Source organism: Haemophilus sp. THUN1691 (assembly GCF_059704425.1).
The window spans coordinates 1,038,089-1,153,431 of sequence record NZ_AP046578.1; the positions used below are offsets into that span (position 1 = coordinate 1,038,089).

The following is a 115,343-nucleotide window of genomic DNA, read 5'->3' on the forward strand; positions in this document are numbered from 1 at the left end:
TTGCCTGAAAGTTTAATTGACGAAGTGCGGGCATATTTCACGGTAAATTAATGATGTATCCTTGGCAAGCCTTTGCTATCCAACCTAAGTTTTCTCATAAAATCGCCTTGCGCACTGCACAGGGCGATGTTTTTAATTGGGCGCAAGTAGCCGAGAAAGTGAATCAAACTGTTTCTTTCTTACAAAATAAAGGTGTAAATCCTGAAAGTGCGGTTGCTTTTGTCGGAAAAAATACAGAAAACATTTTATTTTTATATCTTGCTACAATCCAACTGGGTGCAAAAATTTTAGGTATTAATCCAGCGTTTCCTCAAGAAAAAATTACAGAATTGCGTAATGTTCATCATATCGATTTTTGTTTTTGTGATGAAGATTTGAGAGCTTTTCCAAAAGCTGACTTTGCTATACAAAAAGCCGATTTCTTTCGCCCTGCAACAATGACGCTCACGTCTGGCTCGACAGGTTTGCCAAAATCGGTAGTACATAATGTTCAAGCGCATTTAGATAATGCGAAGGGCGTATGCGAATTGATGAAGTTCGATAGCGAACATTCTTGGCTACTTTCGTTGCCGTTATATCATGTTTCAGGTCAAGGTATTGTTTGGCGTTGGTTGAGTTGTGGCGCTGAATTGCATTTTCCGAAAACGGATTTTTACGCTTCATTATTGGAGGCGACTCACGTTTCTCTTGTGCCAACACAATTACAGCGTTTATTAGATTATTTACAGGAAAATCCGAGCATTTCATTTGCTACGCGTCATATTTTACTGGGCGGTGCGCATATTCCGACAGAACTTACACAAAAAATGGTGAAATATGGTGTCGAAACGTATTCTGGCTACGGAATGACGGAAATGGCTTCTACGGTTTTTGCCAAACAATTTGATAAAAAACAAGGCGTAGGGCAACCCTTATTAGGTCGAGAATATCGTTTGGTGGATGATGAAGTTTGGTTAAAAGGCGCAGGTTTGGCGATGGGGTATTGGAAAGATCGACAAATTTTTCCATTAACGAATAGCGACGGCTGGCTTCAGACAAAAGATAAAGGCATTTTGCAAGAGGGTGAACTGGTTATTATCGGACGACTTGATAATATGTTTATTTCAGGTGGTGAAAATATTCAGCCAGAAGAAATAGAGCAAGTGATGTTGAAAAATGCTATGGTGAAACAAGTTTTTGTTTTACCCAAAGCCGATCATGAATTTGGCTATCGCCCAGTTGCGATTGTTGCTTTGAATGAACCCTTTAATCAAAGTGCGGTCGAAAAACTCACTGAATTTTTACAAGATAAATTGGCTCGCTTTAAACAGCCAATAGCTTATTATGAATTGCCTGTAGATTTATCTGCTGGCGCAATAAAAATATCACGTAAAGTGCTTGCCGATTGGTTAGCAAAACAAATAAACGAACAGTAAAAAATACAGGTAAATTATGAAAACATCACGTTTTTTCACCGCACTTTTAGCGACAGCTTTAATTGGTTGGGCAACTGTGTATCCAACATTGGCTGCAAATAAAATCAATATATTATTACCTACGGAGCAAGAGCTCTCTGCAGATTTAGCTGATGCGCAAAAAATGTCTGATGGTGATGTAAAAACAGCACTTATTAATGAATTGCAAACCTCTTTCGATTTATTGCAGCTCATTCAAACCCAACAAAAAAATAATGAAGATTTACATGATGTTTTAGCCCATGCTGATAGTGAAATTAAGAAAAATAATGCAGATTTATTGGCGTTTAAGAAGCAGTTAGAACAATCTAAATCAATCGATTATCAAGCTCAAAATTTAGCAGATTTACAGGCTACATTAAGCAAACTTAATGTTCAACAGCAAGAAACCCAAACTGCGTTAAGCAAAGCTAATACTCAATTAGCGGGGCAAAGTTCTGTATCTGAGCGTGCACAAACCAGTCTTACTGAGAATTTGAAACGCACACAAGAAATTAATCAACAATTAGCAGATAGCAATCTTACAAAAACTTTACGTCAAAAAAATCAAATAGAATTACAGTTGATTGATTTAAAAAACGCTTACAACCAAGATTTATTGAAAAATAGCGATCAGCTGACATTGCTTTATCAAAGCCGTTATGATTTGTTGAATGCTCGTTTGCAATTGCTACAACAACAAATTGTGGCGATCCAAGAAGTGATCAATCAGAAAAACTTGGCGCAAACTCAAAACCAAGTAGAACAAGTTCAGCAACAGCAACAAAATAGTGCGAAAAATGCTTATATTCAGAAAGAATTGGCGCGTAATGCAGAGCTGAGTCAATATTTGTTGCAACAAACTGAAAAGACGAACATCTTGACACAAGATGATTTAAGAATGCGTAATGTGTTTGATAGCCTAACCCAAACTCAACACACTATCGAAGAGCAAATTAGTGCATTACAAGGTACGTTGGTGCTTTCTCGTATTATTCAACAACAAAAACAAAAATTACCAACTAACTTAAATATTCAAGGTTTATCAAAACAAATTGCGGATTTACGGGTACAAATTTTCGATATTACTCAAAAACGTAATGAACTTTACGATTTAGATGCTTATATTGCCAAAGTCGAATCAGATGAAGGTGAGAAATTTACTCACGTTGAAAAAACACAATTAGTTAATTTATTAACTGAACGTCGTAAAATGGCTTCTGACTTAATTAAGTCATTGAATAATCAACTTAATTTAGCCATTTCTTTAGAGCTTACTCAGCAACAAATTACTCAAATCAGTGATCAAATCCAATCAAAATTGGAGCAACAAAGTTTCTGGGTTAAAAGCAATAATCCTATTAATTTAGATTGGTTTGCTGAATTGCCTCGAGCCTTTATGGCGCAAGTTGATGGTATTGTGAAAAAAATTGGTTTACCCACAAATTATAGTAACTTGCCTTACTTATTGATGTACTGCTTAGGCTTGTTTGTTGTTGGTGGCGCTATTTTTAAATTCAAAGATCGCATCAAACAACGCCTATCAAAAATTAACGGCGAAATTAACCGATTAAAATATGATAATCAGTGGAATACTCCACAAGCTTTATTGCTTACTGCATTTTTAACGCTTTCAGGAACTTTATGGTTCTTAGCAGTTTGTCAAATGCTTGGCTTCTTCTTTATGAAAAATCCAACTGAGTTTTGGGATTGGTCGTTTAGTATGGCGGGCTATTGGTGGTTCTTCACGTTTTGGCTTTCTTTATTCCGTCCGAATGGGATTTTTGTTCGTCACTTTGAATTTTCTCAACAAAGTGCGGTGCGTTTTCAAAGTGTAATTAAACGTATTGTTGTAGCGGTTGTTTTATTACTGAATACATCAGTATTTAGTAACGTGACTGATTATGGGTTGGCAAATGATGTGATTGGACAGGTGAATACAATAGTTTCATTGCTGTTCTGCATTATTATCATCGCCCCACGTTTCAAAAATGTGCTACGTTCTTACGAAGATGAGAAAAAAAGTCATAACCATATTATTGTCAAAATCGTTCAATTTGGTTTACAGATTATTCCTGTTGGCTTAGTAATATTAGTTGCGTTGGGATACTATTACACTGCGTTGAATTTAATACAGCATTTGATTAATTCTTATATCGCATGGTGTGTGTGGTGGTTGATTCGTCAAGTGATTTATCGTGGTATTACTGTATCTTCTCGTCGCTTGGCTCATCGCCGTTTAGAAGAAAAACGTAATCAGAAACGAGCAAGCATCAATGAAGGATCAACATCTGATGAGCTTGTGCTTAATGAAAAAGAAGAAGGTTTAGCGCTAAATGAAGTGCGTAGCCAATTATTGCGTTTTGCAGATCTTTTCATTTGGACTGCTTTGTTTGGCATTTTCTACTATGTTTGGTCAGATCTTGTAACGGTGGCAAGTTATTTGCGTGAAGTGACCTTATGGCAGCAAACAACAACTACTGAAGCTGGCACAGTGATGGAAAGTATCACTTTATTTAATCTTCTCGTTGCCTTGGTAATTGTAGGGATTACTTATGTGTTAGTGCGCAATATCTCAGGTATTTTAGAAGTATTAATTTTCTCACGGGTTAAACTTTCACAAGGCACGCCTTATACTATTACTACATTATTAACCTATGTTTTAGTTGCGGTTGGTGGTGCGTGGGCATTTGCTACATTAGGCATGTCGTGGTCTAAATTGCAATGGTTGTTTGCTGCCCTTTCAGTTGGTTTGGGCTTTGGTATGCAAGAAATCTTTGCAAACTTTGTATCTGGGATTATTTTATTGTTTGAACGCCCAATTCGAGTGGGCGATACCGTTACTATAAACGGTGTCACAGGTACGGTAGCAAAAATCCGTATTCGTGCTATTACGATGATTGATCCAGATAGAAAAGAAGTGATTGTACCTAATAAATCGTTTGTAACGGGGCAAGTGACCAACTGGGCATTATCAAATACTATTACTCGTTTAGTCATCTCTGTGGGGGTTGCTTATAACTCCGATTTAGAATTAGTAAAACGCTTGTTGTTACAAGCGGCTAATGAATTGCCAAGTGTTTTAAAAGAGCCTGAACCAAGAGCGTTGTTTTTGAATTTTGGTGCAAGCACTTTAGACCATGAGTTACGAGTTTATGTCGGACAGGTTTCAGATCGTAATGATACGCTTGATTTATTAAATCGTCGTGTAAATCAATTATTTAAAGAAAATAATATAGACATTGCTTTCAATCAATTGGATATCTTTATTAAAAATAAAGACACGGGTGAAGAGATTCCATTCATTAATATGGAAAAATTAACTAAAACTAATTAAAGAGAAATAATATGGCGGGTAACACAATCGGACAACTTTTTCGTGTGACAACTTTTGGGGAGTCACATGGTATTGCATTAGGCTGTATCGTTGATGGGGTACCGTCAAATCTCGAATTATCAGAGAAAGATATTCAGCCAGACTTAGATCGTCGTAAACCAGGGGCATCTCGATATACCACGCCGCGTCGTGAGGATGATGAAGTTCAAATTTTATCTGGTGTGTTTGAAGGAAAAACGACAGGCACAAGTATTGGAATGATCATTAAAAATGGTGATCAGCGTTCGCAAGATTATGGAGAGATTAAAGATCGTTTTCGTCCAGGACATGCGGATTTTACCTATCAGCAAAAGTATGGCATCCGTGATTACCGTGGTGGAGGGCGTTCGTCAGCGCGTGAAACAGCAATGAGAGTTGCAGCGGGAGCGATTGCAAAAAAATATTTACGCGAACATTTTGGCATTGAGGTGCGAGGTTTTTTAAGCCAAATCGGTAATATAAAAATTGCTCCGCAGAAAGTGGGACAAATTGATTGGGAAAAGGTAAACAGTAATCCATTCTTTTGTCCTGATGAAAGTGCGGTAGAAAAATTCGATGAATTGATCCGTGAACTTAAAAAAGAAGGAGATTCTATTGGCGCTAAACTTACTGTTATCGCTGAAAATGTTCCAGTAGGATTAGGTGAGCCAGTATTTGACCGTTTAGATGCGGATCTTGCTCATGCATTAATGGGAATTAATGCAGTAAAAGGCGTCGAAATTGGTGATGGTTTTGCTGTGGTTGAGCAACGTGGAAGTGAACATCGTGATGAAATGACGCCAGATGGATTTGCAAGCAATCATGCAGGCGGTATTTTAGGCGGAATTAGTTCAGGACAGCCAATTATCGCTACGATTGCGCTAAAACCAACTTCAAGTATTACGATTCCTGGTCGTTCAATCAATCTTAATGGTGAACCCGTAGAAGTTGTAACAAAAGGTCGTCACGATCCTTGTGTGGGTATTCGTGCTGTACCCATCGCAGAAGCCATGATGGCGATTGTCTTATTAGATCATCTATTACGTTTTAAGGCACAGTGTAAATAATCTTAGTATAAGATGGGAGTCTGTGCCTAGGGTAGGTATACCCTAGGTTAGTTTGATATTACCCTTTTGGGGTAAGTGTAAAGTTCCCCAAAGGGGAACTATTTTTCTAACCGTGGTATACTTACCCACGGCAAGACATAGGATATACTTACCCACGGCAAAACCTAGGGTATACTTACCTACGGCAAAACTTTAGAATGAATAAAATTTTATTAAAAACAACCATAATTTTTACCGCACTTTTCTCTCTGAACATTGTTGCGTCTCCTCTAGATTGGCAAAAAGTGAAACGTCCAATACCAAGTGACGATGGGAAAGCAAAACCTATTGGTAGTTATACCAATGGGTGTATTATTGGGGCGCAAGCACTACCACCGAAAGGGGAAGGTTACCAAGTCATTCGTATGAATCGAAATCGCTATTATGGTCATCCAAATATGATTCAGTATCTTGAACGTTTGGGACAACGCGCTAAATCTGCAGGGTTACCAACTATGTTAGTGGGCGATATTGCCATGCCGGGTGGCGGGAGGTTTTTAACGGGTCATGCTAGTCATCAGATGGGATTAGATGCGGATATTTGGTTAAGAATGGGCGAAATGTCAGATGCCGATGCGCTCAATTCTGATGGTAAAGGCTTATTAGTTGTAGATAGAAAGGCGCAACGAGTGGATGAACGCGTATGGAATAGCAATCACGCGACGTTAATCAAATTAGCCGCGGAAGATCCAAATGTGACGCGTATTTTTATTAATCCTGCGATTAAGGTAAAATTATGCCAAACTGCTGGTAATGATCGCGGTTGGCTACACAAAGTTCGTCCTTGGTATGGTCACGACTCTCATTTTCATGTTCGTTTAACTTGCCCAGCAGATGCACCTTATTGTGAAAATCAAGCCCCAGTTCCTGCCGGTGATGGTTGTGGAGACGAATTATATTCTTGGTTTGAACCACCAAAACCAGGTACTTCAGTGAGTAAACCTAAAGTTACACCACCTGAACCGTTTTTGTGCCAACAAATTTTGAACTCACCGAATCGGAGTGAATGGTTAGAATAGAATTAAGGTAAATCAATATGGATATCGGAATTGATCTTTTAGCAATATTGTTTTGTGTTGGTTTTGTCGCATCATTTATCGATGCAATTGCTGGCGGTGGTGGATTAATTACTATTCCAGCGTTGCTTATGACTGGCATGCCTCCGGCAATGGCGTTAGGCACTAACAAATTGCAAGCTATGGGCGGTGCATTATCGGCAAGCCTTTATTTCTTGCGAAAAAGAGCGGTCAATTTACGCGATATTTGGTTTATTTTGATTTGGGTTTTCTTAGGTTCTGCCCTAGGTACATTATTAATTCAATCAATTGATGTGGCGATTTTTAAAAAAATTCTGCCTTTTTTGATTTTAGCTATTGGTCTGTATTTTTTATTTACCCCTAAATTAGGTGATGAAGATCGGAAACAACGATTAAATTATCTGTTATTTGGTCTTTTAGTTAGCCCATTTTTAGGTTTTTATGATGGCTTCTTTGGGCCCGGGACTGGCTCAATCATGAGTTTAGCCTGTGTTACTCTGCTAGGATTTAATCTCCCGAAAGCGACAGCACATGCAAAAGTGATGAACTTTACTTCAAATCTTGCTTCTTTTGCGCTTTTCTTATTGGGCGGACAAATTCTTTGGAAAGTGGGTTTTGTGATGATGGCTGGGAGCATTTTAGGTGCAAATTTAGGCGCCAAAATGGTGATGACGAAAGGTAAAACCTTGATTCGACCAATGGTTGTTATCATGTCTTTTATGATGATGGCTAAAATGGTTTACGATCAAGGTTGGTTTCATTTTTAATTCGGAAAGCGCGCAAAAGTGCGGTTAAAATTAATTACATTTTATTATGTCGGATAATCAACAAAATTTACGTTTGACGGCGAGAGTGGGCTATGAAGCCCACTTTTCATGGTCGTATTTAAAGCCTCAATATTGGGGAATTTGGCTCGGTATTTTCTTTTTATTGTTGTTAGCATTTGTGCCTTTTCGTCTGCGCGATAAATTTGCGGGAAAATTAGGTATTTGGATTGGGCATAAAGCAAAGAAACAGCGTACGCGCGCACAAACTAACTTGCAATATTGCTTTCCTCATTGGACTGAACAACAACGTGAGCAAGTCATTGATAAAATGTTTGCGGTTGTTGCTCAGGTTATGTTTGGTATTGGTGAGATTGCCATCCGTTCAAAGAAACATTTGCAAAAACGTAGCGAATTTATCGGTCTTGAACATATTGAACAGGCAAAAGCCGAGGGCAAGAATATTATTCTTATGGTGCCACATGGCTGGGCGATTGATGCGTCTGGTATTATTTTGCACACTCAAGGTATGCCAATGACTTCTATGTATAATCCACATCGTAATCCATTGGTGGATTGGCTTTGGACGATTACACGTCAACGTTTCGGCGGAAAAATGCATGCTCGCCAAAATGGTATTAAACCTTTTTTAAATCATGTCCGTAAAGGCGAAATGGGTTATTACTTACCAGATGAAGATTTTGGAGCCGAGCAAAGCGTATTTGTTGATTTCTTTGGGACTTATAAAGCAACGTTGCCAGGATTAAATAAAATGGCAAAACTTTCTAAAGCGGTTGTTATTCCAATGTTTCCTCGTTATAACGCTGAGGCTGGCAAATATGAAATGGAAATTTATCCTGCAATGAATTTAAGTGATGATCCTGAACAATCAGCACGAGCAATGAACGAAGAAATAGAATCTTTTGTTACGCCAACGCCAGAGCAATATGTTTGGATTTTGCAATTATTACGTACAAGGAAGGATGGCGAAGATCTTTATGATTAAGAATAGGGTTTGAAAGTCATATTCTCGAAAACGGATATTCAATAAGGTAAATAAGAAATGGAAGAAAAAATTCGGCTGACGCAATACAGCCATGGTGCAGGTTGAGGCTGTAAAATTTCGCCTAAGGTGTTAGGGACAATTTTACATTCAGAACTGGAAAAATTTTATGATCCAAATTTGCTCGTTGGCAATGAAACTGCTGACGATGCAGCGGTGTATGATCTTGGTAATGGAACTGCAATTATCAGTACCACCGACTTTTTCATGCCGATTGTGGATGATCCTTTTGATTTCGGACGAATTGCCGCGACCAATGCCATTAGTGATATTTTTGCTATGGGCGGTAAGCCGATTATGGGAATCGCCATTTTAGGTTTTCCAACCAATGTATTACCTGCAGAAGTTGCACAGAAAATTGTTGATGGCGGTCGCTTTGCTTGCCATCAAGCGGGGATTGCTTTGGCGGGAGGGCATTCCATTGATTCGCCTGAACCTATTTTTGGTTTAGCCGTGACAGGTGTGATTGACACTGAAAAAGTGAAACGTAATGCTTCTGCAAAATCAGGTTGTAAGCTTTATATGACTAAACCGCTTGGTATTGGTATTTTGACGACGGCGGAGAAAAAAAGAAAACTTAAGCCAGAACATCAAGGTTTAGCCACTGCCGCCATGTGTCAAATGAATTCTATTGGCAGTCAATTTTCCCAAGTGGATGGCGTCACAGCAATGACGGATGTCACAGGATTTGGTTTACTTGGTCATTTAATTGAAATCTGTGAAGGTTCAAATCTAAGTGCGGTAGTTTTTTCGGATAAAATTAAAACCTTGGACGGAGTCAAAGATTATATTGCACAAGGTTGCGTACCTGGTGGAACAGGGCGTAATTTTGATAGTTATGGACATAAAGTTGGGGTATTGACGGAAGAACAAAAAGCGATTTTGTGTGATCCTCAAACATCAGGTGGTTTATTGGTGGCAGTTGAGCCTAATAGCGTTCAAACGGTCATTGAAATAGCCAAAGATGCGGGCATTGATTTATATGAAGTGGGTGAATTAAACCCTAAATCAGAATCCGATGTCGTCGTTGAAATAGCTTAATAAAAAAGCGTGGAGATTTTAAAATCCACGCTTTTTTATTTTATACAAGGATTATTTGCCGATAACGTCTAATCCGCCCATATATGGACGTAGCACTTCTGGCACAGTGATTGAACCATCCGCATTTTGATAGTTTTCAAGCACTGCCACTAAAGTACGGCCAACAGCCAAGCCAGAACCATTTAAGGTGTGCACTAAGCGCGTTTTCTTATCACCTTTCGCTTTACAACGTGCTTGCATACGGCGAGCTTGGAAATCCCACATATTTGAGCAAGAAGAAATTTCGCGATAAGTATTTTGTGCAGGCACCCACACTTCTAAGTCGTAAGTTTTGCAAGAACCAAAGCCCATATCGCCTGTGCAAAGTAAAACTTTACGATACGGAAGATTTAATAATTGCAATACTTTTTCTGCGTGACCAGTTAATTCTTCAAGCGCTTCCATAGATTTATCTGGATCAACGATTTGTACCATTTCCACTTTATCAAATTGGTGCATACGAATTAAACCGCGAGTATCACGACCGTAAGAACCTGCTTCAGAACGGAAACATGGCGTATGTGCGGTCATTTTTATTGGTAATTCTGCTTCATCAATAATCACGTCACGCACTAAATTAGTGACGGGCACTTCTGCGGTTGGAATTAATGCATAAGGTTGTTCGCCTTCTAAGGCTAAAGTATGGAATAAATCTTCACCGAATTTTGGTAATTGACCTGTTCCGTAAAGTGTTGCGTGATTCACTAAATAAGGCACATAGGTTTCTAAATAGCCGTGTTGTTCAGTATGAAGATCTAACATGAATTGCGCTAATGCACGGTGCATTTTGGCGATTTGACCTTTCATCACGGCAAAACGTGCACCAGCCAATTTAGCCCCTGCGGCAAAATCTAAGCCATTTGCTTCTTCACCCAAAGTGACATGATCTTTCACTTCAAAATCAAATGCACGCGGAGTGCCCCAACGTAAGATTTCTTTATTTTCAGAGTCATCTTTGCCTAATGGCACTTCATCTGCTGGTAGATTTGGAATACTTAATGCAATTTGATTGATTTCCGCAAGTACCGCATCTAATTGTGCTTTTGCTTCAGTCAATTGGTTGCCCATATTATCCACTTCAGCCAATAATGGTTCGATATCTTCACCACGCGCTTTGGCTGCGCCAATGGCTTTGGAGCGAGTATTACGTTCAGCTTGTAAGTTTTCTGTAGTGACTTGTAAGTTCTTGCGTTGTTCTTCTAATGAGGTGAGTTTTGCTGTATCAAGAATAAAGTTACGTTTTACTTTTAATTTTTCTGCGACTTCCGCTAAATTATTACGGAGTAAATTTGGATCGATCATGGTATTTCCTTACTTTTTTCGTTGAAATGAAAACGGTTTTATTCTATCGCACGTTATTGAAATAAACCAGTTAAAAGCTGAAGGAAAAGCAAGATTCTGAAAATAGAGAAAAATACATCGCCTCAAACATTAAATAATGGATTGATTACAAAATGGAAATCGTTATTCGAATAAGTGAAAAATGCTGCAGACGCTAAAATTGATGTTTCTTGGGAAAACAAATTGAAAATGATGCAATCTGTTCAACCCTTAGATAATAATTTGGTGGCATTTCATTTTGTGTAACAGCCTAATCTTGTGATGGCAGAGAAACCTTATGTTACCTCAACGGGTATTGGTGCTGGCTTTGGAATTATTCTTAGTTTGTTATCTATTCTGATTTTAGGTGCAGGAAAAAATAAAAAAGCAAAAGAGTAAAGGATAATTTGCGAGAAATAAATTTTTGTGATCGTTGTCAAATTTTTAAGATTGCGTTCTGTTTATTTGGAGCGAATGTAGTAAACTGAAATCAGTTAAAACCACTATAGGAGCAATGCTATGTTTCCCGAATACCGAGAATTAATCACCAAACTTAAAAGTAATGATGCTTATTTCGATCGTCTTTTTGAAAAGCACAACGAATTAGATCATGAAATTAAGAATATGCAGGAAAATATTCAGCTCGCCACTCATATGGAAATTGAGGCTTTGAAAAAAGAGAAATTACGGATTAAAGATGAGCTTTATGAATATCTCAAGAAAAAATCACAAGAATAGTAAAAGAAAACCGGCTGATGCCGGTTTTTTTGTTGAACTATTTTAGTGTCACACCACGGGTTTTTGTCGATAAAACAATAAGCCTGGTAAAGCTAATCCAAATACTATTGCGCCTAGGATAAAACTGGTATTAATAAAGGAACTAATCATTTGTTCAAATAAAGCATCGGAAAAGCCGAAATGGTGGATTTGTACCATTGAAATCATTGCTTTATAGGCATGAACACCGGGGATCATGGGGATAATTGCGGCAACGGTGAAGGCTTTGGGATGGGCTAAATAACGATGGGAAAGATGCACGCCTAAAAATCCAATTACGCAAGTGGCAAAGAAGGTGGCAAATACAATAGGCATATTAATATGCAGTAATAATGTGCGTGTAACATGCCCTAGTGCGGCTAAAATTGCGCAATATTTTAAGGCTTTGGGTGGCACATTAAATACTAAAGCAAAGCCTACAGCTGGAATTGCGGCAAATAACATATCATCAAGTAATTTCAAGATAAATATTGTGATATCTAATAACATTTTAATGCCCCCAAGTTGTAATATGTAATACGCTTAAAGCGAATACAATACCAAGACATGCACCAAAAGTGAGAATAGTCGCAATTGTCCAACGGCCTAATCCCATATTGACATAACCTTTTAATATATCTGCCAAAGAATTAATCAGCGGAAATCCTGGCACAAGTAATAACACACTAGATGCTAAGGCAATTTGAGGATCGTTACCTAAGTTATATTTTAAGCTCATTCCAGAAATCAGCGAGGCGACAAAAGAGGTGATAGAAAAGACGATAAGGGGATTATAGTGCCGTTTAGAAAATTCTTGTCGCACAAACATTGCAATGATTGCTGCAATAAAGGTAATGCCACAAATTATCCAATCGCCACCCGATAAATGGGCGAATGCCGCACAAGATAAGCCAATCATAAACACTACTAACCAGCGGTTATATTTAAGCGGTTTTAATTGGTCCAATTTTCTTTGTGCGATTTCTAAGTCATACAAATGATGTTCAACGGCAATCACAATGCGCTGAACATCTGTTACCATTTGCATATTAATGCCTTTATCTGTATTTTTTCGTGCGGTGGTAATGCAATGATTATCTGATAAGGTCGTTAGCACAACTGCATTTGCCGTGAGCGCACATTCTACACTTTCTACGCCAAGTGCTATGCCTAAACGCTGCGCCATTTGCACTACCACAGTGCTTTCTGCCCCATGTTGTAACAAGAGCAGTGCCGTTTGTACGCACACGCGAGTCACCGCCCGTTGATATTCGTGTTCCATATCTTTCTTCTCTATCAAAATATACCTAGAAAGAATTATAAAAATCTTTTCTGAAAAATGCGCAAAAAAGAACCGCACTTGTGATTTAAGTCAAAAAATTTTTAGTGAAAAATTTTGTTACATCGATCACAAAATAAACAATTTTTCTTTGCTGATACAAAAAAACAGGACTAACATTTAAATGATAATTGTTATTGTTTGATATGGAGATTAAAAAATGAAACATAAATTTTCCTTTATGCTCTGTCCACTCACCTTGCTTATTCATCAAAGTATCTATGCTTCCCCACAAATAAATCAGCTTGATACGATCTCTGTTTTAGGGACTTCTGAAAGTAAAGCCGAAGCAGGTAAAGATAAAATGTTTTCAGAAAACCAAGTAACCGAATATAAAAGCAAGAAAGAAATTGAAACTTACAAAGGACATTCTGTAGCGGATTTATTGACAGGTACAACGGGCGTATATAGTGGTGATGCACGCAATAGTGGTGCGTTGGATCCTAATATTCGTGGTGTACAGGGGCAGGGTAGAATTCCTGTTTTAGTTGATGGCACAGAACAAGCTATCACTGTTTGGCGTGGTTTTGCGGGTGTGAGCAACCGTAACTATCTTGATCCTTTCTTAATTAGTAGTGTCTCTGTTGAAAAAGGCCCAAATTTGAACCGCACTTTAGATAGTGGCGCAGCGGGCACTATTCGTTTAAGCACATTAGAACCTGATGACATTATTAAAAAAGGTGAAAAATTTGGTATCGAATTTAAAGCTGAAACAGCTAATAATTCTATTAAGCAACGTGGTTATCCTATTTCTATTGGTGTCGATTACCGGAGTTTAGAACATCCAGAAGATGTAACTGCGGGAGAATATGCAGCATATTTTAAAACGTCGGATCGCTATCCTGCACGATCTCAAGGTCGTAATAAATTTTTCAAAGACAATGCTTATCGTTTAGCTGTCGCGACCAAAGATGAACACTTTGAAGGATTATTATCTTATGCCTATCGCAGTAAAGGCAATTATTTTTCTGGTGGTCATGGTGGGCATAATTATGGTGAGGGGATGACAATTTGGGACTATGACAAAATCCATAACTTCGGTTCAAATTACACTACTGATGATCCTTATATTCCTTGGATTGCTACCGTATACACACCGAAAAAAGAAGTGCCGAATACTTCTTTTGAATCCAAATCTTACTTAGGTAAAGCCACATTCAAATTTAATGATGAAACCAAACTTAAATTCGGTGTGCGTCATAGCGATATGACTTACGGAGAAATTATGCCTTCACGTTTATGGCAAACTGGTTACCAACAAGGCACGGTGTTGCAATGGCCACTTGCCAATGTAAAACAAACTGCCGTGGATACTCACTTTGAATACAACCCACAAAATAACCGCTGGATTAATTTTGCTTTTGGTGCTTATGCGGTGTTTAACAAAGCAAAAACCAATACTTCTGGTGCTTCCCCAGCTGATGTCTTAGCAAGGGACAACGATTTTAATAGTAAAGGTTTGAATATTAGTGGTAAGCCTGCCCCCTGCTACCCTGGAGAAGCCTGCTACAATGAAAACTATTTACGCGCGGTATCAGAGTATATGAAACGAGTACAAGAAGAATGGAGAAAATATTATACATCTAATACAAAAACGCCAAATCTTTATGGCTTATTTAATACCCAAGAAGCCCAAGCGCAATGGGCGAAAGATAACCATTATGGTGTAAATGCCAGTAACCGTTTTGAGTTGCATAAAAAATTAAATTTAGATGTGATGGCAGCTTATAAATGGGAAGATTTAAATTCAACTAATGTTTATGCCCAAAAATTGGGGGATGTAAAAAAACTTTGTAATGCTAACGAAGGTGGGTTTGGAAATGGTTCAAAGGAGCATAGTCAAATTTATTGTAATAGCATAGAAAATTATGTTAGTGGAGAACGGATGGGGAAACGAAAAGAATTAAATATAGGATTTAATTTTCAGTATAACCCAGTAGATTGGTTAATTTTAGATGCTGGAGCAAAATATACTCATTATAAATCTCGAGATGATGGGTTAATTAAGTTATTACAGGATAAGATGAGAGAAGATGTGAAATATGGCGGAGAGATATTATTAGAAGTAGTAAAAAGACATAAAATAACACAAGAAATGGTTGATGAGTATAATAAATATAAAAAATCAAGAAAAGAATATAATAAAGCTCTCGATTATTATAATAAAAAAGAATACGAATTTACTAAGGAGTATCGACCAAATCAGCCAGATGATAAGGATTCTACTAAATATTGTGAACTTGAAGAAGATGGAACCTGTGATATTAATGATGAAGGTGGCTTTGCTCTTAATGACAAATATTATGAGGATTATGAGATTTATCGGAAAAAAGAAAAAGAATATGTTGAAAATAAACTAAAGGAAAATAATATAACGAAACCTGAGGAACCTAAAGATGTTAATATTGATTCAATGATATTAGATATTATAGATAATAACAAAGAAAAGAAAGAAACATTTTCTATAAAGAGAAATGCGTATGGTAAATTTGATTTAGAAAGTAATCAAGCGGCTAAACAATTGATTCAAGATAAATTAACTGAAGAGCAATATAACGCATATACAGGAAAAATGGAAAAAGTTATTAAAAGAGTAAATTCAGAAATTAACAAGATTACACCTACACTAGAGCAATGGGAAAAAATGAAAAAGGCACAACGTACAGCTCACGCTTGGTCTCCATCTTTTGGAATAACTGCATTTATTACAGATAATATTCGTTTATATACTCGCTATACTGAAACAAAACGTATGCCAAGTATTTTTGAGGATACTATAGGATATTCTCTTGATGCAATTACTCCATTATATAAAAGAAAACCTGAGCATAGTAAAAATATTGAAATTGGATATGTCCATGATTTAAAAGGTTTTCTACCTAACGCTAGACGTGCTGATGTTCGTTTAAACTATTTTCATAATTTGACAAAAAATATTTTTGATAGAGATTCAAATTATACTTTGCAACAGTTTGATAAGCGAATTTTGTCAGGAATAGAATTTCAATCTCGCTACGATCAAGGCAATTTATTCGCAACTTTAGGCGTAGTTTATAATTTAAAAAATAAATTTTGTGATAATAGTTTTGAAATATTTAATTATGATGAAAATCAAGGAGTCTCTAAAAAAATACCTTATTGTGTTAATGGAGGAAATGGAAGTGGGTATTTAAAGAATACTATACTGCCAAAATATTCAATTACAGCTAATTTAGGATTACGTTTTTTAGATGAAAAATTAGAACTTGGATCACGCTGGTTATATCATTCTCAAGTAAAGGATACTCGCGCTAAGTCATTAAGAAAGGCAGGAATTACGTGGGCAAGTGGAGAAACTAATCGCTGGAATCCAGTATTAGTTGTTGATGCTTATATTAATTATCGGGTGAATGATAATTTCACAATTGAATTAGTTGGAACAAATTTAACTGATCGATATTATCTTGACCCTATTACTCGTTCAACAATGCCAGCTCCAGGAAGAACTATAAAATTAGGTATGACCGCAAGATTTTAATTATTTCTAAACCGTGAAATTCAAAAGAATTTCATTTACATCAACATCTCAAATAGGAGAAAAACTATGTCTGTAATTAATAAGACAATTTTAGCAGTGGTAGTATGTGGTGTAGTAAGCGTTGCGCAAGCACAGGTAGTGGGAAATGTATCAACTGATACAAATCAAACTCGATATATAAAAATCAAGGCAGGAGAAAAAGATGGAAAGGCTGGCGTTGAGATATATGACAGTAGTATTCCTAATGATCCCGCTGTCTTAAGTAAAACAGCAAATAATAAAGGACAGTCCTTTGAAAAAATGGCAGAACGTGCCGATAAATGGATTTCACACCTTACAGGGGTAGCGAAAAAAGATAAAAATGGTGTAATTGTGGCTAAAATGAATAAAATGCCAAATCTAACACTTATTATGCCAGATCATCGTGGCTTAGGTCGTTTATCCTTTAAGCAAGTAGGAAATCAAGATACTTATTTTGGTGAATGGGAAAATGTAGATGCAGCAACAAGTGCGGCTAAAAATGTTAGTGTTTATTATGCTGGTTCAGATCCAACAAAAACCTTACCAAGTGGTAAAGCCACTTATACAGTGGAAGGTATTAATAAGTACGGAAACTTTAATAGTCGATTAATGAAGGGGACATTTGATGTTGATTTTGAAAGAGCTAGTATTAGTGGTTATTTAAGCAAACCTAATTTATCTCTTTCTATTGAGAGTAAAATTGATAAAACAAATGCAACTTTTGAGGGAATAGCTAAAGCTGAAGGAGTAATTGGTAAATCAGAAGGTCGTTTCTATGGTGCGAAAGCAGAAGGCTTAGCAGGTATGGCAACATTTGCTTCAAAACCTGAATACAACACAGCCTTTGGCGGTACTAAAAATTAAGTTTAATAAACAAAAGGCTTGCGAAAGCAAGCCTTATTGTAAACAGGATGTTTTATGTCGAAATTCCCTTTTATTTTTCTTTTTATTCCTTTTTTGGTTCTTGCCGAAAATCAAGAAAAAGATTTCCGCTTACAGCAACAATCTCAATTAAATCAACAACGACAAGAACAACAATTTATTCAACAAGATAAATTCTTTACTACATTAACAATAAACAACCAAGAATTTGATGTGAGTGATAATATAGAAGAGATAATGACCGCTCTTTTTCTTGCAATTAATCACAAACAAACGAATGATATTGAACATTTATTAATCCGTTATAAACAATTTCCGCAAGCAGAACAAGGAATGATTTTATTTGCAGAAGCGAATATTGCATTTAATCAAGGAAATACCAAAAAAGCCATTCAACTTTACGAGCAACTTGTTCAACAAGAACCCGATTTCACACGCGGAAAATTAGATTTAGCTAAACTCTATTTTCTAAACTGGCAAAACAATCAATCTAAAATTCTTTTTAATCAGATAGCATTGCCACAACAACCAAATGTAATGGCACGTGTAAACCAATATTTATCACAACTTGATTATCGCGAATCTTGGCAGGGTTCCTTTTCTTTTGGCACAATTTATAATTCTAATTTAAATCAATCTGGTAATGAAACTAGTAAAGAAATTGTCGAAAATCCTTATCTTGGCACATTAGAATTTACACGAACTAGACCAACTATTCAAAAAAGCACAGGATTTAGTTATGAAGCGGTATTAAATAAATATACTGAAATATTAAATAATCAAGGTATTATTTTTAAAGGATTAGTTTATGGTGAGTTTTATCCGAAAAAATCAGAATTTACTGAACATAATATTTCACTTGGATTAGGATACCGTTTTAAAGATCAAAAAAATCAATTAGATCTTTATCCTTTAATTGAAAAAACAAGAGCCTATCATCATTGGTATAGCGAAAGAAAAGGGGTTAATATCTCTTATTCAAAGATTTTCAATCCGAATTTATACTTTTCTTTGCAAACAGAATATAAATGGGAAAAATATCAAGATCGTAATTTATCTTATCAAGATGGAAAAATTCTCTCTTTCTTTTCTACTTTAGTTTATAGCTTACCAAATGATTGGATTTTATTTGGTGGATTGGATTATGCGAAAAAGTTTTCAACAGAATCAAAAATTGATCAATATGCTAGAAAGGGGTTAAGAATAGGTATTAATAAAAGTTTTGAAAGCGGAATTGATATTACTGCGCAAGGTATTTTTAGAAAAATAGATTATCAAGATTATAATGCACTTTTAGGAAAAACAAGAAAAGACAATGAACAAAAATATCTGTTTACCTTTGCCATTCCTAAATTCAAATTTTACGATATTGTGCCTAGTATCAATTTTATTCATACAAATCATCAGAGTAACGTAGAAATGTTATATCGCTATAAACAGAATGAAGTGGTATTGAAATTTGAAAAAACCTTTTAAAAACAAACCGCACTTTGAGAGATATTTAACTCTAAGTGCGGTTCAATTTGTCTGAGTTTTTATGATTAAAGTTTGACGACTTTCGCTTGTTTAATCATATTATCGCCCACTTCAAGAATGGTAATTTGCAAGCCATCAATTTCGCAAACAGTGCCTTCATCGGGAATTTCTTCTAAGTGTTCGAGGATTAAACCATTAAAGGTTCGGGCATCTTCTGTATCCAATTCCCAGTTAAACATTTTGTTGAGATCGCGTAGGTTGGCAGAGCCATCGATAATCATGGAACCATCGGATTGTTGAGTTACTTCCTCGTCAATGCTTGGGGCGGTGGAAGTGGTAAAATCGCCAACGATTTCTTCCAAAATATCTTCCAACGTCACAAGTCCTTTAATATCGCCGTATTCATCTACAACTAAGCCAATGCGTTCTTTATTTGCACGGAAATTCGCAAGTTGGGTTTTTAATGGCGTGCTTTCAGGAATGAAATACACTTCATCAGCGGCACGAATTAAGGTTTCTTTGGTAAATTCGTTTTTTTCCAGCAGTAAGCGGAATGCTTCACGAACGCGCAAAATACCAAGCACTTGTTCATCAAGGCTACCTTTGTAAAGCACCACGCGGTTGTGTGCTGCGTGATTGAGCTGGCGCATAATGGCTTTCCAGTCATCATCAATATCAATGCCGCCAATTTCGTTGCGCGGAACCATAATGTCATCAACGGTGACGGTTTCCATATCTAAAATAGAAAGCAACATTTGTGGATGTTGTTCATCAGGCGTCGCTTCGCCCGCTTCTGATACGATACTACGAAGTTCCTCACGGCTAATTACTTGTTTTTGCATATCGGGTTTTAATCCCACCAAATGCATTAATGATTTGGTAAAAATATTCATCAACCAAACTAACGGATAGAAGATTTTTAGTAATACTGTCAAAATATGGCTGGACACAAAACCGACTTTTTCCGCGTGCATTGCAGCCACTGTCTTGGGGAAAATTTCAGAAAAGACAAGCATCACGAAAGTGAGCAAACCCGTTGCAATCGCCACGCCGGCATCACCGTATAAACGCATACCAATCATGGTCGCAATCGCCGATGCGCTGATATTCACAAGGTTATTAAAAATAAGAATAAAGCTTAACAAGGTATCTGGCTTTTCGAGTAGTTTTTCTGCTTTTTGTGCGCCTTTATTGCCTTGTTCAGATAGAAAACGAAGGCGATATTTATTGAGAGAGAGTAGTCCGGTTTCTGAGCCGGAAAAATAGGCAGATAACACTAAACAGATAATGAGAATAATAAATAAAGTACTAAGGGGAATACTGTCCAAGGGAAAATCCTTTTGTTCGTTAATCAACAAAAAGTGCGGTTATTTTTTACCGCACTTTTTACCTGTTATTTGATTTTGCTAAATCAAATGGCTACTCAAATAGCCAATAGTGGGCGGAATGATACCTGAAATTGGCTAAATAATCATTCTTTTTCCTTATATCCTATGCTTTCTTTATGAAATCGCCTACTCAAAAAGCCATTTTCATTTGAAATGATGAAAAACGCCTAAATTTCGGTATAATCAGCGCAATTTTTTAAGAAAAACAGGATTGTTAGCCATGTTTGAGAATTTATCGGATCGCTTTTCCAAAACTTTACGTAATATCACTGGAAAAGGCCGTTTAACGGAAGATAATATTAAAGAAACCTTGCGCGAAGTGCGTATGGCATTACTTGAGGCAGATGTTGCCTTGCCTGTAGTGCGTGAATTCATCGCAAAAGTAAAAGAAAGCGCGCTTGGGGAAGAAGTCAATAAAAGCTTAACGCCGGGGCAAGAGTTCTTAAAAATCGTTCAGCGTGAGCTTGAAAAAGCTATGGGCGAAGCGAATGAGAGTTTAAACCTTGCAACCCAACCACCAGCGGTTATCTTAATGGCAGGTTTACAAGGTGCGGGTAAAACCACCAGTGTGGGTAAATTGGCAAAATTCTTGCGTGAACGCCATAAAAAGAAAGTGTTAGTAGTGTCTGCCGACGTATATCGCCCAGCTGCGATTAAGCAACTTGAAACCTTGGCTCAATCAGTTGGCGTGGATTTTTTCCCATCGGATGTCAAACAAAATCCAGTTGATATTGCTAAAGCGGCGCTTGCTGATGCAAAACTGAAATTCTATGATGTGTTGATTGTGGATACGGCAGGTCGTTTGCACGTTGATACAGAAATGATGGACGAAATCAAGCAAGTCCATGCAGCGTTAAATCCAATCGAAACCCTTTTCACTGTTGATGCGATGACTGGTCAAGATGCGGCCAATACGGCAAAAGCTTTTAATGAAGCATTGCCACTTACAGGTGTTATTTTGACAAAAGTGGACGGTGATGCGCGCGGTGGTGCGGCGTTATCGATTCGTCAAATCACAGGTAAACCAATCAAATTCTTGGGTGTGGGCGAGAAAACGGAAGCACTTGAGCCGTTCCATCCTGATCGCGTTGCGTCTCGTATTTTGGGCATGGGCGATGTGCTTTCATTGATTGAGGATCTTGAACGTTCTGTTGACCGTGAAAAAGCAGAAAAAATGGCGCAGAAATTCAAGAAAGGCGATGATTTCACTTTAGATGATTTCCGCGAGCAGCTTATCGAGATGAAAAAAATGGGCGGCATGATGTCTATGCTTGAGAAATTACCGGGTGCAAAAAATTTACCTGATCACGTTAAAAATCAAGTGGATGACAAAATGTTTATCAAAATGGAAGCGATCATTAATTCTATGACCCTAAAAGAACGTGCCAACCCAGATATTATCAAAGGATCTCGCCGTCGTCGTATTGCATTAGGCTCTGGTACTCAAGTGCAAGATGTGAATAAATTACTTAAACAATTCGATGAAATGCAACGCATGATGAAGAAAATGCGTAAAGGCGGCATGGCTAAAATGATGCGTGGAATGCAAGGCTTAATGGGCGGAGGCTTAGGCGGTCTTGGCGGTTTAGGCGGAATGTTTAAACGATAATTTCAGAAGATAAAAGTGCGGTAAAAAAGAAATATTTTTACCGCACTTTTGTATTTTACGCTGGATTATCTATATCTTTAAATTCTACATCAAAGCCATATTCTTTCGCCAACCATTCGCCTAATGCCTTGATGCCATAGCGTTCTGTTGCGTGATGGCCTGCAGAGAAGAAATGTAATCCTTGCTCACGGGCAGAATGAATCGTTTGTTCTGACACTTCACCAGTAATAAACGCATCGCAGCCTTGTTCTGCAGCAAGATTAATATAACCTTGTCCGCCACCGGTGCAGATACCAATTTTTCGGATTAAGTGCGGTCCGTTTTCAATGCAAATTAACGGTTTTCGATTTAACATTTTTTCTATTTTTTCTGCAAAGTCTTTACCTGTCATTGGTTCTTTTAATTCGCCCCAAACAGGAATACTCACAGCGCCTTTTTCTAATGGTTGTAAATTTTCAATGTCGAGCAGTTTGGCTAATTGCGCATTGTTGCCTAATTCTGGGTGCACATCTAATGGCAAATGATAGCCATATAAATTCATGTCATTCACTAAAAGTGCTTTAATTCGCTTGCCTTTCATTCCTCGAATACAAGGGTTTTCACTTTTCCAAAAATAGCCGTGATGAACCAAAATCGCATCGGCATTTTGGCTGATTGCGTAATCGATTAAAGCCTGGCTCGCTGTTACGCCAGTAATGATTTTTTTGATTTCTGTTTTACCTTCGACTTGTAAGCCGTTGGGCGCATAGTCATTGATTTTATCAGAAGAAAGTTTTTGATTAATGAGTTGTTCAAGTTCGAGATTATTCATAATGGATCGTTAATTGGAAATAGGTGAGATATGGTACAAAATTCCAAAAAAAATGGCTAGTGCGAAGGAGTGGGGGATGCACTAGCCAAGTTTCATTACTATTAAATTACTATCTAGTATCTAAAACAGGATTCATTATATACATAAATTTATAACGATCAAGAAAAAATAAGAAATTTTTTATTTTATTTAAAGTGCGGTTTAAATTTCTTACGTTTTTTAATAGTTTAATAAGTCGAATTTATCAGCAAAGAAGGGAAGCTTGGCTTTGGTGAGAGGTGTTAATGATGGCAAGGAAAGCAAAATATTTCGTTGGGATGTGGCGTCGTTGTGCTACAATTCGCACGTTTTTAATTTAGCAAAAAGGTTTACTTATGAAAAAATGGTTGTTGATTATCGCAGGCGCGTTGATTATTTCAGCTTGTGCGAATAAAGATGTGTATTTTAACGGCGCAGAAGGTTCGCATTCAGGTGTTAAACTTGATAAAGATTCTCGCCAATGGGGATTGAATCAATAAAAAAGTGCGGTTGATTTTTAACCGCACTTTCGTTTTTCTATTGGTAGAAATTATTCTACTTTCACAATCCAGCCTTCAGGGGCTTCGACATCACCGAATTGGATGCCTGTGAGTTCTTCATAAAGGCGACGTGTTACTGGGCCAACTTCAGTTTCAGAATAGAACACATGGAATTTGCCTTTATGTTGGATTCCGCCAACGGGTGAAATTACTGCTGCAGTACCACAAGCGCCAGCTTCAGCAAATTGATCTAGCTGATCGATATAAACATCGCCTTCAATTGCTTCCATACCCAAACGCTCTTTTGCGATATGTAAGAGAGAGTATTTGGTGATACTTGGTAAAATAGATTCTGATTTTGGTGTGATGAATTTATTATCTTTTGTGATCCCAAAGAAGTTTGCCGCACCGACTTCTTCAATTTTGGTGTGAGTTTTTGGATCTAAATAAATAGCATCAGCGAATTTACGTTCTGGCGTACCTTGTTCTGCCGCTAATACATGTGGCAGAAGGCTTGCAGCGTAGTTACCACCCACTTTTACGCCGCCTGTTCCCATTGGTGCAGCACGATCGTATTCTGTGGTAATAAAGTTAGATGGTGTTAAACCACCTTTGAAATAGGCACCCACTGGGCAGCAGAATACAGAGAAAATAAATTCTGGCGCAGCTTTCACACCGATGTTTTCACCCACACCAATTAAAAATGGACGTAAGTATAAGGTTGCGCCAGAGCCGTAAGGGCCGACCCATTCTTCGTTTGCTTTTACCACTTCTTTACATGCACGGATAAATAATTCAGTGGGTACTTGTGGCATGAGTAAACGATCTGAAGTATGTTGCATACGTTTTGCATTTTCTTGTGGACGGAATAAGTTGATTGAGCCGTCTTTGCAACGGTAAGCTTTTAAGCCTTCAAAGCATTGTTGACCGTAGTGAAGTGCGGTAGAACCTTCGTGAATATGTAAAGTATTGTCTGTGGTGAGTTTGCCTTCGTCCCATTTGCCATCTTTCCAGTGTGCGATGAAACGGTAATCTGTTTTAATATAACTAAAACCAAGGTTATTCCAGTCTAAATCTTTCATTTTACTTCCTTAATATTATTTTTTTGAATGAAATGCCGTTTAATCTACACCATTCCCGAGGTGATTTAAATAATAAATTCTCGAAATTATGCAATTTTTAGCCAATTAAAAAGGAATAATGAAATTTTGGAAACAGGGCAGGAAATAAAGATATAGTTATGCTAAAATCGGGATGAAAAAAACGCCACTCAATGAGAGCAGCGTTTAACCAAATCGGTTTAATAATATACAGGAAGTAAATGAGTAACATATTTGTTACTCAAGTTCGGTTACCCGAACTATATGCAAACACAACATCATACTTAAGTCCGAAACTCATTAACTAGTAAGGAATTACCAATCATTAAGTATGGTTGTATTGTAAGGAAAAGGGTAGGAAAGGACAAATGACGTTTTTTTATTTGAAGTATTAGAAAAACTAATTCGAATTAAATCTTGTCTATTATAGACAAAAATTTTATGAATGGAAATACTTATGTATAAACGTTTGCCACCATTGAATTCGCTAAAATCTTTTGAGTCAGCTGCTCGCCATTTAAGTTTTACTAAAGCGGCAGATGAGCTTTGTGTCACACAAGCGGCAGTTAGTCATCAAATTAAATTATTAGAAGAGTTCTTAGGAATTGAATTATTTAAGCGAAAGAATCGTTCTTTAGAATTAACAGAGCTTGGAAAAGCATATTTTGTTGATATTAATAAAATTCTGCGTCGCTTAAATGAAGCAACAGAGCGATTATTAACGTTAAAAACGGATCCGCATTTAAATATTAGTGTGCCACAAACTTTTGGTATTCAATGGCTCGTGCCACATTTAAGTGAATTTAATCAGCTTTATCCGCAAATTGAGGTGCGTTTAACGGGCGTGGATCAAGATGAAGGCTTGTTAAATAAAGAAATTGATCTTGCCATTTATTATGGTTTAGGACATTGGCAGAATCTTCAAGTGGATCGTCTTGGTGAAGAAAATTTATTGATTTTAGCCTCACCTGAATTGTTAGCCGAAAATCCAATTATTCAGCCTGAAGATTTAAAAAAACACACATTAATTCACATTCATACGCGCGATAATTGGCAAGCGATGGCAAATCATTTACAGTTAGATGATTTAAATATTCAGCAAGGGCCGTTATTTAGCCATACATTTATGGCGTTACAGGCTGCTATTCATGGACAAGGCATTGTATTAGCTAATCGGTTATTAGCCTTGCAAGAAATTGAAAATAGCTCATTAAAAGTAGTATTGCCAACCAATTTACCTGATCCGAAATCATTTTATGTGGTCAATCATCTTGATCGCCTTGATGATCAAAAAATTCAAGCATTCCGTCAGTGGATTATTAACTCAATTAAACAAGAAGAAAATGAATAAACTCGTATTATATTGTCGCCCAGGTTTTGAGAAAGAAGTTGCCGCAGAGATCACTGATCAAGCAAGTAATTTAGGTGTATTTGGTTTTGCTCGAGTACAAGATAATTCGGGCTATGTCATTTTTGAATGTTATCAACCTGATGAGGCTAATCGCCTTGCCCGAGACATTCCTTTTAATCGTTTGATTTTTGCTCGTCAGATGATTGTGGTTTCCGATTTATTGGAAGATTTAGATCCCGCTGATCGTATTAGTCCCATCGTGGCGGCGTTTGAAGAATTATCACAACAAATTAATTTTGCTCAATCTAGCGAGCTTTTTGTCGAAACTGCAGACACAAATGAAGCAAAGGAGCTTTCCACTTTTTGTCGTAAATTTACCGTGCCTTTACGTCAGACATTAAAAAAACAAGGCTGGCTTTCGGCAAAAGCGACTCAAAAGAGCGGTCAATTTTTACATTGTTTTTTTGTGAAACCGAATTGCTGTTATGTCGGATATTCTTATGTGGATAATCATTCCCCCCATTTTATGGGAATCCCTCGTTTAAAATTTCCGGCAGATGCGCCGAGTCGATCTACGTTAAAACTGGAAGAAGCTATTTTGACTTTTATTCCACGTAAAGAAGAGAATAAACGTTTAAATGAAAATATGATTGGTGTTGATTTAGGGGCTTGCCCTGGCGGTTGGACGTATCAACTAGTCAAACGAGGTTTATTTGTTTATGCAGTTGATCACGGAAAAATGGCTGCGAGTTTGCATGATACGGGGCGCATTGAACATTGTGCGGAAGATGGTTTTAAATTTCAGCCCCCAAAAAGGAAAAAAGTGGATTGGTTAGTCTGTGATATGGTGGAACAACCAAGTCGTATTTCTTTATTGATTGGTAAATGGTTGTTGAATGGTTGGTGCCGAGAAACGATCTTCAATTTAAAATTACCCATGAAAAAACGTTATCAGGAAGTTGTATTATGTTTAGAAAACTTGGCTGTGATGTTGGCTGAGCAGAATTTGAATTTTGAGATTCAAGCAAAACATTTATATCACGATCGTGAAGAAATCACGGTACATATAGCATTAAAATCTTGAGTGAATTGTTTTCATAACCAAAAAGGACGTCGCGAATGAATTTACACGAATACCAAGCAAAACAACTATTTGAGCATTATGGATTACCCGTAAAAAATGGGGCGGTCTGTCAATCTGTTGATGAAGTAGATTTGGTACTGGCTCAACTTTCAGGCGATAAGTGGGCAGCGAAATGCCAAGTTCATGCGGGTGGGCGTGGTAAAGCGGGTGGCGTTAAATTAGTGCACGATGTAGAGGAAGCAAGATCTTTTTCAGAAAAATGGCTAGGACAACGTTTAGTCACTTTTCAAACGGATAAATCGGGTCAGCCAGTAAACCAGATTTATTTTGAAGAAACTTGCGATATTGATAAAGAATTTTACTTAAGTGCGGTTGTTGATCGCGCCTCTCAAAAAGTGGTGTTTATTGCTTCTCCTGCGGGTGGTATGGATATTGAAGAAGTCGCGCAAAATTCACCGCACTTACTCCACAAAGTCACCATTGATCCTTTATTTGGAGGATTGCCTTATCAAGGCCGTGAATTGGCGTTTAAATTAGGGTTAAGTGGTACGCAAAACAAACAGTTTACCGATATCTTTATGGGATTGTCTCGTTTGTTTTTAGAAAAAGATTTATCTTTAGTGGAAGTTAATCCACTTGTTCTGACTAAACAAGGCAATTTGGTTTGTCTAGACGCCAAAATATCTGTTGATGATAACGCTTTATTTCGCCATAAAGATCTCTTAGCACTGCAAGATTTAACTCAAAATGATGCTCGTGAAGCAGAAGCTGAAAAATTCCAGTTAAACTATGTGGCTTTAGAGGGCGATATTGGTTGTATGGTAAACGGGGCTGGGCTTGCAATGGGAACCATGGATATTGTGAAACTCTATGGTGGTAAGCCTGCGAATTTTCTTGATGTGGGTGGTGGTACAACGAAAGAGCGGGTTGCTGAAGCGTTCAAAATCATTTTAACCGATCCTTCAGTGAAGGTGATTTTAGTGAATATTTTTGGTGGCATTGTTCGTTGTGATTTGATTGCTGAAGGCGTGATTGCTGCAGTAAATGAAGTGGGCGTGAGAGTGCCTGTGGTTGTACGATTAGAAGGGACTAATGCTGAAATAGGTCGCCAAATTTTAGCGGAAAGCGACGTTAATATTCTTACCGCACAGAGTTTACAACAAGCCGCAGAATTAGCCGTGAATGCAGCAAAAGGAGAACACTAATGGCGATTTTAATTGATAAAAATACGAAAGTGATTTGCCAAGGTTTTACTGGTGGACAGGGGACTTTTCATTCTGAACAAGCATTAGCCTACGGAACGCAATTAGTTGGTGGCGTATCGCCAAATAAAGGTGGAACTACCCATCTTGGTTTGCCTGTTTTTAATACAGTTCGTGAAGCTGTCGAAAATACGGGGGCAACCGCGACAGTCATTTATGTGCCAGCACCATTTTGTAAAGATGCCATAATTGAAGCTATTGATGCAGGGATTAAGTTAATTGTCTGCATTACTGAGGGCATCCCTACATTGGATATGCTTAAGGTGAAACAAAAATTAAATGAAACAGGCGTTGTGATGATTGGGCCAAATTGCCCGGGTGTGATTACACCTGATGAATGTAAAATAGGCATCATGCCGGGACATATACATAAAAAAGGCAAAGTGGGGATTGTTTCTCGTTCTGGTACTTTAACGTATGAAGCGGTAAAACAAACTACAGATGAAGGTTTTGGTCAATCGACTTGTGTGGGTATCGGTGGCGATCCCATTCCAGGCTCTAGTTTTATTGATATTCTCGAAAGATTTCAACAAGATCCCGAAACAGAAGCCATTGTGATGATTGGCGAGATCGGCGGTTCCGCTGAGGAAGAAGCCGCAACCTTCATTAAAGATAAGGTCACTAAACCAGTGGTTGCCTATATTGCGGGTATCACTGCGCCAAAAGGTAAACGGATGGGACATGCGGGGGCTATTATTAGTGGCGGAAAAGGCACTGCCGCAGAAAAAATTGCTGCGCTTGAGGCCGCAGGTGTGACCTGTGTAAAAAGCCTCGCTGAAATTGGTGCAGCCTTGAGAAAGATATTAAAATAATTTCATAAAATTAACCGCACTTTAGTTTGATAAGGCGTAGATTGACTCTCTACGCCTTTATTTTTATATATTTGCCATTATAAAGTGAGCGCAAAACTGCTATAATCAGCACACACTTTTTAAGGAAGAAACAGATGAGCCAATTTTTTTATATCCACCCTGAAAATCCACAAGCGCGCTTGATTAATCAAGCCGTAGAGATTTTACAAAAAGGCGGTGTGATTGTGTATCCGACGGATTCTGGATATGCCTTGGGCTGTATGATGGGCGATAAACATGCAATGGATCGCATTGTAGCGATTCGTAAATTGCCTGAAGGACATAATTTTACGTTGGTGTGTAGTGATTTATCGGAGCTTTCAACTTACGCAACGGTGAGCAATACTGCGTATCGTTTGATTAAAAATAATACGCCTGGGAGTTATACTTTTATTCTTACTGCAACGAAAGAATTACCGCGCCGTTTAATGACATCAAAACGTAAAACCATAGGTTTACGCGTACCAGATAATAAGATCGCTTTAGATTTACTTTCAGCCTTAGATGAGCCGATTTTATCTTGTTCGTTAATGTTGCCAGGTGAAGAACATACCACGCAATCTGATCCTGAGGAAATTCGAGATCGTTTGGAGCACCAAGTTGATTTAATTATTCATGGTGGATATTTAGGGCAAGAGCCTACAACAGTGGTGGATTTAACGGAAGAATCGCCAGTGATTTTGCGCGAAGGAAGTGGAAGTACTGCTCCTTTTATTTAACTTATAGACGCTTGTGAAAGCGACCTTTCCATTATTTAAGGAAAACAATGAAACCTAGTCAAAAACAAACTCAAAGACAACCGTACTTTTCCAAAGATTCAGCAAAGAAAAGTGATTTTTCAGCTAAAAATGATAGACGTTCAGTGTCTCGTACTGCTCGCGTAGAAATGGTAAATACGAAAAAAAGTGCGGTTAATTCTGACAACAAATTTTTATCTAAGCCAAAAGCGAAACCCGTTGTAAAAGCCTCGAATCAACCTAAAGTAGAGGGTGAAAAATTACAGAAAGTTTTAGCGCGTGCTGGACAAGGCTCTCGTCGTGAAATTGAAACAATGATTGCCGCAGGCAGAGTGAGCGTAGAGGGTAAAATTGCGACTTTAGGCGATCGTATTGACGTACATTCTGGCGTGAAAGTGCGTATTGATGGTCAAATTATTAATCTTAGCCACGCACAAAAAGAAATTTGCCGCGTGTTAATGTATTACAAACCTGAAGGTGAACTTTGTACTCGTAGCGACCCAGAAGGGCGTGCCACAGTGTTTGATCGTTTGCCACGTTTAACAGGTTCTCGTTGGATTGCGGTGGGGCGTTTAGATATTAATACATCAGGTTTATTGCTTTTCACTACTGATGGTGAATTAGCAAATCGCTTAATGCACCCAAGCCGTGAAGTGGAACGTGAATATTCGGTGCGAGTATTTGGTCAAGTTGATGATGCGATGTTAGCGCGTTTACGCAAAGGCGTTCAGCTTGAAGATGGACCTGCCAACTTTAAAGAAATTAAATTTACAGGCGGTGTGGGTATTAACCAATGGTATGACGTAACCTTGATGGAAGGACGTAACCGTGAGGTTCGCCGTTTGTGGGAATCCCAAGGGATTCAAGTTAGCCGATTGATTCGTATTCGTTACGGCAATATCAAACTGATGAAAGGTTTGCCTCGTGGTGGCTGGGAAGAAATGGATCTTGAAAGCGTCAACTACTTGCGTGAACTTGTGGGATTACCGGCTGAAACCGAAACGAAATTAGATGTTACACAGCCACGTCGTCGTCCAAAATCTGGACAAATTCGTAAAGCGGTAAAACGTTATTCTGAACTGAGCAAACGTTATAAAAAATAAGGACTTTTTTTATGAAAATGCAGCAACTGCGGTATATTGTTGAAATTGCTAACCATAATTTAAATGTAACTGAAGCGGCTAATGCGCTTTATACATCACAGCCTGGAATTAGTAAGCAAGTGCGGTTGCTGGAAGATGAATTAGGTCTAGAAATTTTTGAACGTCATGGCAAGCATATAAAATCAATTACACCAGCAGGGAAAAAGATTATTTCGATTGCACGCGAGTTACTTGTTAAAGCGCAAGGTATCCGTGCCGTTGCTGATGAATATACTCAACCAAATCACGGTGTATTACGCATTGCGACGACAAATACTCAGGCGCGTTATATGCTGCCAAGCGTGATTGAACGTTTTTCCAAAAAATATCCTGATGTGAGTTTGCATATTCACCAAGGTTCGCCAACACAAATTCATGATGCATTAATGTCGGGAGAGGTGGATTTGGCGATTACTACCGAAGCGCCTTATTTATTTGATGATTTGGTTCAGATTCCATGCTATTGGTGGAATCGCGCAGTGATTGTTACGCCAGAACATCCGCTTGCCAAAGTGAAAGAATTGACGATTGAGGAATTAGGTAAATATCCGCTTGTGACCTACACTTTTGGTTTTACAGGTGTTTCTGATTTAGATTACGCATTTAATAGCGCAGGCATTTTGCCGAATATAGTCTTTACCGCTACTGATGCCGATATCATTAAGACTTATGTACGCTTAGGCTTAGGGGTGGGCATTATGGCATCTATGGCTCATACGCCATTAGATACAGATCTTGTGGCGATTGATGCAAGTCATTTGTTCCGCCCGAGTATGACGAATATTGCATTTAAACATAGCACGTTCTTACGCAATTATATGTACGATTTCATGGAATATTTTTCACCGCACTTAACTCGTAGCGTCGTGGAAAAAGCCGAGCGTTTGCGTGATAACAATTCAGTGAAAAAATTATTTGAAGGCATTGAATTGGAAACCAAATAATAATGTATAAATGAAGTGCGGTTGAAATTTAATAAGAATTTCAACCGCACTTTTTTATACTAAAAATAGAACTGGAACAAGGTTCATCACACCAACTGTCGCGATAGAAAGTAATAATCTTGATGCGCCAAAAATAAAACCACGATTAGTGCCATTATCAAATTTCACTAATAAGTTTGCCATCGCCGTGAGGGCATACACTTCAATGACTGTAAAAATGACAAGATAGGCATAGGCTGAAAATACGGAAAGATAACGTAAAGTTATAAACCAAGGCACGATAATTCCAATAGCCAACAGAGGGGCAACCCATGCCGCTTGTTTGATTGTTAAATTAATTTTTCTGGAAAAATAGCTTTGTAATAGTACAGTGAGTAAGCCGTTGCCAAATAACGCTATCGGTGAATGTTCAGGCATGCCAAGTTTATTGTTAAATAAAAAAGGAAAAATGACAAAGAAAGAGCTCGCAATAGCAAGAGGTAAAAAGAGCATTAAATGCACCATGAGGAATTCTTTTGTAATAATTTCTTTGATTTGTGTAAAGCGAAATTTTACTAACGTTTGTAAGGTTTGAATTTGATAGAAAGGCTTCACCATTAAGGCGAATAATACGGCTTCCATTGAAAAACAGACCCAAATGAGCAAGTCGATATGTTCGTATGTAATAAATGGGATGACTAAAAGCGGCGCAAACATGGATGACATGGAGGTCACTTTTAGATATTTCCCTTGCAAGCGCGTTTTTTCTTTGTATTCATCCCCAGCCAGCACAAGCAAACATGCTTTGGCATTGGTTCCAAATAAGCAACTGCCTAAACCAAAACCAGTGGTCGCAATAAGAAGCAATAAATAATTATCTGCCGCGAGAAAGAAAATATAAGCTATCACGTCTAAAAAACAGCCGAGCAACATCATTTTGGCTAAACCATAGCGATCGCCCCAAATACCAGCAAGAATGGAAAGAGCTTGGTTTGAGAAAAAGAGTAGTGATAAGGAAAAGGCGATTTCGCTGTTGCTCAATCCTTTACTTTGTAGATAAATCAGAAATACCGTTTGCACAGAAAAAAAGGCAAGGGTGGAAAAGAAACGCCGAGTAAGTAAAAGTTTTTGTAAATTCATAGAGTCAAATGATAAAAAGAAAAGCACGCGTTGAATAACGCGCGCCATGAGTTTTATAAGTGCGGTTAAAATTGATATTAAAATTTTACCGCACTTGAAAGATTAAAACAGATTGTGATATTTCACTAAATCTTTACGCTGAATAGCAAATACGCCTAGTCCGCCATTTTTAAGTTCTACCCATTCAAATGGTACCTCTGGATATTGCTCAATTAAGCTCACCATGCTATTGCCCACTTCACACACCAACAAGCCATTTTCAGTTAAGTAATCTGGCGCTTGTTTCAAAATTTGTTTGGTAATGTTTAAGCCATCATGACCAGAACCTAAGGCTAACTCTGGTTCAAAATGGAATTCTTCTGACATATCGGCGAGATCTTCTTCATCCACATAAGGTGGATTGGTCACGATAAGATCGTATTTTTGTCCTAAAATATTTTCAAATAAGTTTGATTGAATCGGGAATACGCGATGCTCTAATTGATGACGTGAAATATTGATCTCCGCGACATTAAGTGCATCAACTGATAAATCGACTGCATCCACTTCCGCATTCTGGAAAGCATAAGCACAAGCAATGGCAATACAACCGCTACCTGTGCATAGATCGAGAATATGATTCGGCTCTTGTGAAATTAAATCTTCAAAGCGATCTTGAATTAACGCACTAATTGGAGAACGTGGAATAATGGTTCGTTCATCCACATAAAATTCGTGACCGCAGAACCAAGCACTATTTGTTAAATATGCCACTGGTACGCGTTGTTCGATTCGGGTTAATACAAGTTGAACTAAGGTTTCTTTTTCAGATGGGGTTAATCGACTGTTAAATAATTCGGTAGGTAAATCAATGGGTAAATGTAAGCCACTTAAAACGAGTTGCAGGCTTTCATCCCAAGGATTATCGTGCCCTTGCCCGAAGTAAATATCAGATCGATTGAGAATACTATACGTCCAACGCAGAAAATCTTGGATGGTTTGCAGTTCGTTTGCAACATTATCTTCCAAGATAGTTGCAACTAATTCTTGGTTATGTGAGGTTTCCATCGCATTTCTCCATAAAAGTGAGTAGAAAAGTTAGCATAAAATTCCGTATGAAAATTTGGCGTAGTTATACCACAGATGAGAATGTAGAACTATGATATGATACGCAAAATTTGAAATTAATGAGAAAAAATGCAAGACGAATTTGATTTATTCCGTGCGGAAACCAAAGGCATTAAACTAATTAAACAAGATACTTTTGTTCCCCCTCGCCAAAAACGTGATCAGAAAAAAATAGAATTGAAAGAATTACGAGCGAAAGAAGATACATTGTTCTATTTTTCTGATGAATATGAGCCGTTACTGAATGACAATGATGGTGTTGTGAAATATTTACGTGATGGGGAAGATTCCCATTTATTAAAACAACTTCGTCGCGGAGATTTTTCGCCAGAATTGTTTTTAGATTTACATGGTTTAACCCGTGAACAAGCTAAACAAGAATTAGCCGCACTTTTACTGGCTTGTGAAAATGAGCATGTTGATTGTGCCAGTATAATGACGGGCTATGGCACCTTTACCTTGAAAAAGCAAATTCCACGTTGGTTAGTACAACATCCTAAAGTGCGGGCATTACATCAAGCGCCAAGAGAATGGGGCGGTGAAGCCGCAATTTTGATTTTGGTTGATTTGTAAAAAACGTTATAAAAAATACCGCACTTTTACTGCCTAGGGCAAAGTGCGGTATTTTCTTTTATGTTTTTACTTGAACTATTGTGTCGCTTGAATTGCAGTTAAGGCAATTGTGTACACAATATCATCAACTAAGGCACCGCGAGATAAGTCATTGACTGGTTTGCGCATACCTTGAAGCATTGGGCCAATAGACACTAAATCTGCAGAACGTTGTACTGCTTTGTAAGTCGTGTTACCCGTATTTAAGTCAGGGAATACGAATACCGTTGCTTTACCTGCTACTGGTGAATTTGGTGCTTTAGAGCGAGCCACATCTTCCATCACAGCCGCATCGTATTGTAATGGGCCATCGATTAATAAATCAGGGCGTTTTTCTTTTGCAATACGAGTTGCTTCTTTCACTTTTTCTACATCAGCACCGCTACCAGATGTACCTGTTGAGTAAGAAATCATTGCGACTTTTGGATCAATACCAAATGCTTTCGCAGAATCCGCAGATTGAATTGCGATTTCAGCAAGTTGTTCTGCTGTAGGATCAGGGTTTACCGCACAGTCACCGTAAACAAGTACTTGATCTGGTAATAACATAAAGAAGATAGAAGAAACAATTGAACTACCCGGTGCAGTTTTGATGATTTGCATTGGTGGACGAATGGTGTTTGCAGTCGTGTGAACGGCTCCAGATACTAAACCATCTACTTCATTTGCTTCTAACATCATGGTGCCAAGCACTACGGTATCTTCTAATTGTTCACGAGCTGCAGTTTCTGTCATACCTTTTGCTTTACGTAATTCAACTAAACGAGCAACATAGTTTTCACGAACATCTGCTGGGTTAATGATTGTAATGCCTTTACCTAGTTTAACACCTTGTGCTTCAGCTACACGTTGAACAGATGCTGGATCTGCTAAAAGCACACATTCCGCAATGCCACGTTCTGCACAAAGTACGGCAGCTTTGATTGTACGAGGTTCATCACCTTCAGGAAGCACAATGCGTTTTTTCGCAGCACGAGCAAGTTCAGTCAATTGGAAACGGAATGCTGGCGGGGATAAACGACGTAAACGAGTAGAATCTGCAACTAAGTTATTGATAAAGTCACCATTAAAGTGTTGGCTAGTGTATTGTTTGATGTTTTCGATACGCTCTTTATCATCAACGGGCACTTCAAGATTAAAGTTTTGTAAATTTAATGCTGTTTGCCAGGTGTTACCTTCAATACGGAAGATTGGCAATTTTGCTTTTTCAAAAGCTGGTTGGCAAAGTTTATTGATTTGAGCATCAATTTTGTAACCGCCAGTTAATAAGAGACCGCCGATTTCAATACCATTTGACGCTGCGAGAGCGGCTGCAACAAGTACATCTGGACGATCTGCTGAAGCGACTAATAAGCTACCTGCACGGAAATGCTCAACCATATTTGGTAAACTTCTTGCACAGAAAGTGATACCACGGATACGACGGTTAATATCTCCTTCAGTGATAATTGATGCGCCTAAGTATTTCACTAAATCGATCGCACGTGTTGCGATTAAATCTGCTGACCAAGGCACACAAGCTAATAATTTGATTGAGCTATTTGCAAATAATTTGCTCACTTCTGCTTCACATGCATGGCTGTGTTGGAACGAATCAAAGATTTCAGCAAGATCAGGGCGTGTACGACCAGATTCATCAACGGGTGCATTAAATTTGTTTACAACTACGCCTAAAAGATTCGGATTGTTTTTACCACCAAATAGAGAGGCTGCTGCTTCTACGCGATCTTTTAATTCAGTTGGGGTTTCAGTTGCAGGTGCTGCAACTAATACGATTTCTGCATCTAATGCTTGTGCAATTTCATAGTTGATGCTATTTGCGTAACCGTGTTTTCTTGTGGGAATTAAGCCTTCAACCACAACGATATCGTTGTTTTTAGTTAATTGTTGGTGATTTGCCACAATTTTTTCTAGTAATACATCAGACTGATTTTGCCCAATCAATGATTCCGCAACGCTTAACATAAACGGTTCAGACGTTTCAAGGGTAGTGCTGGTGCGAATGATAGAGGTTGTACGATCCAGTTTATCTTCACCTGTGCTTGGTTGAGAAACAGGTTTCATAAAACCAACTTTTGCGCCTTTTTGTTCAAGAGAATGGATTAATCCCAGACTAATGCTAGTTAAACCCACGCCTGTGCTTACAGGGATAAGGATAATCGTGCGAGACATAGTTAAACCTTAATGTGTATATGTTATAAATAAAAACTGCCGAAAAATTCGGCAGCTTGTTGTTAAATTAGAAACAAAGTTTAGCGGTATCTTGTGCGATAACTAATTCTTCGTTAGTTGGAAGAACAATCGCTTTAAATGCGGAATCATCAGTGGTGATTACGCCATCTTTACCGAAACGTGCCGCTAGATTGCGTTCGTTATCTACTTTAATACCAAATAATTTTAAGTGATTTAATGCTAATTCACGAACGTGTGCTGAGTTCTCACCAATACCACCAGTGAAAGCAATCGCATCTAAATGATCATCACCTAATACAGCCATATAAGCACCGATGTATTTCGCTAAACGATAGCTGTATACGTCTAAAGCGCGTTTTGCTTCTGGTTTAGATGCGTCATCGTAGTTATCTTCAGCATAACGGCAGTCGCTTGTTACTTCAGTTAAACCTAAAAGACCAGATTTTTTCACTAAAGTCTCTTCGATTTGTTCCATAGACATACCTAAAGTTTTGTATAGGTAGAATACGATTGCAGGGTCGATATCACCACAACGAGTGCCCATGACTAAACCTTCTAACGGAGTTAAGCCCATTGATGTATCGATACATTTACCGTTACGCACAACAGAAACAGAACCACCATTACCTAAGTGACAAATAATCGTATTGACTTGGTCTGCTGGTTTACCTACATATTCAGCGACTTCACGAGAAACGAAGTAGTGGCTGGTACCGTGTGCACCGTAGCGACGAACGCCATGTTCTTTATATAAAGAGTATGGAAGGGCATAAAGGTATGCTTCTTCAGGCATGGTTTGGTGGAATGCCGTATCAAAAACTACTACGTTTTTATCTTTTAAGTGCGGGAATGCGTTGAATGCTTCGCGAATACCGATTAAGTGCGCTGGATTGTGAAGTGGCGCAAATTGTGCAGCATCTTCAATACCTTTAACGACTTCATCAGTTACGATAACAGATTGGGTGTATTTTTCACCGCCATGTACGATACGGTGACCAATTGCCGCGATAGAGTTTTTAAGCTCATCTGTCATGATATTAGACGCGATAAAGTTAAGTGCTTCAGTATGAGCTGCGCCTGCGCCTAAATCTGCGTTACCTTTCTCACCATTGAGTTTCCATTTGATACGAGCTTCTGGTAAGAAAAATGCTTCCGCTAAGCCGGATAATTTTTCTTCACCTGTTGCAGGATCAAGAATTGCAAATTTTAGTGAAGAACTACCACAGTTAAGGATAAGAACAAGTTTTGACATGGGAACCCTATATTTGATTAAAGTTAATGGAAATCCACCTTGCTGATGGACTGAAAAAATCTGGCATAGGATACACCTTTTGATAAACAAAATAAATTCATCCCAGCATAAAAAGACAACGATTTATGGAACTTTTTGAAAAATTAAACTTTTTCAGTAAGGTGACAATTTCAGGCAAACTGGGGTATGATAAGTGCGGTTGTTTTTTAAAGGTGTTTTTATGGCATTTTTTTCCATTTTAAAACAGGGACAGATTTATCTTAATACTTGGCCACAGGAGGCTAAATTAGGGATTATTTTCCCAGAAAACCGCATTATGAAAGCCACGAGTTTTGCACAAAAATTCATGCCCTTTGTTGCTGTATTTGCAGTGGTGTGGCAACAGATTTATGCAAAAAATGATTTGATGGCCTTTTCTATTGCAATTTTGACCGCACTTTTTGCCTTGCTTATTCCTTTTCAAGGTCTTTATTGGCTTGGCAAGCGTGCGAATTCGCCATTAGAAAATCAAAGTGCGGTGTGGTTTTATGATATTTGCGAACGCTTAAAACAACTACATGAACCCTTGCCTTTTGTGCAAGATCAACCGACATACCAACATTTAGCAGAAGTCTTAAAGAAAGCTCAAAGCAAATTTGAACGAGCTTTTTGGCAGGAAATTTAGTTTACGCAAACGTTTTCTTTTTGGCTTTATTTTTGTAGAATACCTCGGTCGTTTTAAACGGCCGTTTTTCATTGAGAGATTTTTTAATGATCGATTACATTATTATTGGCATTATCGCTTTTTCCATTCTTGTCAGTTTATTACGCGGTTTTGTGCGCGAAGTGCTTTCACTCGGTAGCTGGGTTGTGGCATTTATTGTAGCAAGTCAGTTCTATCCTTATCTTGCCGCTTATCTTACGCAAATTGAATCAATGTATGTTCGTAATGGAACCGCAATCGGGATTTTATTTGTACTGACTTTAATTGTGGGCGCTATAGTAAATTATGTGATTAGTCAATTAGTAGATAAGACGGGTTTAAGTGGCACAGATCGTGTGTTAGGTGCGATTTTTGGTTTAGTACGCGGTGCGCTGATTGTCGCTGCGTTATTATTTTTTATGGATACCTTCACCAATTTTGAACAAACTGATTGGTGGAAAGAATCTCAATTAATACCGCACTTTGGTTTTATTATTGAATGGTTCTTTCAACAACTTCAGGCTAGTTCAAGTTTTTTAAATCCAACGCTTAATCAATAAGGAACACAAAATGTGTGGTATTGTCGGTATTGTTAGCCAAAGTCCGGTTAATGAATCTATTTATGCAGCATTAACTCTTTTGCAACATCGTGGACAAGATGCGGCAGGTATTGTAACGGTTGATGATGAAAACCGTTTCCGCTTACGTAAAGCTAATGGTTTAGTGAGCGATGTGTTCCATCAAGAGCATATGCTACGCTTGCAAGGAAATGCTGGATTGGGTCATGTTCGCTATCCTACGGCAGGAAGTTCTAGTGTCTCAGAGGCGCAGCCTTTTTATGTGAATTCTCCCTATGGTGTCACTTTAGTGCATAACGGCAATTTAACCAATTCAGTGGAATTAAAAGAAAAAGTCTTTAAAACAGCTCGCCGCCATGTAAACACTAATTCAGATTCCGAACTTCTTCTTAATATTCTAGCTAATCATCTTGATCATATTCCTAAAAACCATCTCGATCCACAAGATATTTTCTATGCTGTTCGTAAAACTCACAACGATGTTCGTGGTGCTTATGCTTGTTTAGCGATGATTATTGGGCATGGCATGGTTGCGTTTCGTGATCCTTTTGGTATTCGTCCTTTGGTGTTGGGTAAACGCGAAGAAAATGGCAAAACCGATTATATGTTTGCCTCTGAAACTGTAGCTTTAGATATTGTGGGTTTTGACTTTGTTCGCGATATTGCACCAGGTGAAGCCGTTTATGTGACGTTTGATGGTGAGCTTTATTCGCAACAATGTGCCGAAAGTGCGGTGTTAAATCCTTGTATTTTTGAGTATGTTTATTTTGCACGTCCAGATTCAACGATTGATGGCGTCTCTGTTTATGCTGCACGTGTTCACATGGGCGAAAAACTAGGACAAAAAATTGCAAAAGAATGGACGGATGAAATTGATAATATTGATGTGGTGATTCCCGTTCCTGAAACCTCCACAGATATTGCGTTACAAATAGCTCGAGTACTAGGGAAACCTTACCGACAAGGATTTGTGAAAAATCGCTATGTTGGTCGTACGTTTATTATGCCAGGACAAGCACAGCGTATTAGTTCTGTTCGTCGCAAATTGAATACCATTAAAGCTGAATTTAAAGATAAAAACGTCTTATTGGTGGACGATTCTATCGTTCGAGGTACAACCTCTGAGCAAATTGTTGAAATGGCTCGCTCAGCTGGCGCGAAGAAAATTTACTTTGCCTCTGCTGCTCCAGAAATTCGTTATCCGAATGTATATGGTATTGATATGCCGAGTCGCGATGAACTGATCGCTTACGGTCGAGATGTTGATGAAATTGCGCATTTAATTGGTGTGGACAAATTAATTTTCCAAGATCTGACCGCACTTACCGAATCAGTTCAATTAGAAAATCCGTCTATTCGAGGGTTTGATTGTTCAGTGTTCACTGGCGAATATATTACAGGTGACATCACGCCAGAATATTTGGACAAAATCGCAAGTCAACGGAACGATAGTGCAAAGAAAAAACGTGAAAAACAAGCATCTAATCTTGAAATTTATAATGAACAATAAATGGCGATAAGGCGAGATATTTAGTCCGATAAAAATCACCGCATTAAAAAAGTGCGGTGATTTTTTTATTTGTTTTTTAGGATATCTTTTAGATAGTTTTCGCAATCAGAATATTGAAATTGGAATCCAGCGTTGAGTAATTTTTCAGGCACAACATTTTGGCTTTCTAGTAATAGATTCGCTCGTTCGCCAAGAATGAAATGTAATATCCATTTTGGAATGGTTGCAAAGGCAGGACGTTTTAATATTCGAGCCAAAGTGTGGTTAAATTTATACTGTTTTATGGGATTAGGGGCGGTGAAGTTAAATGAGCCTTGGCATTCTGAATGATCGAGTAAAAATAAAATGCCATTGACCATATCTTCCAAAGCAATCCAGGGAAAATATTGCTCTCCATTGCCCAGTTTGCCACCAAGTCCCCATTTATATAAAGGCAACATTTGAGCAAGGGCACCCTCTTTCTTAGAAAAGACCATGCCTGTTCGAATCAAACAAACTCTTGCATCAGCTTGTCTCGCAATATTTTCCCAATCTTGGCATAATTGTGCGCTGAAGGTTTTTGTTGTTTTGCTTGTTTCGGTAATTTTTTGTTCGTCTTGATCTCCGTAAATTCCAGTCGCTGAACCTGAAATAAAAATAGGGTATTGCTGATATTGGTTAATGAATTCAACCAGTTGAGTGGTGAGGCTTAAACGACTTTCTCGTAAAATAGATTTTTGCTTTGTCGTCCAAGCTTTATGAAAAATCGGCTCGCCAGCAAGATTGATGATCGCATCGAACTGTTCTTGTAAATCGAGTTCTGAAAGTGCGGTAATAAATTTGATATTTTTTTGCTTTGAGATAGTGTACGGCGTACTTGAGCGCGTTAAGATCGTCACTTGTTCATTGCGTAAGCAGAGTTGTTCGACAAGTGCTTTGCCAATAAGTCCCGTGCCTCCAGTTAATAAAATGTTCATTACAACGCGTTTTCAAATAAACGTTGAACATTTGTGAGTAAGTCAACAATTTTTGTACCACGGGTTGGTGTGATAAAAATTGTATCATCACCTGCGATAGTGCCTAAGATGCCTTCTGATTTTCCAATTGAATCGAGCAAGCGAGCGATGAGTTGTGCCGCACCTGGAGAAGTCTTAATGACAATTAACATATCATTGTAATCAACGTCTAATACAAGATTTTTTAATGGACTACTAGTATTAGGAACACTTAATTCACCTGGTAAGCAATAGACCATTTCCATTTTGGTATTACGGGTACGAACAGCGCCAAATTTGGTGAGCATTCTGGATATTTTTGATTGATTAATGCCTGTAAAGCCTTGTTTTTTTAAGGCATCGACAATCTCACTTTGAGAGCCAAAGCGTTCTTGATTGAGTAATTCTTTAAAAGCGCGAGTTAAATTGTCAGTCATTTTATTTTTCAATAGTCAAAAATTTGCATAAGAATTGCATAAAAATTCATTTTCATCAACTTGAATGTAAATAAAAGCTAAGAGAAGGAAAAAATTACCTCAGAAATGTGAACTAGATCATAGAATGATATTTCTCTGTTTGTAATTGTGAGATGAAAATTTTAAAATCAGCTCATCTTAAATTAACTAACACATAAGGAGTATTTATGAAAGTTGCAGTATTAGGCGCCGCAGGCGGTATTGGTCAAGCATTAGCGTTATTACTAAAACTTCAGTTGCCTGCTGGTTCAGATTTAGCATTATATGATATTGCCCCTGTGACCCCAGGTGTTGCAGTGGATGTGAGCCATATTCCAACTGCAGTGAATGTGAAAGGTTTTTCTGGTGAAGATCCAACACCAGCACTTGAAGGTGCAGATGTTGTATTAATTTCTGCTGGTGTTGCACGTAAACCTGGTATGGATCGTTCAGATTTATTCAATATTAATGCAGGCATTATTTGTGGTTTAATTGAAAAAGTCGCGGTCACTTGCCCGAAAGCTTGTGTTGGTATCATCACTAACCCAGTAAATACTACCGTTGCGATTGCGGCCGAAGTATTGAAAAAAGCAGGTGTTTACGACAAACGTAAATTATTTGGTGTGACAACTTTAGACGTGTTACGTTCTGAAACCTTTGTGGCTGAATTAAAAGGTTTAAATGTTTCTCGTACAAGCGTTCCTGTTATTGGTGGTCACTCAGGTGTGACTATTCTTCCATTACTTTCTCAAGTTCAATATGCTAAATGGAATGAAGATGAAATCGAACCATTAACAAAACGTATCCAAAATGCAGGTACAGAAGTGGTCAATGCAAAAGCGGGTGGTGGTTCTGCAACGCTTTCAATGGCGCAAGCTGCAGCACGTTTTGCTCGTTCTTTAGTGAAAGGATTGAGTGGCGAAACAGTTGTTGAATGTACTTATGTTGAAGGTGACGGCAAATATGCTCGTTTCTTCTCTCAACCAGTTCGTTTAGGCAAAGATGGTGTAGAAGAAATTTTACCAATTGGCCTATTGAGCAATTTTGAACAACAAGCCTTAGAAAATATGTTGCCGACTTTACGTGCTGATATTGAATTAGGTGAAAAATTTATTAATGGTTAATTATTAAAAAGTAAGGGGAGCATTAGCTCCCTTTTTCATGTTTCGATAAAAAAGCCACCAAATGGTGGCTTTTATTTGTGTCTTTATTATTTCTGACGCATTGCAGGGAATAAGATAACATCACGAATTGATGGTGCATTTGCATAAAGCATTGCTAGACGGTCGATACCTAAACCTTCACCTGCTGTTGGTGGTAAACCGTGTTCTAGCGCAACAACAAAGTCTTCATCTTTAAACATCGCTTCATCATCGCCAGCTTCTTTCGCAGCGACTTGTGCATCAAAACGTTCATTTTGATCTTCCGCGTCATTTAATTCTGAGAAACCATTACCGATTTCACGACCACCGATAAAGAGCTCAAAACGATCTGTTACATCAGGATTTTCATCATTACGACGTGCAAGTGGTGAAATTTCCGCAGGGTGAGCCATTAAGAATGTTGGTTGAATTAAGTGATGTTCAGCCACTTCTTCAAAGATTGCGTTCACAATGCTGCCTAAGCCCCAAGATTTTTGTACTTCAATACCTAAGCGTTCTGCCGTGGCTTTTGCACGATCAAAGTCATATAAATCTTCTTTTACGATACCTTTGTCTGCACCATATTTAATCGTTGCATCGTGTAACGTAATACGTTCGAATGGTTTACCAAAATCAAATTCGTATTCGCCGTATTTCACAATGGTAGTACCAAGAATATCAATCGCTAATTTACGAAGAAGTTCTTCAGTGTTATCCATTAAATCATGGTAATCCGCATAAGCTTGGTAGTATTCAAGCATGGTAAATTCTGGATTATGGCGAACAGAAACCCCTTCATTACGGAAGTTACGGTTTAATTCAAATACTCGTTCGAAGCCACCCACTACTAGGCGTTTTAAATAAAGTTCAGGTGCGATACGCAAATACATATCCACATCTAATGCATTGTGATGAGTTACGAAAGGACGCGCAGATGCGCCGCCTGGAATCACTTGTAACATTGGCGTTTCCACTTCCATAAAGCCTTTAGAAATGAAATATTCACGAATACCTGCGACAACTTTAGAACGAATAATAAAAGTGCGGCGAGATTCTTCGTTAGAAATTAAATCTAAATAACGTTGGCGATAGCGAACTTCTTGGTCGGTTAAGCCATGGAATTTGTCTGGTAATGGGCGAAGTGCTTTAGTTAAAAGTTGAACTTCTGTGGTTTTCACTGTGAGTTCATCTGTTTTTGTTTTAAATAAAGTGCCTTTAACGCCAACGATGTCACCTAAATCCCAAGTGCCAACGTCATCTTTATAAACGCCTTCAGGCAAATTATCTCGTGCAACATAAAGCTGGATTTTACCGCTCATATCTTGAATGGTGATAAACGTCGCTTTACCCATTGCGCGGCGAGTCATAATACGGCCAGCAACTTGTACTTCAACGCTTTTCTCTTTTAAGATTTCACCGTCTTCTGCATCATATTGATTGTGTAAATCTTGTGCGAGCGCATCACGACGAAATTTGTTTGGAAATGCATTACCTTTTGCACGTAGTGCGGCTAATTTTTCACGACGAACGAGCATTTCGCCATTGAGATCTAATTCTTTAACTTCTTGTTCTGACATGTTGTTTACCTTTAATTTTAACTTTAAAAATACCTTCAAAAATAACCGCGCTTTTGGGTTATTTCTTATGATGGGATAAGTAACGCGTCTTTACTTATCCTACAAATTATGCTTAAAGCCCAGCTTTTAAACTCGCTTCAATAAATCGATCTAAATCACCGTCTAATACGGCTTGCGTATTACGGTTTTCCACGCCAGTACGCAAATCTTTAATGCGTGAATCGTCTAATACATAAGAGCGAATTTGGCTTCCCCAACCAATGTCGGATTTATTATCTTCCATTGCTTGCTTATCTGCATTTTTCTTCTGTAATTCAAGCTCATACAATTTCGCTTTTAATTGTTTCATCGCTTGATCTTTGTTCTTGTGCTGTGAACGGTCGTTTTGACATTGCACCACAATACCACTTGGCATATGGGTAATTCGCACCGCACTTTCAGTTTTGTTTACGTGCTGACCACCGGCCCCTGATGCACGATAAACATCAATACGTAAATCAGCAGGATTGATTTCAATATCAATATCGTCATCAATTTCAGGGTAGACAAATGCCGCGCTGAATGATGTGTGACGACGGTTATTGGAATCAAATGGACTTTTGCGCACCAAACGATGAATACCGGTTTCTGTTCGTAACCAACCAAAAGCATATTCACCGCTCACTTTAATCGTTGCCGATTTCAATCCAGCTACATCACCGTCAGAGACTTCCATCAGTTCAGTTTTAAAACCTTTGCTTTCAGCCCAACGGAGATACATACGGAGCAACATTTCTGTCCAATCTTGAGCTTCCGTACCGCCAGAACCAGCTTGTAAGTCCACATAGCAATCGCAAGCATCATGTTCGCCACTAAACATTCGACGGAACTCTAATTTTTCGAGTTGTTGTTCGAGTTCATCTAATTCAGCTACCGCTTCATTGAAGGTGTCTTCATCTTCTGCTTCGATGGCAAGTTCTAATAGCCCATCAACATCTTCTAAGCCTTGTTCTAAATTTTTGATGGTATTTACAACTTGTTCTAAAGAAACGCGTTCTTTACCAAGCGCTTGGGCTTTATCCGGATCATTCCAAACATCTGGCTGTTCTAATTCGGCATTGACTTCTTCTAAACGTTCAACTTTGGCATCGAAGTCAAAGATACCCCCGAAGCACCGAAGTGCGGTCGGTTAAGTCGGTGATTTTATTTTTTACAGGATTGATTTCAAACATAATAAATTCACTGTGTGATAAAGTGTGAAATTATATGCTATTTTCTGATTTTTGGATAGTTTGACCTTGCAGAAATTAGCAATCTCTCTATAATTTCAGACTTTCTTACTCAGGTAAATTTAGGAACAAAAAATGAAGAAAATTTTTACCGCACTTTTGTGCGTGGTTGCGACTAATGCAATGGCAAACGATGCTACAATTAAAAGCAAATTACAGTCTCTTGGTGCATCAAATATTGATGTGAAATCTTCACCAATTTCAGGTATCAAAACTGCCGTAACAGATCAAGGCGTACTTTATGTGACGGAAGATGGAAAATATGCTTTCCAAGGTAAACTTTACGAACTTACAAATAATGGTCCTGTTGATGTTGCTGGTAAAATTTTAGTGGATAAACTTAATTCTTATAAAAACGAGATGATTGTTTATCCCGCTAAAAATGAAAAGCATGTTGTGACGGTATTTATGGATATTACTTGCCATTATTGCCATTTATTACATCAGCAATTAAAAGAATATAATGATCTTGGCATTACTGTACGTTATTTAGCTTTCCCTCGTGCGGGCATGAATAACCAAACTGCAAAACAAATGGAAGCAATTTGGACGGCTAAAGATCCTGTTTTTGCTTTAAATGAAGCTGAAAAAGGCAATTTACCGAAAGAAGTTAAAATCCCAAATGTTGTGAAAAAACATTATGAATTAGGCGCGCAATTTGGCGTAAATGGCACACCAAGTATTGTTACCTCAACTGGTGAGCTTATTGGCGGTTATTTAAAACCAGCTGATTTATTGAGCGCACTTGAAGAAACAGCGAAATGATTTTATAATGAAAAGCAAGGGGCAGATGCCTACCCCTTGTATTTAGTCGGTTATGCTTAATATGCTGGGGAGCTTAAAAGCATTAACAATACGAAGACTATGATATAAATACATAATTTAGGCATTATTAAAATCCTTAGCTGACACAATAGTTAGACTAATGGTCAGTAGGGCTTTTAACCCCTGTCAGCATTCAGGGTTAAAAGCCCTGACCGACAGGAAAAAGTATAGATAAAAGAGCTGTTGATTTCAACAGCTTTTTGCTTTTAGATATGAATTAATATCCAGTGAAAAAACTTATCAAACGCCGTGAAATTCCAATTGGAAATTCTGTTTCAAACCATCCGTTATTAGATCGCCTTTATCGCGCACGCCATATTCAAAACACCGAAGAATTAGACCGCACTTTAAAATCAATGCTGAATCCAAATCAGCTATATGGTATTGAACAAGCGGTAAATTTATTAGTAGAAGCTTACCAACAACAGCAAAAAATAGTGATTGTTGGGGATTTTGATGCTGATGGTGCAACTAGTACAGCATTGAGTGTGCTTGCTTTAAGACAACTTGGTTTTTCTGATGTAGATTACCTTGTACCAAATCGATTTGAACAGGGTTATGGTTTGAGTATTCCTGTGGCTGAAATGGCGATTGAAAAGGGTGTACAGATGTTAATGACGGTGGATAACGGCGTTTCATCTTTTGAAGGCGTTGCATTTTTAAAAGAAAAAGGTATTCGAGTTTTAGTCACGGATCATCATTTACCTTCCGAAACTTTGCCGCCAGCTGATGCTATTGTTAATCCTAATTTAAGTCAGTGTGGTTTTCCTTCAAAATCCTTAGCGGGCGTTGGTGTTGCGTTTTATTTGATGTTAGCCGTACGAGCAAAATTTCGTGAGCTCGGTATTTTTACTGCAGAAACACAACCTAATTTTACTGACTTGCTCGATTTAGTGGCATTAGGTACTGTCGCAGATGTGGTGCCTTTAGATCAAAATAATCGTATCCTTGCTTATCAAGGTTTAATGCGGATTCGTGCACGGCGTTGCCGTCCCGGTATTGTTGCATTAGCAGAAGTGGCTAACCGTAATATTGAACAGTTTACTTCAAGTGATCTCGGTTTTTGTATCGGACCTCGTTTAAATGCAGCGGGGCGCTTAGACAATATGTCGATTGGGGTAGAGCTTTTACTGGTGGACGATATGCTAAAAGCCAGAGAATTAGCGTTAGATCTTGATCAACTCAACCAAACGCGTAAAGAAATTGAAGCAGGCATGAAGCTTGAGGCGCTAGAAATTTGCCAAAATCTCACCGCACTTTTTAAAGAGTTACCTTCGGGGATTACACTTTATCAACCAGATTGGCATCAAGGTGTGTTGGGCATTGTGTCATCTCGGATTAAAGAGCAATATCATCGCCCTGTGGTTGCCTTCGCGAAAGATAGTGAGGGAATTTTGAAAGGTTCTGCGCGTTCTATCGAAGGTTTGCATATGCGTGATGTTTTAGAACGTATTCATTCGCAACATCCTAATATGATTTTAAAATTTGGTGGCCATGCGATGGCTGCGGGATTAAGCCTCCGAGAAGAACACTTTGATGATTTCCAACATGTTTTTAATCAAACCGTTGCCGATTGGCTTGATGAAGAACATTTACAAGGTGTAATCTGGACCGATGGTGAATTAAATTCAAATGAATTTAATCTTGAAACGGCGGAACTGATAAAATCAGTAGGCCCTTGGGGACAAGCTTTCCCAGAGCCTTGTTTTGATGGCGAATTTAAAATTTTAGATCAGCGTGCAATTGGACAAAATCAAAACCATCTCAAAATGTTAGTAGAGCCAAAACAAGGTGGACCTTTATTAGATGCAGTTGCGTTTAATATTGATACAAGATTGTATCCCGATCTTTCAATTAAACAGGCGAGATTTGCATATAAATTGGATGTTAATGAGTTTCGTGGTAACCGAAATGTACAGCTTTTAGTGGAATATATTGAAGCGATTGATGAGTAATGTTTTGAAATTTTATGGATTATTCGTATTAGGCTTATTTGGGTTTACATCATCGGTTCTAGCTGAAGTAAATCAAAAAGAATTTTCTACTCAAAATTCACCGCACTTACCATCTTCTGATGTCATGCATTTTGAAGATGGCCGAGATTATTTTTCTTATCAAGAGCCTATTGAACAAGCGCCTAGAGCGGATAAAAAAATACGTATTCAATTCTTTTTTGATTACGATTGCCGCGTATGTTCGTCAGCGCAAGATATTTTGGAGCTTTATAGTCAAATGCGTACAAATAAAGTTGCGTTGGAACAATATCCTATTGCAACTGCGGATAGTCAGTTTAGCGCACGCATTTTTTATACCTTACAAGCGCTAAGTGCGGGTGAATTATCTAATGTTTTATTATTTGAAACTTCAGAAAAATCCCGTTATGCAGAGTTGTCTGCTACAAATAAAATTCAACAATGGGCGGAAGAACAAGGGCTAGATAAGCAGTTATTTATTCAAACTGAAAATTCAGAAAGAGTAAAAGAACAAATTCAAGATGCGATTGAATTGACGGAAGAATATGGTGTTTTTACCTATCCTTACGTTGTCATTGGTGGAAAATATGTACTCACGGCGAGTACGCTTTATAACGATGATTATAGCGTGGCTGTGCTGGATTTTTTGGTAAATAAAATAGAACAGGAACAAAAGTGATGAAAATCGGAATTGTTGGCGCAATGGCGCAAGAAGTCGAAATTTTAAAAAATTTAATGGCAGAGAGAACTGAAACTCGAGTAGCAAGTGCGGTCATTTTTGAAGGAAAAATTAATGGTAAAGATGTTGCATTATTGCAATCAGGTATTGGAAAAGTGGCAGCTGCCATTGGTACGACTGCATTGTTGCAATTAGCCAAGCCAGATTTTGTGATCAATACTGGTTCTGCGGGTGGGGTAGCAAAAGGCTTGAAAGTGGGAGATATTGTAATTTCTGATGAAACACGCTATCACGATGCGGATGTGACAGCTTTTGGCTATGAAAAAGGGCAGTTGCCCGCTAATCCCACAGCATTTTTATCAGACAAAAAATTGGCTGACCTCGCTCAAGAAATTGCAGAAAAACAAGGACAATCTGTAAAACGTGGTTTAATTTGCTCTGGCGATAGTTTCATTAATAGTGAAGACAAAATTGCACAAATAAAAGCTGACTTCCCGAATGTAATGGGGGTTGAAATGGAGGCTACAGCGATTGCTCAAGTTTGTTATGCTTTTAATGTGCCTTTTGTGGTGGTTCGAGCTATTTCGGATGGAGGAGATGGTGAAGCAAGTATGTCTTTTGAAGAGTTCTTACCGTTGGCTGCAAAACAGTCTTCGTCATTAGTATTAGGGATGATTGATAGACTGTAGTAATAATCTTTTAATAAGATAATAAATTCTAAAATTGAATTATAAACATTATTCAAAAAGGCATAGCTTATTAGCTATGCCTTTTTATATGAGCCAATTAGAATTTATAGTTCAAACTCAGAATATAAGTTCTTCCTCGTGCAAAGTTATAAAGTACAGATTTATCTTTTCCTCCATCTTCACAAGTATTATTTTTACTACAAATTGAATCATTTAAGCTTGAATAATAGCGCTGTGAAGCAGCATCATTGCCTGAGTCTAAAGGATCAACATAACGTTTATCTAGTAGGTTTTGTACTTCAGCTTTGATAATTAAATCTTTAACCGGTTCATAACTTACATGCAAATCTAAAATAATCGGTTGTTTATTAATTTCCTCTGTTTTCTTGATTGCATAATAAGTTCGTTCATGGCTCGTATTTAATTCAAATTGAGAACCGTTAATATAATCTTCTTGAATGGTTGCTCGTTTACTTTTTCCATAGTAACGTGCTGCGATACCAAGAGTTAATTTTTGATCAAACCAGCGAGATCCAAGTTCTAATCTTCCATAATCTTTAGGTAACATTGATATACGGGATAGACCATAACCTTGTTTCAGAATATCATCTTTTGATGCGTTGTTAGGACGTGGGCTTGCATCCGCATAATTGGTTGGTTGATTTGTTCGTTGGTATGCATAAGATAGATTTGCAAAGAAACGTCCCATGTCATAGTTAATTTCTAACTCGACGCCGCTCTTTTTCACAATAGGCTTATAATTTTGATGAGCAATGGTGAATCTAAATCCATTATTAGCTGCCCAGTCAGGAACAACGCCATCTCTCCACCATACACCATATACATTATGAATATAATTTTTGATAAAGCTGCGATAGCCCACTAGTTTTAAACCTAATATATCTTCTTTAGTGAAAATGCCTTTTTTATAGGTATTAAATCCAAGTTGATAAGTTTCAGCTCGCTCAGGTTTTAATGCCGTATTTACCCCAACGTCAGATGCTTGAGAGAAGAACATTTCTTGAATATTTGGCATTCTATGTGTGCGCGAATAGGTGAAAAACGGCATAAAATAATCATTGATATCTGCGCTAAGTGTTGCTGAGTGATTTATTGCTGTTTTATGTCCTGATTTATGCAAAATCGGTTCATTAATTTGTGTTGGTGTATTTTCGTAACCTACATACTCACCGTTAAATGCATAATGCGTAAAATTGACACTATAGTCTAAATGGTAAATTCCTTTAGAAAGTGCGGTATCAAAATAAACAGTTTTAAATTTTTGTTTACCGGAAGGTTGTAAGATCACTGAACGTTGTGGTAATCCGCTTTTGCTTCCTTGGAAGCGACCTAAATAGCTATAGTTTCCTTGGGAGTGTGATTCATTGTTATAAAACAAACTTAATTCTTCAGGAAAACGGTTTTTACTATACTCATTAATAAAGTAATTAAAGCCTAATGTGGTTTTTAAATCAATTTCTTTTGGCAATAAAAAAGTATAGCTATTGTTAATATCAATAATATTTGCCACATTCTTTGTAATTAATTTATCTTCTACTTGCCAACCAGAAAAGAATGCACCTTTAGGATAAATAGTTTTACCTAAGTTATGTGCTACCATTAGATTTAGATCAAGATAGCGATTATTATTAAAATTATAATTTAATTGATAATTACGATTTTCGATTTTTCGAGAACCAATTTTATTATCAAGGGTACGTATTTGTGCACCTAAGGTATGGTTGTCATCGCCATATTCAAATTTTAATAAATGGCTACGAGAACGAGATTGCAAACTACCTGGCTCAATAGGGGCAACACTATATTGATCTTTATTGCGCTCAAATGAGTCATTTGTAGAATTTACTTCATCCTGTAATTCAGGTATTTCTTGAGGCTGAGTGCCATTTGCTAATTCTTTTAAAATTTTCTTTCTTGTTTCATTTTTATAGTTATCAAGTTGATAGCGAGATGTATTGTAACGTGGCTCATCTGGCGTGTCCTCTTCACTAATATAATCGTAATTTTCTTCTTGTCGTTCAATTCGAGTAATACAGCCTGGTGTTCTTGTTTCTATAGTTCCAGTGAGTTCATCGGTTGTCGTAATTGGGTCTGTATTTCCATTAAATGTTGGATTAGGTGCGTTACAAGACCAATGATTTTTGTTTAAATCAGGTGTCCACTGTCCAGCTGAATTTAAAACATAACCTGCATTGTGGAAATAGGCTTCTTTTTCTTTAGCAAGAATATCTTGTCCAAGCGAAGACAATCGTTCTCCTCCACCAATAAGATAATCTTGTGAAACTTCACGTTGACTGTAACCATATACCACACCAACATAACCACCATTATCCAGCCATTTTCTGCCTGCAGCCATTGTCATAAAATTCGATTTAGTTGCATTGCTCCCTGTCATTCCTTTTACGATGAGTCCAAATGGTTTGTCATCAGTAATAACATCATTAACACCTAGCGTTCTAAAATTGGCACTACCAGATAAGGTATTTACGCCATTAGAACCTGAAAAGTTGCTTTTATTGACATCGACACCAGCAATGAAGTTAGGATCAAGCGATGCACCGAATTGAGAATTACCACCAGATTGACCTGAGTCCATGGCTGTAGAGTAAAAAGTTTGTGTGACTCCATCGACCATAGTATTGACACGACCTAACCCATTTTCGCCACGAATATTAACAGAAACTACGCCAGAGCCTTTATCTTGTTGAGTAAATGCACCAGGGATACTTCGAATGACTTGATCGATAGTCTGAGTTTCTTTAAAAATATGCTCTCGGGTACTTTTCGCTTTTGCTTCCGTAAAAGGTTTTTTATCGTTAGCGACATTTTTTTCTACTACATCAATTTGATCTAATGTTTCTTCAGCTTTTGCATCAACGATAGAAACACTAAGGGTATTGATTAAGCAGAGTGTGATTAAATTTAATTTAATAACTTTCTTCATTACATATCCTTATTGTTTTTTTTGAAAAAGATTCGCATTATCTTATTATGTTTTGTCAAACTCAATGGTTTTTTATTAAAATTAATATAAAACCGCGAAAAAAATGAAAAAAATTAATTTTAAAAGATAGGGGATAAGTGGGTTAGCTCCTTAACTAAAAAAGCTTATAGGTGCGCGTTTGTTATTTTTTTACTCTTTGTTAATGGATCTTGAGTTAAGTTTGAAAGGTGGCAATAGCGAAATAGAGTGTTTATCTTTATAATACGTCAACTTTTGATAAGTAAAGGATAAGTTATATGGGAACGATTATTACTGTTGATGGCCCTAGTGGTGCTGGGAAAGGTACGCTTTGTTACGCTTTGGCAGAAAAGCTAGGTTATGCGTTGTTGGATAGTGGAGCAATTTATCGCGTTACAGCATTAGCTGCATTACAACGTAAAACTGATTTAACAAATGAATCGGTGCTAGCAGAGTTAGCTCGTCATTTAGATATTCAATTTATTCCTCAAAATGGCGAGGTGAATATTTTGCTTGCTGGCATGAATGTAAGCGATCTAATTCGCACTCAAGAAGTCGCTGATGCCGCATCTAAAGTAGCTGTGTTTCCAGAAGTGCGGTCAGCTTTACTACAACTTCAGCAAGATTTTGCGAAAAATGATGGATTAATTGCTGATGGTAGAGATATGGGGACTGTGGTATTCCCAAATGCTCAAGTGAAGTTATTTTTAGATGCGAGTGCTGAAGAGCGTGCAAAAAGACGCTATAAACAGTTGCAAAATAAAGGAATAAATGGTAACTTTGAGCAGATTTTAGCCGAGATAAAAGAGCGTGATTTTCGTGATAGAAATCGAGAGGTTGCGCCTCTAAAACCGGCTGATGATGCTTTATTATTGGATAGCACAACGTTGAGTATTGATGAAGTTATTGATCAGGCGTTAGCTTATATTCAAGAAAAGGTGTCAGTTTCTATTTAACTGTTTGTTCAAGGAAGAATAAGCATTTATCCTCAACCCCGCATTTTATGGATTTTAATGTGGATGTTATTAACTTAAATTAAGAAGATTATTTATATGTCAGAATCTTTTGCTCAACTTTTTGAAGAATCATTAAAAGGCCTTGAAACTCGTCAAGGTTCAATCGTTAGCGGTACTGTAGTAGCTATCCAAAAAGGCTTTGTGCTTGTTGATGCAGGTTTAAAATCTGAGTCTGCAATCCCAGTTGCTGAATTCTTAAATGCACAAGGCGAACTTGAAATCCAAGTTGGCGATACTGTAAATGTTGCATTAGATGCAGTTGAAGATGGTTTCGGTGAAACTAAACTTTCTCGTGAGAAAGCTGTTCGTCACGAATCTTGGATTGAATTAGAAAAAGCTTACGAAGAAAAAGCAACTGTTATCGGTTTAATCAACGGCAAAGTGAAAGGCGGCTTCACAGTTGAGTTAAACGGTGTTCGTGCATTCTTACCAGGTTCTTTAGTTGATACTCGTCCAGCGCGTGAAGCAGATCACTTACTTGGTAAAGAATTAGAATTCAAAGTAATCAAATTAGATCAAAAACGTAATAACGTTGTTGTTTCTCGTCGTGCAGTGATTGAATCTGAAAACAGCCAAGAACGTGAACAAGTATTAGAAAATCTTGTTGAAGGTTCAGAAGTTAAAGGTATCGTTAAAAACTTAACTGAGTACGGTGCATTCGTTGATCTTGGTGGTGTTGACGGTTTATTACATATCACCGATATGGCTTGGAAACGTGTTAAACATCCAAGCGAAATCGTGAATGTTGGCGATGAAGTTACTGTTAAAGTATTAAAATTTGATAAAGATCGTACTCGTGTATCTTTAGGCTTAAAACAATTAGGCCAAGACCCATGGGCTGCAATTGCTGAAAATCACCCTGTAAACAGCAAATTAACTGGTAAAGTAACTAACTTAACAGACTATGGTTGTTTCGTTGAGATCTTAGATGGCGTTGAAGGTTTAGTTCACGTTTCAGAAATGGATTGGACTAACAAAAATATCCACCCATCTAAAGTTGTTAGCTTAGGCGATACTGTAGAAGTAATGGTATTAGAAATTGATGAAGAACGTCGTCGTATTTCTTTAGGTTTAAAACAATGTAAAGCTAACCCATGGACTCAATTTGCTGAAACTCATAATAAAGGCGATAAAGTAACTGGTAAAATCAAGTCTATCACTGATTTCGGTATCTTCATCGGTCTTGAAGGTGGCATCGATGGTTTAGTTCACTTATCTGATATTTCTTGGAATGTATCAGGTGAAGAAGCAGTTCGTAACTACAAAAAAGGTGACGAAGTTTCTGCAGTAGTATTAGCTGTTGATGCAGTGAAAGAGCGTATCTCTTTAGGTATCAAACAACTTGAAGAAGATCCATTCAATAACTTCGTAGCAATCAATAAAAAAGGCGCTGTAGTATCTGCAACAGTAGTTGAAGCAGATGCAAAAGGTGCTAAAGTTGAATTAGCGGGCGGCGTTGAAGGTTATATCCGCGCAGCTGATTTAACAAATGAAGTTGCTGCAGGTGATGTAGTTGAAGCTAAATACACTGGTGTAGATCGTAAATCTCGTATCGTTCACTTATCAGTGAAAGCAAAAGATCAAGCTGAAGAAGCTGCTGCAGTTGCAAATGTGAATAACAAACAAGAAGAAGTAGCTATTCCAAACGCAATGGCTGAAGCATTTAAAGCAGCTAAAGGTGAATAATTAATTCACGTCATAAGGCTGGGCTCATGTCCAGCCTTATTTTTAGGGCTTATTGCTAATATATTGAAATAATGTATTAGCAATAAATCTTAATTTGAATAATATTAAGGGAGAGAAGACGATGACTAAGTCAGAACTTATAGAAAAATTATTAGCGAAACATCCGACTTTACCCGTAAAAGAAATCGAAAATATGGTAAAAGATATTTTGGAGTTTATTTCTCAATCTCTTGAAAATGGCGATCGTGTTGAGTTGAGAGGATTTGGAAGTTTTTCACTGCATTATCGTAATCCTCGTTTAGGGCGTAATCCAAAAACGGGTGATTCTGTTAAATTAGAAGCTAAATCTGTACCGCACTTTAAAGCAGGTAAAGAATTAAAAGAGCGTGTAGATATTTATTAATAAAATTAAAATGCACGAATATGCCTTTTAAACTACAACCTTTGCCATTATTTAGAAAAGCCATATTTTAAGGAAATGTTATGATTAAATATATTTTAGGGATTGTGATTTTTATCGCTATCGTGTTGGTTGCAATTACCGTTGGAGCAAATAACGATCAAGTTATTACATTTAATTATATTGTGGCGGAAAGCCAGCTCCAACTATCAAGTCTTGTTGCTATTTTATTTGGATTAGGTTTAATTCTTGGCTGGTTAATCACCGCTTTTTTCTATCTTAAGTTAAAACTTAAAAATATGGCATTGGCTCGTCAAGTTAAGCGTCAAACTTTACAAATCAACGAATTGACTACTGTGCGCGATAAGGTCGCCTGATGCTAGAATTACTCTTTCTACTATTGCCTATCGCTGCAGCCTATGGTTGGTACATGGGGCAGCGTAGTGCAAAGAAAGATCAAGATGACATTAGTAATAAACTCTCCCGAGATTATGTTACGGGAGTAAACTTCTTACTTTCCAATCAAACCGATAAAGCTGTAGATTTGTTTTTGGACATGCTCCAGAAGCAAGAAACCGAAAATGAAATCGAAAGCCACTCCCAATTTGAAGCTGAGCTTACACTTGGCAATCTATTCCGCTCTAGAGGCGAAGTTGATCGTGCATTACGTATTCACCAAGCTTTAGACCTTAGTCCTAATTATACATTTGAGCAAAAATTACTCGCAAAGCAACAGCTTGCTAGAGATTTTATGGTGGTTGGTTTTTTTGACCGCGCTGAGAATCTTTATATTTTACTAGTGGATGAACCTGAATTTGCAGAAAATGCTTTACAGCAACTTTTAGTAATTTATCAAAAAACTAAAGAATGGAAAAAAGCAGTTAATATTGCTGAAAAACTCGCTAAAATAAAACCACAAGAGAATAATATTGAACTTGCCCAGTGTTATTGTGAATATTCACAAAGTTTAGAGCCTGAAAGTGCGGTTGAAAAACGCGGTGTTTTACAAAAAGCTTTGTTGGTTTCTCCTACTTGTGTTCGCGCTTCTTTATTACTTGCAAATTTAGAAATGCTTGAAAGTCAATATCAACAAGCTGCAAAAATACTAGAACATGTTTTGGAGCAAAATCCAGATTATACGGGTGAAATTTTGTCACCTTTAAAACATTGTTATGAAGAATTAAATCAGTTAGATAGCTTTGAGTTATTCTTAATTCGTGCTGGCCAAATTACTAATAATGATGAAGTAGAGCTAGCTTTGGTTAAATTAATTGAAGAAAAAGATGGTAAGTCTGCTGCTCAGGCTAAGCTTTATCAGCAACTCACGAAAAAGCCAAGTACTTTAATTTTCCATCGTTTTATGCAGTATCAAATTGATGATGCAGAAGAAGGGCGGGGAAAAGAAAGCCTAATTTTATTACATAAAATGGTGGGTGAACGAATTAAGCAAACATCGGCCTATCGTTGTACAAATTGTGGTTATCAAATCCATAAGCTATTGTGGAATTGCCCATCTTGCCGTCAATGGGAAAGTATTAAACCAGTTTCAAGTCAAGAACATAATTAATTGATACTCAGCGAGGTAACATTATGACAAGCAAAATTATTGTGGCATTGGACTATGAGAAAGAAGCAGAGGCTCTTGCTTTAGTTGATCAAATTGATCCGAGTTTGTGTCGATTAAAAGTGGGTAAAGAAATGTTTACTACACTTGGTATTAATTTTGTAAAACAATTACATCAACGTAATTTCGATGTTTTCTTAGATCTTAAATATCATGATATTCCAAATACTGTAGCAAGAGCGGTCCGTTCTGCAGCTGATTTGGGTGTATGGATGGTAGATCTGCACGCAAGTGGTGGCCTACGAATGATGGAAGAAGCTAAGAGAATTCTTGAACCTTATGGAAAAGATGCGCCATTGCTTATTGCTGTGACGGTATTAACCAGTATGGAAGATTTAGATTTATTACAAATTGGGATTAATGCATCGCCAATGGAACAAGTTTTACGCTTAGCTCATTTAACTCAACGTGCAGGTTTGGATGGTGTGGTTTGCTCTCCGCAAGAGGTTGAAATTTTACGTAACGCTTGTGGAGAAGACTTTAAATTAGTGACTCCAGGGATTCGTCCAATTGGAGCTGATTTTGGTGATCAAAGACGTGTGATGACGCCTACTGCTGCGATTCGTGCTGGTTCTGATTATTTAGTGATAGGGCGTCCTATTACTAAAGCTGATAATCCAGCAGAGGTTCTTCGTTCTATTAATGCATCTATTGGGTAATTATAATGTCAGATTCTGTTTTAGTGTATTCAACAGATGTGGGGCGAATTAAAGGGGAAAAGGTTTCTGTAGTTCGCCCAAAAGGAGACGGTGTTGTACGTATCCAAAAACAAACGAGTGGTAGAAAAGGTGCAGGCGTATCGGTTATAACTGGTTTAGATTTATCTGATGAGGAATTGAAAAAATTAGCGGCTGAATTAAAAAAACGTTGTGGATGTGGTGGTTCAGTTAAAAATGGAATAATTGAGATTCAAGGTGAAAAGCGTGATTTGCTCAAGCAATTGTTAGAGCAAAAAGGGTTTACCGTTAAATTATCAGGTGGATGATTAAAAAGGCGCATTAGCGCCTTTTTTGTTAGAGATTCAAAATTTCTTTGACGAAAGGAATCGTAAGATTTCGTTGTGCTTGTAATGAGGCTTTATCTAGTAGATCAAGTGCTTCAAATAATGTATGCATGTCTCGAGCTAGTCGTGTAAGTAAAAAATTAGCCGTCTCATCGGGTAATTGAATTCCTCGTTGATAAGCATTATGCTGCAGTACACTAATTTTTTGCTCGTCAGTTAGGGAATTTAATTGATAAATTTCACCCCAAGTCAAGCGAGAGTTCAAATCAGGCAATTTTACAGAAAGTGCGGAAGGCGATTTATCTGAACTAATAAGCAAAAGCGTTTTTCCGCTCGCTTTAATTCGATTGAATAGATCAAAAATAGCTAATTCCCATTCATCATTGCCGATCACGGTTTGTATATCATCTAGACACACTAATTCTTGCAGTTCTAGATTTTCAAGAACTGCGGTAGAAAAATATTGAGATTTGCTGAGCGGTACATAAATAGCAGTACGTTGATTGATTAAATATTCGTTACTGAATGCTCTAAGCAGATGAGTTTTTCCAGAACCTTTATTTCCCCAAATATAGAAAAACTGTTGTTTTAATTCAGATGAATTTTTGCGTAAAGAATCGAGCAATAAAAGATTATTATCGCCGTAAAAGTTTTCTAATGTGGCATCATCAATTTGATGAATAGGTAAGGGAAGCTGCTTATTCAAATATTTATGTATTACAGATTATAAGTAAGAAAAAGGGCTAAATTAGTATTTAACCCTTTTAAAAGGAATCTTATTCTACTTCATTTTTTGCTTTCGGTAAAACAAGGTTTAAGATGATAGCAACAATCGCGCACAAGCTGATACCTTTTAGTGATACGTTACCCACATCTACAAACATATTGCCGATACCAAATGTCATGACGACAGAAATAATACACAGATTACGTGCTTCGGTAACATCAACTTTGCCACGAATTAAGGTGCTCATGCCCACGACTGCGATTGAACCGAAAACAAGCATCATAATCCCACCCATTACAATAGTTGGAATCGTTGATAGGAATGCGCCTACTTTTCCACAGAATGAAATGGCAATAGCCCAAACTGCAGCCCAAGTCATAATATTAGGGTTGAAATTTCGGGTTAACATTACGGCACCAGTTACTTCCGCATAGGTTGTATTTGGTGGTCCACCCACTAAAGATGCAGCTGCTGTTGCTAAGCCATCACCTAATAAAGTGCGGTGTAATCCTGGTTTTTTTAAAAAGTCTTTACCTGTGACAGAGCTGATTGCCATGATGCCTCCCACGTGTTCTACTGCAGGTGCAATGGCAATGGGTAACATATAAAGAATAGCTTCTAGGTTAAATTCAGGCGCAGTTAATTTTGGTAAGCTGAACCAAGGCGCATCGATCACTGGTTGGAAATTAATTAAACCTAGGAATAAACATAAAATATAGCCCGCAGTAATACCAAACATAATCGGGATGAGTTTCATCAATCCTTTGGCAAATACAGCTACAGACAAAGTAGTAAGAAGAGTTACCATTGAAACTAATACCGCGTCGTTATAAGCATAAGCACTATTTTTGCCTAGTGACATATCAACTGCCACAGGAGCAAGTCCCATACCAATAATAATAATTACTGGACCAACGACAATCGGTGGGAAAATGCGTTGTAATGCTTCTGTTCCACGTAATTTTACTAACATGCTTAGTGCTAGATATACAAGACCAGCAGATGCTAAACCACCCATAGTGGTCGCAATGCCCCAAGTTTGAACACCATATTGAATTGGCGCGATAAAGGCAAAAGATGAGGCTAAGAAAATAGGAACTTGTTTGCCTGTGCAAAGTTGGAAGAGTAGGGTGCCAACGCCGGCAGTTAATAATGCGGTATTGGAATCAAGTCCTGTAATTAATGGTACAAGAACGAGCGCACCAAATGCGACGAAGAGCATCTGTAGTCCAACGAATGATTGTTTTAATGTACTTTGTTTTTCCGAAGGGAACGAAGAAGTTTGATTTGTCATTTAGTTTCAACTCTCTGTTTGAATTAACTTAAAGTGCGGTCAGTTTTTCTTGTGTTTCACGCACACAAAAAGACGGCAAGAAAATGCCGTCTATCTTTTATTTTTTGGGATTATTTGGTCCCAAAAATTTTATCACCCGCGTCACCTAGACCCGGAATAATGTAACCATGTTCATTTAGATGGCCATCAATAGAAGCGCAGTAAAGTTCAATGTCAGGATGTGCAGCTTCAAGCGCCTTAATACCTTCTGGCGCAGCGACCAACACTAATACTTTGATGTGTTTACAACCTTTTGCTTTTAAAAGATCAAGGGTTGCAATCATAGAACCGCCTGTTGCAAGCATCGGATCGACCACAATTGCGAGACGCTCTTCTAAATCGCTAGCTAATTTTTGGAAGTAAGGGACTGGTTCAAGGGTTTCTTCATTACGGTAGATTCCCACTACGCTGATACGTGCGCTTGGTACATGTTCAAGTACACCATCCATCATACCTAAACCTGCACGTAAAATTGGAACAACCGTTACTTTTTTACCTTTAATTCGATCGATTTCTACTGGGCCATTCCAACCGTTGATCGTTACTTTTTCAGTTTCTAAATCAGACGTTGCTTCATAGGTTAATAGGCTACCGATTTCTGTTGCCAGTTCACGGAATTTTTTTGTATCAATCTCAGCTTCACGCATCACACCTAGTTTGTGTTTTACAAGTGGGTGTTTTACTTCAACCAGTTTCATTTTCACTCTCCTTTTGACTCTTAAAAAACAAATTGACGAATTTTAGATTAAAAAAATACAAAATGGTAGAGGTTTATAAAAATATTCTGACTTGAAACGGGAGTTTTCAATATAATATTGTCTTTAAACTGGTCGAATACTCTCTATATCTAATTTTGCGTCAAACTCATTAAGTAGAATTTGTAATTTACTATCTTTTTGCAACTCATTTTGAGCTTTTTCCCGCAATGCTTGATAAATATTGCGGCGATATTCAATTGGAGTCGTGACATTGCTATCATCAATATTAATTGTTAATCGAATATCTTTACTTTGCAATTTGCTTAAAGCTTCAACCAAATTTTTTATGCTTCTGTCTTGGCGTAAATGAGATTTTTCTGAATGTAGTCCAAGATTGATTTCATCATCAGTTTTGCTTTGTAAGAAACAATTTAACGCTAATTCTTTGCTAAATCCTGTTACACCAGAACGCTCAACTATATCTGCCCATTCATCTTGTTGTTGAGTTTGGGTAATGATTTTTAAGCGTAGTTCAGGCGTAATATCTTTCAAAATCGCCTGTTTTATATCGGAAGGACGAACGCCTGTATCGGCTTTAGCAAGTTCTGGATTGCTCCATTCCCAACGATAGGTGTCAGCACTCAAGATTTCTTGCTCATCTTGGGCAATTTCTACATTATCATCACTTGAATTTTCTTCAGTGCTATTTTCTTGTGGAGTCTGTGCGGCATTTGATGGTGATGTAGGCTTTTCTATGTGCTTGGGCTTCGGCTCAGTCATTTCTCGCACAGGAAGTGCGGTCATTTTTTTATGGGATTTTTCTTCGTCCAGCTCTTGGATGTGATGTAAAGTTTCACTTACCGCAGCTAATGATTCAGCTTTGTGTTCTTGACGTTCTTGGTTTTCCAGTTGTGTTAAATGTTCAAGCGCATCTAGAGCCGAAAGACTTGCCAAATTTGGAATGCTCGTTTTATTTGGTTTTGCTTGAGAATAAGCTGATTTTATACTTTGCGACAGTACCGGCACATCTACATAATTACCTGTATTTTCAACCGCACTTGGAGTTGATGGCGGTCGAGTAATACTGGTGTTAGCCTTTGGTACTGCCGTAAGGAACTTTGGGTGGAATGCCAATGCCCTCAATAATGTCATTTCTGTGCCAATACGACGGTTTGGCGCATTTGATAAGTCTTTTCTACCAGAAACAATGACCTGATAAAAAAACTGAACATCTTCTGGAGAGATATGTTTGGCTAAAAATGAAAAATGTTCGTTGTCATCTGAAGATTTTTGTGGAAGAAGTTGCATGAGTGCAATTTGATGTAATTTTTCTGCACATTCGCCAAGTAATTTGTCCCAATCGCCTGCCGCATCTGCAACTCTTTGCAGTGTTCGCATTAAGAGTTCACCATTACCTTGGTGTAAGGCGTATAAAATATCAACAGAATAGTTATCATCAAGCAACCCTAACATATTACTTACAACACTATTTGTAATTTGTCGGTCTCCCATTGCAATGGCTTGATCCGTTAAACTTAAGCTATCACGAATACTTCCTTGCGCCGCTTTTGCAAGTTTAACTAATGCAGGATCTTCAAAATGAATATTTTCTTGCGTCAAAATATGGGCAAGATGCTGGGAGATTTGGGTTTCATCTAATGCTTTGAGATGAAATTGTAAACAGCGAGAAAGAATGGTTACAGGTAATTTTTGTGGATCAGTTGTCGCAAGTAAGAATTTTACATATTCGGGTGGTTCTTCCAAAGTCTTGAGCAACGCATTAAATGAATGACGGGATAGCATGTGGACTTCATCAATTAAATAAACCTTAAATCTGCCCACAACAGGTTTATATTGCACGTTATCCAATAATTCACGCGTGTCTTCAACTTTTGTGCGGGATGCCGAATCAATTTCAATTAAATCAATGAAATTACCTTGTTCAATAGCTTTACAATTTTCACATTCACCACAAGGTGTAGCTGTTACACCATGTACACAATTTAATCCTTTTGCAAATAATCTGGCAATAGAGGTTTTCCCTACTCCACGCGTGCCTGAAAAGAGGTAAGCGTGATGTAGTCTATTATCTTTTAATCCATTTGCTAATGCCGTGATAATGTGTTCTTGCCCAACGACATCAGCAAATGTTTTTGGTCGCCACTTTCTGGCTAAGACTTGATAGCTCATCGAATCCTTAATTAATGACCTTCAAAATTGACGAGTGTATAGCAATCAATGCCCAAATTATTTAAGCGTTTTTCGCCACCCAATTCAGGTAAATTAATGACAAATGCAGCGTGTTTTACCACTCCACCTAAACGTTGCACTAATTTTACTGTAGCTTCAACTGTGCCACCTGTTGCTAATAAATCATCAATGATTAAAACATTGTCACCTTCTGAAATTGCATCAACGTGCATTTCCAAAGTATCTTGACCATATTCTAGTTGATAAGATTGAGAAATGGTTTCGCGTGGTAATTTTTTAGGTTTACGTACTAATTCGAAAGGTAAACCTAGTGCTAAGGCAACAGGTGCTCCAAAAATAAAACCACGAGATTCAGTTCCAAGTACTTTGGTAATTTCTTTATCATGATATTGTTCCACAATAAGATCTACTGTTGCTTTAAAAGCTGCTGGAACTTCTAAAAGGGTAGTAATGTCGCGGAAGATAATGCCTTCTTTTGGATAGTTAGGAATTGATTTGATAGAAGATTTAATTAAATCAAGTTGTGTAGTCATAAATAATGCTCAAAAGTGCGGTAAAAAAGAAACGTTTTTAGGACGGTATCTTATCATAAAAAAGTAAAAAGATAGGAAAATAAAAATCCCCTATTGGGGATTTTTATTTAGGTTTAAATTTATAATTTTAGCTGAATTAAAACTTCTTAAATAGAAATTATTTTTTCTTCGATTTTGCATTTGGAAGGTCAGTGATTGAGCCTTCAAATACTTCCGCGGCTAAACCAACAGACTCGTGTAAAGTTGGGTGGGCGTGGATAGTTAATGCGATATCTTCTGCGTCGCAACCCATCTCAATGGCTAGACCGATTTCACCTAATAATTCACCACCGTTAGAACCTACGATTGCACCTCCAAGTACCCGATGAGTGTCTTTATCAAAGATTAACTTTGTCATACCTTCTGAACATTCAGATGCAATCGCGCGGCCTGATGCTGCCCAAGGGAATTTAGCGACTTCGTAGTTTAAACCTTCTTGTTTACATTCTTTCTCAGTTTTACCTACCCAAGCCACTTCTGGTTCGGTATAAGCGATGGATGGAATAACTTTAGGATCGAAGTAGTGTTTTTGTCCCGCAATGACTTCTGCAGCAACGTGGCCTTCATGAACACCTTTGTGTGCTAACATTGGTTGGCCAACAATATCGCCGATTGCAAAGATATGTGGCACATTGGTGCGCATTTGTTTATCAACATGAATGAAACCACGATCATCCACTTCAACGCCTGCTTTACCTGCATCAATCAATTTGCCATTTGGTACACGACCGATAGCGACAAGCACTGCATCATAACGTTTGGTGTCATTGCATGCTTTGCCTTCCATTGAAACGTAGATACCATCATCTTTTGCTTCAACAGCAGTCACTTTGGTTTCAAGCATTAATTTGAATTTTTTCTCGATTTGTTTGGTGTAAATTGCAACAACATCTTTATCCGCTGCAGGGATAACTTGGTCGAACATTTCCACAACTTCAATTTCTGAACCTAATGCGTGGTAAACCGTACCCATTTCTAAACCGATGATACCGCCACCCATAATGAGAAGTTTTTTAGGTACTTCTTTTAATTTTAGCGCATCAGTTGAGTTCCAAATACGTGGATCTTCATGTGGAATAAATGGTAATTCAATTGGGCGAGAGCCTGCTGCAATAATAGCATTATCAAATTTGATTGTAGTTGGATGCCCATCACGGTCACGCGCGACTAAAGTATTAGGATCAGTGAATGCTGCTAAGCCTTCAACAACAGTGACTTTACGCGCTTTTGCCATACCCGCTAAACCACCAGTTAATTTAGCGACAACTGCTTCTTTACCTGCACGAACTTCATCTAAATCAATTTTTGGCTCACCAAAGTAAACACCATTTTTACTTGCGTGTTTTGCCTCTTCAATCACTTTTGCTACATGCAACAATGCTTTAGACGGGATACAACCTACATTTAAACAAACCCCTCCAAGAGTTGAATAACGTTCAACTAATACAGTTTCTAAGCCTAAATCCGCACAACGGAACGCAGCTGAATAACCCGCTGGGCCTGCACCAAGCACGACGACTTGGGTTTTAATTTCTTTACTCATTTTTACCTCGTAAAAACGTTCAAAATATTGACCGCACTTTTGGCGATCGTAATGGATTTGCTAAAACGCCCTTTCTTCTAATTAGAAGAAAGGGGCGTTATTACATAATCAAACGGCGTAAATCTGCTAATACAGCACCGATATAGCTGATGAATCGAGCACCATCCGCACCATCAATAACACGGTGGTCGAATGATAACGACATCGGAAGAATTAAGCGCGGCGCAAATTCTTTACCATTCCATACTGGTTCCATTGATGATTTAGATACACCAAGGATGGCAACTTCTGGCGCGTTTACGATAGGTGCAAAGTGAGTTGTACCAATTCCACCAAGACTTGAAATAGTGAAACAGCCACCTTGCATATCAGATGCAGTCAATTTGCCTTCACGTGCTTTTTTCGATACTTCCATTAATTCACGCGAAAGTTCGATAATGCCTTTTTTGTTCACGTTCTTGAATACAGGCACGACTAAGCCATTTGGCGTATCTACTGCGACACCGATGTTAATATATTTTTTCAGGATTAAGCGTTGTGCATCTTCAGTAATTGAGCTATTGAAACGTGGATACGCTTCTAATGCTTTTGCCACAGCTTTCATAATGAACACAACTGGCGTGATTTTTACGCCGAGTTTTTGTTTTTCTGCTAACGCATTTTGTTCTTTACGGAATGCTTCTAAATCCGTGATATCTGCTTTATCGAAGTGAGTAACGTGTGGAATCATTACCCAGTTACGATGTAAGTTTGCACCTGAAATTTTGTTGATACGACTTAATTCAACTTCTTCAATTTCTCCAAATTTACTGAAATCAACTTTTGGCCATGGTAATAAGCCTAAGCCAGCGCCATTTGCTACACCATTGCCAGCAGCTTGTGCTGTTGCACCGCTTTCATAAGCTTTAACGGCGGTCTTCACATAAGCTTCGATATCTTCTTTAACGATACGCCCTTTACGGCCTGTACCTTTTACTTTATCTAAGTTTACGCCAAATTCACGTGCTAAACGACGAATAACTGGGGTAGCATGCGCATAGCCAGCACTTGCTACCACTTGTTCTTGGCTTAAGCCCGATACATTGCCAGATTGAGCAGGTTGTGCAGTAGGTGCAGGAGATGCAACTTGTGGTGCTGATGCTTGAGCTGGTGCTGTTGCAGCTGGTGCTACACCCGCTACTTCAAAGCGCATAATTAATGAACCAGTCGATACTTTATCACCTGATTTCACGAGAATTTCTTTTACTACACCACCGAATGGAGCAGGAACTTCCATTGACGCTTTATCACCTTCAACAGTAATTAATGATTGATCTTCTGAAACAGTATCACCAACGGCAACCATAATTTCAGTCACATTGACTTCATCACCACCGATATCTGGCACATTCACATCTTTAATTGCAGATGTTGTGGCAGTTACAGGTGCTGCTGTTTGAGCTGGTGCAGCCGCAGCAACTGGAGCAGCTGATGCCGTTTCAAATTTCATGATGAGTTTGCCAGTTGAAACTTTATCACCGACATTAATTAAAATTTCTTTTACCACACCTGCTATTGGTGCTGGAACTTCCATTGAAGCTTTATCGCCTTCAACATTGATGATTGATTGATCAACTTCAACACTATCACCCACTTTAACCATAATTTCAGTAACGTTTACTTCATCAGAACCAATATCTGGTACGTTTACTTCAACAACAGCCGACGCAGTTGGTGCGGTAGCAGCTACTGGTGCTGCAGGTGCTTCAGCCGCTGGTGCTGCGCCCGCTGCTTCTAATACGAGCATTGGGGTGCCTGTTGTGACTTTATCACCGACTTTGACTAAAACCTCTTTTACAACACCTGCTTCTGGTGCAGGCACTTCCATTGAAGCCTTATCACCTTCAACATTAATGATTGATTGATCAACAGAAATGGTATCGCCTACGTTTACCATGACTTCTGTTACTGTAACTTCATCACTACCAATATCAGGAATTTGAATTTGTTTTGACATTTTTTTGTTCCTTTTAAAGTGCGGTCATAAAACACGATGTTTTTTGACCGCAGTTTTCATCAATTACGCGTAAAGCGGATTGATACGATCTACATTCAAACCGAATTTCGCAATCGCATCTGCAACAACTTGGTTAGATACTGTACCTTCTTTCGCTAATTGAGAAAGTGCAGCAACCACAACATAACGTGCATCAACTTCGAAGTGTTCACGTAGGTTTGCACGGCTGTCTGAACGACCGAAACCATCTGTACCCAACACATGATAATGACGACTTGGTACGAATGCACGGATTTGATCTGCGTATGCTTTAACATAGTCAGTTGAAGCAACGGTTGGTAAATCAGCTAATACTTGAGCAACGTATGGTACGCGTTGTGTCTCTGTCGGGTGTAATAAATTCCAACGTGCAGCATCGTGACCTTCACGCGCTAATTCATTGAATGAAGGTGCTGAGAATACATCGGAGGTGACACCATAATCTTTTGCAAGAATTTGTGCCGCTTCACGAACATGACGCATGATAGCACCAGAACCTAACAATTGAACGTGGCCTTTGCCTTTTTTACCTTCCACTGTTTCAAATTTGTATAAACCTTTACGGATACCTTCTTCTGCACCAGCTGGCATTGCAGGTTGATCCATGACTTCATTTAATGTTGTCATGTAATAGAATACATCTTCTTGTTTTTCGCCATACATACGGTTAATACCGTCTTGCATAATTACTGCAACTTCGAATGCGAATGATGGGTCGTAAGTGACACAGTTAGGAATGATACCTGCTTGAATATGGCTATGGCCATCTTCGTGTTGTAAACCTTCGCCGTTCAGGGTTGTACGACCAGAAGTACCCCCCACCATGAAACCACGAGCTAATTGGTCACCAGCAGCCCACATCATATCGCCCACACGTTGGAAACCAAACATTGAGTAATAGATGAAGAATGGAATCATTGGTTGATTATTAACGGAGTATGAATTCGCTGCGGCCAACCAAGATGCGGTTGCACCTAATTCATTGATACCTTCTTGTAGAACTTGACCATCTTTTGCTTCGCGGTAGTAAGCAACTAAGTCACGATCTGAAGGTACATAGTTTTGACCATGTGGGTTATAAATACCAACTTGACGGAATAAACCTTCCATACCAAAAGTACGTGCTTCATCAGCAATCATTGGAACGATGGTTTTACCAATGTTTTTATCTTTTAATAAGATGTTTAATGCACGAGTAAACGCCATTGTAGTTGAAATACCACGTGGTTGTTCTTCTAATAATGCTTTAAACTCTTCTAATGCAGGGACTTTATATTCAACATCAAATTTAGTACGACGAGCAGGAACATAACCGTTTAATGCTTTACGGTGGCCATGTAAATATTCGTATTCAGGGGTACCTTCAGAAAATTTAATGTATTCTAATTTTTCTACTTGCTCATCAGTCAATGGTAAATCGAAGTAGTCACGGAAACCTTTAAGGCTTTCGTAAGACATTTTTTTAGATTGGTGAGCGGTGTTTTTACTTTCCGCTTCAGGAATTTTATAACCTTTAACTTGATGCGCTAAAATCACAACTGGTTTCGTTGCATTTTGTGCTTTTGCATAGGCTGCATATAATTTTTCGCTATCGTGTGCACCACGGCGTAATGCCCAAATTTCATCATCCGTCATATCAGCAACTAATGCGGCGGTTTCTGGATAACGACCGAAGAAGTGTTCACGCACATAAGCACCATCTTTAGATTTAAAGGTTAAATAATCCCCATCAACCACTTCCATCATTAACTGAGTTAATTTACCAGAAGTATCTTTCGCGAATAATTTATCCCAATCGCTTCCCCATAAAACTTTAATCACTTCCCAGCCCGCACCAGTAAATAATCCTTCTAATTCTTGAACAATTTTACCGTTACCATTAACTGGGCCGTCTAAGCGTTGTAAGTTACAGCTGATAGTGAAGATTAAGTTATCTAATTTCTCACGAGCCGCAAAAGTTAATGCACCTTTAGACTCAATTTCATCCATTTCACCATCGCCTAAGAATGCATAGACTTTTTGATCTTTGGTATCTTTTAAGCCACGGTTATCTAAGTATTTTAAGAAACGCGCTTGGTAGATGGCGTTCACAGGGCCTAAACCCATAGAAACCGTAGAGAATTGCCAGAATTCAGGCATTAATTTAGGGTGTGGATATGAAGATAAACCATCGGTAAAGGCTTCTTGACGGAAGTTATCCATTTGTTCTTCAGTTAAACGACCTTCTAAGAATGCACGCGCATACATACCTGGAGCTGCATGGCCTTGGAAGAAAATTAAGTCACCACCGTTTTTCTCGGTTGCTGCTTTGAAGAAGTGGTTATAGCAAACTTCATACATGGTTGCAGCAGATTGGAAAGTTGAGATATGGCCACCTAAGTCAAGATCTTTCTTCTGACTACGCAATACCATAGCAATAGCATTCCAACGCACAGCAGAACGAATACGACGCTCAATAGCATGATCACCTGGGTAAGCAGGTTGTTCAGAAGCTGGAATAGTATTGACATAATCGGTCGTTACACCTGTCGGTAATGAAACACCGTTGGTGCGCGCTTGGCCGATAACTTGCTCAATAATATATTGTGCACGTTCTACGCCTTCTTCACGAATCAAAGAATCTAATGATTGTAACCAATCTTGAGTTTCGATTGGATCAACGTCATTTTTTAAAATCTCAGACATAGGTTTTCCTTATCTGTTAATTAAGTGAACATTAGTTTAGTAAACACTAAACACGAATATCAGAAATGCTTGCTTTTTTACAAACATTTAACAAATCCTGCAAATTTTAGAAGATTTTTTGAGATAAAGATAGTAAATTTTCATCAAATATCCCTGTTGAGTACTGTGTTAATCGGTAATCTTTTGAAAGTGCGGTAATTTTTCTCACCTTTTGTAAAGCCTATTAAAATCATAAGTAAAACATTGCATTCTGTAGGGCTTTGCTTTAAAGTTTTTCAAACTTATTTCAAAAAGGAATCAATCATGCATATAACAACTCGAACGCTCACCCAACACAAACGTATTGCACTTGTGGCTCATGATAGCTGCAAAAAAAATTTACTGAATTGGACTCAAAAACATAAAGAAGCACTTAAGCCTCATATACTTTATGCGACAGGTACGACAGGGCATATTTTAGAACGAGAAACAGGTTTAAGCATTCAATCTTTATTAAGTGGTCCGATGGGCGGCGACCAACAACTTGGCGGATTAATCGCAGAAAAGAAAATCGACATGATGATCTTCTTTTGGGATCCAATGAATGCCGCACCACATGATCCAGATGTGAAAGCCCTCATGCGTATTGCAACAGTGTGGAATATTCCTGTTGCCATTAATCAAAGCTCCGCAGATTTTATGTTAACTTCAGTTTTATTTGAACAAGATGTCGAAATTGAAGTGCCAGATTATGAAGGGTATTTAAAAGAACGTTTAGCTTAAACTGTAACGAAAATTTACCGCACTTTATAGTGAAACAGGGCGATAATTTATCGCCCTGTTTTTGTTATCATCCAAAGCCCCCCATCACAAGCATAAAGAGTACCATTTTCAACTGTTCTTCTGGGATTGGCTTACCATTTAGTTTCAATTCGTTATTCTCTAAAGCAAGCGTTAATGTGACGGTTTTATCGGTGTTTACGATAATGCCATTTGCTTCGTCTTCAGCAATTAATTCGTCCATTCTGTAAACTAAATCTTGTTTTTGATTTTCTGGTATAAATTTAGATAACAATGAAATTGCAGTTTCTTTGTTCACATCAAAATTGATCGAAAAATCTTTGAATTGTTTGTATAAGTCGCTGCGCATTAAATCAAATTTAGGATTTGGCACTAAAGCAATATTCAGATCCAATGCCACTTTGCCTTTTTCATCAGAAATAGAAAGAGGGGCAAATTTAATTTGAGGCTGATTATTCGCAATGGCCATGCCTGCTTGTTGTAATTTTTGCACTAATGGTTTAGGTAACGGCATATCTGAATCAGCCTTGCCTATTGCTACTAAAATGTTTAAAAGTTCTTGTAATGCGTTGCCATCAATATGGTTGAATTCTACATTGTTGGTCACTTTACCTAAGTTGTTACCGTTAATATTTAATTCATCCAGATTTGTTTTATTGATGATATTTACTGTATCACCCTGAACTTGTGTAGTTAAATTTGCTTGGCTGTTTTTCTGAATCAGAGAGAATTTTTCCCCAGCCTCTGCAGATTCGGTATTTTGCTCAAAATAGCCTATTTTACTATTGATATTTCCGCTATAAATAAGTGGCCATTTTGTGCTTTGTAGTGAGCCTTGTACGACAAGATCTTTTATTTTAATTGATGAAGCGGTTGAAACTGCATGATTTGGGTCATTTGAATTAAATGCATCTACAGATAACGTATAATTGCTTGGTTCATTTTTGTCTAAATCTATATTTAATACGACATTTGACCAATCAAAATCAGCCTTGGATTGCTCATTGTGATATTGCCCCGCTGCAAGTTTTAATTCCGCATTACCGCTTAATGAATAATTCATTGCGACATTTAGTTGTAACGGTTTCTCTGATTTTGTGATATCAAAGAATGCCTGAGTTGTTGCATTTTTTCCTAACAAGGTTTGGCTTGAAAAAATGGCTGGAACGAAATTTAGTTTCGCCACACGATCAAGCGGCAAAGGCCCGTGATAAAGTGTTGATGATAAAGGAATAAGGATCGTTTCATTTGCCTTGTGGATTTCTATTTGATCTTGAATATGAGATGCAAATAATCCTCTATCAAATTTTATATTTTTATAAAAAATTTTACTTTCTTCTAATGCATCTGTTTTGGCAAATAGTTGATTTAACTGTTTTAGTTGATGTAAATATTCTTCTTCCGCTTTTTTCCCTGTAAACCATGCACCGGTACACCAAACGGCAGCAAGAGCAACGACTACGCCTGCAGCAATTTTTGATTTTTTCATTTATTTCTTTCCTATTTTAAAGTAAAAATTTTCGCCAAATTTATCATAAATCCCTTTTTCTTGCATGAAAATTTTTGTTTTCCCCTTGAAGTTCATCATTTGAGACTTATCTTGAAAACAAGAACGGAAATCACCGCACTTGAAGAAATAAAAAATTTTTAAAATTTTCTCTTGAAATGCGAAAGAATATCCACATCTTACAATTCGTAACAAATAGGGCTTGTAGATGTTTCAAAAATATTTGTGATAGAGGCTATTTTGAGACGTTTATAAGTTCAACCCCGAATTTTAAAATTTTTACTAGGAGTACAAAATGGGAAAAATTATTGGTATTGACTTAGGTACAACAAACTCTTGTGTAGCTGTAATGGACGGCGACAAAGCGCGCGTAATTGAAAATGCAGAAGGTGCACGTACAACTCCTTCAATTATTGCTTATACAGATAATGAAACCTTAGTTGGTCAGCCAGCAAAACGTCAAGCAATCACTAACCCGAAAAATACATTGTTTGCGATTAAACGTTTAATTGGTCGTCGTTTTGAAAGTGAAGAAGTTCAACGCGATATTAAGATTATGCCTTTCGAAATTACTCGTGCTGACAATGGCGATGCTTGGGTAAACGTAAAAGGTGATAAATTAGCACCACCACAAATCTCTGCTGAAGTATTGAAAAAAATGAAAAAAACGGCAGAAGATTTCTTGGGTGAATCTGTAACAGAAGCGGTAATTACTGTTCCAGCATACTTTAACGATGCACAACGTCAAGCAACTATTGATGCAGGTAAAATCGCAGGTTTAGACGTTAAACGTATCATTAATGAACCAACAGCGGCTGCGTTAGCGTTTGGTTTAGGTTCAAGCAAAGAGAACCAAGTGATCGCAGTTTACGACTTAGGTGGTGGTACATTCGATATTTCAATCATCGAAATTGATAACTTTGATGGCGAACAAACTTTCGAAGTATTAGCAACAGGTGGTAACACTCACTTAGGTGGTGAAGACTTCGATAACCGTGTAATTGATTACATTATTGATGAATTCAAAAAAGAACAAAACATCGATTTACGTCATGACCCAATGGCGTTACAACGTGTGAAAGAAGCTGCAGAGAAAGCAAAAATTGAACTTTCATCAGCGCAATTCACCGAAGTAAACTTACCTTACATCACTGCAGATGCGACAGGCCCTAAACACTTAGCATTAAATATCACTCGTGCAAAATTAGAAGCATTAGTAGAAGATTTAGTGGCAAGCTCAATTGAGTCTTTGAAAGCTGTATTAAAAGATGCAGGTAAAGGCGTGAGTGAAATTCACGACATTATTCTTGTGGGTGGTCAAACTCGTATGCCACTTGTACAACAAAAAGTTGCAGAGTTCTTTGGTAAAGAAGCTCGTAAAGATGTTAACCCTGATGAAGCGGTGGCAATCGGTGCGGCTGTTCAAGGTGGTGTATTAAAAGGTGATGTGAAAGACGTTCTTTTATTAGACGTAACCCCATTATCTTTAGGTATCGAAACCATGGGCGGTGTGATGACCACTTTAATTGAGAAAAATACCACGATTCCAACCAAAAAATCGCAAGTGTTCTCAACAGCGGAAGATAACCAAAGTGCGGTAACTATTCACGTTCTTCAAGGTGAACGTAAACGTGCGGCAGACAATAAATCTTTAGGTCAATTCAACCTAGAAGGTATTAATCCTGCACCGCGTGGTATGCCACAAATCGAAGTAACATTTGATATCGATGCAAACGGCGTAATCAACGTATCTGCAAAAGATAAAAATACGGGTAAAGAACAACAAATTCGTATTCAAGCATCTTCTGGCTTATCTGATGAAGAAATTCAACAAATGGTGCGTGATGCAGAAGCAAATGCTGATGCAGACCGTAAATTTGAAGAAGTTGTTCAAGCTCGTAACCAAGCAGATGGTATTACTCACGCAACACGTAAACAAATTGCAGAAGCTGGCGATGCATTGAGTGCCGCAGACAAAGAGAAAATTGAAGCTGCAGTCGCTGATCTTGAAACAGCGGCAAAAGGTGAAGATAAAGCAGAAATTGAAGCGAAAATTGAAGCAGTAATTAAAGCCTCTGAACCATTAATGCAAGCAGCCCAAGCAAAAGCTCAACAAGCTGGTGGCGAGCAACCACAACAATCATCAGCAAAAGATGATGGCGTGGTAGATGCTGAATTTGAAGAAGTGAAAGATAATAAATAATTCACCGCTCTTCTTACCATAAACAAAGGGCGTGGAAACACGCCCTTTTGGTGTATATAAATGATCCCCCTCTTTAGAAAAGAGGGGTTAGGGGATATTTGATAGCGATATCAAATTCTCTTATTAGCTAAATTTACTTCTGCCAAATCTCCTCTTTGCTAAAGAGGGGAGTATGTTATAAGCGCCCAAATTTACCCAGAATTTTGTAAATTTAAGGAATAGTTATGCCACTTACACTTTATCCACTTGCTACAATTTGTACGCATAACACAAAAGAAAATCCCGCAGAAAAGATAGGAGAGCTTTGGCAGAATAATTTTGCAAAATTGCCTCAAAATGAGCCTTATTATGGTGTTTATCTGAATTACGAATCGGATTTTACGGGCTATTATGATGTTGCTGTTGCTCAAGAAAGTAAACCTGAAGGCAGTTTTTCAACCATTGAAATTGAAGATCTGACTTGGTATGAAATCTTCCCCACGACTTGTGAATTAGTAGTTCAAACGTGGCAACGCATTTGGAATAAAGAAAAGCAAGGCTTATTAAAACGTGCTTATAAAGTGGATTTTGAGAAATATTATCCAAATGGAAAAGTGGATATTTACATTTCAATTTGCCCGCATTGCTAAAATAGCGAATGTAAGCGGTCAGAAATGACAAAATATTTGCAAATAAAAATACGGAAACACTATGGCAAAAAAAGATTACTACGAAGTCCTTGGATTGAAAAAAGGGGCGAGTGAGAATGACATTAAACGTGCGTATAAACGTTTAGCATCTAAACATCACCCTGATAAAAACCAAGGCAGTAAAGAAGCGGAAGAAAAATTCAAAGAAATTAATGAAGCTTATGAAGTATTAGGCGACGATCAAAAACGCGCAGCTTATGATCAATATGGCCACGCAGCCTTTGAACAAGGTGGTGGCGCAGGTGGTTTCGGTGGCGGCTTTGGCGGTGCTGATTTTGGTGATATGTTTGGCGATATCTTTGGCGATATTTTTGGTGGCGGTGGCCGTGGTCGTCAACGAGTTGTTCGTGGCGAAGACTTACGCTATGACTTAGAAATCACTTTAGAAGAAGCCGTAAAAGGTATAACTAAAGATATTCAAATCAATACTCTTGTGCATTGTGATAGCTGTGGTGGTTCTGGTGCTGAAAAAGGCTCTAAAGTTGAAACTTGTCCGCATTGTCACGGTTCTGGTCGAATTCGTCGTCAACAAGGTTTCTTCGTATCTGAAAGTATCTGTCCAACTTGTCATGGTAGCGGTAAGAAAATTGAAAAACCTTGTCGCAGCTGTCATGGAGAAGGGCGTGTTCATAAGAAAGAAAATCTTTCAGTAAAAATTCCAGCAGGCGTAGATACGGGCAACCAACTTCGTTTAGCAGGAAAAGGCGCAGCAGGTGAAAATGGCGCGCCAGCAGGAGATTTATATGTTGTGATTCACGTGAGAGAACATAACATTTTTGAACGTGACGGTAACAACTTATATTGTGAAGTACCGATTAGTTTTGCTACAGCAGCGCTTGGCGGCGAAATTGAAGTACCGACCTTAGATGGCCGAGTGAAACTTAAAATCCCAGCTGAAACGCAAACGGGAAAATTATTCCGCATGCGAGGCAAAGGTGTCTCCTCTACACGTAGTGGTTATGCGGGTGATTTAATTTGCCGTATCGTGGTCGAAACACCCGTTAATTTAACCAGCGAGCAAAAAGAATTACTCCAAAAACTTGAAGAAAGTTTACAAGGTAAAGATTTAAGTAAACATGCACCGAAATCTTCAGGATTTTTGGACGGTGTGAAAAAATTCTTTGATAACTTGGGTAAGTCTGACAAATAAAGATAATGAAAAAGTCCGCATTTCGCGGACTTTTTTATATGCAAATAATCTCTTCTAAAAATTACCGCACTTTGGGTTTTATTTGCGAACCGTATATTCGCCTTCACATACCCATTTATAACTTGTTAATGCTTCTAATCCCATTGGGCCACGAGCATGAAGTTTTTGGGTACTCACGGCAACTTCTGCGCCTAATCCAAATTGTCCGCCGTCAGTAAAGCGTGTACTTGCATTCACATAAACGGCAGCCGCATCAACTTGATTGATAAATTGACGCGCGAGGTTTTGTGAGGAAGTTAAAATACTTTCAGAATGTTGCGTACCATATTGGCGGATATACTCAATAGCAGCATGAATATCTTCCACAACAACGATATTCAAATCCAATGATCCCCATTCTTCGCGCAATTCTTTTTCTGTCACTTCGCAGACATTCGCACCCGCTTGTTTCAATATATTAAGTGCGGTGGATTTTGCGTGATATTTTACGTTTTTGGTAGCGAGGTGAGAGACGAGTTTTGGTAAAAATTCTTTAGCAATAGAATGTTGAACTAACAATGTTTCCAATGTGTTACAGGTGCTTGGACGTTGTGTTTTAGCGTTATCAATAACACAAATCGCTTTATTTTGATCCGCACTTTCTTCAACGAAAGTATGGCAAACACCCACACCACCCACAATAACTGGAATAGTCGAATGTTGTTTACACAATTCATGTAAACCCGCACCACCACGAGGAATAATCATATCCACATAGCGATCTAGTTTTAATAATTGCATAACGAGTTCACGGTTTGGATTGGTAATGGCTTGCACTGCAAATTTTGGTAAGCCTGCTTGCTCTAAAGCATTTTGTACAACTTCGATTAAGATCTTGTTAGAAAACTGTGTTTCCTTACCGCCGCGTAAAATCACTGCATTACCCGTTTTAAGGCAAAGACTTGCCACATCAATGGTCACATTTGGGCGAGCTTCATAAATTGTGCCAATGACACCGATCGGAGTGCGTACGCGTTCGATTTTAAGTCCGCTATCCAATGTGCCGCCGTCTATGATTTTCCCAACAGGATCTGCAAGAGAAATAACGTGGCGTACATCATTAGCAATGCCTTGTAAACGTTCTTGTGTGAGCAGTAGGCGATCAATCAAGGCATCAGACAATCCATTTTGTTTGGCAAGTTCAATATCTTTTGCGTTTTCGGCTAAGATAAGCGGTGCTTGTTGTTCGAGTTGTTCTGCAATAATGGATAATGCACGATTTTTTTCAGCAGTGGTGAGTTGAGCCAAGATAAATGCGGCATCTTTGGCTTGTTTACCCATTTGTTCTAGCATAGTTATTCCCTTTATTGTATTTATTTCTTTTTATTTGGCAGCTTATCTTGTTCTTCCGATGTGAGTTCTTGGTAATTAAACACGGGTAAACCCCATTCGAAATGAATAGCTAAAAGGCGCAAAGTAAAGCTACTAATAAGTGTGAGTAACACGGCAAGTGTATGTTCTACTTGAAGTGTGCTTAATGCGTAATAAGTCAGAGTAGCAAATAGCGCAATGCTGGCGTAGAGTTCTTTTTGGAATACGAGAGGAATTCGATTGCATAGCATATCGCGTAGAACCCCGCCAAAGGCACCTGTAATACAGCCTGCAATGCTTACAATGGTGAGACCGTGTCCCATATCCATCGCAATTTGTGCGCCAATAATGGAATACACCACTAAACCCATCGCATCGAGTACCAAGAAAATAGTGCGAAAGTAGCGCATAAAATGATTGATGAACGGTGCAACATACACGGTAATTACCGCTGCACTTGCCACCATTAAAAAATATTCTGGATGCTTAACCCAGCCGAGAGGGTAATGTCCGAGTAGTACATCACGCACAGAGCCGCCTCCAATGGCAGTGACGGATGCGATAATTATCACGCCAAAAATATCCATTTTTTCACGACCAGCCGCAAGTGCACCTGTCATTCCTTCAGCGGTGATACCGATGATATATAAAATACTAAGTAACATTTATGTACCTAAGTGCGGTTATAATTGGTTTCATTCTACTTTAAAATTTAATGAATTTTTAGCATAATGGCGCATTATTTTTTCAGACGTCAAAATTATGTCAGAACAATCTTCTAAATATATCGCGGCATTGCTTGCGATATTATCGATCTCAATGGTGCTTGGCATCGATCTATTTATTTTTTCTTTGCAATCTGAAAAGCAAACAATGCCCCATTTAGGTGTAGGCGTGTTGGTTGCACAGCTAATTTCTTTGTTGGTGTTTTATCGCGGCGAAATTTGCCCAGGACAACGTGGTCGTTTAATCAAAGTTAATTTGACTTTTGCTATTTATTGGGCGGTGTGGTTGCTGATAAGCCTATTACAGAATAATCACACGCTTACTAACGTGATGAGCGTATGTGGCCTTTCTGTTGTGTATTTTATTTGGAAACAACCAAAAACTGAAAAAATCCGTAACAGTTTTTTATTGATGGCTGCATTAATTGCGGGTTTAGGTTGCTTGAGTTATTTAATGATTTTTGCCGTGCTTCCTGCAAGTGATTTTGCTGAGTATAACCCGTTTGCACCGATTTTATCTGGCGTGATTTTGGCAAATCTTGCGCTTGTTATTGCACGAAATCGTTTACAAGGTTTTATTGCATTGTTGCCCTTAGCCATGATTATATTGCTGGCCTTAAATGCTTTGGCAATATTTTTATTTTTACTTTTAAATGGCATGGAAAGTGCGGTTAATTCTGACAGTATTTTTGCTTACATCATTTATTTTGTTTGCCATTTTGTTATTGCGGCTATTCTGATTTTGCATAGTTTCCAAAAGTGGAAATTATCTGCCAATAGTTTATTTATCCTATTATTTATTGCTGTTTGTTTGCCGTTATGGATGGTCTTCGCTTAATAAAGGAAACAATCATTGAGCCGTGGGGATATTTACCTACGGCTTTTTAAATTTCGGCTGGTTAGAAAGTAATACGCCAATACGGAAATCGCGACACATGCCCCCATAGTAAAGAGCATTGGTGCGGCAGTATCCATTTTCATTGACGCAACTAAACTTCCCATAATTGCACCCACTGCAAAACGTACGCTACCAATCAAAGAATTTGCTGTGCCCGCCATTTGAGGACATCTTTCTAAAGCTGATGCCATTGAATTTGATGAAATCACTGGGTTTGGACCGACGAAAAAGGCGACGCCAATTGCCATTGGCCAAAAACCGAGATCTAAAAGTGCGGTCAAAATTAGCCACATTCCAGAAAGGAATTGAATTGTGAGGGCTATCCGTAACATTGTTTCTGCGCCCACTTTAGTGACAAATCGGCTATTTAAAAAAGAGGCAAAGATCATTGTAACGATATTCATCATAAAGAAATAACCGAACTGATCAACGGGAACGCCATAAATGCCGATATAGACAATTGATCCTGCAGTCACAAAAGCAAACAACCCACCAAAGCCAAAAGAGGCGGCAAACATATAGCCGAGCACGTCTTTTTGCTTCCAAAGCAGAAGGAAATTGCGAGCAATAATATTTAAGCGCAGCGGAATGCGATTTTCTTTTTTATGGGTTTCTGGAATGATGAAAAAGACCAATGTCGCGGCTAATAATCCCACGAGCGAAATAACGTAAAAAATCGCGTGCCAGTGGAAAAATTTAACGATGTAACCACCAATAATTGGTGCAACTAAAGGTGCAAGCATAAATACTAAGGTGATGGTGGACATTACTTTAGATAGCTGATCTTTACTAAATAAATCACGCAATAATGCGCCAGAAAGCACAACAGGGGCAGCACCAAAGAAACCTTGCACAAAACGAAGTGCGGTGAAATTTCCGACCGAATTTATTTCGGTGAGCACCAAAGCGGTTAGCGCGCCCACAATGACACCGAGTAAAATGATCGGTTTTCGTCCGAAACTATCACCAAAAGGCCCCCAAAAAAGCTGACCAAACGCCATGCCATAAGCAAAAGAAGTGAGCGTGTGTTGTACTTGCTCTGGACTCACGCCGAGATCTTTCGCAATTTCTAAAAAAGATGGCAAATACATATCCACTCCAAAAGGCGGTAGCATGGAGAGAATACCGAGCGTAAGAATAAAGATAAAAGTAGATTTTTGTTGACTCATCTTATTTCACCAAACTTTCGATTTCATTTTGAGTCAATGGGCGGTATTCGCCTTCTTCTAAGGATTCATCTAGTACAACATCCCCAATTTTCCAGCGATGTAATCCAACAACTTTATTCCCAAGTGCGGCAAACATACGTTTTACTTGATGATAGCGACCTTCAGAAATCGTCAAATTCACATTGTAATCATCTAAGATTTCTAATTTTGCTGGTTTAGTGGGTTCTTTTTCTCCGCGTAATAAAATGCCTTCCGCACAAGCAGCCGCATAATTTTCTTCTACGGGATCAGCTAATGTCACCAAATAGGTTTTTTCACAATGATGTTTTGGAGACGTGATGCGATGTGACCATTGTCCATCATCGGTAAGCAAGACGAGACCTGTTGTATCAACATCTAAGCGACCTGCGCTATGTAATTTCCCCGCTAAAGGGTAATCAAAAAATTGATAAATAGTTGGATAGTCGCCGTCATCATTAGAACAAACACAGCCTTGTGGCTTATTCAACATAAAATACTGGCCTTCTTCCACCCAAGTTAATAATTCATCTTCAAAATAAATTTCGTCTTCTTGTGAAATTTGTACCGAGCCACTTTTGACAATTTCACCATTAATTTTTACCGCACTTTGGCGGATCGCTTTTGTTGCTTGAGAACGCGTTAATCCCGTATTTTCAGCAATAAATTTATCTAATCTCATTATGTTTTCTCTTGTTAAAATTCGCTGGGCATTGTACAGGTTTTTGCTTTTAGAACGAAACAAAAAAGGCTGCAATGCAGCCTTTATCTATTAAGCTTGGTTAAACCACTTCACGTAATCGAATTGATCGTAATATTTTTTCCCATTCCAGCCAGAAAATTCAAAAATATCGCCCACCTGATTTTGCTTCTCGAAGCCTTTTATATAACAAGCCGATTTAAAAGTAGGGTAGGGCTTGTGAGTAAAAATTACTTTATTTTTGAAAGGGAGTTGATCAAAAAGTTGAATGTCTTTTTCGGTTACACCATCTCGATCTGTCATCATAATAAAAAGATTGTCTAAATTCATTCGTGACGTGCGAAGTTGCCATTTTTCATTGGCTTCTTGCTCACTGTGATAGTGCATAAAATGAATTTCAAGATCGGCAAGTTTTCCCACTGGATAACTTTTTTCTGTTTGTACGAATGTGAGAGGTTGAGTGCGGTAGAAATCTATATTTTGTAAATAACGCAAAAAATCCTGTGGCGAGAGATAGAGATTCACAAAAGGGGAATTAAACGGCTGGTGCAAATCATGTAAGATAAAAGCCCCCACGCAATTGGCTGAAATGACAGTCATGCCTTGGTTAGTCAATTTACGTTGTAATGAACGATTGATAAAAAATCGTTGGCATTTATTCACCGCACTTTTAAGTTTTTGAAATGGATTCATTTTATTATCCTCTATGATTCTCTTGTGAAAATCCTACCTTTTTTGCTAAAAAATGAAAAGTCTAGCTAATGCCTCGCATCAAAAAATTTTGTAATGATTTTGTGAAAATTTGCAGTCTGTCACAATTTTTTGAATAAAAAACCGCTATAATCGACGTAATATTTCAATCCTGTTTCAAGAAAATGGAGCATTTATTATGACCGAACAATTACGTCAAGCAGCCTTAGATTTCCACGAATTTCCAATTCCTGGAAAAATTGAAGTTACCCCAACAAAATCATTAGCAACCCAACGCGATCTGGCTTTAGCTTATTCACCGGGTGTGGCAGAGCCTTGTTTAGAAATTGAAAAAGATCCTGCTGCCTCTTACAAATATACAGCACGTGGCAATTTAGTGGCGGTGATTTCCAATGGTACAGCGGTGCTTGGACTTGGCAATATTGGCGCGCTAGCGGGCAAACCTGTAATGGAAGGAAAGGGCGTATTGTTCAAAAAATTCGCGGGCATTAACGTATTTGATATTGAAGTGAATGAACATGATCCCGATAAACTTGTAGATATTATTGCCTCGTTAGAGCCGACTTTTGGTGGGGTAAACTTAGAAGATATTAAAGCACCAGAATGTTTCTATATTGAACAAAAATTGCGCGAGCGAATGAATATTCCTGTCTTCCATGATGACCAACATGGAACAGCGATCATCAGTGCTGCTGCGATCATCAATTCTCTTCGTATTGTAGGTAAAAAAATTGAAGATGTTCGACTTGTTGCGTCTGGTGCGGGGGCTGCATCTATTGCGTGCTTGAACTTATTGCTTTCTTTAGGTATGAAACGTGAAAATATCACGGTTTGCGACTCGAAAGGCGTAGTATATAAAGGCCGTGATGACAAAATGGATCAAACCAAAAAAGATTATGCAATTGAAGATAATGGCTGGCGTAAACTTGGCGATGCGATGCCAAATGCTGATATTTTCTTAGGTTGTTCTGCGGCTGGTGCGCTTACACAAGATATGGTGAAAACCATGGCTGCACATCCAATTATTCTTGCTTTAGCTAACCCAAATCCTGAAATTACCCCGCCAGAAGCGAAAGCGGTTCGTCCCGATGCGATTGTATGTACAGGCCGCTCCGATTACCCAAACCAAGTAAATAACGTGCTTTGTTTCCCATTTATTTTCCGTGGTGCATTAGATGTGGGCGCAACCACTATTAATGAAGAAATGAAACGTGCGGCAGTTTATGCCATCGCTGACCTTGCATTAGAAGAGCAAAACGAAGTTGTAACCTCTGCTTACGGTGGTGAAGGCGCGACATTTGGTGCCGATTATGTGATTCCTCGCCCATTCGATCCTCGCTTAATTGTGCGTATCGCACCAGCGGTAGCAAAAGCCGCAATGGAATCTGGTGTGGCAACTCGTCCAATTCAAAATTGGGATACTTATGTTGAAAAACTAACTCAGTTTGTTTACAAAACGAGCTTGTTTATGCGCCCTATTTTCAACCAAGCAAAAGCGGCAAAACAACGTATTATTTTAGCGGAAGGGGAAGAAAATAAAGCATTGCATGCCACCCAAGAAGTCATTTCAATGGGCTTGGCAAATCCAATTTTAATTGGTCGCCGCAGCGTGATTGAAGAAAAAATTAAAAAACTTGGTTTACGTTTAACCGCCGGTGTCGATTTTGAAATTGTGGATAACGAAGATAATCCTCGCTATGAAGAATGTTGGAAACATTACTACGAGCTTACCAAACGTAAAGGCATTACACCTGCAATCGCAAAACGCGTGGTGCGTTCTAATACAACCGTATTAGCTTCTACGTTACTTAGCTTAGGTTATGCAGACGCTTTAGTATGCGGCTTATTTGGTTCATACGGAAAACACCTTGCATCTATTCGCGATATTATTGGCTTAAAAGATGGCGTGAAAACTGCCGCAGCTTTAAATAGCCTTGTATTACCGACGGGTAACGTATTCTTAACGGATACCCATGTAAACAGTAATCCAACAACAGAAGAATTAGCCGAAATCACCTTAATGGCCGCAGAAGAAATTCACCGTTTCGGTATTGAGCCTGCAGTTGCATTGCTTTCCCATTCTAATTTTGGTTCCTCTAATTCACTCGGTGCACCAAAAATGCGTGAAGTGTTACAGATCGTCAAAGAGCGTAATCCGCACTTAATGATCGATGGTGAAATGCGTGGCGATTTAGCGATGAATGAAGCTCATAGAAAAGAAGTTATGCCTGATAGTCCATTGAAAGGAAGTGCAAATTTATTAGTGTTCCCTGATTTGAGCTCATCACGTATTAGTTATAGCTTATTACGCGGCACCACTACGGCAATTACTGTTGGCCCGATCTTAATGGGTATGAACAAGTCTGCGCATATTCTTAATCCAGGGGCGTCTGTTCGCCGTATTATTAATATGATTGCCTATGCTGCGGTGAAAGCACAACAAGAGTAATCGAAAAAGTGCGGTGAATTTTTATTAAATTTTTGCTGTTTGCTTTATAAAGCCTCGATTTTTCTCGAGGCTTTATTTTTACTTTCTAGTGAATGTGATTAGCTAAAATTGCTCTATACAGAATTCGGCATATTGTTTACATTTGAGATTAAGTAAAACTATGCGAAAATTGACCGCACTTTAAGACTTTTGTCGTGTCGAAAAGGAACCGACCGATAGACAGTTGCCTATCTTTCTTTAATTTAATACGGCTTGGATGCCGTTACATTAGTGGTTTTTACAATGAAAAAAGCGCATTCCCCTTTATTTCCCATCTTCACATTCGTGTTGATTAATCTCATTATCCTTTCCTTATCACGTTTGGGACTTGCTATATGGCAATCAGAGCGTGTATCCGCCGTAGATGGCTGGTTGCAATTATTTTTGCAAGGCGTACGAATGGATGTTGTGGCACTCTGTTATTTATTTGGCGTACCTGCATTGCTCACAACATTGTTCCATAGCAACAAAGTTTGGGTAAAAATTTTACGCCTTTGGTTAACGCTTGGTAGCGTGTTTATTATCTTTATGGAAATTGCCACGCCTGCCTTTATTGAAACCTACGATTACCGTCCAAATCGTTTATTTATCGAATATCTGATTTATCCGAAAGAAGTTTTTTCAATGCTTGCGGAAGGGCATTTAAGTGCGGTGATTTTTAGCCTTGTTTTCACGGTTTTAGCTGCCGTGATTTATTGGAAAATTTCTGGTTGGGCTGTCAAAAATTTACGTTCAATGAGTTGGAAACTTCGCTCTGTGATTGCTTTGCTTGTGATTGTAGTGAGCTTTCTTGGCGCGCGTTCAAGTTTTCAACACCGCGGTATCAATCCCGCCATGGTGGCTTTTTCTTCTGATGCGTTAGTGAATTCTTTGGTGCTTAACTCGGGCTATTCCGTCATTTATGCGGCACAGCAATTTAAAGATGAAGAAAAATCTTCAGAAATGTACGGAAAAATGGATGCAGATGAAATGTTTCGTATTGTTAAAGCTAGCCGAGGCCGCCCAGACAGCGATTACATTTCAGATAAATACCCAACTTTAACGAAAAATGTCGCGACTTATCAGGGTAAACCTAAAAATATCGTAATTTTGTTACAAGAAAGTCTCGGTGCTCAATTTATTGGTACACTCGGTGGCAAACCACTTTCTCCAAATGTGGATCAGCTCGCAAAAGAAGGGTGGTTATTTGAAAATCTTTATGCAACAGGCACGCGTTCAGTACGCGGTATTGAAGCAACCACCGCAGGTTTTACGCCAACGCCAGCTCGTGCAGTGGTGAAACTTAATAATGCCCAAAGTGGTTTCTTTACTATTGCAGATTTATTACATAAACAAGGCTATAACACTTCCTTTATTTATGGTGGCGAAAAGCACTTTGACAATATGGCGAGCTTTTTCTATGGCAATGGTTTTAAAGATATTTGGGATCAACAAGATTACCAAAATCCAACATTTACTGGCACTTGGGGCGTGAGTGATGAGGATTTATTTGATAAAGCTAATGAAACTTTCACGAAATTACAAAATGAAGGTAAACCGTTTTTTAGTTTAGTATTTAGCTCCAGTAATCACGATCCATTTGAATATCCAGATGGCAAAATTGAGCTTTATGAGCAACCAAAAGCCACTCGTAATAATGCGGCAAAATATGCGGATTATGCGTTAGGTCATTTCTTTAAAATGGCAAAACAGTCTAATTATTGGAAAGATACGATTTTCTTAATTGTTGCGGATCACGATTCTCGTGTAGGCGGAGCAAGTCTTGTGCCGATTAAGCATTTCCATATTCCAGCCTTGATTCTTGGTGATGGCATTACGCCACGTCGTGACAGCCGTCTTGTGAGCCAAATTGATATGCCAACCACATTGCTTTCTTTAGCAGGCGTAAGTGGCAATTATCCAATGATTGGGTTTGATTTAACGCAAGATGTAAATCCAGATCGTGCCTTTATGCAATACGATCAAACTCAAGCAATGATGAAAGGTAATAATGATGTGGTGATTCAAATGCCAAATAAAGCGGCGCAAGGTTATCATTATGATAAATCAACAGAAACTTTAACGCCAAAAGACGTGCCTGATGCGATGAAAAAAGAGGCATTAGCTCACGCTTTATTAGGCAGTTATTTATATAAGAATCGCTTGTATTCCTCGGGTGAAAACAAATAAACGGAACGCCAGCTTAAGCTGGCGTTTCTTTTAGTTATCAAAAACAAATTGTTCACGTAATTGATGTAATTGATCTCGAATTGCCGCGGCTTTTTCAAATTCCAAATCTTGCGCAAATTTATACATTTGTTGTTCCAATTTTTTGATTTGTTGTTGGTATTCTTTGGCATTTTTCGGTGCATTATAAAGTGCGGTTGGTTCTGCTGCCATTTTTCCACGTTGTTTATTGGCTTTCGCTTTTTGGTTTGCACCCTGCCCAATATCTAACAATTCTCCGACTTTCTTATTTAATGCTTGTGGCACAATGCCATGTTCTTCATTGTATTTGGTTTGTTTTTCACGACGACGATTGGTTTCGGTAATGGCCTTTTCCATCGATTTTGTGATGCTATCCGCATATAAAATTGCTTTACCATTTAAGTTTCGTGCAGCACGGCCGATGGTTTGGATTAAAGAACGTTCGGAACGTAAAAATCCTTCTTTGTCGGCATCTAAAATCGCCACAAGAGACACTTCAGGAATATCTAAGCCTTCACGTAATAAGTTAATCCCAACCAATACATCAAATTCGCCTAAACGCAAATCACGGATAATTTCGACGCGTTCCACAGTATCAATATCGGAATGCAAATAACGCACACGAATCCCGTGTTCATCTAAATAATCCGTTAAATCTTCAGCCATTTTCTTGGTGAGTGTTGTGACTAAAACTCGCTCATTTTTATCCGCTCTTTGGCGAGCTTCAGAAAGTAGATCATCCACTTGAATAGACACTGGGCGAATTTCAATGAGTGGATCAAGTAAACCAGTCGGGCGAACCACTTGATCGATGATTTCGCTGCCTGATTTTTCTAATTCATAAGGCCCTGGTGTTGCGGAAACATAAATGGTTTGTGGAGCTAAGCGTTCAAATTCCTCAAAGCGTAACGGACGATTATCTAATGCGGACGGCAAACGGAAACCATATTCCACTAAGGTTTCTTTGCGAGAACGGTCGCCACGATACATCCCACCAATTTGAGGCACAGTCACATGAGATTCATCAATAATTAAAATGGCATCAGAGGGCATATAATCAAATAATGTTGGTGGTGGCTCACCCTCATTTCTGCCCGATAAATAGCGAGAGTAGTTTTCGATGCCCGAGCAATAGCCCAATTCATTCATCATTTCAATATCAAATTGGGTACGCTGGCTGATACGTTGTTCTTCTAAAAGTTTATGTTCTTTAATGAAGTATTCACGGCGTGATACGAGTTCTTTTTTGATGTTTTCTATCGCATCTAAAATACGTTCTCTGGGCGTTACATAGTGAGTTTTAGGATAGATCGTAAAACGTGGGACAGCACCAAAACTACTGCCAGTAAGCGGATCAAATAAACTTAAACGCTCAATTTCATCATCAAATAATTCAATACGCACCGCACGATCATCGGATTCCGCGGGGAAAATATCAATAATTTCTCCGCGAACACGGAATGTTCCACGCTGAAATGCTTGATCATTGCGGGTATATTGCAATTCCGCTAACTTCGCTAAAATTTGGCGCTGATCGATAATAGCACCTTGTTGTAAATGCAACATCATTTGTAAATAGCTATCAGGATCGCCCAAACCATAAATTGCAGAAACAGAAGCTACCACGATAGTATCTCGACGTTCTAAAAAAGATTTCGTCGCAGAAAGACGCATTTGTTCGATTTGATCATTAATAGACGCATCTTTTTCAATGAAGGTATCACTGCTCGGCACATAGGCTTCTGGCTGATAATAATCATAGTAAGAGACAAAATATTCCACCGCATTTTCTGGAAAAAAGGCTTTCATTTCTGCATAAAGTTGGGCCGCAAGGGTTTTATTTGGCGCAAGTAACATGGCGGGTCGATTTAATTGAGCAATTACATTGGCGATAGTAAAGGTTTTCCCCGAGCCTGTTACACCGAGCAAAGTTTGATGTGCCAAACCATCCGTTAAATTTTCAGCCAGTTTTTCGATAGCTTGTGGTTGATCGCCAGAGGGACGAAAGTCAGAATGCAGAATGAATGGTTTTGTGTTGATTTTTTCAGACATAAAGTGCGGTCGGTTTTTTCATAGTTTTGAATAATGTCTATTTTAGCATATTTAATGTGTAAAATTGATCAGGCAAAAATATAAGTTTTACACAGACTTATAGATGTCAAGAGGAAGATGTCACAAATTCATAAAAAAAACTTTAATTTTTTACTAGACAAAACTTAACTTGTTGATTTTAAATTAAAATTTAATTTTAGGCTAATCTGTAATCAAGATCGAACAAGCCTTGTAAGAACAAGGGATCCGCAAAATTTTAAAAAGTTAATCCACAAAGTTATCCACAGGCTCTGTGGATAGAAAAAGAAGTCGAAAATTCATAAAAATGAATGATGAAAAAAGATTATTAGCATGAACTATTATCCATTGCTTATAAAAAAACTCTCTCGAGATGTCGAGAGAGTTTTTATTATCGTTTAGTAATGAACTACCATTGATAGCCCATACCAGCACCTACAGCATAATCTCCAGAGGTGGTTGCAGAGCCACTCATTTTGAAATGTGTTCGATTGGTGTCACTTGCACGGTTGATACCTACAGCAACAGCACTTCGGCCTTTAAAGTTACCAACACCTACACCAACCATAGTTCCGCCAGCTCGGTTTGCTGTTGGTATATTCGCCATTGCTACAGCGCCTGCGATACCGCCTCTCAGTTTTTTATCTGTTTGTTGTAATTCTCTACGAACAGAATTTACAGAATTATCAACATAGCTCTTATTCGGTGCATTAGCAATAGATTGTCTAAATTCATTACGAACAGAATTTATAGAATTATCAACATAGCTCTTATTCGGCGCGTCAGCAATAGATTGTTTTAATTCATCACGAACAGAGTTTACAGAGTTATCAACATAGGTCTTATTCGCCGCATTATCAATAGATTGTTTCAATTTATCTTTTAATTTATAGGCTATATTACCATTGTCATATGAAACCTCTAATCCCTCATCTGCGTTGAAATTAAGCGTGTTATTAGTATTATTTTTTGCTGATTGACTATTATTCGTCATAGTTTTAGCGTCTTTGCCATTTACTTTGAATTTATATTCCGTTTTGGCAATTTCATCAGTTGCTGTACGAACCGCATTTACAGCAGTATCAACATCGGTCTTGTTGGCTGCATTCTCAATAGATTGTTTCAATTTATCATTTAATTTGTAGGTTATACCAGTATCATTTTCATATGCGACGTCTAACCCCTCACCCGCTGCGAAATTAAGCGTGTTACTAGCATTATTTGTTGCTGATTTATTCTTATTCCCCATAGTTTTAGCATCAACGTTATTTACTTTGAATGTATATTCCGTGTTGGCAATTTCATTAGTTGCTTTGATTACATTGTAAAGCTGTGCACCATTAATTGCATCTGTTGAGGTTTCAGAAATTGATCCAGCTGCCACATTTTGAATCTGACGTTTAATCTTATCCTTACCAAAACTGACAGTACCATTATTCTTACTTTGTTTAACAGTATCCTTTAAAGTAAGGCTTTGCTCACCAATTTGGATATCGCTTACAGTATTTGCAGCTGAGGACTCTGAGTTATAACCAATGGCAATATCACCAGCATTCTTCGATTTTGCATCTTGACCTAATGCAAGCCCATTCACTGCTTCTACGTTAGATCCTGTACCAATACTAATGCCTTGTTGACCTAATGCTTTTGCGTTATATCCAATCGCAATAGCTCGCTCATGATGTAGATTAGAAGTTTTCGTTGTTTTATCTTCAGAATATTTAACACCAACCGTAGCGCCAGTACCTATAGCGACGGAATTATCTGAATAGCCACCAATCTCTGCGCCGCCTCCAATAGCGGTAGCGCCAATAGAACCATTTTGAATTTTTTTACCAATAGAAATAGCATTATAATTAGCTGCACTTGCCTTATCACCAATGGCAATAGCGCTATCTCGAATAGCTTCTGCCTCAGATCCAATTGCAATCGCATTGTTTGAATCGACATGGGTTGTTGGTCCAACGTTACCGACACTAGCTTTATAACCTAATGCTAATGAGTTTTTTGACCATTTCTTTACTTTTGATTCTGTACCAATAGCGATAGAGTTATCACTTCCTGTATTTGCCGATACACCAACAGTAATTGCATTAGCCCCCGTCGCGCCAGCTGCAGCTGTAAAGTTACCAAAGTTCTTGGCACTATCATCTGAACTACCTGATGCATTAACATGCACAAAACCTTTATTCTCAACGGTTTCATTAGAATTACTAGCTGCATAAGCTATGTTACTGGCAAGAATAGATGTAATCACTGTAGCCAGAATAGATGCACAATGTGTTTTGGCTATTTTGTTTGTACGAGATGTTGAGTTAGATTTAGCTGCACCTCTTGCCAATTCTGAAACGACTTCTTGTCTTTGCATACTTTTGTTCCAAATAACTTTAAATATAGTGTTCATTGATAATCCTCAATAGGTTAAATTCTAGGTATTAAACATTTCTAGAAGGTATAGCTAAGCCATCTAAAAATATCAGCGCATTCTGTCATATAAATGATGATAAAACCATCGTTTTTTTTGTAAAGATTTGTAAAGAAAATTATCGTTAATATCGTTAAATTGTTATATCTTCCTGCTTGACAAGATATTTTCTTCTCATTAAAATCTGTGCCCTATTCCTTGTGATACAAAGTTTATTCCTCCTTAGTTCAGTCGGTAGAACGGTGGACTGTTAATCCATATGTCGCTGGTTCAAGTCCAGCAGGAGGAGCCAATTTTTCTTTTGGTTTAGAGTTTGTTTGTCTCCTTTTACAGATTCTAAATTAGTAACCAAAAGATTTTGAGCCCATCATGTTGATGGGCTTTATTTTTAATTTCAAAATAGGATTTTGCTTCCACCAGTTGAGATGGTTGTGCCATACAACAAACTCAAGGCAAAAAATAGCATTATTCCACCTGCTATTAATTTCATGATGCTTTCGCTTTGCCCTTTTGTATGTTTTGAACTATACCAACTCCCTAAGTGAATGGCAGTATTTCGTGCATAACGTACAATTCCAGCGAAGGCTGACAGCATAAGTCCTGTGCCGAAAGACATGGCCAATACAGCTAAAATTCCCCAGCCGTAAAGATCAAGCATATAAGCTAAAAATAAAACGAAAATTGCACCGCTACATGGTCGCATACCAATTGTTAGAATCACGAGAAATTGTGATTTTAGATTGGTTGCTTGTGCAGTTTGCGTCGGGCTTGGCAAATGTTGGTGTCCACAGCTACAAGTGTTTGGTTGAAAAGTGCGGTTATTTTTCACCGCACTTTTTTCGTGTAGAGGGAGGGGATTTAGGGATTTAATGGTTAATTTAGCTTTTTTGCGATAGACAAGTAAACCTTGCCAAATCCAATAACAACCGAGAAATACCAATAATAGCAAGGCAGATCGTTCTAACCAAAGCTGACTTAATTTGAAATAACGTGATGATAGATTTAGTACCACAACGAGCAATGTGGTTGCTGTAATGGCGACAATGCCTTGCATTAAGGAAGAAAGTAAACTCAAAATGGTGCTTTGTTTTAATTGGCTTTCATGAGTGGAAAGATAGCTGGCGATAATAAATTTGCCGTGTCCCGGACCGAGCGCGTGTAATGCCCCATAAATGAAACTAGCAAAAATAAGCGTGATGCCTGCCTTGATGCTATTATTTTGAATTTGGTGTAAATTTTCCGAAATAAGCTGATTAAAATCTTTTTGCCATGCAGCAATATGTAAGAAAAACCAAGGGGAAAAATAGCCAAGTAAGGCAAGTGCAATCACTAATAACACGAGCCCAGTTTTATATTTTTTCATTTCTACTCACATTGAATTATTATTTTTTGCGCGAACATCACGCCTAAGGAATCATCTTCGTTCTTTTGGGATTTATCAAGTGAAGATGCGTAGGCTTGGATTTTTTCATCCACATTAGGTTCAATTAATTTTCCTTGGCAATTTTTCGGAAGTGCGGAAAAATCTACCGCACTTTTTGAGGTGTAAGTCATCGCCACATAATAAGTGGGATCGTAAGTTTGTAAGCTAAATGTGTTTTTTTCTAACTGTTGTGAATGGGCTAGTGGCACATCAAAATAATATTGCAGTTGTAAGCCTTGGATTTTTACGCCGTAATTTTTCGGGTGTGAAGAATATTTAATTTTGTTGTTTTGAGCGTCATATAGATAGCTAAAATAATGTTCACTCACAATATTTCCCATGACATCATCGATGAGTTTTTGTTGCTCATTTTTTGTTTTAGCCTGTTTCATATCATAAATAACAGCGGACGAACTTGGTTCATCTAGAGTCCATTTCATTGATAAGCCAGTGAGTTGATTATTTTCTATGATAGGCGTGGTTTGCATATCTATAAATGCATGGGGGTGAGCTAAAACACTACAACTAATGGATAGACCGAGTAATAATGAATACGTTTTCACAAAAAATCCTAATTATTTGAACATTAGCATTAGAAGTTGTTTATTCTACACGCAAAAACGAATTTTTCTGTTAAAAATGTTGATGTAAATCAAAAAAACTCTCAATAGCATTTCCTTTAGCTTTCAATATTCAGTAACATAGCACCGTCAAGTAATTGCTTGATATTCATAAAGTTCCTAAATAAAATAATCATAAATATAGCTAAACTACTTTCCTGCCACCCGTTTCGGGTGGTTTTTTTTATCTAAAATTTATTAGGATAGGATATTTGTATATCTTTCGTGTTTTAATTGTATTTCATTGTATGTTATTGTGTATATTAAGTATAAATTGATAAGGAGAAAATAATATGGCTGCAGTTAGTTTTCGAGTACCTGATGAAACTAAAAATATAGCGTTTGAAGTGATTAAAAGTTATGGGCTTTCCCCAACTCAAGCACTTAATATGTTTTTAGCTCAAATAGCTAAAACGAAAGCGATTCCAGTATCATTAGATTATCAAACTGAACAGATGCCTAACTCAAAAACGATAATGGCTATGGCAGAGTTAGATAATCATAATGGGCATGAATACAAAACATTGGAGGAACTCCATCAAGCGATGCTAGCGGAGATGAAATCATGATTTCAGTGAGTGGGGAATATAAAAGAGAATTTAAAAAACATATTCCTCTTATTATAAATAGTCCAGAATATATTGAAGTTATGTATTGTCTTTTGAATAGCTTACCATTGCCAGAAAAATATAAAGATCATGCTTTAACTGGAAATTGGAAAGGTTGGAGAGATTGCCATATAAAGAATGATCTTGTGCTTATTTATAAAGTGGTGGGATATGAAATAAGGCTAGCTCGTCTTAATACTCATTCAGAAATTTTTGGTTAATTGTGAGGATTGGACTGAATCTTGCTATTGCTATCCTATATTTCAGCCCTATTTTCCAGTAGAATAGGGCGTCATTTTTAATGAGGAATAATTAATGTCAACGCAATTTGTATATACGATGCACCGTGTCGGCAAAGTAGTGCCACCGAAGCGTCATATTTTGAAAGATATTTCTTTAAGCTTTTTCCCTGGAGCTAAAATCGGGGTTCTAGGCTTAAATGGTGCGGGTAAATCAACCCTCTTACGCATTATGGCAGGCGTGGATAAAGAATTTGAAGGGGAAGCGCGTCCGCAGCCAGGTATCAAAATCGGTTATCTTCCACAAGAACCAAAACTTGATCCTCAACAAACCGTGCGTGAAGCGGTAGAAGAAGCCGTTTCTGAAGTAAAAAATGCACTGACTCGTTTAGATGAAGTTTATGCACTTTATGCTGATCCTGATGCGGATTTCGATAAATTAGCGGCTGAACAAGCGAACCTTGAAGCCATTATTCAAGCACATGATGGGCATAATTTAGATAACCAGTTAGAACGTGCCGCAGATGCATTACGTTTACCAGATTGGGATGCAAAAATTGAGCATTTATCAGGGGGCGAACGTCGTCGTGTTGCACTTTGTCGCTTATTACTCGAAAAACCAGACATGCTCTTATTAGACGAACCAACTAACCACTTAGATGCGGAATCTGTGGCATGGTTAGAGCGATTCTTACATGATTATGAAGGCACGGTTGTCGCAATTACCCACGACCGTTATTTCTTAGATAACGTAGCGGGCTGGATCTTAGAGCTTGACCGTGGTGAGGGTATTCCTTGGGAAGGCAACTATTCTTCTTGGTTAGAGCAAAAAGAGAAACGTTTAGAGCAAGAACAAGCGGCTGAAAATGCGCGTCAAAAATCTATTGCGAAAGAGTTGGAATGGGTGCGTCAAAATCCTAAAGGTCGCCAAGCGAAAAGCAAAGCACGTATGGCTCGTTTTGATGAATTGAACTCTGGCGAATATCAAAAACGAAATGAGACTAACGAACTCTTTATTCCACCTGGTCCACGTTTGGGTGATAAAGTGATTGAAGTGCAAAACTTAACCAAATCTTATGGCGACCGCACTTTAATTGATGATTTATCATTTAGTATTCCAAAAGGGGCAATCGTTGGGATTATCGGGGCAAATGGTGCGGGTAAATCAACTTTATTCCGCATGTTGTCAGGTCAAGAACAACCAGATTCAGGCTCTGTGACAATGGGGGAAACCGTTGTGCTTGCTTCGGTGGATCAGTTCCGTGATTCAATGGATGACAAGAAAACTGTGTGGGAAGAAGTGTCTAACGGACAAGATATTCTGACCATTGGTAACTTTGAAATTCCAAGCCGTGCGTATGTGGGCCGTTTCAACTTCAAAGGTGTGGACCAACAAAAACGTGTGGGCGAATTATCAGGTGGTGAACGTGGTCGTTTACACTTAGCTAAACTTCTACAGCGTGGTGGTAACGTATTGTTATTAGACGAACCAACCAATGACTTAGACGTTGAAACCTTGCGTGCCTTAGAAAATGCGATCTTAGAATTCCCTGGTTGTGCCATGGTGATTTCCCATGACCGTTGGTTCTTAGACCGTATCGCAACGCATATTTTAGACTACGGTGATGAAGGTAAAGTCACCTTCTATGAAGGTAACTTCTCAGACTACGAAGAGTGGAAAAAGAAAACCTTAGGCGATGCAGCGACTCAGCCACATCGTATTAAATATAAACGTATTGCGAAGTAATTTATATTGAGAAAGTGCGGTGGATTTTAACCGCACTTTTCTTACTTTTTTGGGAGTGATTATGCTAGTTTATTTACATATTTTTTTCGCCTTTTTAAGTTTTGCCTTGTTGGTGATTCGTGGCGCAATGCAGCTTACTGGCAAAAACTGGCGTTCGATAAAATTATTAAAAATTTTACCGCACTTATCAGATACCTTGTTGATTGTTTCTGGTGTCGTCATTTTATATCTCTTTGCTTTTGATATTGAATGGTGGTTGATAGCGAAATTCGCATTACTGATTTTGTATATTGTGTTTGCTGCAAAATTTTTCAGTAAAAAAGTTTCTCAACCTAAAAGCATTTTCTTTTGGCTTGCTTGCGTAAGTTTTATTGGTGCGATGTTAATTGCTTATTTGAAATAACACGATGCCATCTCGCCATCTTCAAATTTTAATCTGCAAAACTTTGCCGCTTGTGCCTGATAACGTGTTAATTATCGGTGAAAGCGGCATTGCTTTTTCTAAAGCAACGAATTTGCTTGGACAAGAATTTGAACATATCTTATTTGATGGACGAAATGGCATTCATCTTGAATCGCTGGCTATTGCGGCTGGAACACTGAAAATGGGCGGCACACTTTGTTTAGTGTTATCCGATTGGGAAAATTTATCTCAGCAGACTGATCAAGATAGTTTACGTTGGAATGGAAATCAGTCAGCAATCGCCACGCCTAATTTTATTAATCATTTCAAACAGTGCATTGAGCACTATCATTTCCCCATTTTAAGAGAGGAAAGTGCGGTTGAATTTCCCCCTGTTTTTTATTCTAACGAGCATCACAAAAATGCCACGTTAGCTCAGCAGCAAATTATTGAGACTATTTTACAAGCAGAGCAAGATATTTATTTTCTAACCGCCAAGCGGGGAAGAGGGAAATCCGCATTATTGGGGATGCTGGCTAATCAAATTCAAGCGCCAGTTTATCTCACTGCACCGAATAAAAGTGCGGTGCATTCGGTTATCGAATTTTCAGAAGGGGGCATTAAATTTATTGCGCCTGATGAACTGATTATTCGGTTACAAGATGAACCCGAATTTAGTCAATCTGCTTGGTTGCTCGTAGATGAAGCAGCGATGATCCCATTGCCGTTATTACAAGAATATTCTCAATATTTTCAACATATTGTCTTCAGTACTACAATTCATAGCTACGAAGGAACGGGGCGTGGTTTCGAATTAAAATTTAAATGGAAAATCCACCGTACTTTTCAGCATTTTGAGCTTAAACAGCCCCTACGTTGGCAAGAAAATGATCCGTTAGAACATTTTATTGATGATCTTTTGTTACTAAATGCCGAAGATGATTTTCTGCAATTTCCTTTTCAGCCTCATCTCCCTTATCAAATTAGAGAAGTGCAAAACCCACATTATATTGCAGATTTTTATGGCTTAATGACATTGGCGCATTATCGAACCTCGCCACTTGATCTTCGCCGTTTACTGGATGCGGAACATCAACGTTTTTATTTTGCCGAATATCAACAGAATTTGCTCGGTGCAATTTGGGCATTAGAAGAAGGAAATATGGCAGATGGTGAGTTGATTATTCAAATTCAACAAGGCAAACGCCGTCCGAAAGGGAATCTTGTTCCACAAGCATTATGTTTCCATGAAAATCTGTCCCAAGCCTGTAAATTACGATCTTTACGTATTTCTCGTATCGCGGTTCAGCCAAATTGGCAAAAACAGGGTATTGGTCAAAATCTAATGAAATCTATGGAAAATTCAGAAGTGGATTTTCTTTCAGTAAGTTTTGGCTACACTGATGAACTGGCAAAATTTTGGCAAAAGTGCGGTTTTGTTTTGGTGCATTTAGGCGAGCATCAAGAAGCGAGTAGTGGTTGTTATTCGGCCATTGCCCTTAAAGGTCTTTCTGAAGAAGGTTTGGCTTTAGTTGAGACTGCGTATAATCAATTTCAGCGTAATATCCCTTTATCTTTTCATCCGATATCCATAAATTTTGAGCAAAATCAGCTTGATTGGCAGCTTGATGAGTTAGATTGCGTGAGCTTAAAAAACTTCGCTAATTTCCACCGCACTTTATTTTCGAGCGTTCCTGCGATGAGGCGTTTATTAAAATTAGCGGGCAAAGAAAATTTCCCATTAATTTCCGCTTATTTAACAAAAAAACAACTTCCCATTAACAAGAAAAAAGGCGTAGAATATTTGCGTTTAGAAATTAAACAATATTTAGAACGAGGAACTTTATGACAGAACAAGCTGAGAAGCCAAAATGTTGGTTTAAGCGTGCACTTGAAAAATATGATAATTTCATTAAAGAGTGGGGATTAGATCAACCTAATTGTAGCTGTGTGCCTATGTCAGCAACAGAAGATGAAAATGGTAATTTGAAGAAAGAAGAATCTTCTTTAAAGAAATAAACATCAACTGTTTTTTTAAACAGTGAATTTATTGAAAGATAATTCAAATTCCAGTACACTATGCGTCAATTTTATACAAGATTGGCGCATTATTTATATTTATGAAAACGGCTTTTTTTCAACCTGATATTCCTACCCAACCCAATGATCACAAAATTTTAGGCAATGTATTACCAGGCGCTGATGCATTGGCGATTAGTGAAATTGCAGAGCAAAATCAAAATTTAACCGTAGTAGTGACACCAGATACGCGAAGTGCGGTGCGTTTATCACGTGTTTTATCGGAATTAAGCAGCCAAAATGTATGCCTTTTTCCTGATTGGGAAACCTTACCTTACGATACCTTTTCTCCCCATCAAGAAATTATTTCCTCTCGTTTAAGTGCGCTTTTCCATTTACAAAATGCGAAAAAAGGCATTTTCTTATTGCCGATTTCGACATTAATGCAACGCCTTTGCCCGCCACAATATTTACAACACAATGTGCTTCTGATTAAAAAAGGCGATCGCTTGGTCATTGATAAAATGCGCTTACAATTAGAAGCTGCAGGCTATCGTGCGGTGGAGCAAGTATTAGAACATGGTGAATATGCGGTTCGTGGAGCCTTGTTGGATCTTTTCCCGATGGGAAGTGCGGTGCCTTTTCGTCTTGATTTTTTTGATGATGAAATTGATTCCATTCGCACTTTTGATGTGGATACGCAACGTACTCTTGATGAAATCAACTCAATTAATCTTTTGCCTGCTCACGAATTTCCAACGGATGACAAAGGGATTGAATTTTTCCGTGCGCAATTTCGTGAAACCTTTGGTGAAATTCGCCGAGATCCCGAACATATTTATCAGCAAATCAGTAAAGGTACCTTGATTTCTGGCATTGAATATTGGCAGCCACTTTTCTTTTCTGAAATGTCAACGTTGTTTGATTATTTGCCAGAACAAACGCTGTTTGTGGATATGGAAAACAACCAAATTCAGGGCAAGCGTTTTTATCAAGATGCCAAACAGCGTTATGAACAACGTAAAGTGGATCCGATGCGTCCGCTTTTACCGCCTGAAAAATTATGGCTTAATGTGGACGAAGTTAATCGCCGATTGAAATCTTATCCACGCATTACATTTAAAGCGGAAAAAGTGCGGTCATCGGTACGCCAGAAAAATTTACCTGTTGTCGCTTTACCAGAAGTGACCATTCAATCCCAGCAAAAAGAACCATTGGGACAACTCCGCCAATTTATTGAGCATTTTAAAGGAAATGTACTGTTTTCGGTGGAGACGGAAGGTCGCCGAGAGACTTTGCTTGATTTGCTTTCACCGTTAAAACTCAAGCCAAAACAAATTCAATCATTAGAGCAGGCTGAAAATGAAAAATTTAGCTTGTTAGTCAGCTCTCTTGAACAAGGTTTTATTATTGAACAATCGCTTCCTGTTGCGATTATTGGTGAAGCTAATTTACTTGGCGAGCGCGTTCAACAACGTTCTAGAGATAAACGTAAAACAATTAATCCTGACACGCTTGTGCGCAATCTTGCCGAGTTGAAAATAGGGCAGCCAGTTGTGCATCTTGATCACGGTGTGGGGCGTTATGGCGGTTTGGTAACGTTAGATACAGGCGGCATTAAAGCAGAATATTTGCTACTAAATTATGCAAATGAATCGAAACTTTATGTGCCAGTGACTTCATTACATTTGATTAGCCGTTATGTCGGTGGTTCTGATGAAAGTGCGCCATTACATAAATTGGGTAACGAGGCTTGGGCGAAATCACGTCAAAAAGCAGCGGAGAAAATTCGTGATGTGGCGGCCGAGTTATTAGATGTTTACGCACAACGTGAAGCGAAGAAAGGTTTTGCCTTTAAATATGATCGTGAAGAATTTCAACAATTTGCTGCAACTTTTCCTTTTGAAGAAACTTATGATCAGGAAATGGCAATTAATGCGGTAATTTCGGATATGTGTCAGCCAAAAGCAATGGATCGCCTTGTTTGTGGCGATGTGGGTTTTGGTAAAACTGAAGTGGCAATGCGCGCTGCATTTTTGGCTGTGATGAATCATAAGCAAGTAGCAGTGCTAGTGCCAACCACACTATTAGCCCAACAGCATTATGAGAATTTTAAAGATCGTTTTGCGAATTTGCCTGTGAACGTAGAAGTATTATCGCGTTTTAAAACCGCAAAAGAGCAGAAACAAATTCTGGAAAATCTTGCAGAAGGCAAAGTTGATATACTGATTGGTACCCATAAATTAATTCAATCAGATGTCAAATTTAGCGATCTTGGCTTGTTGATTATTGATGAAGAGCACCGTTTTGGTGTGGGGCAAAAAGAGAAAATCAAACAGCTTCGTGCGAATATCGATATTCTTACCTTAACGGCAACGCCAATTCCGCGTACGCTTAATATGGCAATGAATGGCATTCGTGATCTTTCTATTATTTCTACGCCTCCTGCGCGCCGATTAAGTATTAAAACTTTTGTTCGCCAGAATGACGATCTTGTTGTACGAGAAGCGATTTTGCGTGAAATCTTACGTGGCGGACAGGTTTATTATCTCCATAATGATGTCGCAAGCATTGAAAATACAGCAGAAAAACTGACCGCACTTGTGCCAGAGGCGCGAGTGATAGTGGGGCACGGACAAATGCGAGAACGTGAGTTAGAACGTGTGATGAGTGATTTTTATCATCAACGTTATAACGTCTTAGTTTGTTCAACCATTATCGAAACGGGTATTGATGTACCAACGGCAAATACCATTATTATTGAACGAGCGGATCATTTTGGATTAGCTCAGTTGCATCAATTACGTGGACGAGTCGGGCGTTCACATCATCAGGCTTATGCGTATTTGCTTACGCCCCCACCAAAAATGATGACAAAAGATGCCGAACGCCGTCTAGATGCCTTGGAAAATCTTGATAATCTTGGGGCTGGTTTTATCTTGGCAACCCACGATTTAGAGATTCGTGGCGCTGGCGAATTACTCGGAAACGAACAAAGCGGACAAATCGAAAGCATCGGTTTTTCGCTTTATATGGAATTATTGGATGCGGCGGTTAAAGCGTTAAAAGAAGGGCGAGAACCATCATTAGAAGAGTTGACGCAACAACAAGCGGATATTGAATTGCGCGTGCCAGCTTTATTGCCAGATGATTATTTAGGTGATGTGAATATGCGTTTATCCTTTTATAAACGTATTGCCGCCGCAGAGAGTAAATCAGAGTTGGACGAGTTAAAAGTTGAGTTAATAGATCGATTCGGATTATTGCCTGATGCGACAAAAAATCTACTGCAAATTGCAGAATTGCGTTTGTTGGTTGAGCCGTTGAAAGTTGTACGAATTGATGCAGGAACGCAAGGCGGTTTTATTGAGTTTTCACCAAAAGCACAAGTGAATCCAGATAAATTTATTCAATTAATTCAAAAAGAACCTATTGTATATAGATTTGATGGCCCATTAAAATTTAAGTTCATGAAAGATTTATCTGATAACAAAGTGCGGTTAGAATTTGTGGTAGATTTGTTGAAAGCAATTACTTCATAAAAAAAGTCCGATCATCATGATCGGACTTTTTGTTTATATCTTCGGTGGAAGAATTATTGTACTAATAAGTAAAAATTATTGTCTCCACGTAAAATATTTAAGGCTACAGCCGATGGTTCATCATCAAGCGCTTTACTTAATTCAGCCGTGTTTTCAACCAGTTGACGGTTTATACCAATAATAATATCGCCAGCTTTTAAACCACGTTGTGCAGCCAGCGAGTTCGGTTGAACCTTGGTGATTTCAATCCCTTTGATGCCTTTTGCATCATAGTTTTTCAATGTTGCGCCATCTAACGCAGGTAATTCCGTTTTAGAGGAAAGTTGGTTTCCATCATCCGCTTGTAATTTCACTTTAACATCGTGAGATTTACTGTCGCGTAAGTAAGTTAAACTAATCTCTTTTCCTGCACCTGAGGTGGCAATTTTTGCTCGCATTTCCGCGAAACTTGAGATTTTTTGACCATTCATCGCCGTGATAATATCTCCCGCTTTAATACCCGCTTTTTCAGCAGCAGATTTCGGTAAAACTTCACTTACAAATGCGCCTTGTTGTGCGCTCACATTAAAGGCTTTGGCTAAATCAGCATTGAGTTCGCCACCTTTAATACCAAGCAATCCTCGGCGTACTTCACCAAATTCTAAAATTTGTTGCACTAAATTATTTGCTTGATTACTTGGAATCGCAAAGGCAATCCCTGCATTCCCACCGCTTGGCGAAATAATCGCGGTGTTGATACCAATGAGTTCACCATTTAGGTTGACTAATGCACCACCTGAATTACCGCGGTTTACAGCAGCATCAGTTTGAATATAGTTTTCATAAGCACCGCTATCAGAGCCAGTTGAGCGACCTAATGCAGAAACAATACCTGATGTAACAGTTTGACCTAAGCCAAATGGATTACCAATTGCAACAGTAAAATCGCCTACGCGTAATTTATCGGAATCAGCAAATTTGATTTCTGTTAAATTACTTGGTTTTTCAAGCTGTACTAATGCAATATCTGATTGCTCATCTTTACCCACTAATTTCGCTTTAAACTCACGACCATCTTGTAATTGCACGGTAATTTTATCGGCCCCATCAATAACGTGATTATTGGTTAGAACATAGCCTTTGCTTGCATTAATAATGACGCCAGAACCTAAACCATGGAAGTTACGTTTTGATTCACTGCGTCCACCAAATTGTTCAGCAAAACGATCACCGAAGAAAAATTTAAATTCCTCTGGAATATCGTCTTGAAAAGGAGAACGTGAATCAACTTTTGCTTTTCCTTCAATAGAAAGCGTCACCACAGCCGGTTGAACTTTTTCTAACATAGGAGCCAAACTATTTTGCTCTGAAATGAAGCTTGGTAAATCAGCTTGAGCCACAAATGATGTACTCAAGACACTTAATCCGAGAGCAATACTGCTTAATACAAAACGTGTTTTTTTCATAAAATACTCCAAAATAGATTTCAGATAACGTGCTCTATGAGACAAAGAAATAAAAAAAATGTTCAATCATGGATTTATTTCTCATATTTATTGAACGTTTCCAAAGGAAATCGGAGCAGTACAAAAACGCCTTACAAGTAGCAAATCCTGCAAATTTATGGTCTAATACGCAGAATTTTCTAGTCAATAAAAAGGTCGAAAAATGAGCTGGATTAACCGAATTTTTAGTAAAGGTCCGTCTTCTTCTACTCGAAAAGCAAACGTGCCGGAAGGCGTATGGACAAAATGTACTTCTTGTGAACAAGTACTTTATAGTGAAGAACTTAAACGTAATCTTTATGTTTGCCCTAAATGTGGTCATCATATGCGTATTGACGCACGTGAGCGTTTATTAAAATTATTGGACGAAGGTTCAAGCCAAGAAATTGCGGCGGATTTAGAACCAAAAGATATTTTAAAATTTAAAGATTTAAAGAAATATAAAGATCGTATCAGTGCGGCGCAAAAAGAAACGGGTGAAAAAGATGCGTTAATTACCATGATTGGTACGCTTTATAATATGCCAATTGTTGTGGCTGCATCGAACTTTGCTTTTATGGGCGGTTCAATGGGTTCTGTAGTTGGTGCAAAATTTGTTAAAGCGGCTGAAAAAGCAATAGAAATGAATTGTCCGTTTGTGTGTTTCTCTGCAAGTGGCGGTGCACGTATGCAAGAAGCATTATTCTCTTTAATGCAAATGGCAAAAACCAGTGCCGTACTTGCTCAAATGCGTGAAAAAGGTGTGCCGTTTATTTCGGTATTAACGGATCCGACTTTAGGCGGCGTATCAGCAAGTTTTGCGATGTTGGGTGATTTAAATATTGCCGAGCCAAAAGCTTTAATTGGGTTTGCGGGGCCACGCGTTATTGAACAAACCGTACGTGAAAAACTCCCAGAAGGTTTCCAACGTAGTGAGTTTTTACTTGAGAAAGGGGCAATTGATATGATCGTAAAACGTTCAGAAATGCGTAAAACTTTGGCAAGTGTACTGAGTAAATTAACGAATCAACCTTCTCCTTTTGTAGAACCTGAACTTATTTCAGAAGATGAATAATATGCAACTTAAAGCCACTTCGCCACTCGCTGAGTGGCTTTCTTATTTAGAAAAAAGCCATTTTAAACCGATTGATCTTGGTTTAGATCGTATTAAATCCGTGGCAGAAAATTTGGATTTACTTCATCCCGCCTCTTATGTGATAACAGTGGGGGGGACGAATGGTAAAGGCACGACTTGCCGCTTATTGGAAACAATTCTGCTTAATCACGGATTACGTGTAGGCGTGTATTCTTCGCCCCATTTATTACGTTATAACGAGCGAGTACGTATTCAAAATCAAGATTTACCCGATGAAGCACATACCGCCTCTTTTGCTTTTATTGATGAAAACAAAACAGAATCGCTGACTTATTTTGAATTTAGCACCCTTTCTGCATTGCATTTATTTAAGCAAGCAAAATTAGATGTGGTGATTTTAGAAGTGGGGTTAGGCGGCCGTTTAGATGCAACCAATATTGTGGATAGCCATCTTGCTGTGATTACTAGCATTGATATTGATCATACCGATTTTCTTGGGGAGACCAGAGAGGATATTGCTTTTGAAAAAGCAGGCATTTTCCGTAAAAATTGCCCTGTCGTGATTGGCGAACCTAATGTGCCACAAACAATGCTCAAGCAAGCTGAAAAATTACATTGCCAAGTTGCTCGACGTGATGTGGATTGGTTTTTTAATCAAAATGCTGAAAATTGGCAGTGGCAAAATAAAAAAGTGCGGTTAGAAAATTTACCGTTTTGTCAGATTCCATTAGCGAATGCCGCAACGGCTCTGGCTGCCATTCAATGTTTACCTTTTGATGTTTCAGAACAGACTTTGCGAAAATCTTTGCAAGAGGTAGAACTGGTTGGTCGTTTTCAAGCTATAAAAACAGATAAACGTGAGAAACTAGCGGATTATCTTGGCGTATCAGTTGAAACCTTGCCAACAATCATCGTTGATGTGGGGCATAATCCTCATGCCGCAAAATATTTATCTGAAAAATTGACCGCACTTAAATGCAACATTGAGGGCAAAATGATTGCTGTATGTGGGATGCTCAAAGACAAAGATGCAAATGGGGTATTTGAGCATTTAACACCTATTATTGATGAATGGCATTGTGTAACCTTAGGCGGTTATCGCGGGCAGTCTGGCGATGAACTAGCAGAAAAACTGAAAAGACATTTCCCAAATATTCAAGCTACATCAGATAATTCTGTTATGGATGGGGTGCGTACAGCGCTCAAAAGTGCGGTAAAAAATGATGTTGTTTTAGTCTTTGGATCTTTCCACACCGTTGCCGAATTTTGGGCTGTGGTGGAATAAAATTTATCATAAAAACAAAGGGCTGATATTTAAAATCAGCCCTTTGTCTTTTTAAAAGGGGATTATCTCCCCAGATTAATGATTACCAATGATAGCCAACGCCAACACCCGCTGAATAATCCTTACTGGTATTTGCCGTACCGACAAATTTTACAACGGTTTTCGCATTATCAGACATTCTTGAATAGCTAACTGCCACAGCTGAAGAGCCTGCAGAAATACCACTGCCCGCAGCAAACATTGATTTACCCGGAATAGTCGATTGTGGTAATGCAGCCGCAGCAGCGATTGTTGCACTTAATCCATTTACGCGTTTATCAAGTTTATTAACGCGATTTTCAAGATGATGAATGCGTTGGTCCATAATACGGATTTCTTGTGGTTTCATTCCAGTTGGACCCTGAGGACCAATAGGACCTGTATCTCCTTTATCACCCTTATCACCTTTGGTGCCTTGGATGCCTTGAATCCCTTGTTCTCCTTTATCGCCTTTGTCGCCTTTAGGGCCTGTATCACCTTTAGGACCAGTAGTTCCAGCTTCGCCCTTAGGACCAGTATCACCTTTAGGGCCTGGGGCACCAGCTGCACCATTTTGTCCAGCAGGACCTTGAGGACCAGTAGGACCAGTATCACCTTTAGGGCCTGGGGCACCCGCTGTACCATTTTGCCCCGCAGGACCTTGAGGACCAGCAGGACCAGTATCACCTTTATCACCTTTAGGGCCTGGGGCACCAGCTGTACCATTTTGTCCAGCAGGGCCTTGAGGGCCGGCAGGACCAGCTACACCTTGCTCACCTTTAGGACCTGGTTGGCCATTTGTAATAGTTGCAGTCGTTGTGCCATCGCTGTCCGTTATAGTAATGGTATGTGAACCATCATTATTAGTGGCAACTTTCGCTGAAACTTTGGTTCCTGTCCCATCAGTTGTATTTTTCGCATTCGAGCCTACAAAAATAAAGTCACCTTTGGAATCTTTACGTTTTTCTGCATATAAACCATCCCCAAAATCCATACGTAAGCCGTTAGCGAGGAAGTTTTCAACAACTGTACTACCAATTGCTGGAGATGTGGTTGCGCCTGTAGTTGCTTTCTCACCTCCGCTGTAGAAAGATACTCGAGGAATAAAGCTGTAAAGTTGGGAACCATTGATTGCATCGGTACTGTCCGCTGAAATTAAGCCTGGCGCAACGTGTTGGATTCGGCGAGTTTCTGTTCCATTACCTACGCTAAATACACCTACAACATTTGTGCCACCTGCAAAATTAGCAAAATTTTTAACCGCACTTTCAGCAGTTGTGTAATAGCCAATATCTTGAGATGAGTAGGTATTATTAGTACCCTTTGTATACGGATTTGATGTCGTTAAAGTCGCAACGGTGGTTGCATTACTGCCTATTGCCACACTCTTTGCAATGCTTGCATTTGCTTTATAACCTAAAGCCAAAGATTGTTCTTCTGAAGCTTCACTTTCATTTCCGAATGCTGCTGCATTGGCTTTTGTTGCTTTAGATTTTTTACCGATCGCGATAGTTTCGTTAGCGGTTAATACTTTGTCATCCGAAAGTGTACCAGCTTCGTTACCGATGGCGATGTTGTCGTTCCCTTTGATTTTATTACCAGATTTTTTGCCGAGTGCGAGGTTATCGCTGCCTTCAACATTACTGCCGGCTGCGTGCCCAGCCGCATAGTTGCTATGACCAACAACATTGCTACCACTGTTGTAACCGAGTACCGTATTGAAGTTACCTTCAATTTCATTTCCGGCAACTTTACCGAGCGCGATATTGCTTTCGCCGATAATCTTATTGCCCGAATATACGCCAACAGCGAAGTTATCTTGCCCTGCAATTAAGTTACCTGCATTAAATCCTAATGCAATGTTGTGTTCTGCACCATCTACAGGTTTAAGCTTGGCTACATTGCTAATATAACTATTAGCTCTTCCATCTCCATCTGCGATCCAAGTTGGTTCGGCAAAACCTTGGGCTTTTTCTTCTGCTGTTAATTTATATTTATAACCAACATAACGTCCTGATCGCTCAGCAAAAGCTAAGTTAAAGTTACCAATGATGCTATTTCCTGATTCTTTGCCAAAAGCGATATTATTCCACCCAACAGATTGACCATATTTATCTTTAGGTGTAGTACCTGCAGGATTTTTAATAAAACCATCAATATTTTGTCCCGCACTTAAACCAAAAGCATAGTTGTAATTCCCTTTTACATTTTGACCAGCATTTTGCCCTAAAGCTATATTACGGCTACCTGATGTATTTGTACCAGCATCTTGACCATAGGCAAAGTTATGATTACCTGTTACATTTTGTCCTGCAGAATGACCTAAAGCAAAGTTGTCATCACCACTTTTAATATCAGTAGTGTAGCTTTCTCCTGCGTGGAAACCAATATTGACATTTCGACTTCCTGAGTTGTTATATCCAGAATTTTGACCAAAATTGAAGTTATAGTGACCCTCGGTTATTGTATCAGCAGAATAAGAATTTTCACCGAAAGAAAAGTTATAGTTGCCATTCATTTGACGAGCTGCATTTTTGCCAAAGGCATATACATATGTTCCACCTGCATTCCAGCCTGCACCGTTCCCAAAGATAAATTTATATTGGCTTGTTTCCCACGTGCTTTCACCAGCATGTTCACCTACGAGTAAAAGATATTTAGTATTGCCCGAATACTTACCTGCCTCATGACCTGCGCGATGACCAATAACCAAACTATAGGAACCGCCAAATATTGGATTCCCTGTTGTATTCATAATATTATTCTTGGCGTTTGAGTATAAATTAGTACCCTCACCAGCGATGATATTATGCTTATTTGAGGCACCATAGGTTGTTGTGCCTCCTAAAATAAAATTATTATTAGAATCCGCCCCAAACGAATAAGTGGACCACAAAGTCAAAGTAATTAGAGAATAAGAAAAAGAAGTTTTTGTATTCATAATAAAAAATCGTATAAAAGAAGAATTTCTTACGACAGAAGAAAATTAACTAGCTAGAATAGATAGCTCCTTATCTTTTCTGTCACCAAATAACAGGAAAAGAGAAGTACTACATTGAATTTCAGTGATAGATTGGGATTTTAATTTTTTCGATGTGTAACTATGTTACACATCCCCCTGTAGTACTACAGGGCGTTTATACGCCCTGATTATTCTCTTTGTTATTCATTATTTCCAAGAGTATTTCACACCCACGGTGCCTTGGTAGCCTTTGTGTCGGTTGCTATCGAATGATTTTTCATAGCGAGCATCCGCATAAAGGTAAGTGTTTTCACTTAATGAGAATTGAGAGCCTAAGCCTAATTCCCACCAAGTGCGGTCAAATTTCTCGGTTAATTTATCACGACCAATTAATGCATTGTCCGTTGCTTTAAAATCGTGCCAAATATTACCGATGAGATAATAGGTGCGAGTGCGTTGTTTATCATTTGGTTTGTTATATGCCAAACGGAAACCAACACGACCGCGCAAGCCATAACCTTTTTGCGAAACTGCACGAGTGCCGTCGTTAAAATCTCCCAAGCGCAAGTATTGAGCAATCAGTTGTGCTTGTGGCTCTAAAATCCAGCTATCCCCGTTGTTAGTTTTATCTTTACCTAATGCGTAAGGGCGACCAGTTTCCACTGAAAGGGCAGCACCCCAGCCGTGATTTTTCGCACTTGTGCCATCAACCGATGAATAACGGTTATTTAACCAAGAGACTTGTCCCACCCAGTCAATGTAAGTGCCATTTTCATTGTAACGCGTATCAGTTACACCAAGATTAAGTGCGGTAGTTTTTACGCGAGAAGTTAATTTATCTGCGATCACGACACCGTTTTTCGCGCGGTATTCATCATAGAATTTGCTGTGAGAACGTAACGCGCCGAAATACAGGCCAGTAAAACGACGGGTGAGTTTGCCCTCGTCATCTTGTTTGGTTTTAACATCAAAGTCGTGCCCCACTTGGAAACCGTACATATTGGTTTTTAAACCAAAACGTTCTTTTCCATCGAGTTTGAGGTGTTTACCAATCACACGACCCCAAGATTGTTTTTCCACATCTTGCCAATAACTGCCTTGTTTATCCCAAGAAAGGGTTTGATTTTCGCCACGACGTTGGTGAAGTGTATCCAACATTGTATAGCCTAATTCCAAGTTTTGGCGAGGAATAAGTGTATAAGCAACCGCACTTGGCGTGATGATTACAGGCCCTGTTGGCGGTACAGGCTGAGGTTGTGGTTCAGGCTGTGGTTGTGGTTCAGGCTGTGGTTGTGGTTCAGGTTGTGGTTGTGGAATTTCATCTAAAGAAGGTAATTCAGGTTGCACTGGTGGCGTTAATTTAACAGCAGTTACTGTCCAAAAGTATTCTGTTTTTCCATCAACAACACGAGATGCTAATTGAACTTCGCCTGCGCCAGTGGTTCGGGCAGTACCTGTGAACGTTGGACGAGTATTAAATGGAGTACCCGCCAAAGAAGATGTGACTCCGTTATCAGTACCTAACACTCTGACGACTGGTGCGCTAATCTTATGTGAATCTGCGACAATACTTGCAATAGAACCATCAATAACTTTTTCTCTTCCATCCTTACTCACTGAAATAACTTCTGTTTTTCCAGAGGCATCACCTGTGATTTCAAGTAAATCAGATTGAGAGTTTGCACCATTTTCATCACCAGGTAAGTTCCATTCCGTATTTGTTTTTAATACCCCGTTATTACCAACATAATTCCCTTCAATGGTAAGTTTGTCGGCATAGGACTGATTAGCGAGAGTGATGATACCACCGTTGGTGAAAGTTCCGTCATTATCTACACTATTTGATGATACTTTGACAATGTATTTTTCCGCTGGATGACTTCCTGCATCTAATACACCGCCATTACTAAGCGTGACTGATGTTGCAGTAGAGCGTTGTTCAGTTTCATCTTCTTTTTTCTTCAATGTCCAAACGGCTTTGTTATCCACATTCATTGTTAAGGTTGAACCAATATCTTTATGAATCAAACCAGTTAATGTAGCTTTATCGGCTAAATTTACGGTGAGTTCAGAAGTAGCTTTTGCTGTATTCGCTGTGGTATCAATTGCATCAGATTTCGCATAAACCGCCCAGCCTTTACTTGCCGCCGTCGCTTGAGATTTTTCACCGGATAGGGTGAATTGGGCGTTGGTGACGTTGAATGCACCGGTTTGGAACCTTGTATCAATTGGTCCACGCGCACCAACCGCTCCTGCACCTGAATAAATTAAACCTTCTTTTTTAAATCTGGCATTTGATAATATTAATGCGTCACTGTCGCTTTTTGTACTTAGTTTGGTATTACGTAAAGAAGCCGTGTTACTTACATTATTTTTACCACGCATTAATACTTCTGTGTAGGTGCCAAACATTCCAGCGTTTACAGTGGCTAAGTTTTGGTAGTCAACGGTATCAAATACAAGGGCATTTGTACTGGCTTTGATTTCAGATGCTTCGTCTGTTTTGGTGCCTGTGATTTCAAAATTTGATTTATTATCAAACAATCGTACTGCACCTGAGCCGCGATAGTCGGTTGTCGATGTGCCGTCATTATGGGTATAAGAGCCATCAATATCTGTGGTATCTACAATTAATTTACCATTTGAGATTACAGTTGCATTTTCGCCGCCATCTTGTGGTTTGCCAATTTTGATACCTGCCGAGTTTACGCCAGTTGCAGAAACTTTAATTTCGGTATTTCCGTTAAATGTGGCTTTGGCATCTTTGCCGGAGACATATAAACCAACGTTATAATCGTTGATTTTATCTGTGCTTTTATCTTCAACATTAATAGAAACATCACCCGTTGTAACCAATTCAGGTTTTGCACCATTAGTACGATATACACGGATACCCGACATTTGATAGCCGCTTAAAAAATCGCCTTTGACATGAACTGCTCCAATAAAAGGCAAGTTAAGCGTTCTCTCAATTCCTGCAGTGTAGTGACCTTTTACTGAGTCAAGTGTATTGGATACAGTAATATTTGCCTTATCCACAGTCACTTTTGCTGTTGCTGAATTGGCTCCACCGAGAAAATTATAACCAACAGCTAAACCATAGGCAGCATCGCTATCCGGTGATTCACCGGTATTTGCTTGACGGTTAGATTTTATGACATTGATATTGAGATTTTGAACATTTGCATCGGAATTGCCGCGAACAATGATACCTTTAGGGCGATTATTTACGGCGGTGGAATCGGATGTCATATTAATGTTCAGTGTATCAGCTGTAAGTTTTGAATCTTGAACGATCATCGAAACGACTTCATCGCCACCATTTGCCAAGGTGACGTTCATTTTTTCTGTACCAGTAATCGTAAGATGTGCACCGTTATTTACACCTACACCTGAATTTGTATAGGTATCTGTATCACCAGCGATGGTCGTATCAGTGGAAACAGGATTTTGGAGAGCGGCAAAAGCAGTAGTAGAAAGGGTAGAAGAGATTAGAATACTAAGAAGTTTTTTTTTACAATTTTGCTTGCTTGCTTGCTTGCTTGCTTGCTTGCTTTTGGGATTTTTGTTTCATAAATTAACCTAATTAAAGTTGAGAGCTCAACGACAATATAAAGAAAATCCTTTAACATAAAACAGGATTCCCCTTATTGTGTTAATCTTAACCACTTTTTGTTTATTTAACAAGCTTAGATTAGTTTGATTTTAAAGAAATGTGATGTAGATCAAAATTTATAATTTAGTACTGTTTGGCAATGGATTAGGAGCTCCCAAAAAATAAGGCTCAACGCCTAATATCAAATCCAAAACCGCTTTTATACGCGCAAAAACTTCTCTTATTCGAGTAGATAGATGTAATTCAGGTTGTTTTGCTACAAAACAAATCGCGTCAATATCATGTGCTTTGGCAATTAAAAGTGCACGTTCGCAATGAAATTTTTGACTGACAATCGTAAATGCTTGTACTTGGAAAATTTTATCTGCGCGGATAATGGAATCTAGCGTGCGGAAACCAGCAAAATCACGGAACATAGAGGCTTCAGATACGCCCATTTTTTGTAAATCACGAAACATTGCTCTTGGCTCGTTATATTGAATGGTGCGATTATCGCCACTTAATAAAAGGTAATTGACTTTTTGATGATCGATCAACTCTTTTGCAGCAGCTAAACGATACTCGTAATAAGAATTAGGTTTTCCACCAATAATATATTTCGATGTGCCCAGTACAAGAGCATATGCGCGATGGGGGAGTTCATCAATATTCGTGAATACCTTATCACGTACGTAAAAACTTACGCCTTTATCGACAAGCAAGCAAAGCATAACCAGTGCAAAGATTGTATAGAGCGATATACGAAAAAGTGCGGTTAATTTTGATGGTAATTTTTTTATTATCATGCCTGTAAACATAATGAAAAATTCCCCGCACTTCAAGGAGAATTTGATGGATTTTATGAATTGCATTGATGTGTGATAATTTAGCCGTTTAGACGGCTAAAATTTCTTGACAACCTAATCGACTTACTGATAGTTTAAGTGCCATTCTCATTATTACAATAGGTTTCCAATGTCTGTGCAAAATGTAGTGCTTTTTGACACACAGCCTTTAACCATGACGCTTGGCGGCAAGCTTTCCCATATCAATGTCGCGTATCAAACTTATGGCACACTCAATGCCGAGAAAAATAATGCGGTACTAATTTGCCACGCGCTAACTGGCGATGCTGAGCCTTATTTCGATGATGGTCGAGATGGCTGGTGGCAGAATTTTATGGGCGCAGGTTTAGCGTTGGATACAGATCGTTATTTCTTTATTAGCTCGAACGTATTAGGCGGTTGCAAGGGAACGACAGGGCCTTCATCAATTAATCCGCAAACGGGTAAGCCTTATGGTAGCCAATTTCCTAATATTGTCGTGCAAGATATTGTCAAAGTACAAAAAGCCTTGCTTGATCATCTTGGTATTAGCCATTTAAAAGCGATTATTGGCGGATCTTTTGGCGGTATGCAAGCGAATCAATGGGCGATTGATTATCCTGATTTTATGGATAATATCGTAAATCTTTGTTCATCCATTTATTTTAGTGCTGAAGCCATAGGTTTTAATCACGTGATGCGTCAAGCGGTAATTAATGACCCTAATTTTAATGGTGGAGATTACTATGATGGTACACCGCCGGATCAAGGGTTGTCTATTGCGCGTATGCTAGGTATGTTGACTTACCGTACTGATTTACAGCTTGCAAAAGCTTTTGGACGAGCAACAAAATCAGATGGCAGTTTTTGGGGCGATTACTTTCAAGTTGAATCCTACCTTTCTTATCAAGGCAAAAAATTTTTAGAACGTTTTGATGCCAATAGTTATTTGCATTTGTTACGGGCATTGGATATGTATGATCCAAGCATTGGGTATGAAAATGTCAAAGAGGCATTATCACGCATTAAAGCACGCTATACATTGGTTTCTGTGACAACGGATCAACTCTTTAAGCCTGTTGACCTTTATAAAAGTAAACAGCTTTTAGAGCAAAGTGGAGTCGATCTACATTTTTACGAATTCCCATCAGATTATGGACACGATGCGTTTTTAGTGGATTATGATCAGTTTGAAAAACGAATTAGAGATGGTTTGGCGGGGAATTAGTTAGTCATAAAAAAAGTGCGGTGAAATTTCACCGCACTTCTTCTTTTATAATAGGTTATTCTTCAGAACCGCTTTCTTCCAAAGAATCTTCTTCATCTGCATCA

92 protein-coding genes and 1 tRNA gene (2 of these 93 running past the window's edge) are annotated in these 115,343 nt (G+C 38.4%); 55 read left to right on the top strand and 38 right to left on the bottom strand.

What is annotated here, in order from left to right:
- The 8 genes from seqA to selD all read left to right on the top strand — a co-directional run.
- Window positions 1–51, top strand: the 3' portion of a protein-coding gene (gene seqA / locus AC6H0J_RS05080) for a replication initiation negative regulator SeqA (RefSeq protein WP_497512971.1). 561 nt of this gene lie to the left of the window's left edge; the window shows 51 of its 612 coding nt (coding positions 562–612); the start codon falls outside the window, past its left edge; it ends in the stop codon at window positions 49–51.
- Window positions 52–53: 2 nt separating this feature from the next.
- Window positions 54–1,415 (top strand): o-succinylbenzoate--CoA ligase, encoded by a 1,362-nt coding sequence (menE, locus tag AC6H0J_RS05085; protein WP_497513583.1) that lies wholly within the window; start codon window positions 54–56, stop codon window positions 1,413–1,415.
- A gap of 16 nt (window positions 1,416–1,431) precedes the next feature.
- Complete coding sequence (gene mscK / locus AC6H0J_RS05090; protein WP_497512973.1) at window positions 1,432–4,770, top strand: mechanosensitive channel MscK; 3,339 nt, start codon at window positions 1,432–1,434, stop codon at window positions 4,768–4,770.
- 11 nt (window positions 4,771–4,781) lie between these two features.
- Entirely contained in the window at window positions 4,782–5,855 is a 1,074-nt protein-coding gene (gene aroC / locus AC6H0J_RS05095) for a chorismate synthase (protein WP_497512975.1), read from the top strand.
- Between the two features lie 197 nt (window positions 5,856–6,052).
- Complete coding sequence (gene mepA, locus AC6H0J_RS05100) at window positions 6,053–6,913, top strand: penicillin-insensitive murein endopeptidase (protein ID WP_497512977.1); 861 nt, start codon at window positions 6,053–6,055, stop codon at window positions 6,911–6,913.
- Between the two features lie 17 nt (window positions 6,914–6,930).
- Window positions 6,931–7,698: a TSUP family transporter gene (locus AC6H0J_RS05105; RefSeq protein ID WP_497512979.1), complete on the top strand. Its 768-nt coding sequence runs from the start codon at window positions 6,931–6,933 to the stop codon at window positions 7,696–7,698.
- Between the two features lie 46 nt (window positions 7,699–7,744).
- Window positions 7,745–8,701 carry a lauroyl-Kdo(2)-lipid IV(A) myristoyltransferase gene (gene lpxM / locus AC6H0J_RS05110; protein WP_497512981.1) on the top strand — a complete coding sequence of 319 codons (957 nt, stop codon included), beginning with the start codon at window positions 7,745–7,747 and terminating at the stop codon, window positions 8,699–8,701.
- Window positions 8,702–8,758: 57 nt separating this feature from the next.
- Window positions 8,759–9,799, top strand: coding sequence for a selenide, water dikinase SelD (gene selD / locus AC6H0J_RS05115; protein ID WP_497512983.1), 1,041 nt, complete (start codon window positions 8,759–8,761; stop codon window positions 9,797–9,799).
- 51 nt (window positions 9,800–9,850) lie between these two features.
- Here the strand turns inward: selD and serS are convergent, their stop codons facing one another.
- A complete protein-coding gene (gene serS, locus AC6H0J_RS05120; RefSeq protein WP_497512986.1) occupies window positions 9,851–11,140 on the bottom strand; it encodes a serine--tRNA ligase in 1,290 nt (429 codons plus the stop codon).
- 537 nt (window positions 11,141–11,677) lie between these two features.
- On the opposite strand from serS, the gene AC6H0J_RS05125 reads away from it, so the two are divergent.
- Complete coding sequence (locus AC6H0J_RS05125) at window positions 11,678–11,896, top strand: HP1242/YdcH family protein (RefSeq protein WP_005628252.1); 219 nt, start codon at window positions 11,678–11,680, stop codon at window positions 11,894–11,896.
- Between the two features lie 48 nt (window positions 11,897–11,944).
- On the opposite strand, the gene AC6H0J_RS05130 is transcribed toward AC6H0J_RS05125, so the two are convergent.
- Both AC6H0J_RS05130 and AC6H0J_RS05135 read right to left on the bottom strand, forming a co-directional pair.
- Window positions 11,945–12,424 (bottom strand): threonine/serine exporter family protein, encoded by a 480-nt coding sequence (locus AC6H0J_RS05130; RefSeq protein ID WP_005628250.1) that lies wholly within the window; start codon window positions 12,422–12,424, stop codon window positions 11,945–11,947.
- 1 nt (window position 12,425) lies between these two features.
- On the bottom strand, window positions 12,426–13,196 hold the full coding sequence (locus AC6H0J_RS05135; protein WP_032825681.1) for a threonine/serine exporter family protein: 771 nt from the start codon (window positions 13,194–13,196) through the stop codon (window positions 12,426–12,428).
- Between the two features lie 217 nt (window positions 13,197–13,413).
- Here AC6H0J_RS05135 and AC6H0J_RS05140 point away from each other — a divergent pair, with 217 nt between their 5' ends.
- The 3 genes from AC6H0J_RS05140 to AC6H0J_RS05150 all read left to right on the top strand — a co-directional run bounded on the left by AC6H0J_RS05140 (window position 13,414) and on the right by AC6H0J_RS05150 (window position 19,149).
- Window positions 13,414–16,770, top strand: coding sequence for a TonB-dependent receptor domain-containing protein (locus tag AC6H0J_RS05140; RefSeq protein ID WP_118817044.1), 3,357 nt, complete (start codon window positions 13,414–13,416; stop codon window positions 16,768–16,770).
- A gap of 66 nt (window positions 16,771–16,836) precedes the next feature.
- Window positions 16,837–17,655: a hemophilin gene (locus tag AC6H0J_RS05145; RefSeq protein ID WP_005626879.1), complete on the top strand. Its 819-nt coding sequence runs from the start codon at window positions 16,837–16,839 to the stop codon at window positions 17,653–17,655.
- A gap of 54 nt (window positions 17,656–17,709) precedes the next feature.
- On the top strand, window positions 17,710–19,149 hold the full coding sequence (locus AC6H0J_RS05150) for a porin family protein (protein WP_118817043.1): 1,440 nt from the start codon (window positions 17,710–17,712) through the stop codon (window positions 19,147–19,149).
- A gap of 65 nt (window positions 19,150–19,214) precedes the next feature.
- Here the strand turns inward: AC6H0J_RS05150 and AC6H0J_RS05155 are convergent, their stop codons facing one another.
- Window positions 19,215–20,477, bottom strand: a complete 1,263-nt coding sequence (locus tag AC6H0J_RS05155; protein WP_005626318.1) for an HlyC/CorC family transporter — start codon at window positions 20,475–20,477, stop codon at window positions 19,215–19,217.
- Window positions 20,478–20,757: 280 nt separating this feature from the next.
- Here AC6H0J_RS05155 and ffh point away from each other — a divergent pair, with 280 nt between their 5' ends.
- Window positions 20,758–22,146 carry a signal recognition particle protein gene (gene ffh, locus AC6H0J_RS05160; protein WP_497512991.1) on the top strand — a complete coding sequence of 463 codons (1,389 nt, stop codon included), beginning with the start codon at window positions 20,758–20,760 and terminating at the stop codon, window positions 22,144–22,146.
- A gap of 55 nt (window positions 22,147–22,201) precedes the next feature.
- Here ffh and AC6H0J_RS05165 read toward each other — a convergent pair whose 3' ends face one another.
- Window positions 22,202–22,957, bottom strand: a complete 756-nt coding sequence (locus AC6H0J_RS05165; RefSeq protein WP_005626311.1) for a Nif3-like dinuclear metal center hexameric protein — start codon at window positions 22,955–22,957, stop codon at window positions 22,202–22,204.
- A gap of 374 nt (window positions 22,958–23,331) precedes the next feature.
- On the opposite strand from AC6H0J_RS05165, the gene AC6H0J_RS05170 reads away from it, so the two are divergent.
- The gene (locus tag AC6H0J_RS05170; protein WP_005626309.1) at window positions 23,332–23,475 is read left to right on the top strand and encodes a hypothetical protein; all 144 of its coding nucleotides are present in this window, start codon (window positions 23,332–23,334) and stop codon (window positions 23,473–23,475) included.
- A gap of 50 nt (window positions 23,476–23,525) precedes the next feature.
- Here the strand turns inward: AC6H0J_RS05170 and AC6H0J_RS05175 are convergent, their stop codons facing one another.
- Window positions 23,526–24,557, bottom strand: coding sequence for a branched-chain amino acid aminotransferase (locus AC6H0J_RS05175; RefSeq protein WP_005626306.1), 1,032 nt, complete (start codon window positions 24,555–24,557; stop codon window positions 23,526–23,528).
- A 475-nt stretch (window positions 24,558–25,032) separates the two neighbouring features.
- On the opposite strand from AC6H0J_RS05175, the gene AC6H0J_RS05180 reads away from it, so the two are divergent.
- The 7 genes from AC6H0J_RS05180 to cysB all read left to right on the top strand — a co-directional run bounded on the left by AC6H0J_RS05180 (window position 25,033) and on the right by cysB (window position 31,946).
- On the top strand, window positions 25,033–25,926 hold the full coding sequence (locus AC6H0J_RS05180) for a transcriptional regulator GcvA (RefSeq protein WP_005626304.1): 894 nt from the start codon (window positions 25,033–25,035) through the stop codon (window positions 25,924–25,926).
- Window positions 25,919–27,010, top strand: coding sequence for a 23S rRNA (cytidine(2498)-2'-O)-methyltransferase RlmM (rlmM, locus tag AC6H0J_RS05185; RefSeq protein ID WP_005626302.1), 1,092 nt, complete (start codon window positions 25,919–25,921; stop codon window positions 27,008–27,010). Before AC6H0J_RS05180 ends, rlmM begins: the two co-directional genes overlap by 8 nt.
- Window positions 27,011–27,045: 35 nt before the next feature.
- Window positions 27,046–28,215: an ADP-forming succinate--CoA ligase subunit beta gene (gene sucC / locus AC6H0J_RS05190; protein ID WP_046952980.1), complete on the top strand. Its 1,170-nt coding sequence runs from the start codon at window positions 27,046–27,048 to the stop codon at window positions 28,213–28,215.
- Window positions 28,215–29,084 (top strand): succinate--CoA ligase subunit alpha, encoded by an 870-nt coding sequence (gene sucD / locus AC6H0J_RS05195; protein WP_046952981.1) that lies wholly within the window; start codon window positions 28,215–28,217, stop codon window positions 29,082–29,084. Before sucC ends, sucD begins: the two co-directional genes overlap by 1 nt.
- A 134-nt stretch (window positions 29,085–29,218) precedes the next feature.
- Window positions 29,219–29,842, top strand: coding sequence for an L-threonylcarbamoyladenylate synthase (locus AC6H0J_RS05200; RefSeq protein ID WP_046952982.1), 624 nt, complete (start codon window positions 29,219–29,221; stop codon window positions 29,840–29,842).
- Window positions 29,843–29,889: 47 nt separating this feature from the next.
- Complete coding sequence (gene rluB, locus AC6H0J_RS05205) at window positions 29,890–30,963, top strand: 23S rRNA pseudouridine(2605) synthase RluB (protein ID WP_118817039.1); 1,074 nt, start codon at window positions 29,890–29,892, stop codon at window positions 30,961–30,963.
- A gap of 11 nt (window positions 30,964–30,974) precedes the next feature.
- Complete coding sequence (cysB, locus tag AC6H0J_RS05210; RefSeq protein WP_046952984.1) at window positions 30,975–31,946, top strand: HTH-type transcriptional regulator CysB; 972 nt, start codon at window positions 30,975–30,977, stop codon at window positions 31,944–31,946.
- Between the two features lie 54 nt (window positions 31,947–32,000).
- Here cysB and AC6H0J_RS05215 read toward each other — a convergent pair whose 3' ends face one another.
- Window positions 32,001–33,065, bottom strand: a complete 1,065-nt coding sequence (locus AC6H0J_RS05215) for an MFS transporter (protein ID WP_046952997.1) — start codon at window positions 33,063–33,065, stop codon at window positions 32,001–32,003.
- Between the two features lie 102 nt (window positions 33,066–33,167).
- A complete protein-coding gene (gene prmB / locus AC6H0J_RS05220) occupies window positions 33,168–34,112 on the bottom strand; it encodes a 50S ribosomal protein L3 N(5)-glutamine methyltransferase (protein ID WP_046952985.1) in 945 nt (314 codons plus the stop codon).
- A 129-nt stretch (window positions 34,113–34,241) separates the two neighbouring features.
- Between prmB and smrB the strand changes: the two genes are divergently transcribed.
- Entirely contained in the window at window positions 34,242–34,745 is a 504-nt protein-coding gene (gene smrB, locus AC6H0J_RS05225) for an endonuclease SmrB (RefSeq protein ID WP_046952986.1), read from the top strand.
- Between the two features lie 75 nt (window positions 34,746–34,820).
- Here the strand turns inward: smrB and pta are convergent, their stop codons facing one another.
- Together pta and AC6H0J_RS05235 are read right to left on the bottom strand one after the other, a co-directional pair.
- The gene (gene pta / locus AC6H0J_RS05230) at window positions 34,821–36,956 is read right to left on the bottom strand and encodes a phosphate acetyltransferase (RefSeq protein WP_046952987.1); all 2,136 of its coding nucleotides are present in this window, start codon (window positions 36,954–36,956) and stop codon (window positions 34,821–34,823) included.
- A 67-nt stretch (window positions 36,957–37,023) separates the two neighbouring features.
- The gene (locus AC6H0J_RS05235; protein WP_046942601.1) at window positions 37,024–38,229 is read right to left on the bottom strand and encodes an acetate kinase; all 1,206 of its coding nucleotides are present in this window, start codon (window positions 38,227–38,229) and stop codon (window positions 37,024–37,026) included.
- Window positions 38,230–38,449: 220 nt separating this feature from the next.
- Here AC6H0J_RS05235 and yfbV point away from each other — a divergent pair, with 220 nt between their 5' ends.
- The 3 genes from yfbV (at window position 38,450) to purF (ending at window position 40,999) form a co-directional block, all read left to right on the top strand.
- The gene (gene yfbV, locus AC6H0J_RS05240) at window positions 38,450–38,893 is read left to right on the top strand and encodes a terminus macrodomain insulation protein YfbV (RefSeq protein ID WP_032828024.1); all 444 of its coding nucleotides are present in this window, start codon (window positions 38,450–38,452) and stop codon (window positions 38,891–38,893) included.
- An 86-nt stretch (window positions 38,894–38,979) separates the two neighbouring features.
- Window positions 38,980–39,471, top strand: coding sequence for a CvpA family protein (locus tag AC6H0J_RS05245; protein WP_046952988.1), 492 nt, complete (start codon window positions 38,980–38,982; stop codon window positions 39,469–39,471).
- A 10-nt stretch (window positions 39,472–39,481) separates the two neighbouring features.
- Complete coding sequence (purF, locus tag AC6H0J_RS05250; protein ID WP_046952989.1) at window positions 39,482–40,999, top strand: amidophosphoribosyltransferase; 1,518 nt, start codon at window positions 39,482–39,484, stop codon at window positions 40,997–40,999.
- Between the two features lie 65 nt (window positions 41,000–41,064).
- Here the strand turns inward: purF and AC6H0J_RS05255 are convergent, their stop codons facing one another.
- Both AC6H0J_RS05255 and argR read right to left on the bottom strand, forming a co-directional pair.
- Window positions 41,065–41,955 (bottom strand): TIGR01777 family oxidoreductase, encoded by an 891-nt coding sequence (locus AC6H0J_RS05255; RefSeq protein WP_005626266.1) that lies wholly within the window; start codon window positions 41,953–41,955, stop codon window positions 41,065–41,067.
- Complete coding sequence (gene argR, locus AC6H0J_RS05260) at window positions 41,955–42,410, bottom strand: transcriptional regulator ArgR (protein ID WP_005626264.1); 456 nt, start codon at window positions 42,408–42,410, stop codon at window positions 41,955–41,957. Before argR ends, AC6H0J_RS05255 begins: the two co-directional genes overlap by 1 nt.
- A gap of 206 nt (window positions 42,411–42,616) precedes the next feature.
- On the opposite strand from argR, the gene mdh reads away from it, so the two are divergent.
- Window positions 42,617–43,552 carry a malate dehydrogenase gene (gene mdh / locus AC6H0J_RS05265; protein WP_005626262.1) on the top strand — a complete coding sequence of 312 codons (936 nt, stop codon included), beginning with the start codon at window positions 42,617–42,619 and terminating at the stop codon, window positions 43,550–43,552.
- Between the two features lie 86 nt (window positions 43,553–43,638).
- On the opposite strand, the gene lysS is transcribed toward mdh, so the two are convergent.
- Window positions 43,639–45,147: a lysine--tRNA ligase gene (gene lysS / locus AC6H0J_RS05270; protein WP_046952990.1), complete on the bottom strand. Its 1,509-nt coding sequence runs from the start codon at window positions 45,145–45,147 to the stop codon at window positions 43,639–43,641.
- Between the two features lie 112 nt (window positions 45,148–45,259).
- Window positions 45,260–46,358, bottom strand: a protein-coding gene (prfB, locus tag AC6H0J_RS05275) for a peptide chain release factor 2 (protein ID WP_114892325.1) whose coding sequence is annotated in 2 segments (ribosomal slippage) — window positions 45,260–46,282 and window positions 46,284–46,358 — 1,098 coding nt in all. Because the reading frame shifts where the segments join, the coding sequence is not laid out codon by codon here.
- Window positions 46,359–46,490: 132 nt separating this feature from the next.
- Here prfB and dsbC point away from each other — a divergent pair.
- From dsbC to AC6H0J_RS05295, 4 genes are all read left to right on the top strand, one after another.
- Window positions 46,491–47,180 (top strand): bifunctional protein-disulfide isomerase/oxidoreductase DsbC, encoded by a 690-nt coding sequence (gene dsbC / locus AC6H0J_RS05280; protein ID WP_114892324.1) that lies wholly within the window; start codon window positions 46,491–46,493, stop codon window positions 47,178–47,180.
- A gap of 287 nt (window positions 47,181–47,467) precedes the next feature.
- Entirely contained in the window at window positions 47,468–49,195 is a 1,728-nt protein-coding gene (gene recJ / locus AC6H0J_RS05285; protein WP_046952993.1) for a single-stranded-DNA-specific exonuclease RecJ, read from the top strand.
- Window positions 49,188–49,892 (top strand): thiol:disulfide interchange protein DsbA/DsbL, encoded by a 705-nt coding sequence (locus AC6H0J_RS05290; RefSeq protein ID WP_497513003.1) that lies wholly within the window; start codon window positions 49,188–49,190, stop codon window positions 49,890–49,892. The genes recJ and AC6H0J_RS05290 overlap by 8 nt, the downstream gene beginning before the upstream one ends.
- The gene (locus tag AC6H0J_RS05295) at window positions 49,892–50,581 is read left to right on the top strand and encodes a 5'-methylthioadenosine/adenosylhomocysteine nucleosidase (protein ID WP_497513005.1); all 690 of its coding nucleotides are present in this window, start codon (window positions 49,892–49,894) and stop codon (window positions 50,579–50,581) included. The genes AC6H0J_RS05290 and AC6H0J_RS05295 overlap by 1 nt, the downstream gene beginning before the upstream one ends.
- A 97-nt stretch (window positions 50,582–50,678) precedes the next feature.
- On the opposite strand, the gene AC6H0J_RS05300 is transcribed toward AC6H0J_RS05295, so the two are convergent.
- Window positions 50,679–53,546: a TonB-dependent receptor domain-containing protein gene (locus AC6H0J_RS05300; RefSeq protein WP_497513007.1), complete on the bottom strand. Its 2,868-nt coding sequence runs from the start codon at window positions 53,544–53,546 to the stop codon at window positions 50,679–50,681.
- A 296-nt stretch (window positions 53,547–53,842) separates the two neighbouring features.
- Here AC6H0J_RS05300 and cmk point away from each other — a divergent pair, with 296 nt between their 5' ends.
- From cmk to yciH, 7 genes are all read left to right on the top strand, one after another.
- On the top strand, window positions 53,843–54,520 hold the full coding sequence (cmk, locus tag AC6H0J_RS05305; protein ID WP_005629290.1) for a (d)CMP kinase: 678 nt from the start codon (window positions 53,843–53,845) through the stop codon (window positions 54,518–54,520).
- Window positions 54,521–54,616: 96 nt separating this feature from the next.
- A complete protein-coding gene (rpsA, locus tag AC6H0J_RS05310; protein ID WP_005630739.1) occupies window positions 54,617–56,266 on the top strand; it encodes a 30S ribosomal protein S1 in 1,650 nt (549 codons plus the stop codon).
- 103 nt (window positions 56,267–56,369) lie between these two features.
- Window positions 56,370–56,669, top strand: a complete 300-nt coding sequence (locus AC6H0J_RS05315; RefSeq protein WP_474509137.1) for an integration host factor subunit beta — start codon at window positions 56,370–56,372, stop codon at window positions 56,667–56,669.
- 80 nt (window positions 56,670–56,749) lie between these two features.
- Window positions 56,750–57,043, top strand: a complete 294-nt coding sequence (locus tag AC6H0J_RS05320; RefSeq protein WP_053465343.1) for a LapA family protein — start codon at window positions 56,750–56,752, stop codon at window positions 57,041–57,043.
- Window positions 57,043–58,233, top strand: coding sequence for a lipopolysaccharide assembly protein LapB (lapB, locus tag AC6H0J_RS05325; protein ID WP_118817037.1), 1,191 nt, complete (start codon window positions 57,043–57,045; stop codon window positions 58,231–58,233). The genes AC6H0J_RS05320 and lapB overlap by 1 nt, the downstream gene beginning before the upstream one ends.
- A gap of 23 nt (window positions 58,234–58,256) precedes the next feature.
- Window positions 58,257–58,949, top strand: a complete 693-nt coding sequence (pyrF, locus tag AC6H0J_RS05330; protein WP_046953030.1) for an orotidine-5'-phosphate decarboxylase — start codon at window positions 58,257–58,259, stop codon at window positions 58,947–58,949.
- Between the two features lie 5 nt (window positions 58,950–58,954).
- Window positions 58,955–59,275 (top strand): stress response translation initiation inhibitor YciH, encoded by a 321-nt coding sequence (gene yciH / locus AC6H0J_RS05335; protein ID WP_046953031.1) that lies wholly within the window; start codon window positions 58,955–58,957, stop codon window positions 59,273–59,275.
- A gap of 28 nt (window positions 59,276–59,303) precedes the next feature.
- Here the strand turns inward: yciH and hda are convergent, their stop codons facing one another.
- The 8 genes from hda to aceE all read right to left on the bottom strand — a co-directional run bounded on the left by hda (window position 59,304) and on the right by aceE (window position 71,097).
- A complete protein-coding gene (gene hda / locus AC6H0J_RS05340; protein ID WP_118817036.1) occupies window positions 59,304–59,999 on the bottom strand; it encodes a DnaA regulatory inactivator Hda in 696 nt (231 codons plus the stop codon).
- 70 nt (window positions 60,000–60,069) lie between these two features.
- Entirely contained in the window at window positions 60,070–61,314 is a 1,245-nt protein-coding gene (locus AC6H0J_RS05345; RefSeq protein ID WP_005628846.1) for a nucleobase:cation symporter-2 family protein, read from the bottom strand.
- A gap of 110 nt (window positions 61,315–61,424) precedes the next feature.
- On the bottom strand, window positions 61,425–62,051 hold the full coding sequence (gene upp, locus AC6H0J_RS05350; protein ID WP_118817035.1) for a uracil phosphoribosyltransferase: 627 nt from the start codon (window positions 62,049–62,051) through the stop codon (window positions 61,425–61,427).
- Window positions 62,052–62,174: 123 nt separating this feature from the next.
- Window positions 62,175–64,241 (bottom strand): DNA polymerase III subunit gamma/tau, encoded by a 2,067-nt coding sequence (dnaX, locus tag AC6H0J_RS05355; RefSeq protein ID WP_497513012.1) that lies wholly within the window; start codon window positions 64,239–64,241, stop codon window positions 62,175–62,177.
- 11 nt (window positions 64,242–64,252) lie between these two features.
- Entirely contained in the window at window positions 64,253–64,795 is a 543-nt protein-coding gene (gene apt / locus AC6H0J_RS05360; RefSeq protein WP_046953035.1) for an adenine phosphoribosyltransferase, read from the bottom strand.
- A 157-nt stretch (window positions 64,796–64,952) separates the two neighbouring features.
- Complete coding sequence (gene lpdA / locus AC6H0J_RS05365; RefSeq protein WP_118817034.1) at window positions 64,953–66,377, bottom strand: dihydrolipoyl dehydrogenase; 1,425 nt, start codon at window positions 66,375–66,377, stop codon at window positions 64,953–64,955.
- 100 nt (window positions 66,378–66,477) lie between these two features.
- Window positions 66,478–68,373 (bottom strand): pyruvate dehydrogenase complex dihydrolipoyllysine-residue acetyltransferase, encoded by a 1,896-nt coding sequence (gene aceF, locus AC6H0J_RS05370; protein ID WP_118817033.1) that lies wholly within the window; start codon window positions 68,371–68,373, stop codon window positions 66,478–66,480.
- Window positions 68,374–68,436: 63 nt separating this feature from the next.
- On the bottom strand, window positions 68,437–71,097 hold the full coding sequence (aceE, locus tag AC6H0J_RS05375) for a pyruvate dehydrogenase (acetyl-transferring), homodimeric type (protein ID WP_118817032.1): 2,661 nt from the start codon (window positions 71,095–71,097) through the stop codon (window positions 68,437–68,439).
- 303 nt (window positions 71,098–71,400) lie between these two features.
- Between aceE and mgsA the strand changes: the two genes are divergently transcribed.
- Window positions 71,401–71,859: a methylglyoxal synthase gene (gene mgsA / locus AC6H0J_RS05380; RefSeq protein ID WP_048954058.1), complete on the top strand. Its 459-nt coding sequence runs from the start codon at window positions 71,401–71,403 to the stop codon at window positions 71,857–71,859.
- Window positions 71,860–71,926: 67 nt separating this feature from the next.
- Here the strand turns inward: mgsA and AC6H0J_RS05385 are convergent, their stop codons facing one another.
- Window positions 71,927–73,366 carry a YdgA family protein gene (locus AC6H0J_RS05385; RefSeq protein ID WP_497513016.1) on the bottom strand — a complete coding sequence of 480 codons (1,440 nt, stop codon included), beginning with the start codon at window positions 73,364–73,366 and terminating at the stop codon, window positions 71,927–71,929.
- 313 nt (window positions 73,367–73,679) lie between these two features.
- Between AC6H0J_RS05385 and dnaK the strand changes: the two genes are divergently transcribed.
- The 3 genes from dnaK to dnaJ all read left to right on the top strand — a co-directional run bounded on the left by dnaK (window position 73,680) and on the right by dnaJ (window position 77,426).
- Window positions 73,680–75,587 (top strand): molecular chaperone DnaK, encoded by a 1,908-nt coding sequence (dnaK, locus tag AC6H0J_RS05390; protein WP_497513019.1) that lies wholly within the window; start codon window positions 73,680–73,682, stop codon window positions 75,585–75,587.
- Window positions 75,588–75,811: 224 nt separating this feature from the next.
- Window positions 75,812–76,216 (top strand): GyrI-like domain-containing protein, encoded by a 405-nt coding sequence (locus AC6H0J_RS05395; protein WP_497513021.1) that lies wholly within the window; start codon window positions 75,812–75,814, stop codon window positions 76,214–76,216.
- A 61-nt stretch (window positions 76,217–76,277) separates the two neighbouring features.
- Window positions 76,278–77,426, top strand: coding sequence for a molecular chaperone DnaJ (gene dnaJ / locus AC6H0J_RS05400; RefSeq protein ID WP_497513024.1), 1,149 nt, complete (start codon window positions 76,278–76,280; stop codon window positions 77,424–77,426).
- A 78-nt stretch (window positions 77,427–77,504) separates the two neighbouring features.
- On the opposite strand, the gene proA is transcribed toward dnaJ, so the two are convergent.
- Both proA and AC6H0J_RS05410 read right to left on the bottom strand, forming a co-directional pair.
- Window positions 77,505–78,758, bottom strand: a complete 1,254-nt coding sequence (proA, locus tag AC6H0J_RS05405; protein ID WP_497513026.1) for a glutamate-5-semialdehyde dehydrogenase — start codon at window positions 78,756–78,758, stop codon at window positions 77,505–77,507.
- Window positions 78,759–78,778: 20 nt separating this feature from the next.
- Window positions 78,779–79,441, bottom strand: a complete 663-nt coding sequence (locus AC6H0J_RS05410) for a trimeric intracellular cation channel family protein (RefSeq protein WP_005646565.1) — start codon at window positions 79,439–79,441, stop codon at window positions 78,779–78,781.
- A gap of 97 nt (window positions 79,442–79,538) precedes the next feature.
- Here AC6H0J_RS05410 and AC6H0J_RS05415 point away from each other — a divergent pair, with 97 nt between their 5' ends.
- On the top strand, window positions 79,539–80,339 hold the full coding sequence (locus tag AC6H0J_RS05415; RefSeq protein WP_046953049.1) for an HI_1241 family integral membrane domain: 801 nt from the start codon (window positions 79,539–79,541) through the stop codon (window positions 80,337–80,339).
- 32 nt (window positions 80,340–80,371) lie between these two features.
- Here AC6H0J_RS05415 and AC6H0J_RS05420 read toward each other — a convergent pair whose 3' ends face one another.
- The 3 genes from AC6H0J_RS05420 to AC6H0J_RS05430 form a co-directional block, all read right to left on the bottom strand.
- The gene (locus AC6H0J_RS05420) at window positions 80,372–81,568 is read right to left on the bottom strand and encodes a Bcr/CflA family multidrug efflux MFS transporter (RefSeq protein WP_046953050.1); all 1,197 of its coding nucleotides are present in this window, start codon (window positions 81,566–81,568) and stop codon (window positions 80,372–80,374) included.
- Between the two features lies 1 nt (window position 81,569).
- Complete coding sequence (gene rsuA / locus AC6H0J_RS05425) at window positions 81,570–82,268, bottom strand: 16S rRNA pseudouridine(516) synthase RsuA (RefSeq protein WP_046953051.1); 699 nt, start codon at window positions 82,266–82,268, stop codon at window positions 81,570–81,572.
- 90 nt (window positions 82,269–82,358) lie between these two features.
- Window positions 82,359–82,979: a DUF1919 domain-containing protein gene (locus tag AC6H0J_RS05430; protein WP_046953052.1), complete on the bottom strand. Its 621-nt coding sequence runs from the start codon at window positions 82,977–82,979 to the stop codon at window positions 82,359–82,361.
- A 196-nt stretch (window positions 82,980–83,175) separates the two neighbouring features.
- On the opposite strand from AC6H0J_RS05430, the gene AC6H0J_RS05435 reads away from it, so the two are divergent.
- Window positions 83,176–85,446 (top strand): NADP-dependent malic enzyme, encoded by a 2,271-nt coding sequence (locus AC6H0J_RS05435; RefSeq protein ID WP_046953053.1) that lies wholly within the window; start codon window positions 83,176–83,178, stop codon window positions 85,444–85,446.
- A gap of 282 nt (window positions 85,447–85,728) precedes the next feature.
- The gene (locus AC6H0J_RS05440) at window positions 85,729–87,654 is read left to right on the top strand and encodes an LTA synthase family protein (RefSeq protein ID WP_497513030.1); all 1,926 of its coding nucleotides are present in this window, start codon (window positions 85,729–85,731) and stop codon (window positions 87,652–87,654) included.
- Between the two features lie 30 nt (window positions 87,655–87,684).
- On the opposite strand, the gene uvrB is transcribed toward AC6H0J_RS05440, so the two are convergent.
- Both uvrB and AC6H0J_RS05450 read right to left on the bottom strand, forming a co-directional pair.
- Window positions 87,685–89,724, bottom strand: a complete 2,040-nt coding sequence (gene uvrB, locus AC6H0J_RS05445) for an excinuclease ABC subunit UvrB (RefSeq protein WP_005646675.1) — start codon at window positions 89,722–89,724, stop codon at window positions 87,685–87,687.
- A gap of 427 nt (window positions 89,725–90,151) precedes the next feature.
- Window positions 90,152–92,146 (bottom strand): YadA-like family protein, encoded by a 1,995-nt coding sequence (locus AC6H0J_RS05450; protein WP_497513033.1) that lies wholly within the window; start codon window positions 92,144–92,146, stop codon window positions 90,152–90,154.
- Window positions 92,147–92,383: 237 nt separating this feature from the next.
- On the opposite strand from AC6H0J_RS05450, the gene AC6H0J_RS05455 reads away from it, so the two are divergent.
- Window positions 92,384–92,459 (top strand) — tRNA-Asn (locus AC6H0J_RS05455).
- A gap of 102 nt (window positions 92,460–92,561) precedes the next feature.
- Here the strand turns inward: AC6H0J_RS05455 and zevB are convergent.
- Both zevB and zevA read right to left on the bottom strand, forming a co-directional pair.
- A complete protein-coding gene (gene zevB / locus AC6H0J_RS05460; RefSeq protein WP_497513035.1) occupies window positions 92,562–93,530 on the bottom strand; it encodes a zinc transporter permease subunit ZevB in 969 nt (322 codons plus the stop codon).
- Window positions 93,531–93,532: 2 nt separating this feature from the next.
- Window positions 93,533–94,153: a zinc transporter binding subunit ZevA gene (gene zevA / locus AC6H0J_RS05465; protein ID WP_114892317.1), complete on the bottom strand. Its 621-nt coding sequence runs from the start codon at window positions 94,151–94,153 to the stop codon at window positions 93,533–93,535.
- A 350-nt stretch (window positions 94,154–94,503) separates the two neighbouring features.
- Here zevA and AC6H0J_RS05470 point away from each other — a divergent pair, with 350 nt between their 5' ends.
- The 7 genes from AC6H0J_RS05470 to mfd all read left to right on the top strand — a co-directional run bounded on the left by AC6H0J_RS05470 (window position 94,504) and on the right by mfd (window position 102,768).
- Window positions 94,504–94,779, top strand: a complete 276-nt coding sequence (locus tag AC6H0J_RS05470; RefSeq protein ID WP_497513037.1) for a type II toxin-antitoxin system RelB/DinJ family antitoxin — start codon at window positions 94,504–94,506, stop codon at window positions 94,777–94,779.
- A complete protein-coding gene (locus AC6H0J_RS05475; RefSeq protein WP_114892315.1) occupies window positions 94,776–95,039 on the top strand; it encodes a type II toxin-antitoxin system YafQ family toxin in 264 nt (87 codons plus the stop codon). The genes AC6H0J_RS05470 and AC6H0J_RS05475 overlap by 4 nt, the downstream gene beginning before the upstream one ends.
- A gap of 94 nt (window positions 95,040–95,133) precedes the next feature.
- Window positions 95,134–96,804, top strand: coding sequence for an energy-dependent translational throttle protein EttA (gene ettA / locus AC6H0J_RS05480; RefSeq protein WP_497513039.1), 1,671 nt, complete (start codon window positions 95,134–95,136; stop codon window positions 96,802–96,804).
- A gap of 61 nt (window positions 96,805–96,865) precedes the next feature.
- Window positions 96,866–97,207, top strand: coding sequence for a SirB2 family protein (locus tag AC6H0J_RS05485; RefSeq protein ID WP_118781636.1), 342 nt, complete (start codon window positions 96,866–96,868; stop codon window positions 97,205–97,207).
- Between the two features lie 4 nt (window positions 97,208–97,211).
- Window positions 97,212–99,056 (top strand): tRNA(Met) cytidine acetyltransferase TmcA, encoded by a 1,845-nt coding sequence (locus AC6H0J_RS05490; RefSeq protein WP_497513042.1) that lies wholly within the window; start codon window positions 97,212–97,214, stop codon window positions 99,054–99,056.
- Window positions 99,053–99,226, top strand: coding sequence for a DUF5363 family protein (locus tag AC6H0J_RS05495; RefSeq protein ID WP_497513043.1), 174 nt, complete (start codon window positions 99,053–99,055; stop codon window positions 99,224–99,226). Before AC6H0J_RS05490 ends, AC6H0J_RS05495 begins: the two co-directional genes overlap by 4 nt.
- Window positions 99,227–99,327: 101 nt before the next feature.
- Window positions 99,328–102,768, top strand: a complete 3,441-nt coding sequence (gene mfd / locus AC6H0J_RS05500) for a transcription-repair coupling factor (RefSeq protein WP_497513045.1) — start codon at window positions 99,328–99,330, stop codon at window positions 102,766–102,768.
- Window positions 102,769–102,821: 53 nt separating this feature from the next.
- On the opposite strand, the gene AC6H0J_RS05505 is transcribed toward mfd, so the two are convergent.
- The gene (locus tag AC6H0J_RS05505) at window positions 102,822–104,213 is read right to left on the bottom strand and encodes a DegQ family serine endoprotease (RefSeq protein WP_497513047.1); all 1,392 of its coding nucleotides are present in this window, start codon (window positions 104,211–104,213) and stop codon (window positions 102,822–102,824) included.
- Window positions 104,214–104,415: 202 nt separating this feature from the next.
- Between AC6H0J_RS05505 and accD the strand changes: the two genes are divergently transcribed.
- On the top strand, window positions 104,416–105,306 hold the full coding sequence (gene accD, locus AC6H0J_RS05510) for an acetyl-CoA carboxylase, carboxyltransferase subunit beta (protein WP_497513049.1): 891 nt from the start codon (window positions 104,416–104,418) through the stop codon (window positions 105,304–105,306).
- A gap of 1 nt (window position 105,307) precedes the next feature.
- Window positions 105,308–106,612, top strand: a complete 1,305-nt coding sequence (gene folC, locus AC6H0J_RS05515) for a bifunctional tetrahydrofolate synthase/dihydrofolate synthase (RefSeq protein ID WP_497513051.1) — start codon at window positions 105,308–105,310, stop codon at window positions 106,610–106,612.
- A gap of 82 nt (window positions 106,613–106,694) precedes the next feature.
- On the opposite strand, the gene AC6H0J_RS05520 is transcribed toward folC, so the two are convergent.
- From AC6H0J_RS05520 to AC6H0J_RS05530, 3 genes are all read right to left on the bottom strand, one after another.
- Window positions 106,695–109,385 (bottom strand): YadA-like family protein, encoded by a 2,691-nt coding sequence (locus AC6H0J_RS05520; protein WP_497513053.1) that lies wholly within the window; start codon window positions 109,383–109,385, stop codon window positions 106,695–106,697.
- Between the two features lie 414 nt (window positions 109,386–109,799).
- A complete protein-coding gene (locus AC6H0J_RS05525; protein ID WP_497513055.1) occupies window positions 109,800–112,934 on the bottom strand; it encodes an autotransporter family protein in 3,135 nt (1,044 codons plus the stop codon).
- A 390-nt stretch (window positions 112,935–113,324) separates the two neighbouring features.
- The gene (locus AC6H0J_RS05530; RefSeq protein ID WP_497513057.1) at window positions 113,325–114,005 is read right to left on the bottom strand and encodes a SanA/YdcF family protein; all 681 of its coding nucleotides are present in this window, start codon (window positions 114,003–114,005) and stop codon (window positions 113,325–113,327) included.
- 157 nt (window positions 114,006–114,162) lie between these two features.
- Here AC6H0J_RS05530 and metX point away from each other — a divergent pair, with 157 nt between their 5' ends.
- Window positions 114,163–115,239, top strand: a complete 1,077-nt coding sequence (gene metX, locus AC6H0J_RS05535) for a homoserine O-acetyltransferase MetX (protein ID WP_005628100.1) — start codon at window positions 114,163–114,165, stop codon at window positions 115,237–115,239.
- 55 nt (window positions 115,240–115,294) lie between these two features.
- On the opposite strand, the gene gyrA is transcribed toward metX, so the two are convergent.
- Window positions 115,295–115,343 carry the 3' portion of a DNA topoisomerase (ATP-hydrolyzing) subunit A gene (gyrA, locus tag AC6H0J_RS05540; protein ID WP_497513059.1) on the bottom strand. The gene runs 2,594 nt beyond the window's last position, so only the last 49 of its 2,643 coding nucleotides appear in the window; the start codon falls outside the window, past its right edge; its stop codon occupies window positions 115,295–115,297.

Coding starts and splice junctions, on each gene's coding strand:
- zevB (WP_497513035.1), bottom strand. CDS start 93,530: ATGAAAAAATATAAAACTGGGCTCGTGTTATTAGTGATTGCACTTGCC.
- accD (WP_497513049.1), top strand. CDS start 104,416: ATGAGCTGGATTAACCGAATTTTTAGTAAAGGTCCGTCTTCTTCTACT.
- AC6H0J_RS05490 (WP_497513042.1), top strand. CDS start 97,212: ATGCCATCTCGCCATCTTCAAATTTTAATCTGCAAAACTTTGCCGCTT.
- sucD (WP_046952981.1), top strand. CDS start 28,215: ATGGCGATTTTAATTGATAAAAATACGAAAGTGATTTGCCAAGGTTTT.
- aroC (WP_497512975.1), top strand. CDS start 4,782: ATGGCGGGTAACACAATCGGACAACTTTTTCGTGTGACAACTTTTGGG.
- AC6H0J_RS05470 (WP_497513037.1), top strand. CDS start 94,504: ATGGCTGCAGTTAGTTTTCGAGTACCTGATGAAACTAAAAATATAGCG.
- AC6H0J_RS05450 (WP_497513033.1), bottom strand. CDS start 92,146: ATGAACACTATATTTAAAGTTATTTGGAACAAAAGTATGCAAAGACAA.
- AC6H0J_RS05345 (WP_005628846.1), bottom strand. CDS start 61,314: ATGACAAATCAAACTTCTTCGTTCCCTTCGGAAAAACAAAGTACATTA.
- AC6H0J_RS05170 (WP_005626309.1), top strand. CDS start 23,332: ATGAAAAAATGGTTGTTGATTATCGCAGGCGCGTTGATTATTTCAGCT.
- mdh (WP_005626262.1), top strand. CDS start 42,617: ATGAAAGTTGCAGTATTAGGCGCCGCAGGCGGTATTGGTCAAGCATTA.
- folC (WP_497513051.1), top strand. CDS start 105,308: ATGCAACTTAAAGCCACTTCGCCACTCGCTGAGTGGCTTTCTTATTTA.
- AC6H0J_RS05130 (WP_005628250.1), bottom strand. CDS start 12,424: ATGTTATTAGATATCACAATATTTATCTTGAAATTACTTGATGATATG.
- AC6H0J_RS05435 (WP_046953053.1), top strand. CDS start 83,176: ATGACCGAACAATTACGTCAAGCAGCCTTAGATTTCCACGAATTTCCA.
- AC6H0J_RS05525 (WP_497513055.1), bottom strand. CDS start 112,934: ATGAACGTCACCTTGGCAAATGGTGGCGATGAAGTCGTTTCGATGATC.
- lapB (WP_118817037.1), top strand. CDS start 57,043: ATGCTAGAATTACTCTTTCTACTATTGCCTATCGCTGCAGCCTATGGT.
- AC6H0J_RS05135 (WP_032825681.1), bottom strand. CDS start 13,196: ATGGAACACGAATATCAACGGGCGGTGACTCGCGTGTGCGTACAAACG.
- dnaX (WP_497513012.1), bottom strand. CDS start 64,241: ATGAGCTATCAAGTCTTAGCCAGAAAGTGGCGACCAAAAACATTTGCT.
- mfd (WP_497513045.1), top strand. CDS start 99,328: ATGAAAACGGCTTTTTTTCAACCTGATATTCCTACCCAACCCAATGAT.
- lpxM (WP_497512981.1), top strand. CDS start 7,745: ATGTCGGATAATCAACAAAATTTACGTTTGACGGCGAGAGTGGGCTAT.
- AC6H0J_RS05235 (WP_046942601.1), bottom strand. CDS start 38,229: ATGTCAAAACTTGTTCTTATCCTTAACTGTGGTAGTTCTTCACTAAAA.
- AC6H0J_RS05320 (WP_053465343.1), top strand. CDS start 56,750: ATGATTAAATATATTTTAGGGATTGTGATTTTTATCGCTATCGTGTTG.
- AC6H0J_RS05290 (WP_497513003.1), top strand. CDS start 49,188: ATGAGTAATGTTTTGAAATTTTATGGATTATTCGTATTAGGCTTATTT.
- AC6H0J_RS05255 (WP_005626266.1), bottom strand. CDS start 41,955: ATGAACATTTTATTAACTGGAGGCACGGGACTTATTGGCAAAGCACTT.
- AC6H0J_RS05180 (WP_005626304.1), top strand. CDS start 25,033: ATGTATAAACGTTTGCCACCATTGAATTCGCTAAAATCTTTTGAGTCA.
- AC6H0J_RS05140 (WP_118817044.1), top strand. CDS start 13,414: ATGAAACATAAATTTTCCTTTATGCTCTGTCCACTCACCTTGCTTATT.
- AC6H0J_RS05200 (WP_046952982.1), top strand. CDS start 29,219: ATGAGCCAATTTTTTTATATCCACCCTGAAAATCCACAAGCGCGCTTG.
- yfbV (WP_032828024.1), top strand. CDS start 38,450: ATGGCATTTTTTTCCATTTTAAAACAGGGACAGATTTATCTTAATACT.
- purF (WP_046952989.1), top strand. CDS start 39,482: ATGTGTGGTATTGTCGGTATTGTTAGCCAAAGTCCGGTTAATGAATCT.
- AC6H0J_RS05105 (WP_497512979.1), top strand. CDS start 6,931: ATGGATATCGGAATTGATCTTTTAGCAATATTGTTTTGTGTTGGTTTT.
- AC6H0J_RS05395 (WP_497513021.1), top strand. CDS start 75,812: ATGCCACTTACACTTTATCCACTTGCTACAATTTGTACGCATAACACA.
- AC6H0J_RS05165 (WP_005626311.1), bottom strand. CDS start 22,957: ATGAATAATCTCGAACTTGAACAACTCATTAATCAAAAACTTTCTTCT.
- dnaK (WP_497513019.1), top strand. CDS start 73,680: ATGGGAAAAATTATTGGTATTGACTTAGGTACAACAAACTCTTGTGTA.
- ettA (WP_497513039.1), top strand. CDS start 95,134: ATGTCAACGCAATTTGTATATACGATGCACCGTGTCGGCAAAGTAGTG.
- rluB (WP_118817039.1), top strand. CDS start 29,890: ATGAAACCTAGTCAAAAACAAACTCAAAGACAACCGTACTTTTCCAAA.
- smrB (WP_046952986.1), top strand. CDS start 34,242: ATGCAAGACGAATTTGATTTATTCCGTGCGGAAACCAAAGGCATTAAA.
- mscK (WP_497512973.1), top strand. CDS start 1,432: ATGAAAACATCACGTTTTTTCACCGCACTTTTAGCGACAGCTTTAATT.
- mepA (WP_497512977.1), top strand. CDS start 6,053: ATGAATAAAATTTTATTAAAAACAACCATAATTTTTACCGCACTTTTC.
- serS (WP_497512986.1), bottom strand. CDS start 11,140: ATGATCGATCCAAATTTACTCCGTAATAATTTAGCGGAAGTCGCAGAA.
- ffh (WP_497512991.1), top strand. CDS start 20,758: ATGTTTGAGAATTTATCGGATCGCTTTTCCAAAACTTTACGTAATATC.
- AC6H0J_RS05295 (WP_497513005.1), top strand. CDS start 49,892: ATGAAAATCGGAATTGTTGGCGCAATGGCGCAAGAAGTCGAAATTTTA.
- apt (WP_046953035.1), bottom strand. CDS start 64,795: ATGACTACACAACTTGATTTAATTAAATCTTCTATCAAATCAATTCCT.
- AC6H0J_RS05475 (WP_114892315.1), top strand. CDS start 94,776: ATGATTTCAGTGAGTGGGGAATATAAAAGAGAATTTAAAAAACATATT.
- AC6H0J_RS05420 (WP_046953050.1), bottom strand. CDS start 81,568: ATGAGTCAACAAAAATCTACTTTTATCTTTATTCTTACGCTCGGTATT.
- prmB (WP_046952985.1), bottom strand. CDS start 34,112: ATGGAAACCTCACATAACCAAGAATTAGTTGCAACTATCTTGGAAGAT.
- yciH (WP_046953031.1), top strand. CDS start 58,955: ATGTCAGATTCTGTTTTAGTGTATTCAACAGATGTGGGGCGAATTAAA.
- dsbC (WP_114892324.1), top strand. CDS start 46,491: ATGAAGAAAATTTTTACCGCACTTTTGTGCGTGGTTGCGACTAATGCA.
- mgsA (WP_048954058.1), top strand. CDS start 71,401: ATGCATATAACAACTCGAACGCTCACCCAACACAAACGTATTGCACTT.
- AC6H0J_RS05505 (WP_497513047.1), bottom strand. CDS start 104,213: ATGAAAAAAACACGTTTTGTATTAAGCAGTATTGCTCTCGGATTAAGT.
- AC6H0J_RS05175 (WP_005626306.1), bottom strand. CDS start 24,557: ATGAAAGATTTAGACTGGAATAACCTTGGTTTTAGTTATATTAAAACA.
- AC6H0J_RS05410 (WP_005646565.1), bottom strand. CDS start 79,441: ATGTTACTTAGTATTTTATATATCATCGGTATCACCGCTGAAGGAATG.
- AC6H0J_RS05125 (WP_005628252.1), top strand. CDS start 11,678: ATGTTTCCCGAATACCGAGAATTAATCACCAAACTTAAAAGTAATGAT.
- AC6H0J_RS05300 (WP_497513007.1), bottom strand. CDS start 53,546: ATGAAGAAAGTTATTAAATTAAATTTAATCACACTCTGCTTAATCAAT.
- rpsA (WP_005630739.1), top strand. CDS start 54,617: ATGTCAGAATCTTTTGCTCAACTTTTTGAAGAATCATTAAAAGGCCTT.
- AC6H0J_RS05415 (WP_046953049.1), top strand. CDS start 79,539: ATGTCAGAACAATCTTCTAAATATATCGCGGCATTGCTTGCGATATTA.
- pyrF (WP_046953030.1), top strand. CDS start 58,257: ATGACAAGCAAAATTATTGTGGCATTGGACTATGAGAAAGAAGCAGAG.
- uvrB (WP_005646675.1), bottom strand. CDS start 89,724: ATGTCTGAAAAAATCAACACAAAACCATTCATTCTGCATTCTGACTTT.
- rlmM (WP_005626302.1), top strand. CDS start 25,919: ATGAATAAACTCGTATTATATTGTCGCCCAGGTTTTGAGAAAGAAGTT.
- argR (WP_005626264.1), bottom strand. CDS start 42,410: ATGACTGACAATTTAACTCGCGCTTTTAAAGAATTACTCAATCAAGAA.
- AC6H0J_RS05215 (WP_046952997.1), bottom strand. CDS start 33,065: ATGAATTTACAAAAACTTTTACTTACTCGGCGTTTCTTTTCCACCCTT.
- AC6H0J_RS05495 (WP_497513043.1), top strand. CDS start 99,053: ATGACAGAACAAGCTGAGAAGCCAAAATGTTGGTTTAAGCGTGCACTT.
- upp (WP_118817035.1), bottom strand. CDS start 62,051: ATGAAACTGGTTGAAGTAAAACACCCACTTGTAAAACACAAACTAGGT.
- AC6H0J_RS05245 (WP_046952988.1), top strand. CDS start 38,980: ATGATCGATTACATTATTATTGGCATTATCGCTTTTTCCATTCTTGTC.
- aceE (WP_118817032.1), bottom strand. CDS start 71,097: ATGTCTGAGATTTTAAAAAATGACGTTGATCCAATCGAAACTCAAGAT.
- AC6H0J_RS05145 (WP_005626879.1), top strand. CDS start 16,837: ATGTCTGTAATTAATAAGACAATTTTAGCAGTGGTAGTATGTGGTGTA.
- lpdA (WP_118817034.1), bottom strand. CDS start 66,377: ATGAGTAAAGAAATTAAAACCCAAGTCGTCGTGCTTGGTGCAGGCCCA.
- menE (WP_497513583.1), top strand. CDS start 54: ATGTATCCTTGGCAAGCCTTTGCTATCCAACCTAAGTTTTCTCATAAA.
- lysS (WP_046952990.1), bottom strand. CDS start 45,147: ATGTCAGAACAAGAAGTTAAAGAATTAGATCTCAATGGCGAAATGCTC.
- proA (WP_497513026.1), bottom strand. CDS start 78,758: ATGCTAGAACAAATGGGTAAACAAGCCAAAGATGCCGCATTTATCTTG.
- sucC (WP_046952980.1), top strand. CDS start 27,046: ATGAATTTACACGAATACCAAGCAAAACAACTATTTGAGCATTATGGA.
- AC6H0J_RS05440 (WP_497513030.1), top strand. CDS start 85,729: ATGAAAAAAGCGCATTCCCCTTTATTTCCCATCTTCACATTCGTGTTG.
- AC6H0J_RS05430 (WP_046953052.1), bottom strand. CDS start 82,979: ATGAATCCATTTCAAAAACTTAAAAGTGCGGTGAATAAATGCCAACGA.
- AC6H0J_RS05485 (WP_118781636.1), top strand. CDS start 96,866: ATGCTAGTTTATTTACATATTTTTTTCGCCTTTTTAAGTTTTGCCTTG.
- AC6H0J_RS05530 (WP_497513057.1), bottom strand. CDS start 114,005: ATGTTTACAGGCATGATAATAAAAAAATTACCATCAAAATTAACCGCA.
- cmk (WP_005629290.1), top strand. CDS start 53,843: ATGGGAACGATTATTACTGTTGATGGCCCTAGTGGTGCTGGGAAAGGT.
- AC6H0J_RS05150 (WP_118817043.1), top strand. CDS start 17,710: ATGTCGAAATTCCCTTTTATTTTTCTTTTTATTCCTTTTTTGGTTCTT.
- AC6H0J_RS05520 (WP_497513053.1), bottom strand. CDS start 109,385: ATGAATACAACAGGGAATCCAATATTTGGCGGTTCCTATAGTTTGGTT.
- metX (WP_005628100.1), top strand. CDS start 114,163: ATGTCTGTGCAAAATGTAGTGCTTTTTGACACACAGCCTTTAACCATG.
- rsuA (WP_046953051.1), bottom strand. CDS start 82,268: ATGAGATTAGATAAATTTATTGCTGAAAATACGGGATTAACGCGTTCT.
- pta (WP_046952987.1), bottom strand. CDS start 36,956: ATGTCTCGCACGATTATCCTTATCCCTGTAAGCACAGGCGTGGGTTTA.
- dnaJ (WP_497513024.1), top strand. CDS start 76,278: ATGGCAAAAAAAGATTACTACGAAGTCCTTGGATTGAAAAAAGGGGCG.
- aceF (WP_118817033.1), bottom strand. CDS start 68,373: ATGTCAAAACAAATTCAAATTCCTGATATTGGTAGTGATGAAGTTACA.
- cysB (WP_046952984.1), top strand. CDS start 30,975: ATGAAAATGCAGCAACTGCGGTATATTGTTGAAATTGCTAACCATAAT.
- AC6H0J_RS05385 (WP_497513016.1), bottom strand. CDS start 73,366: ATGAAAAAATCAAAAATTGCTGCAGGCGTAGTCGTTGCTCTTGCTGCC.